Raw genomic sequence first — 114,386 nt, 5'->3', positions numbered from 1 at the left:
CAGATCATGACTGCGGTTGTCGGCGCCGTCGTGGGACCGGCTCTGGCCGGACTGACGCTTGGTCTGGTCGGTGAACGCCTGTTCTCCCGTCAGATATCGCGAAACGAATTCTGGAATCATGGCGGCAATTTCGCATCGCTCTTCGCCACTTACGTTGCCGTTTCCTTCTTCGGCCTGCATGGCGTCATCGGACTGATGCTTCTGACGGCTGCCGGCGCACTTGTTGCCGCCGCCGCCATCGACCCCGACAGGATCGACCACAAGGTGGCGCGAGGTCTTGGCGAAGACAAGGGCGAACCGGGGCCCTCAGGCATCAATGTGCTGCTTCACGAACGCGGTCTGATATTCCTCGCGATCATTCTTCTTATCTTCCACTTCGGCAACGCGCCGATGGGGCGGCTTATCGCGCAGAATTTTGCCATCGAACTGCAGACACCATTTCGCACGACAGCGATCATTACTGGCGTCGCGCAATTTGCCATGATCTTCGTTGCGGCCTTGGCGCCGTGGCTGATCCGTCGCTTCGGTCTTGCGACGGTGTTCCTGATCGCGCTTGCCGCCCTTCCGATCCGCGGTCTGCTGGCATCCGCCTTCACCGATTTCTGGGTAATCTTTCCGGTACAGCTGCTTGACGGTATCGGTGCAGGCCTTCTGGGCATCGTGACGCCTGTGGCCGCCGAACGCATTCTCAAGGGAACCGGCCGGTTCAATGTCGGCCTTGCAAGCGTCATGATGGTGCAGGGCATTGGTGCGTCCCTTAGTAACGTCGTTGCCGGCTGGCTGGTCACCAAAGGCGGTTACGCCCTTTCGCACTTGGTCGGCGGCGGCATATCGGCCATCGCCATCGCTCTCTTCTTCATCTACCGAAACGAGATCGCCCCGAAGCAGGCCGACGAAGTACTGCCTCAGTAAACCGTACAAATAAAAAGGAGGCCTCACGGCCTCCTTCATCCAACTTGCGCAAATGTCGGTTATCCGACGAAAGCGCGCTCGATGACGAACTCGGCAGGCTTGTTGTTCGCACCTTCGTTAAGCCCGGCCTTTTCAAGAAGCTCCTTCGTGTCCTTCAGCATGGCCGAAGAACCGCAGATCATGCCGCGATCGATAGCGGGATCAAGTGCGGGAACACCCAGATCCGCAAACAGCTTGCCGTTCTCAATCAGCGAGGTGATGCGGCCCTTGAAGGGATAATCCTCGCGCGTGACAGTCGCATAGTGCTTGAGCTTGTCGCCGACGATCTCGTTCAGGAATTCATGGTTCCTGATTTCCTCGACCAGATCGAAACCGTATTTCAGTTCGGCCACATCGCGGCAGGTATGGGTGAGGATGACCTCTTCAAACTTTTCATAGGTCTCGGGATCGCGTATCAGGCTTGCGAAAGGTGCAATGCCGGTGCCGGTCGAGAACATATAGAGCCGTCTGCCTGGTGTCAGCGCATCCAGAACCAGAGTGCCTGTCGGCTTCTTGCGCATAAGCACGGTATCGCCGGGCTTGATCGCCTGAAGATGCGAAGTCAACGGGCCATCAGGAACCTTGATCGAGAAAAATTCGAGTTCCTCGTCCCAGGCAGGGCTGGCGATGGAATAAGCGCGGTAGATCGGCTTTTCGCCGACCATCAGGCCGATCATGGCGAATTCGCCGGATCGGAAGCGGAAGCCGGCCGGACGCGTCATGCGGAAACGGAACAGGTGATCCGTATAGTGCTCCACTGACAAAACTGTCTCGGCGTAAACACCATCAGGTATCTTGATCGCGAAATCTTCCGTCTTGGCTGGCGCGTTCATTTCAGGTTCCGTCCATTCATTCGATAAGCGACATTCTTCGAACGGGCAATTATACCATTTTTGCCGCGGTTTGAAGGCATGAGAATATCAATACTGCCATGCGCGCAGAAAATATGCATCTAAAACTCATATTTCCGCACAGCGCGTCATTGGGCCGCACGGCGGCGCCAGCTATAGGCCTCTCCACCGTTGGCCGGAAGGGCCGTCGGCTGGTAATAGACCGGGATTTCCGGCAGGCGATTTTCGGACAGGCGGCGGATCGCCGTCTCGTTCGTCACCGCAAAGCTGGTAAAGCCGGTGCGCAGCATCAGCGGCACCTGGTCGATCAGAACATCGCCAACCGCCCTCACCTCGCCGGCAAAATCAAGACGGCTGCGCAGCAACGAGGCATGGCTGAAACCCCGCCCGTCATTGAAGGCCGGGAAGCTGACGGCGACAAGGTCGATACGGTCGAGATAGGGCTCGAGCCGGGTGACATCGTCGGCAGGCGCAATCAGAACGCCGAGGCCGACATCATTGCTTTCGGCCGCACGGACAAGGAAATCAGCGAGCGGCATCACCGATTTCTGCTCGGCAGTTGCCTTCACTTCTTCCGTTTCGATCACCCAGGGATCGTTTTCCACGAAGCCGTCGCGGTTCCATATTTTCGTCATGGCAATCTCCTCAGGCGGCTTCAGCGGCGGAACCGTAGAGCGCATCCTTGAACGGCTGCGGTCCGACGCGGCGATAGGCTTCGAGGAAGGTTTCTTCCTTCGAAAGACGCAAGCCCAGATAGGTGTCGACGATGGTTTCCACCGCGTCGGTCACTTTTTCCGGCTCGAAACCACGGCCAATGATCTCACCAATCGAGGTGTTTTCATCACCCGATCCGCCAAGCGTGATCTGGTAGAGTTCCGCACCCTTCTTCTCAACACCCAGAAGGCCGATATGGCCGACATGGTGGTGGCCGCAGGCATTGATGCAGCCGGAAATCTTGATCTTAAGCTCGCCGATTTCCGCCTGACGTTCCGGCGCGCCAAAACGGGTAGAGATTTCCTGCGCCACCGGAATGGAGCGCGCATTGGCAAGCGCGCAATAGTCCAGCCCAGGACAGGCAATGATATCGGTGATCAGCCCGGCATTGGCAGTCGCCAGTCCAGCTCCTACAAGTGCGCGATAGACCGGCTCGAGATCGGCCAGTGCCACATGCGGCAGGATGATGTTCTGCTCGTGGCTGATGCGGATTTCGTCAAACGCGTATTCGGCGGCGATATCGGCGACGAGTTCCATCTGCTCGTCGGTCGCATCGCCGGGAATGCCGCCAATCGGCTTCAGGGAAATCGTCACCATGCCGTAGTCCGGATGCTTATGCGGCTGGACGTTCTGCTCGACAAAACGGGCAAAACCTTCATCCGCCCGCTTCCAGCGCGCCAGGCTCTCCCAGCCTTCAGGGCGGTCCTTCAGTGCTGGCGGTGCAAAATAGGCGGTGATGGCTGCAATATCGGCATCCGGCAGCTTCAATTCCGTGTTTTTCAGCTCCGCGAATTCAACCTCGACCTGGCGGGCCAGTTCTTCTGCGCCGGTTTCATGCACGAGGATCTTGATACGCGCCTTGTACTTGTTGTCGCGGCGGCCGTGCAGGTTGTAAACGCGCATGACGGCCGTGGTATAGGACAGCAGGTCTTCTTCCGGCAGGAAGTCGCGGATCTTCTTGGCGATCATCGGCGTACGGCCCTGCCCGCCGCCGACATAGACGGCAAAACCGATCTCGCCCTTGTCGTTCTTTTTCAGATGCAGGCCGATATCGTGAACCTGAATCGCGGCGCGGTCGCGCTCGGCGCCCGTTACAGCGATCTTGAACTTGCGCGGCAGGAACGAGAACTCTGGATGCACGGAAGACCATTGACGCAGGATTTCCGCATAAGGACGCGGATCGGCGACCTCGTCTGCGGCGGCGCCCGCGAAATGGTCGGCGGTCACGTTGCGAATGCAGTTACCCGAGGTCTGCAGCGCATGCATTTCCACGCTTGCCAGTTCGGAGAGGATATCGGGCGTGTCGGACAGGCGCGGCCAGTTGTACTGAATGTTCTGGCGGGTGGTGAAGTGGCCGTAACCCCGGTCATATTTGCGGGCTATATGGGCCAGCATCCGCATCTGCTGCGAATTCAGCGTGCCGTAGGGAATGGCGACGCGCAGCATATAGGCGTGGAGCTGGAGATAGACACCGTTCATAAGGCGCAGCGGCTTGAACGCGTCCTCGGCAAGCTCGCCGGACAACCGGCGCTCGACCTGATCGCGAAACTGTGCCACGCGGCCTTCAACAAATGCGTGATCGAACTCGTCGTAACGGTACATATTCTTCCTCAGACTGCGATGAATGCTGCATCGGCCGGCTTGAAGCCGTTGGCATAGTGCATGGTCGGGCCAGCGGCGCGAATGCGCTCACGAAGCCGCGTCGGCCAAAGCTTGCCATTCTCCTCCACCACGTCGATGACATTCACGTCAACGACCTTGTTGGCGGAAAAATCCCGCTTGCCGATTTCCTCGAACGAAGCGACGGCCTCTGCGTGGCGGGCGACGATTGCGTCCTGCAGGTTCTCCGTCCATTCGCCATTGGCATCGAGCCATACAGCGATCCCATCGCCCAGGCGGTTGGCGGTCAAAACCTTGTCAGCCATTTGCATACTCCCTTTTAAGGTTCGCTGGCCGCGCAACAAGCGCGAGCGCCTCGGACCTGTCAAAATTGGCGCCCGCCACCGCATCGCCGATGATGACCATGACCGGACCGGTCAGTTCGTCGCGATGTTCGAGGTCGGGCAGATCGTTCAAAGTGCCATGCAGCAGGCGGCGATCCGCGCGGCTGGCATTTTCGATAACGGCTACGGTCGTTTCCACGCCGAGACCTGCCTCTATCAGCCTCGTCGCGACCGACGCGGCAACGCTGCGGCCCATATAGACAGCAATGGTAGCGCCGGAGACGGCAAGCCGCGCCCAGTCCGGCAGGACATCGCCGGTCAGATCGTGGCCGGTGGTGAAAATCAGCGACGAAGCGACACCGCGCAGCGTCAAGGGCAATTCGAAATCCGCAGCAGCGGCGAAGGCGGAGGTAATGCCCGGAACGATCTCGTAACCGATACCGGCATCGCGCAGAGCCGCCATTTCCTCTCCCGCCCGGCCATAGACCAGCGGATCACCGGATTTGAGGCGCACGACGCGCTTGCCGTCTTTACCAAGACGCACCAGCAGGCGGTTGATCTCATCCTGCGACTTGCTGTGGCAGCCCTTGCGTTTGCCGACGGACAGCCGCTCGGCGTCGCGGCGCCCCATGTCAACGATTGCCTGCGGCACTAGCGCATCGTAGACGATCACATCCGCTTCCATCAGCACGCGCTGCGCGCGCAGCGTCAGCAAATCTTCAGCACCGGGACCAGCGCCGACAAGCCAGACGCGGCCTTCGCTGCGCTCGGGCGATTGCAGCAAACGGTCAGCGGCATGGCGGGCGGATGATGTATCGCCGAGAGCGACGGCATCTGCGACAGCACCGGAAAAGAACCGGCGCCAGAAATTTCGCCGCAACGCGCCCTTGGGAACATTCTGCTCGGCGGCGTCACGATATTGCACGGCGAGGCGCGCAAGCTTGCCCAGCGACGGAGACAGCATCTGATCGATGCGTGCACGGATCATCTGGGCAAGAACCGGGCCTGCGCCTTCGGTGCCAATGGCGATGGCGACGGGTGCGCGGGCGACGAGTGCCGGCGTGAAGAAATCGCAGAACTCCGGCTGATCCACCGCATTGGCAGGGATTTTCTTGGAGCGCGCAGCCAAAACGATCTCACGGTCCAGTGCCTCGTCTCCAGTGGCGGCAAAAACCAGCGTCGCGCCTTCAATCAGCGGGCTTGCGAAACTCAAGGCCCGATGATCGATGCCGTTTTCGCTGATATAGCGCGCAAAATCCGCTTCCGGCTGGTCGGCATAAGCAATGATATGTGCATTGGTATTGGCAAGCAGCCTTACCTTCGCAAAGGCCTCGTCACCATTGCCGAAAACAGCGACCTGCCGTCCCTCAACCCGGAAGAACGCGGGGAAGGTCGAAAGGCGATCGCCAGAAGCGGAAAAATCATGTTCGTTGTGCATCGGGCATTTATCCCGCATTGCGGCGCAAGATTGAAGAAACAGAAATTCAAGCCTTTCCGACACCTGGATTTTTATTTCTCGAACACCCCTGTTTTTGAGGAAAACTAACCGGCGCACCTTTATCAACCCTGTCGAACGCCTCGAAATCCCATGAGAATCCCTTGACAAACCAGGCCCTCGCGCCGAACAAGAAGGGACTATTTTCGTCGATATCTCCATGCAAAACCGCTTCCCCCTGAGGCGGTACGAAGGATCAGACCCTTGACCAGCTCGACCATCGCCACCCGTCTTCTCGATGTTATCGAACACGATATCCTGCCCCTGACGACGCGCGGCGTCAGCCTCGGCAACAAGGTTTTCGGTGCGGCGATCCTGCGTAAATCCGACCTGTCGCTGGTGATCGCGGAGACGAATAACGAGCTGGAAAACCCGCTCTGGCATGGAGAAGTGCACGCGCTGAAGCGGTTTTACGAGCTGGGTGAGAAACCGAACACCAAGGAATTGATTTTCCTTTCCACCCATGAACCCTGCACCATGTGCATGTCAGCCATCACCTGGGCCGGCTTCGATAATTTCTACTCCTTTTTCAGCCACGAGGATTCGCGCGACGCTTTCGCCATTCCGCACGACCTGAAAATCCTCAAGGAAGTTTTCGGGCTGGAGCCGGGCGGGTATCGCCGCAGCAACGCCTTCTGGAACTCTTTCTTCATTGCCGATCTGGTGGAGAGCGAAGACGATCCGCTGAAGACCGAGCTGAAGGCGCAGACGGCCCGCATCAAGGCTGCCTATGACGAGCTTTCCACCAGCTATCAGTCATCGAAGAGTGGCAACGATATTCCGCTGAATTAGAGCATTTCTAGACGGTTTTCCGCCTGGATATGTATGAAAATAAAGTACGAAGGTTTGAAAGACTATGGAAGCCTCGAAGGATATTTCCCGCCTGATCGAGATCATGGAAGCCCTGCGCCAGCCGGAAACCGGCTGCCCCTGGGATGTCGTCCAGACCTTCGAGACGATCAAGCCTTACACCATCGAAGAGGCTTATGAGGTTGCCGACGCCATCGAGCGCAAGGATATGGATGATCTTTGCGAAGAACTGGGCGACCTGTTGCTGCAGGTGGTTTTCCATGCCCGCATCGCCGAGGAACGGGGCGAATTCGCCTTTGGCGACGTGGTTGAGGCCGTGACGTCCAAAATGATCCGCCGCCATCCGCACGTCTTTGCCGTTTCCGCCGCCAATACGCCTGACAGCGTCAAGCTGCAATGGGACCAGATCAAGGCCGAGGAAAAGCGGGAGCGTGCGGAACGCCGCGCCCGCCGCGGCATCACCGAGGATTTCAAGGCTGGCTTTTTAGGCGGTGTGCAGCGTAGCCAGCCGGCTCTGACCGAGGCTCTCAAGTTGCAGGAACAGGCTGCGCGCATCGGTTTCGATTGGTCTGATCCAGCCCCCATTCTCGACAAGATCGAGGAGGAAATCGCCGAACTGCGTGAAGCGCTGGCGGAGGGGAAGCCGGAGAAGGTCTCTGATGAACTTGGCGATCTCATCTTCGCGCTGGTCAATATCGGCCGCCATGTCAAAGCCGATCCGGAAGACGCGCTGCGCGGCACCAACACGAAATTCCGCAGGCGTTTCAATCACATCGAGACGTCGCTCACCGAAAATGGCGAAACGCTTCAGGAAGCAAGCCTTGAGAGAATGGAAGACCTGTGGCAGGCGGCAAAACGCATCGAACGCTCGCTGGATATGGTTTCGTCCTGATCACCCGGATATGCCGAAAAATTCAGAGCGCCCGGTGCTTTCGACAGTGGTGACGAAAACCTAAAACCTCTCCTGCGTCATGCTAGGGCCTGTCCCGAGCATCTGCGACATCCTGATTATATCTGTGTGTCTAGATCCTTGGGACAAGCCCAAGGATGACGTTGAGTATAAGGGAATTTACCGCAATCGTTCTCGGAGCGCTTACTGCTCCCAGTCTTCCCGCTCGCGGATGGTTGCCTTTCCAAGCTTCCGTTCCAGCTCGGTGGCCTGCGCTTCCGACAGGCGCACATCAAGGGAAACAGAACCGTCTTCATTGTCTTCGCGGCTATCCACGATGGAGTTGCTGTAGACCCATGAGATCAGCGGCAATTGCTCGACGGAGAGGACTACAGTCGTTTCCGTCAGGACACCTGACAGACGGCCGGAAATCTCGTCCATCAGGGCATCGACACCCTCGCCCGTGACCGCGGAAACGGCACGAATATCGGAGCGGCCCTCGGCACGCTCAATAATGGCGTCATGCGCTTCGGGTTCGAGACGATCGACCTTGTTCCAGACCTCGATGATGCGCTTTTCGGCTTCCTTCTCGTCAATACCGAGATCGCCAAGAATGCGCAGCACATCGGCCGACTGGGCCGCATTATCCGGATCGGACATGTCGCGCACGTGCAAAATAAGATCGGCTTCCAGCACCTCTTCCAGCGTTGCGCGGAAAGCGGCGACGAGATGTGTCGGCAGATCGGAGATGAAACCGACGGTATCGGACAGGATAACCGTGCGGCCATGCGGCAGCTTCATGCGGCGCAAGGTTGGATCGAGCGTTGCGAACAGCATGTCTTCCGCCAGAACGCCAGCGCCGGTAATACGATTGAACAGGGTGGACTTGCCGGCATTGGTATAACCGACCAGCGCCACGATCGGATGCGGCACCTTTCGGCGCTTGGCGCGGTGAAGCTGGCGGGTGCGCACGACCTGCTCCAGCTCGCGCTCGAGCTTGACGATGCGATCCTGCAGCAGCCGACGGTCGGCCTCGATCTGCGTTTCACCCGGACCGCCCATGAAGCCCGCGCCACCGCGCTGGCGTTCAAGGTGGGTCCAGCTTCTGACGAGGCGGCCCTTCTGATAGTTCAGATGCGCAAGATCGACCTGCAACGTGCCTTCCTTGGTGGAGGCGCGGCGGCCGAAGATTTCAAGGATCAGGCCCGTCCTGTCGATGACCTTCGCATTCCATTGCTTTTCAAGATTGCGCTGCTGCACCGGGGTCAAAGGATGATCGACGATCACCAGACCGGAATTGGTTTCATCCAGAAGATGGCCGATTTCCTCGATCTTGCCGGTTCCAAACAAAGTTGCCGGACGCGGCTGGTTGACCGGCACGACAAGACCTTGCGTCACCTCAAGATCAATGGCGAGCGCCAGCCCCTTTGCTTCCTCAAGCTTGGCCTCAACAGACCGTACAGGAGAAACCGGACCCGCCACCGCATCACGGCTTTCGCGCTGCTGCTTGAGGACAGGCACGATGACCACCGCACGCATGTCGTCGCGGTGCTTTTCCTGTTCGGGGATGATCGATTCGTTCGAGGTGTCGCGCGTCGTAATGGGTTCAGCCTTATCAAGAAATGACATTGCAGCCGACCGCATCCGTGCGGACGACTATCTGGATTAACCTGATTGAACCGGAAATGTTCCCGGTTCAGGTCAGCTTATATCGAAGATACCGTTGAGGGAGCCTGATCAGGCTGCGCCTTCTTCGCTCTCGAACATCTGCATCGGCTGGCCGGGCATGATGGTGGAGATCGCATGCTTGTAAACAAGCTGCGAGTGACCGTCACGGCGCAGAAGCACGCAGAAATTATCGAAGGAAGTGACAACGCCCGTCAGCTTGACGCCGTTGATCAGGAAAATCGTGAGCGAAATCTTTTGCTTACGAACGGTATTGAGGAAAAGATCCTGAAGGTTTTGAGAACGTTCCGCCATGGCGCCGCTTCTTTCTTTTTTGCCGGCAGGGATACCGGAAAATAATCAATCAATAATAAGCCGGCCGAGTCTAGTCCCCCGCTTGGCCGACCTGCAACTCTGGTATCAAATCGTGTCCTGTTCCGCAACGGCGAAAACAGCCGAATGAGTACGAGTATTGACCTGCTTTTTCGATTCGAAACAGTCAGAAATATTGTATCGAAACCCGGAAAAGCTGTTCCACGTCGCGCACCGCATCGGCAGATGCAAACAGCACGACGCGGTCCTTCGCCTTGATCTTCGTGCTGCCGTCCGGGCGGATCACCACACCGTCGCGATAGATCGCGCCGATGCGCACGCCATCAGGCATATCGATGTCACGAAAGGACTGGCCGACCAGCGGCGAAGTCTCCAGCGCCTCTGCCTCGATTACCTCCGCCGAGCCGCGCTGAACGGCATAAACCGACCGGATACGGCCCTTGCGCACATGCTGGAGAACGCGCGAAATGGTAACGGCCCGGGGATTGATATAGGCGTCGAGACCGAGTGAATCCGCAACCTCGTGAAAGGACGAGCTGTTCAACAATGCAAGGTTGGATTTGCAGCCAAGCTGCTTGGCCATCACCGCCGCCAGTATATTGGTCTGATCGCTGTTGGTGAGCGTCACGATCAGATCCGCATCCTGAATATCGGCCTGCAGCAAAATCTTCTGGTCCAGCGCCGAACCATGCATGACAATGGTGTTGCTGAGCTGTTCCGATGCGGCAATAGCCCTGTCGCGATCCGCCTCGATGATTTTTACCCGCGTCTTAGGCTGCAACTCCTCGATCTTCTGCGCGACGAAGTGGCCGATATTGCCGGCGCCCGCAATCACGATGCGCTGGGCCTCCTGCTCCTCATGGCCGAAGAGGCCAAGGGTGCGGCGTGCGTGCTGTCGCTGACAGATGACATAAGCAAGGTCGCCGACGCGCAGCTGCTCGGAGGAGTGCGCGACCTTGAGGATGCCGTTCCGGTAGACACCCACCACGGTTGCGATAAGGTCCGGAAAGAGGTTGGAAAGCTGCTGCAGCGGCGTGTTGATGACCGGGCAGTCCTCCATGCACTCGATTGCCAGCATGAAGACCGTGTCGTCGGCGAAACGCACGACATCGGTGGCACCCGGAAAGGCGATGCGCCTGAGTACCATCTTGCCGACTTCGACTTCAGGCGAAATCGTCACGTCGATCGACATGTTTTCGCGGCTGAACAGATCGGCATATTCCGGCTTCAGATAGCTTTGGTCGCGGATGCGAGCGATCTTGGTCGGAACGCTGAACAGCGCATGCGCAACTTCGCAGGCGACGATATTGATCTCGTCATGCAGGGTCACGGCGATGATCATGTCGGCCTGGTCCGCACCCGCCTTTGCCAGCATGTCGGGATGGGCGCCATGGCCGACATAGCCGCGCACATCCAGCGTCTCTGTAATGGCGGTAATGAGGGTCGCGGAGGTATCGATGACCGATACCTCATTATCCTCGCGCGACAGTTGTTCGGCAATGCCGTAACCCACCTGCCCTGCGCCGCAAATGATGACTTTCATGCTGTCTCTCTGACGGAATAATCGATTACGACGACTTGGGCCTTCGTCTCTTATACGCCGAGAGATTTCAGTTTGCGATGCAGTGCCGATCTTTCCATGCCGACAAATTCCGCCGTTCGCGAAATATTGCCGCCGAAGCGGTTGATCTGGGCAACCAGATAGTCGCGCTCGAACATTTCACGTGCTTCGCGCAACGGCAGGGTCATGATGTGCTGATCGCCTTGCGCCGAAATCTTCGGCAGCATGTCGCCAATATCCGCCGGCAACATGTCTGCCGAGATTGGTGCCTCACCGCCTTCGGGGCGCGCCAGAATCATCAGCCGCTCGATATTGTTGCGGAGCTGGCGAATGTTACCCGGCCAATCATGCGTCTGGAGAACGGCCATGGCGTCATCGCCGATCTTGCGCGGGCGGATGCCGGCCTGTTCGGAAATCTGCCGCATGAACATGTCGACGAGGAAAGGAATATCCTCACGCCGCTCGGACAGCGCCGGCACCTTCACCGGCACCACGGCGAGGCGATGGTAGAGATCTTCGCGGAACTGGCCTTCGGCGATCAGGCTTTCGAGGTGATGGGCGGTCGAGGAGATGATGCGCACATCCACCTTTACCCGCTTGCCGCCACCGACACGCTCGAACTGCTGATCGACCAGCACGCGCAGGATCTTGTTCTGCGTTTCGCGCGGCATCTCGCCAACTTCATCGAGATAGAGAACACCGCGATGGGCCTCTTCCAGAGCGCCCACCTTGCGCGGCTGCCCGGGCAGACCTTCGGTACCGAACAAGGCAATTTCCATGCGGTCCGGCGTGATGGTCGCAGCGTTCAGCGCAACGAAAGGTCCTGTAGCACGCGAGGATTTCTTGTGCACCATGCGCGCCACCAGCTCCTTTCCGGAACCGGAGGGGCCGAGGATCATGATGCGGCTGTTGGTGGGCGCCACGCGGTCAATGGTCTGGCGAAGTTGGGAAACCGCAAGCGACGCGCCGACGAGTTCAACCGCGTCGCCAGTGCGCTTCTTGAGTTCCTGCACCTCCCGCTTCAGCTTGGAGTTCTCCAGCGCGCGTTCGGCAATCAGGATCAGGCGGTCTGCCTTGAACGGTTTCTCAATAAAATCGAACGCGCCGCGCTTGATGGCGTTGACGGCGGTTTCGATGTTGCCGTGACCGGAAATCATCACAACAGGGATATCGGGATGGCGGCTCTTGATCTCGTCCAGCAGGGCCAGACCGTCGAGCTTCGACCCTTGCATCCAGATGTCGAGAAAGATGAGACGCGGAACGCGTTCGGAAATGGCGGCCAGCGCGCTGTCGCTGTCGAACGCCATGCGCGTCTCGTGGCCTTCATCGGAAAGAATACCCGCTACGATTTCGCGAATGTCCGCCTCGTCATCCACGACCAGAATATCAGACGCCATATGCTGCTTCCTTGTTATTTTTGCCGCTGACCGCCTCGATATAGGGCAGCAGCACTCTGATCATGGCACCGTGGCCATGGTCGAATTCCGGCGGTGCATCGTGGAGTTCCAGATACCCGCCATGCTCTTCGATGATTTTCTTGACGATGGCGAGGCCGAGGCCCGTGCCCTTGTCCCGCATCGTCATATAGGGTTCGAGAATGCGGTGACGGTTCTCGACGGGCAAGCCTCTGCCATTGTCGATGATGTCAGCCACGAACCGTGAATTGGCCTCGTCAAAGGATGCGCGCACCAGGATTTTGCCTGGCCGCTTTTCGCCTTCCACCGCCTCGATCGCTTCCGTTGCATTCTTGATGAGATTGCCGAACGCCTGTCCCAGCATGCGGGCATCGAACATGCCCTCCAGCGGGACATCGCCAAATTCCGTCGAGAATTTCGTGTCTGCGGCGCTTATTTCGCGCAGGAATGCCGCGTCCTTCAAGATTGAACGCAGGTCCGACTTTTCCTTCGTGGGCTTCGGCATACGCGCAAAGGCCGAGAATTCATCCACCATCCGGCCGATGTCACCAACCTGCCGGACGATGGTGTCCGTACACTGGTCAAAGATGGCGCGATCGTTCTCGTCGATCTGCTTGCCGAAGCGGCGTTTGATGCGCTCGGCGGAAAGCTGGATAGGTGTCAGAGGATTCTTGATCTCATGCGCAATACGCCGCGCGACGTCGGACCAGGCGGTCGAGCGCTGGGCAATGACGAGATCGGTGATATCGTCGAGCGTGATGACGTAGCTGTCGCGGCTGTCGCGTGCATCCTCACGGGTCACCTGCACATTGAGCGTCCGTTCGGTGCCGCGCCGCATGATGTTGATCTGCTTGCGGAAATTGCCGCGCGACCAGGTATTGGCCTCGGTCACGACCTCTTCGATTTCAGGCGCGATATCAGATAGTTGCGCACCGATAAGCTGGTCGGAGGAAAGCGCCACGAATTCTTCAGCCGAAGGATTGACGATGGTGATCCTGCGGTTTTCATCAATGCCGATAACGGCGGCGGTAACGCCCGACAACACGGCCTCGATGAAGCGGCGGCGATCATCGATGTCGTCTTTCGCTTCAATGATCTGTTCCTGTTGGCTGCGCAGTTCCGAGACCATCTTGTTGAAGGTGCGCGACAGGCGGCCAACGTCGCCATCGATGGCGCGAACGGGAACCAGCACATGCATGTTACCGGTGGCGACACTGTCTGCGGCGCTGATGAGGAGACGGATAGGACGCACGATACGGTCGGCCACCGCAATCGCGGTCCAGATCGCCGCCAGAAGCACGATCAGCGCGAAACCGAGATAAAGGATTGCAAACGCAATCTGCAACGGCGCACGGCCGGCCTCCATCGCCTTGTATTCGGCGCGGTTCTCTTCCATCAGCCGCATCGCGCCCATTACCTTGGGATCGACGGCACGCACGGTATAGAGAAACGTACCGCTGATGCCCTCGAGCTTGATGATGGCGCCGACGAGATTGGTGATGCCAGGCGGAATAAGGGTTGGCTGACCAGCGGCGGCCTTTTCAAGCGCATCGTGCGGAATGGCCGGAAGCGGCTTTTCCGTCTTGATATCGGCTTGCGCGACGGCGTCGCCGTCTTCCTGCACCAGGAATGCGCCGAGAAGACCACGGCCCTTGGCCTGACGGGTCATGAGATCGACGAAGCCGGTGCGGTCGAGATAAAAGAGCGCGCGATTGCGGTCGAGGTCGGTGGCCATCGACAGGGTCTGTCCCTGAAGATAACCGGCATTCTCCATCATATAGGCCTGGGCGATATTGCTGGAGGAATCGACGATCGACTGGGTACGTAGCGCAAACCAGCGGTCGAGACCGACATTCAGCGTCAGACTGGCGAAGATGGCGACGAGAACGGCCGGTGTAATCGCAACGATGGAAAACAGCACGACGATGCGCACATGCAATCGTGCCGCCGCCCTGCCCTTTTTCCGCGCTTTCAGCAGGCGGTTGATTTCCCGACCGATGAGAAAGATCAGTCCGATCACAAAGACCGAATTGATGACGACCGAGGCGATGACGACATTCGATGTCGGCGCAATCGGTGTTACGCCCAGAAGCACGAAAAGTGTCAGTATGGCGCAAACAAGGGCGACACCGGCAAGCACCAGCCCCGGCAGAGCGAAAGACATCCTGCGATCGGCTACCACCATTCCCGCTGCGTCTTCGGCAACGGCTTTTTCGGCGGCGGGTTTCCGCATGCATTTCTCCCAATCGCTGGCCAGCCAGCACCACATTCATGAAAATGGGCAAATCCGCCTCGTGCCGGCGAATCTCTCTCCATCCTAGTGTTTTCCAAGCAACACAATGTGGCGAAAATGCAACGACAACCGCGGCCTTGTCAACATTCTCAGCTGGGGCGGGAGCTGCGATACACGGAAACGCCAAGCTCGCGAATCTTCTTGCGCAGCGTATTGCGGTTGAGGCCAAGAAGATCGGCGGCCTTGATCTGGTTACCGCGCGTCGCCGTCAGGGCGGCAAGAATAAGCGGATATTCCAGTTCGCGCAGAACACGGTCGTAGAGACCCGGCGGCGGCAGGCCTTCGCCGAAACTTGCGAAATAATCCCGCATGTTTTCCTCGACCGCCTGCGAAATGGTCAATGAGCCGGTCCGGACCGCCATCTTGTCGAGCGGGCTGTCTGGAACATCCGACTGCAATTCCTGCTCGATGATCTCGCGGGTGATGACTTCCTGCGGATAAAGCGCCATCAGGCGACGGATCAGGTTTTCGAGTTCGCGCACGTTGCCGGGCCAGGCATAGGCCTTCATGACTTCCAGCGCCTCGGTCTCGAAACGCTTTCCTTCAAGCCCCTCCTTCTCACCCGTCTGGATGAAATGGCGCACAAGATCGGGAATATCCTCAGCGCGGTCGCGTAGCGGCGGTAGCCGCAGCGGCACGACGTTCAGGCGGTAATAGAGGTCTTCGCGGAAAAGGCCCTGGTTGATCGACTGCTTCAGGTCCTTGTTGGTGGCGGCGACGATGCGAACATCGGTCCTGATCGGCGTGCGTCCGCCCACCGTCGTATATTCGCCCTGCTGCAATACGCGCAGCAGCCGCGTCTGGGCGTCCATTGGCATATCGCCGATTTCGTCGAGAAACAGCGTGCCGCCCTCGGCCTGTTCGAAACGGCCGGTCGAGCGGTTCTGCGCGCCGGTGAAGGCGCCCTTCTCATGGCCGAACAGTTCGGATTCGATCAGATCACGCGGGATTGCCGCCATGTTGATGGCGACGAAGGGGCCGTTGCGGCGCTTGCCGTAATCATGCAGCGCGCGCGCCACCAGTTCCTTGCCGGTGCCGGATTCGCCGGTAATCATCAGCGTCAGATCGGTCTGCATCAGGCGGGCGAGAACCCGGTAGATTTCCTGCATGGCGGCCGAGCGGCCGACGAGCGGCATGCCGTCCTGCATATCGTCGTCGAGTTTGGCGGGCTTGCGCTTCGGCTCCGACAGGGCGCGGCCGATGATGGCAATCAGCTCCGTCAGGTCGAAGGGCTTGGGCAGGTAATCGTAAGCGCCCTTTTCCGAGGCCTTGATCGCGGTCATGAAAGTGTTTTGGGCACTCATCACCAGAACCGGCAGGTCCGGGCGGGCCTTCTTGATGCGCGGAAGCAGATCGAAGGCGTTTTCATCGGGCATCACGACATCGGTAACGACCAGATCGCCCTCGCCGGCAGAAACCCAGCGCCAGAGCGTTGCGGCATTGGACGTGATGCGCACATCGTAACCGGCACGGCTGAGCGCCTGATTAAGCACGGTGCGGATTGCGGCATCATCATCGGCGACGAGGATAGTAGCTGTCATCTGTCATTTCCTGTCGAGTTCGGCAAGATGCGGTCGTCCAGCGCCACTTCAGGCGAGACGGGCATCAATACGCGGAAAGTCGTGCGATGGTTCTGGCTGTCGCATTCGACGATGCCGCCATGGGCGCCGATCAGTTTGGCGACAAGCGCCAGACCCAGGCCCGAACCATTCGTCTTGGTGGTAATGAAGGGGTCGAAGAGATGCGGCAGGAGATCGGCCGGCACTCCTGGCCCATTGTCATGGACGCAAAACTCAAGCGGCAGCGAGATGCGTTCGCGGCTGCCGGCCACGGACATGCGCATGCCGGGACGATATGCCGTCGTCAGCACGATCTCGCCCTCCGACTGATTCCCGACGGCTTCCGCCGCATTTTTCACCAGATTGAGAAAGACCTGCACCAGCTGGTCGCGATTGGCATAGACCGCCGGCAGCGATGGATCATAATTCTCGGAAATCTTGATGTTGCGGGCAAAGCCAGCCTTGGCTATGGCCTTCACATGGTCGAGCACCGAATGGATGTTGACCGGCACGCGGTCCACCGGACGCTCGTCGGAAAACACTTCCATGCGGTCAACCAGCGAGACGATACGATCGGTCTCGTCGCAGATCAGCCGCGTCAGCGCACGGTCCTCATCGGCAACCGATGTCTCGAGAAGCTGCGCGGCACCACGAATGCCCGAAAGCGGGTTTTTGATCTCATGCGCCAGCATCGAGGCAAGGCCGGTGACCGAGCGTGCAGCAGCCCGATGGGTCAATTGCCGGTCGATCTTGTCAGCCATCGACCGTTCCTGGAAGACGACGACAACAGACCCCGGCTCGCTGACAACAGGCGCGACATAGAGATCGACGAGCTTGTCCTGTCCAAGCCGGGGGGAGCTCAGATCGACCCGATATTCATTTACCGGCGCGCGGCGTTCCCGCACCTGATCGATCAGCGCAAGCAGCGGACTGCCGAAGGGAATGAAGGTGGAGACGCGGTAGCGGGCGAGATGGGAGGCGCTGGCCCCGAAAAAAGCTTCTGCTTCCCAATTGGCAAAAGCGATGAAACCTTCGGCATCCACCAGAATAACGGGATTCTGCACCGCGTTCAGAACCGCCATGGCGAGCGGGTTCGCATCTGCCGGGCTGTGTTTATCAGCGCTCATGCGGCCTTCCTTGCGGCTTCTTCGCCCGCATTGTCGCAAAGGGCGGAGCGCAGCAGATCAGCCACTTCCCCCGTATCACGCGATGTCATGATTTTAGCCTTGTCGGTGGTGGCGATCTCCGTCGCGAAACGGTCGAGATACCAGCCCAGATGTTTGCGGGCATGCCGAAGACCGGCTTCCCTTCCATAAAATTCGAGCATCATGTCGTAATGTTCGACGGCGATATCGGCAATATCGGCGCGTTGCGGCGCTGCATGTCCGGCCAGTACAGCCGGCAGCCAGGGTTGACCCTGTGCACCGCGACCGACCATAACGGCATCCGCGCCGGAACGGCTGAGGATTTCACGCGCATCTTCGGCGGTCTCGACATCGCCATTGGCGATCAGCGGCACGGAAATCACCTCGCGCACGGCGCGAATGGCATCCCAGTTCGCCCGTCCTTCGTAAAACTGCATGCGGGTGCGGCCGTGAATGGTGATGAGCTGGACGCCAGCGGCTTGAGCGCGGCGAGCAATTTCGGGTGCATTGATGGTGTTTTCATCCCAGCCGAGCCGCATCTTCAGCGTCACGGGCACATCGACCGCGCCGACGGTCGCCTCGATCAACGACAGCGCATGATCAGGATCCCGCATCAAGGCCGAACCGGAGTAACCGCCCGTCACCTTCTTGGCCGGACAACCCATATTGATGTCGATGATGCCAGCGCCATTATCAGCCGCAATTTTTGCCGCTTCCGCCATAAAATGCGCTTCGCGTCCGGCGAGCTGCACCATATGCGGAACCATCCCGGCATTTTTCAGCCGCGCCCAGGATTCCCCACGATTGGCGACAAGTTCCCGACTTGCGACCATTTCAGTCACCACAAGGCCCGCGCCGTAACGCCAGGCGAGCTGACGGAAAGGCAAATCTGTCACGCCCGACATAGGCGCCAGCACTGCGCGATTACGGATCGCGACTGAGCCGATGCTGAACGGGACTGACAACTCCGGAAGGGGCAAGTGATGATCTTTCGTGCAGAAGAGTTATATGCATTATTTTTAGACAGTGTTTGCGCAGTTGCCAAGCACTTTTACAGGGTTGCACCTTTTATTTGCGCGTGGCCTGCCTGCCTGTTTTGCTGGCGGCGGCAATTTGTGCAGGTTTGAACAAACGGGATGACCGATCCTGCGGCATGTGGGTGCGGGTGGGCGGCTTATCGGGCTGGCCATTCGGGTTTTGAAACGCTAAAGCAGGACTGTCAACCATTAAGGGTTGCGCACAAAGCATAAGACCAATGCAGGAAAGTACTATGAAACTCGGCATCGTCGTTGTCGCCGCAGGACGCGGAGAAAGAGCCGGCTCCCCCGAGGAAGGGCCGAAACAATATCGCCCGATCGGTGGCAAGGCCGTGATCGAGCATACGTTGTCGACCTTTCTTGCCTGGGCAGACACATCTCCTATCGTGGTCGTTATCCATGCTGACGATGCGGCGCTCCTGTCACCAATCCTTGGACGGCTGAATGCCGGGGAGCGGATCGTCACCGTCACGGGCGGCGCAACCCGGCAGCAATCGGTGCTCGCTGGTCTGGAAGCGCTGGCCGCGCAAGACCTCACACATGTGATGATCCACGATGCCGTGCGGCCTTTCATCGCCCTGGACATGCTGGAACGCATCGTGGCGCTGCACAAGGCGGGCGCTGTCGGCGTTCTGCCTGCCCTGCCCGTCACTGATACGCTGAAGCGTGGCGCAGGCGATTCTGTCGCGGAAACGGTTTCAAGGCAGGGTCTTTATGCGGCGCAGACACCGCAAAGCTTCGGCTATGGCGAAATCCTCGCCGCGCATCGCGCTGCTGCCACATCTGGAAAAGCCGACTTTACCGATGACGCCTCGATCGCCGAATGGGCAAGTCTGCCTGTGACGCTGACCGAAGGCTCGGTCGACAATGTGAAACTCACTCTCAAGCGGGATATCGCCATGGCCGATGAAAAACTCTCCTACGGACTGCCTGACGTGCGCACCGGCAATGGTTACGACGTGCACCAGCTGGAAGCAGGAGACGGTGTGACACTGTGCGGCGTCTTCATCGAACACGACCAGAAACTCAAAGGCCATTCGGATGCCGATGTGGCGCTGCATGCGCTGACGGATGCCCTGCTCGCCACCTGCGGCGCTGGCGACATAGGCGATCACTTCCCGCCTTCCGATCCGCAATGGAAGGGTGCCGCTTCGCGCATCTTCCTCGAACACGCGGCCAAGGTAGTCCGCGGCAATGGCGGCACGATCATGAATGCCGATGTCTCGCTGATTGCCGAAGCGCCGCGCATCGGACCGCATCGGCAGGCCATGCGTGAGGCGCTTTCCGACATTCTCGGCATCGCGCTGGAGCGCTGCTCGGTCAAGGCGACCACCAACGAGACGATCGGCTTCGTCGGCCGCCGGGAAGGTATTGCTGCGATTGCCACTGCCACTGTGGTCTACAAGGGCAGACCGCTATGAGCCTGTTTCCTGCGGATATAGAAGAACTGGCGCGGCGGATCATTTCTGACTTTACCGCCGGCGGCTTCATGGTCTCGACGGCGGAAAGCTGTACGGGCGGCCTGATTGCTGGTTCGCTGACGGAAATCGCCGGCTCTTCTGCCGTCGTCGATCGCGGCTTCGTCACCTACACGAACCAGGCCAAGATGGACATGCTTGGGGTTGGAACTGAGACGCTGGCGAATTTCGGCGCCGTATCCCGACAGACCGCGCTGCAAATGGCGCATGGCGCGCTATTTCGCTCCCGGGCGGATTTTGCCGTAGCCGTGACCGGCATTGCCGGTCCGGGCGGAGGTTCGGTTGAAAAACCGGTGGGGCTGGTGCATCTGGCCGCCAGGGCGCGCAGCGGTAAAATCCTGCACCATGAAATGCACTACGGAGAGATCGGGCGAACGGAAATCCGTCTTGCGACCGTCAGGACGGCGCTCGAGATGCTGATTACCCTCAATCAGGCCGGGTCCGCGTAGATTTTATCGGCGCGGGTCTCGAAGGCTTCGGCGAACATGCGGAAGGCCCTGTCGAACATCGATCCCATGACCGCACCGAGCAGCCGGTTCTTGAATTCATACTCGATGAAAAAATGAATGGCCGAGCCGCCCTCTGCGGAGGCTTCAAAACGCCAGCGATTGTCGAGATATTTGAACGGGCCGTCGATATATTTCACATCGATGGCGCGCTCTGCCGGGTTCAGCAGCACCTGCGTGGTGAAGGTCTCGCGAATGGCCTTGTAGCCCACCGTCATATCAGCCACCAGCAGAGTCTTGCCGTCCCGCTCCTTGCGCGAGCGGATGACCAGCGCTTCGCAAAGCGGCAGAAACTGCGGATACTTCTCCACATCGGCGACGAGGTCGTACATGCGGTCGGGTGAATGTTTTACAAGGCGATGCGTTTCGAACTGTGGCATGAGCGGGAGTTAATCCTCGATAACAAGAAGATCAAGAAGGCGGCGAAGCTGTTTTCGGCTTTTAAGCTGGAATACCGGCACGTTGGGACCATAAAGCGCGAAATTCTGCTCGAAGATCGGGGCGTGCCGGCGTTCGAAATTCCAGATATAGCGCAGGAAATCTAGATCCAGTCTTTCGGGGCAGCCTTCAGCCATTTCAGGACGCGCCTTGCCATACCCCCTGGCAATCCGGGTGATGGCGCCCCAAAGGCAAAGCCAGCGCGGCATGCGCACCCAAAGGACGATGTCGGATCTCGGCAGACGCATGTCGAAAGACGATGGATTGCTGCCGTCCATCAGCCACCGGTCTTTGGTGACGATGGCGGCAATCCTTTGTCGCTGTTCTTGGCGCGGGCGTACCTGCCAGCCAGGCAACCAGAAAATATCGCGATCCATGGAAATGTATTCAAATCCAAAGCGTCTTACGAGCTTCCGAGAAAGCGTCGATTTTCCGCCTCCGGAGCAACCGACGACCGAAATACGCTGCGCAGATGCGATAATCGCAGCCGCGTCCTCCACGTTTTCAAGATAGTTCGGCATCGAATAAACCTCGTCTTCGCCACCATGCCATTTTTAAATAGCGCGGCTATTATTCTGCGGCGGCATGGCCGCGGCGTCCGATGTTACGGAAATTTAACTATTGCAACCCCCTCGCAGGGATTGCTATTTATTTGCGACTAATATTACACCCATGGGATGCAACGGCGCTGGAACCTCCCATTTTCACCGCGCTTATTCATCCCTGGGTTCACACCCACATAACCCGCTTTGAGCCACTGAGTGAGCCGATGGACGATTTTTCCAACATCATCAACCTTCTCGAATCCGCCAAGCAACTTGCATCGATGAACGAAATGCCGATGCTTGCCTATCTCATCGACGTTGCGAAATGCGAGGCGAGAGAGAACAAGCCGGTTTTGCGCAAGCGCAAACGCGGCGAATCGACCGCCAAGGAAGAATGTTAGACGCCGGCTCGATAAAGCCGGCTGGCCCAATCTTCAAGACGATGTCATAATCAGGACTGAAACCGGCCGCTTTTCGAGGCGGCCGTTTCTTTTCACGATGGAAATGACAATCTCATGATCGCCGCATCCGCCGATATCAGGACCTATACGCAGGAAAGACCGAAGGAACGGCACGGCTTCGTGCAGATCGTTCTTCCGGTCTCGGGATGTCTGCGGATCGATGTAGCAGGGCTACAGGACGAATTGTCCACCGGGCGCGCGGTCTTCATTCATCCCAACACATCGCACACACAGGAAGCGACGACGATCAACCGGTCGCTGGTGGTCGATATCGACGAAACTGCTGTTCCCGAACAGGTGCTGGAGAGATTTGTCCACAAGCCGTTTCTCGATATCGCACGGGATACACGGCAGCTGATCGTTTACATGCGCAGCGTCATCGGATCGGATGGGCCGCGTGAGGATATTGCCAACCTCTGGGCACCGCTCCTGATCGACAGCCTTGCGACTGAAAAGACCGATATCCGCCACCGCCTGCATGCGCTGGGCGAGATCGTCAGAGCGGAGCCATTTTTCCCCTGGACCATCGAGACGCTCGCATCCTGCGCCGCGATCAGCGATAGCCGCCTGCATGCGCTGTTTCTGGAAGAGTTTAGCCTCCCTCCTCACCGCTGGCTTGCAGAGCTGCGCATGGACAAGGTCTGCGCATTGCTGCGCCACTCCACATTGCCGATTGCGGAAATTGCTTTGCGGGCCGGCTTCTCCGACCAGACGGCACTGACGCGCGCCATGCGCAACGCGATGGGCAAAACGCCTGCCGCTTATCGCCGGGCCTTCGGAATTCACTGAAAGCACAGCACCTCTTCTCTCAGGAGTTTTTGTCAAGACAGCCGTACGTGGCTGTGGCACATCGCGGGCAATCGTGAATGCGGATGTGACATGACATGAACAAGACAAGCCTCGGTGTTATCTACGGCATGATGGCGGGCGCTCTCTGGGGTGCGATCTTTCTCGCTCCGAAACTCGTACCGGATTTTTCCGCCCTGCAACTGTCGACGGCCCGTTACCTGACCTACGGGCTGATTTCGCTCATCATCATCGGACCGCGCCTGAAACGGGTATCTGCCCATTTCGGTGCGCGCGAATGGATCGCGCTCGGCTGGCTGAGCATGATCGGCAACATCGCCTATTATGTCTTCATATCAACGGCGGTGAAACTGAGCGGCGTTGCCTTCACGTCCATCATCATCGGCTTCCTGCCGGTTGCCGTCACCATCATCGGCACGCGCGATCATGGCGCGGTATCGCTCAAGCGTCTGTGGCCGTCGCTCGCCTTTGGCGCAATCGGCATTATCGGCATATCCTGGCAGTCGCTGACGGAAAGCGATGCGGGGCTGGATGTATCCCGCCTGATCGGGCTGGCCTGTGCGCTTGGCGCGCTCGCCTCATGGACGGCCTTTGCGGTTGGCAATGCCCGCTGGCTGTCACGCCTTCACGATGTCAGCGCCGACGACTGGAACATGATGACGGGTGTGGTGACTGGCGGGCTGGCACTGGCGCTCGCCATACCGGCCTTTGCTTTCGGCGGGGAAAGCCATAGCTCCAAGGACTGGCTGCATTTTGCGGCCATCGCCGCCGGTCTCGGTTTCACCGCATCCATTCTCGGAAATGCTCTCTGGAACCGCATGAGCCGCCTGCTGCCGCTCACCATGGTTGGGCAGATGATCCTGTTCGAGACGCTCTTTGCCTTGCTCTATGGTTTCCTCTGGGAAGGCCGTGGGCCAACAATCGTCGAAGTCCTGGCGATTTGCTCAGTCGTGCTGAGCGTCATCCTGTGCATGCGCGCGCATCGGCCGGAGAAGGTTGTGGCCTGACTTCAGGTGAAAGCAACAACGTCATCCTCGGGACAAATCCAAGGATGACGCGTGAGAGAAATTGCCCGCCCAGCCCACTTACTCCGCAGCGGCCAGAAGCTTCTTCTCGCGGGCTGCGCGCAGGCGTGCAAAATCGTCGCCCGCGTGGTGGGAAGAACGCGTCAGCGGGCTGGAGGAGACCATCAGGAAGCCCTTGGTATAGGCGACCGTCTCATAGGATTTGAATTCCTCCGGCGTGACGTAAGCCTCGACCTTGTGGTGCTTGCGTGTCGGCTGCAGATACTGGCCAATCGTAAGGAAGTCCACGTCAGCACTGCGCAGATCGTCCATCAGCTGCAGCACTTCGTTGCGCTCTTCGCCAAGGCCGACCATGATGCCTGATTTGGTGAACATGGTGGGGTCCAGTTCCTTGACGCGCTGCAACAGGCGCACGGAATGGAAATAACGCGCACCGGGGCGAACCGTGAGGTAATTGCCGGGAACGGTTTCCATATTGTGGTTGAAGACATCGGGCTTCGCCGCGACGACACGCTCCAGCGCGCCGGGCTTCTTCAGGAAGTCCGGGGTCAGAATTTCGATGGTGGTGTTGGGAGACGCAGCGCGGATCGCCCAGATCACCTTTTCGAAGTGCTCCGCGCCGCCATCGGCGAGATCATCGCGGTCGACCGAGGTAATGACGACGTGGCTGAGGCCCATCTGCTTGACGGCCTTGGCGACGTTTTCCGGCTCGTCCATGTCAAGCGCATTGGGCTTGCCGGTCGCGACGTTGCAGAAGGCGCAGGCGCGGGTGCAGATCTCACCCATGATCATGAAGGTCGCGTGTTTCTTGTCCCAGCATTCGCCGATATTTGGACAGCCGGCTTCCTCGCACACCGTCACCAGCTTGTGGCTGCGCACCAGTTCGCGCGTCTCGTGGTAGCCCTTGGATGTCGGCGCCTTGACGCGGATCCATTCCGGCTTGCGCATGACTTCGGTATCGGGCCGATGGGCCTTCTCCGGGTGGCGGATACGCTTTTCTTCGGACGAAGTCCTGTCGAGAATAGTGACCATAAGAAACCTGTTTCTATCGCTTGCCGCGATCATCACATTTATTGACGCGATGCTTTAGAACAATTCCAGAAAAAGCGTAAGCCCCTTCCGGGCACGAAGCCTAGTCAGCGCCGTACCAGCTTAGCCATGAACAACAACAGGCTGGCGCCGATGAAGGACGTTACGAAATAACCGAGCCTGCTGTCCTGCACGAAAACGTCGAAGGTTCTCAGCACCGCAACGGCAACCACCGAACCGACGATGCCGAGAACGATATTCATGAAGATGCCGAAACGCATATCCATGAGTTTGCCGGCGAGCCAGCCGGCAAGACCGCCGATGATGATTGCCGCAATCCAGCCGATATTTTCCATTCCCGCGCTCCCTTATAGAACCAGCGTTGAGACATATGGGACACCCGGCACGGTTAGACAATGCCGGGCATCACGGGGCACTCATGCGTTCAGCACACGTCCGTAGGCGTCGAGCACGCTTTCCTTCATCGACTCGGAAATGGTCGGATGCGGGAAGATCGTGTGCATCAGTTCTTCTTCGGTGGTTTCGAGGTTCATGGCGACCACAAAGCCCTGAATGAGTTCGGTGACTTCCGCACCAACCATGTGCGCGCCGATCAACTCGCCTGTCTTCTTGTCGAAGATGGTCTTGACCATGCCCTGATCTTCACCGAGTGCCACGGCCTTGCCGTTGGCCGCAAAGGAGAAGCGGCCGACGCGAATATCGCGGCCCAGTTCCTTCGCCTTGGCTTCGGTGAGACCAACAGAGGCGACCTGTGGGTTGCAATAGGTGCAGCCGGGGATCTTGAGCTTGTCCATCGGGTGAACATTCGGCAGACCGGCGATCTTTTCAACGCAGATCACGGCCTCATGCTCGGCCTTGTGGGCGAGCAGCGGCGGGCCGGCGACATCGCCGATGGCGTAGACGCCAGGCACGTTGGTCTTGCCGTAACCGTCGATGACGATGAAGCCGCGATCGGTCTTCACGCCGACGGCCTCAAGGCCGATGCCTTCGATGTTGGCGACGACGCCGACAGCCGAAATCATCCGGTCAGCGGTGATCTTCTCGGAAGAACCGTCCTTCTTCTCGAGCGTCGCAGTAACCGAATTAGCAGCCTTCTCGACCTTGGCAACCTTGGTTTCCAGATGGAACTTGATGCCCTGCTTCTCCAGCTGCTTCTTGGCGAAGGCAGATATCTCCGCATCTTCGACCGGCATCACCTGGCTCATGATTTCAACGACGGTAACGTCGACACCCATGGTGCGGTAGAAGCTGGCGAATTCGATGCCGATGGCGCCGGAACCCATGACGAGCAGCGACTTCGGCAGTTCTTCCGGCTTCATTGCCTCGAAATAGGTCCAGATCAGCTTGCCATCCGGTTCGATGCCTGGAAGCGCGCGCGGGCGGGCGCCTGTGGCGACGATGATGTGCTTGGCGGTATAGGTGCCCTCGCCCAGCGTGTTCTTCGGAACCGGGCCCATCGGTTCGACGGGCTTCTTCTGGGTCTTGGAAACTACGATTTCACCGGGCTTGGTGATCTTGGCCTCGCCCCAGATGATATCGACCTTGTTCTTCTTGAACAGGAAGCCGACGCCGTTGTTCATGCGGTGCGCGATGCCGCGCGAACGATCAACGATCGCCTTGACATCAGGCTTGATCGAGCCTTCGAGCGTCAGGCCGTAATCCTTGGCGTGCTGAGCCGTATGCAAGACATCGGCAGTACGCAGCAGCGCCTTGGTGGGAATGCAGCCCCAGTTGGAGCAGATGCCTGCAAGGTGCTCGCGCTCGACCACGGCAACCTTCATGCCGAGCTGGGCTGCGCGAATCGCGGCAATATAACCGCCCGGTCCCGAACCGATGATGATGACGTCATAAGATTGAGCCATAGGTATCCTGCCTTGTCCTATCGGGTCACGGCATGCCGTTCCGAAACGAGAATTGTTGTCAAAGTCCGAGCATCATGCGAACGACGGGCTCCAGCCCGCGCCCGATGGCCCGCGTGTTTTCAGCATCGAGATGAACGCCGTCTACGGGCGTCGTGCGGGCAACTGACCCCGCATCGAAAAATCCGCAATCGAGATCGTCGGCCAAATCCCGGTAGACCGGGGCGAGCATCGCCGATTCATCGATCGCATCGCGAAAGATAGCGCCCATCACGGGGTTGGCCGTTTCGCACAGTTGCGGCGGCGCGACGATCAGAACATCCGGCGCTTCCCAGTCCGGCACCTGCCAGACATGGTTGCGCACCAGTTTGACCAGCCGCTCCACACCCTTCATCGCGACGATGGCCGAGCCATGAATCGACGGTTTCAAGTCGTTGGTGCCGAGCATGATGATGACCAGATCAAGCGGCGCGTGGCTGTGCAGAAGCGTCGGCAAGAGCCTTGCGCCGTTGCGATCGCAATCAGCGGTATGGTCATCATAGGCGGTGGTTCGTCCACCCAGCCCTTCGTGGATCACCTTCACATCAGGCCCGAGCGCCTTTTGCAAGACGCTCGGCCAAAGATCGTCATGGCTGTGCCGGCCACCCGTTTCCGCATCTGATCCCCATGTCAGGGAATCGCCAAAGCAGAGGACCGACTTCACCATCTCACTCTCCGATCAAACCAGCATGCCCATCGGGTTTTCGATGTAGCGCTTGAAGGCACCGATCAGCTCGGCTCCGAGCGCGCCATCGACGCAACGGTGGTCGGTAGAGAGCGTAACCGTCATGACATTGGCGATCTTGATCTCGCCGTTCTTCACGACAGCACGCTGTTCGCCCGCGCCGACTGCCAGAATGGTGGCGTGCGGCGGGTTGATGACGGCGGAGAAGCTCTTGACGCCCATCATGCCCATGTTGGACACGGCCGTCGTGCCGCCCTGATACTCCTCGGGCTTCAGCTTGCGCTCCTTGGCGCGCTTGCCGTAGTCCTTCATCTCGTTGGAGATGGTGGAGAGCGACTTCTCTTCCGCCTTGCGGATGATCGGCGTGATCAGGCCACCCGGAATGGAAACGGCAACGCCGACATCCGAATGCTTGTGCTTGACCATGTTGCTTTCCGTCCAGGAGACGTTGGCATCAGGCACATCGCGCAGCGCGAGAGCCAGCGCCTTGATGACCATGTCGTTGACCGAAAGCTTGTAGGCGGGCTTGCCGTCCTTTTCGGGAGCGGCGGCGTTGAGCTGGGCGCGCAGCGCCAGAAGCGTATCCAGTTCGCAATCCACGGAAACGTAGAAATGCGGAACGGTCTGCTTGGATTCGACCAGACGCTTGGCGATGACCTTGCGCATGCCGTCATGCGGCACCAGTTCGTAAGAACCGGGTTCGAACAGCTTGAGAACAGCTTCTTCGGACGGGCCCTTGGCAAGTGCGGCAGCTGGTGCGCCTGCGGATGCTGCGGCGGCAGGAGCAGCCTTCGCACCACCAGAAGCGGCAGCCTTTTCCACGTCAGTCTTGACGATACGGCCATGCGGGCCGGAACCGGACACGGCCGTGAGGTCGAGACCGGCTTCCTTGGCGAGACGACGGGCAAGCGGCGAAGCGAAGATGCGCTCGCCGGATTTTGCAACCGGGGCCGGGGTGGAAGGTGCGGAGGACTGGTCGGCAACTGGCTTTTCAGCCTTGGCTGGGACAGCTTCTTCCTTTGGCGCTTCGGCCTTCGCAGCTTCTTGCTTCGGAGCCTCGGCTTTGGCCTGGGACGCGGCAGGAGCAGCATTGCCGCCCTTTGCTGCCTCAGCCACATCCTCGCCATCGGCGGCGAGGATAGCGATCAGGGCGTTGACCTTGACCGCTTCCGTGCCTGCGGGAACCACGAGCTTGGCGACCGTGCCCTCATCGACGGCTTCCACTTCCATGGTTGCCTTGTCGGTCTCGATCTCGGCGATCACGTCACCGGGTGCGACCTTGTCGCCTTCCTTGACCAGCCACTTGGCCAGATTGCCCTCTTCCATGGTGGGAGAAAGGGCAGGCATGGTGATGTTTATCGGCATCGAAACGCCTCCCCTTACTTGTAGCAGACGGTTTTGACAGCCTGAACGACTTCATCGACGTTCGGCAAAGCCAGCTTTTCGAGGTTTGCCGCGTAAGGCATCGGAACGTCTTTGCCGGCAATCGTCAGGATCGGCGCATCGAGATAGTCGAAAGCGGCACGCATGACCTGATTGGCGATGAAGTCACCAACCGATGACTGCGGGAAGCCTTCCTCGACGGTGACCAGACGACCGGTCTTCTTGACCGATTCGATGACGGTGGGCAGATCCATCGGACGGATGGTGCGAAGGTCGATCAGTTCGACGTCGATGCCGAGCTTTTCGAGTTCCGCAACCGCCTTGATTGCGTAGGTCATGCCGATGCCGAAGGAAACGATCGTCGCATCCTTGCCCTTGCGGTGAATGCGCGCCTTGCCGATCGGCAGCACGAAATCGTCGAGCTTCGGCACTTCGAAGCTCTGGCCGTAGAGAATTTCATTCTCAAGGAAGATGACCGGATTCGGATCGCGGATGGCTGCCTTCAGGAGACCCTTGGCGTCCGCTGCCGTGTAGGGCATGACGACCTTGAGGCCCGGAATATGGCTGTACCATGCGGCGTAACATTGCGAATGCTGAGCGCCAACGCGGGCAGCAGCACCCGAGGGGCCACGGAACACCATCGGCGCACCCATCTGGCCGCCCGACATGTAAAGCGTCTTCGCAGCCGAGTTGACGATCTGGTCGATCGCCTGCATGGCGAAGTTGAAGGTCATGAATTCGACGATGGGCCGCAGGCCCGTCATTGCCGCACCGACGCCGATACCGGCAAAACCGTGCTCGGTGATCGGGGTGTCGATGACGCGGCGCTCGCCGAATTCCTGCAACAGGCCTTGGGTAATCTTGTAAGCGCCCTGATATTCGGCGACTTCCTCACCCATGACGAAGACTTTTTCGTCGGCGCGCATTTCTTCGGCCATGGCGTCGCGCAGCGCTTCACGCACCGTCGTCATCACCATTTCCGTGCCTTCAGGAATATCCGGATCGGCAGCGACTTCGATCTTAGGTGCTGCCGGAACCTTTGCGGCTTCCTTGGCAGCGCTCGGCTCCTCGGATGCTTCGCGGGTCTTGCCGCCTGCGGCATCCGAATCGGAATTTGCAGCTTCAGCCTTCGGCTCTTCCTTCTTGGCAGAAGAAGAAATGTCGGCAGCGCTTTCGCCTTCCTGGATGAGAACGGCGATCGGCGTGTTGACCTTGACGCCTTCGGTGCCGGCGTCGATCAGCAGCTTGCCGATAACACCTTCATCCACAGCTTCCACTTCCATGGTCGCCTTGTCGGTCTCGATCTCGGCAATCACGTCGCCGGAAGTGACCTTGTCGCCTTCCTTTTTAAGCCATTTGGAAAGCGTGCCTTCCTCCATGGTCGGGGAAAGGGCGGGCATAAGAATTTCTACTGGCATGGGTTTCCCTTTCCCGATCAGAGCAGAATGTCGGTGTAGAGCTCGGATACATCCGGCTCTGGGTCGTTCTGGGCGAAGTCTGCGCTATCGGCGACGATATCACGGACATCCTTGTCGATGGCCTTCAACTCGTCTTCGCTTGCCCAGCCCTGCTCCAGAAGCCGTGCCTTGACCTGCTCAATCGGGTCATGTTCGGAGCGCATCTTCTGCACTTCGTCTTTCGAACGGTATTTCGCCGGGTCGGACATGGAGTGACCACGGTAACGATAGGTCAGCATTTCCAGAATGATCGGACCCTTGCCGGAGCGGCAATGTTCCAGCGCCTGATCGGCGGCGGCCTTTACGGCGCGCACATCCATGCCATCCACCTGGATGCCGGGAATGCCGAAGGACTGGCCGCGCAGCGAATAGTTCGACTGTGCGGTGGCGCGGGCGGTCGAGGTGCCCATGGCGTAACGGTTGTTTTCAACGATATAGATGATCGGCAGTTTCCAGAGAGCGGCCATATTGAAGCTCTCGTAGACCTGACCCTGGTTGGCGGCGCCGTCACCGAAATAGGTCACGGAGACATTGTCGTTGCCGCGATATTTATTGGCGAAGGCAAGACCGGTTCCGAGCGAAACCTGCGCACCGACGATGCCGTGGCCGCCGTAGAAATGCTTCTCCTTGGAGAACATGTGCATCGAGCCGCCCTTGCCTTTCGACAGGCCGCCCTTGCGACCGGTCAATTCGGCCATGACGCCACGCGCGCTCATGCCCAGAGCCAACATATGGCCGTGGTCACGGTAAGCGGTGATGACCTGATCGCCTTCCTTCTGAGACATCTGCATGCCGACAACAACGGCTTCCTGACCGATGTAGAGGTGACAGAAACCACCGATGAAGCCCATGCCGTAAAGCTGGCCGGCCTTTTCCTCGAAGCGACGGATGAGAAGCATCTCACGATAGGCGTGAAGCTCTTCTTCCTTCGAAAAGTCCGGGCTGTTCTTACCGGTGAATTCGCCTGCAGCCTTTGCCGTTGTCTTTCGGCCGGATACGGACGCGGTTTTTCGCGGCGCCATTCATCCCTCCCTGAGTTGTCGTTTGAATGGATAGATTGGCGCGTACCATATGCAAGAAAATGCCATGCAGCAATGCTTTAAACGCATGGCACATATTCATGCTAAAGTGCTGTGAATAAATCACAAATCATTAATTAACTTGATTTCGGTTAATTAGAAGTAGGTATTCATGATGACAATTTCGTCCGTACGGGACATATTCAACTGATAACGGGAAATCTCGTCAATCATGTCACGTTCGAGAGAACCGTCGCTCAATAATTCGACCTGCCGCTCCAGCGCAACGCGCGCCTGCGTCAGCTTGGCAAGCTCTGCCGTTCTGGCAATACGCTGCCGCTCCAGCCGCTCCGTCGCCTGAAGGCCGAAGTCGCCGTGGATGGAATGATACCCGAAATAGGAAAGAAAAGCGATCGTAATGGCCGGAACGATTAAACGGCCGAATCGTCTCTTTTTATGATGTCTGGTCCACATGCCGGAGAGAAGCCTTAAAACGCATAATGTGAGTCTCGAGACTAATGCGGATTGTTTAACTATCCGTTGACCTTAAAATTCCGCGCGGCTGATAGGCGCAAAAAAGCCCGCCAGAGGCGGGCTAATAATGACGACGATATCAGAGAGAGTTCGTTATGCCGAGCGTGATCCGGCATCAAGCCACAGCGCGTCTTCGCCGTGAAAAGAGTCCTTTCAACCCAGGGACCTGGGCTGACTGAACCCCGGATCAACTCGGGAGTGAGCAGTGCGGATAAACCGCCCATCCCTGAGACTGGCCCGCCAGGCGGCGGGCCATATCGCGAAACCCGAACGCGGATTATCCGCGCAGGATCGAACGGCCGGCGTAAGCAGCCTGCGGGCCCAGCATTTCTTCAATGCGGATAAGCTGGTTGTACTTTGCGAGCCGGTCGGAACGGGCAAGCGAGCCGGTCTTGATCTGACCGCAGTTGGTTGCGACCGCGAGATCGGCAATGGTGGAATCTTCCGTTTCGCCCGAACGGTGCGACATGACGGCGGTGTAACCTGCCTTGTGCGCGGTTTCGACTGCGTCCAGCGTCTCGGAAAGCGAACCGATCTGGTTGACCTTGACGAGGATGGAGTTGGCGACACCCATCTTGATACCGTCGCGAAGGCGGGCGGAGTTGGTGACGAAAAGATCGTCGCCCACCAGCTGGCACTTGTTGCCAATGAGATCGGTCAGCGCCTTCCAGCCATCCCAGTCGTCTTCAGCCATGCCATCTTCAACGGAGATGATCGGATATTTCGCCACGAGCTCGGCCAGGTATTCGGCCTGCTCGATCGGCGAACGGGTCTTGCCTTCGCCTTCATAAACGTAATTGCCGTTCTTGAAGAACTCGGTCGCCGCACAGTCGAGACCGATGAACATGTCGTCGCCTGGACGGTAGCCAGCCTTTTCGATCGACTTCATGATGAAATCGAGTGCTGCCGGCGCGCTTTCGAGACCCGGTGCAAAACCGCCCTCATCGCCGACATTGGTGTTGTGGCCCTGTGCGGACAGTTCTTTTTTCAGCGTATGGAAGACTTCGGAGCCCATGCGCACGGCTTCGCGAATATTTTCTGCGCCGACCGGCAGGATCATGAATTCCTGGAAGTCGATGGGGTTATCAGCATGCGCGCCGCCGTTGATGATGTTCATCATCGGAACCGGCAGCAGATGCGCGTTCGGGCCGCCGACATAACGGTAAAGCGGCAGGCCGGACGCTTCAGCGGCAGCCTTCGCAACGGCGAGCGACACGCCGAGGATGGCGTTGGCGCCGATGCGCGACTTGTTCGGCGTGCCGTCGAGCGCGATCATCATCTGGTCGATCTGGATCTGGTTTTCAGCGTCGAAACCGCCAATCGCGTCGAAGATTTCCGTATTGACGGCTTCGACCGCCTTTTCCACGCCCTTGCCGAGATAACGCTTGCCGCCATCGCGCAGCTCAACCGCCTCATGCGCGCCGGTGGAGGCGCCGGAGGGAACGGCGGCACGGCCCATGGAGCCGTCTTCGAGATAAACGTCGACTTCAACGGTCGGATTGCCGCGGCTGTCGAGAATTTCGCGCGCGATGATATCGGTAATGGCAGTCATGGTCTCTCCCTTGGGAATGGAACAGATATTTTCCGTCGCCTGTCTTAGACGATGGCGAAGAAATTACAATGACGGTGGGCAGCGGAAACGGCCCGCCCGCCATTAAAATCGATTGGCACAAAAGTGCCCGCCGTCACGGTCAGCCGATCAGGCTTTCGTAATCGCGTCGAAAGCCAGAAGCTTTTCGAGCAGTTTCGGCATGTCCTTCAGGTGGACCATGTTCGGGCCGTCTGACGGCGCATTGTCCGGATCCTCATGGGTCTCGATGAAGAGACCAGCCACGCCAACCGCAACGGCCGCACGCGCCAACGTCTCGACGAATTCGCGCTGGCCACCTGTGGAGCCGCCCTGCCCGCCCGGTTGCTGCACCGAATGGGTGGCATCGAACACGACAGGTGCGCCGAGCGCTGCCATGATCGGCAACGAGCGCATGTCGGAAACCAGCGTGTTGTAACCGAAGGACGCGCCGCGCTCGCACAACATCACATTCGGATTGCCGCTCTCATTGAGCTTGGCAAGCACGTTCTTCATGTCCCAGGGCGCCAGAAACTGGCCTTTCTTGACGTTGATGACGCGGCCGGTCTTGGCGGCAGCAACGAGAAGATCGGTCTGGCGGCTTAGGAACGCCGGGATCTGCAGCACGTCCACTACCTCGGAAACGATGGCGCATTGCTCTTCCGTGTGGATGTCGGTCAGAACAGGAAAACCGAATTCCTTTTTGAGATCGGCAAAAACCTGCATCGCGTTATCCAGGCCGATGCCGCGTTTGCCGGAAAGCGAAGTGCGGTTCGCCTTGTCGAAAGAGGACTTGTAGACAAGCCCTATTCCCAGCTTGTCGCAAAGCTCCTTCAGGACGCCAGCGATCATGAAGGCATGTTCGCGGCTTTCCATCTGGCAGGGACCGGCAATCAGCGAAAACCGCTCGGTATTCGAGAAGGAAACCTTGCTGGCGCCGTCGCCGGCAGTGACTTTAAGATTGTTCGTAACGCTCATCATTTTTCCTCGAAGGCGAAGGCAACACCCTGACCGGGTGCTGCGGGCACCACCAGACGGCCGTCCGCTTTTGCGCAGGACACGCCATTAGCAGCAAGCACCGCCTCTGTCACGGCAAGATCGTGTGACGAAAAGACGATGCCCGCGCCGCGCAATCCGCCTTCGTTGCCATCCTGAGCACTCAGGGCCTGCCCGCTGAAAGCCGGTTTTCCGGTCAATCTGATGCTGGCATTGCCAGTCGCGAAAACCATATCACCGCCCGGAGACCATTTACCTTCACAGCCAAACACCGTCTCGATCAGGCCCGCCACCTTCGCATCGCCGCCGGTAAACAGGACGATTTCACTGAGGCCGGTGACACCATTGGCGTGGCGCTCCAGCATGGTGCGATCGCCCGGAAGGGCTTGAAGCCGTTGACAACTGAACAAAAAGAAATCCGCGGCCGCCCCGCTTGCCGCAAAAGCCAGCCGGAACGCCGCCTCGCCTTGCGAGCCATCCGGCATCCGAACAGGCCGCGAAAACTCGAAAACATCGCCCGCCGAAAGGGCGGCTGCCCGAAACCGCTCATGGTCAACCAAGGCGTCTTCAGTCCTGGCGACAAGAGCCGAAAAACCCTCCTGCCCGTCCCGTTGCCGGAAGGCCACATCCCTGCCGGTGAACACATCACCCCTCTCTATTGACGCGTTATATTTAGCCGGATCAGCAATTGCGAGCGGTTCCAGATAGGTGCCATCGGCGAAAAATACGCAGGCATTTTGGGTGCCGAAAGGATGCAGAGCCTCCGGCGCAACCGTAAAGCCAAGACTGACGAGGCGCTTCACGGCGACGCCTATGACTTCCACGGGCAAAACGAGATGGTCAACGCTATAGGGTTTCGTCATGACATGTATCCTGCTGGCCTTCCGCCCGGAGCATGCCGGGACGGTTTTGACCGCACAAAAGCACAATTGCGTGCTATGAGGCAAATCATCACAGCAACAGATAGCACCTTCACGAAATTTTAGGGGATTGCAGAACACATATGGAACATATAGTGTTCGTTCTGTATTTGTTTCGCGACTTCCACTACGATTCTAAAGGGTGTTTTCCTCATGCTCACGCGCAAACAGCAGGAATTGCTTCTCTTCATTCATGAACGAATGAAAGAGTCCGGCGTGCCGCCCTCCTTCGATGAAATGAAGGACGCACTCGATCTTGCTTCGAAATCCGGCATCCACCGCCTGATAACCGCTCTCGAAGAGCGCGGGTTCATTCGTCGGCTACCGAATAGAGCTCGGGCGCTGGAAGTCATCAAGCTGCCCGAGGCTTATACGCCGGGCGCAAGGCCGCAGCGCGGCTTTTCGCCGAGCGTTATCGAAGGCAGCCTTGGCAAGCCCAAGACGCCGGAACCGGCCCCTGCCCCCAAGACGCCGGCCAATGATCTGGGCGGGGCTGTCACCGTGCCGGTCATGGGCCGCATCGCTGCGGGCGTGCCGATTTCCGCCATCCAGAACAACACCCATGATGTGGCAGTGCCAGTAGACATGCTTGGCACGGGCGAACATTACGCGCTTGAGGTCAAGGGTGATTCGATGATCGAGGCCGGCATTTTCGACGGCGACACAGTCATCATCCGCAACGGCAACACTGCCAATCCCGGGGACATCGTTGTGGCTCTGGTGGATGACGAGGAAGCCACGCTGAAGCGCTTCCGCCGCAAGGGTGCCTCCATTGCGCTCGAGGCGGCAAACCCAGCCTATGAGACCCGTATCTTCGGGCCCGACCGGGTGAAAATTCAGGGCAAGCTGGTTGGGCTGATCCGCCGCTACCATTGATCTTATCGAACCGAACGTATTCACTTTACAATAGGCGTCATCGTGAAGATGGCGCCTATATCGGGTTTGGCTGTTTCCAAACGTGGCGTGCTTTTGCGGGTGCACGAGGATATGCGCCATTCAGCCTATGCGCGTTGCCCTTTCTAAACTGAGTTCCTGCTCCATAAAGATGCTTCGGTTTCGCTACGGGCGTGGTGGCGAATGGGCTGCTCGCTGTAATTGTCGAAGCGATCCCATCCGCTGTTTTTTAGCGACGTTGTTCGGTCGTGTTGCACAGTCAGTTTTAGTCGTCACCAAAGGGTGACTTATCGCAAGGCGCGCTCTCAGCGACCCCACATCACCATTCATCAACGTCGCTTATGGGAGCCATGGATAATTTTCGATATTCCGTGAACGCTTGGCAGGTGTAGAAATACGCGTCATATCCGGGAGATACGCCATGTACGATCTTTATATAGCCAACAAGAACTATTCTTCATGGTCGCTGCGGCCGTGGGTATTGATGCGCACGCTCGGTATCGCCTTTGATGAAAAGCTCATTCCGTTCGGCGAAGGCGTCTCCTTCTCCTCCTTTTCGCCGACGGGCAAGGTGCCCTGCCTAGTCGACGAGGGTATGACGGTTTGGGAAACGCTTTCGATCGTCGAATACCTTGCTGAAAGACACCAGGGCGTCTGGGCTAGCGACAAGCATGCGAGGGCCTGGTCGCGTTCGGCCGCAAGTGAGATGCATGCCGGCTTTTCCTCGCTGCGCAATCTCTATCCCATGTCGGTGGGCATTCGGGTCAAACCCAGGGGCGGCGATGCCGGGCTTAAAGCCGATATAAAGCGGATCGATGCGTTGTGGAGCGAGGGTCTCACAAAATTCGGCGGGCCATATCTCGCCGGTCAAAAGTTCACGGCGGTCGATGCTTTCTTCTGCCCGGTTGCATTCCGTTTCCAGACCTATGGCAGCGCGGATCTTTCGCCAGCAGCGAAAGCCTATTGCGACCGGCTGCTCGCCCTGCCTGCCATGCAAGAATGGTACGAGGCCGGTTTGAAGGAGAGCTGGCGCGACGCTGGTCATGAAGAGGAAGTTGGCGAGATCGGCGAATTGACTGAAGATTTGCGCGCCAAGGCCCGATGATCCATGCTGGCGGCTGTCATTGCGACGCCGCCAGCAGCCGGATGATGGGCTGCGGCAGATCACGGTCGAAACGTCCGCTTTTCCAGTCGTAATAACGGTGCTGGCTCCAGGGCCTGTCCGTTCCGGCGATTGCGGCGCGCAGCCCGCTCGCCACACCCTCCTCCCTCTTGTTAGCAAAATCTATTTCCACAGAACCGAGACGCCGCAAGATGTCACGGCTGAGCAGGAGTGCACCCGAGCGGCACTGCGAAAAAGAGGTTCTGCGGGAAACAACGACGATATCGGCAATATCGCAGGCTTTTCCGGCGAAGCGGCCATCGTCCAGAACGACGATCCATTCTCCGCTTGCGGCGCTCGCTACGCACCATATGTCTTTCCTGCAGGTGAAGACGCCAACTTTGGCGTCTTTGAGCGCCGCCGTCATCTCGCGTACCACCACAGCCATGTCTTCGGGCGACAGTTTCGATCTCGAGTCAGAACCAGCAGTATTTGCCATGCTCTCACCATTTATAAAATCTGGCGGCACGGTTTTTTCCGGCAGCAGCAGCGCCCTTTGCCACTGGCCGTAAACGAAGCCCTGCGGACGGGCTTTTGTGGTTGAGACCTTGCCGTCCTCCACGAGTGCCACCAATTCGCCGTCCTCGTGAATCAATAGATCCGGTAGATCACGATAGGCCGTAACTGCCGACACGCCGAAGGCGAAGAGCAGAAACGGGATGCCAAGAAGCGCAAGCCGGCTGCGCAGCAATGTCAGCAGCAGGAAACCCACCGAAGCCAAACCGACAAACCAGCCATGCGGACGCCCAGTCGCTGCGCTGCCGCCCCAGGAGGCCACCTCGTTTGCAACCTCGATGACGAGTGCCATGCCATAACCCATGATCTTCAGGAACGGCGCGTCGAGCCCGAAGGGCATCAGCAGCATTGCGATAAGAGCGAATGGCATGACGATCAGCGACATGAGCGGCATCGCAGCCAGATTGGCGAACAGTCCATAGGTGGTGACACGGTGAAAATGTTCGGCTGAATAGATCGCCGTCGAAAGGCCCCCGATCAGCGACGTCGTGATAACGCCGCCAATGACCGCGCCCATCATTTCCGCCACCTTCAGCCATGCGGGCTTGCGCCCGATGAACAGCCGTTCGCGATCCGTACGCCAACGGCTCCAGAAGGCATAGGCGGACACAAGCGCTATAGTGGCGGCAAATGACATCTGAAAACTCGGACCCATGATTTCCGAGGGCGAGAAAGCCAGAATGATCAGGGCGGAAATGGCAACGTTTCTGAGGCTGAGTGATGGCTGATCGAAAAGGACCGCGATCAGCATCACAGACATCATCAGCCAGGCACGCTCGGCGGAAACGGCAAAACCGGAAATCAGATAATAGGCAAGCGTCATCAGCAGTGCCGCGAAAGCCGCGATCTTCTTGACCGGCCAGCGCTGCGCAAAGGCGGGAAACAAGCTGAAAGCCAGTCTCAGGCCAACAAAGAATATACCGGAGGCCAGTGCCATGTTGAGCCCGGATATGGCAACGATATGGGCAAGGCCGGAGAGCCGCAACGCCTCCATCGTCTCCGCCGATATAGCCTGTCTCTCATCGGTGATGATGGAGGCGGCGAAGGCTCCGGCATCACCGCCGATGGTGGTGCGGATGCGTTCGGCAATTGCGCTGCGAAGGCCGTAAAGCCGCATATCGGCCCATTCCAACCAACCCTTGTCAGGCCTTGCGTCACCAACGGGTGATACAAGCGCATCCGGTGATTTATAAAAGAAACCGGTCGCGCCTATGCCTCTGAAATAGGACGTGAAGGCGAAGTCGTTCAGTCCCGGCAAGGCCGGGCCGGACGGCGGCGAGAGGCGGACCTTGCCGCGAAGGGTTGCGCCGAGTGCGATCGGCTCGCCTCCGCCACGCGAAAGCACCGATATCCTCTGCGGCGGACGCGACAATGTCGGGTCCGCTGTTGCGGTCAGATCGACGACATATCGCCAGTAGCCGCGTGCATCGACCTCCCGGCGCGCCACGGTGCCGGTGATGGTGGTGGTGACGGGGGTATCCAGCACCACGGTCCCTGCCCGTCGGGTTTCTAAATCGGCCAGAAGCATGCCGAGCAATAGAAAAGCGAAGGGGCCGCAAACTGCCGCCGTAATGCCAGCCTTGTATCTCACAAAGAGCGCCAGAACGGCGACAAAAAGAAATGTGGCAATCAAAATGACCGGGGAAGGCGTGGCATCTAGAGAAAACCAGAGTACCGCGCCGCAGCCGATGGAAACGGGAATGAAAAGAAAATCGTGGCCGAATGCGCGCTCCTCGGCCAGGCACATGGCGATTTTTTCGGCCACGGTAGTGTTGCGGTTAATCTCGGGAATAATGGCGGGAGTGTCATGTGTTGCCGCATCACTGCTTCGGCGGAGAGGAAACAGAATTTCCCGTGTGCCGGGCAAGTCTCCCTGCATCGTTTTAGCATATTCGAAATGCTGTTTTTCCCCTTGACCGAGCAATCCCCACCGCCCCTTGCCGCACCAAAAACAGGTTTGCAGACCAGCGCTGGGGATTGCAATCCTTTACTTTAACGATGCGTTGACCGAGATTGAATTGCTGCTGCCGGGAAAGCCTGAAGCAACGCGATTGCGTTTGCCGCAATGCACAATTTGACCTTTGGATAGCTTGGCATCCGCGCAAGGATCATATAGCTAATCGGTAGACGCTTAACCGCGGGGCGTATCTCAACGCCCCCACCCGCATGTTTTCGGAGGATCAGTATGACGGAAAAAAGCGCTACAGTGACACTTGGCGAAAAACAGGTCGAACTCCCGGTCAGGGAAGGCACGATTGGACCAAGCGTCGTCGATATCGCCACGCTGTACAAGCACACGGGCTCCTTCACCTACGACCCCGGCTTCACCTCGACAGCCTCCTGCGAATCCAAGATCACCTATATCGATGGTGACGAAGGCGTTCTTCTGCACCGCGGCTTCCCGATCGAGCAGCTTGCCGAACAGGGCGACTTCTTGGAAACCTGCTATCTGCTGCTTTACGGCGAATTGCCGACGGCTGCGCAGAAGAAGGACTTCGACACCCGCGTAACGCGCCACACCATGGTGCACGAGCAGATGAGCCGCTTCTTCACCGGCTACCGTCGCGACGCACATCCGATGGCTGTCATGTGCGGCACGGTCGGCGCTCTCTCGGCCTTCTATCACGACTCGACCGACATTACGGATCCGCACCAGCGCATGGTCGCTTCGCTGCGGATGATCGCGAAAATGCCGACGATCGCCGCCATGGCCTACAAGTACCATATCGGCCAGCCCTTCGTTTACCCGAAGAACGACCTCGATTACGCTTCCAACTTCCTGCACATGTGCTTTGCCGTGCCTTGCGAAGAGTACAAGGTCGATCCGGTTCTGGCCCGCGCCATGGACCGCATCTTCATCCTGCATGCGGATCACGAACAGAACGCTTCCACCTCCACGGTGCGTCTTGCCGGTTCGTCGGGTGCAAACCCGTTCGCCTGTATTGCAGCGGGCATCGCCTGCCTCTGGGGTCCGGCACATGGCGGCGCCAACGAAGCGGCGCTCAACATGCTCAACGAAATCGGCACGGTTGACCGCATTCCGGAATATATTGCCCGCGCCAAGGACAAGAACGATCCGTTCCGCCTGATGGGCTTTGGCCACCGCGTGTACAAAAACTACGACCCGCGCGCCAAGATCATGCAGAAGACGATGTACGAAGTGCTGGAAGCCACCGGCAACTCCGACGATCCGATCATGCAGGTCGCGCTCGAACTCGAAAAGATCGCTCTTTCCGATCCTTACTTCGTCGAGAAGAAGCTATACCCGAACGTCGACTTCTATTCGGGTATCACGCTGAAGGCGCTTGGCTTCCCCACGACCATGTTTACCGTGCTGTTCGCACTGGCCCGCACCGTCGGCTGGATCGCGCAGTGGAACGAAATGATCGAGGATCCGCAGCAGCGCATCGGCCGTCCGCGTCAGCTCTACACGGGCGCCGGCAAGCGTGACTACGTTCCGGTTTCCAAGCGTTAAGCCGGGAAACCAACCAACATAAAAAAGCCGGCGGGTTTTATCCGCCGGCTTTTTTGTTGGATATGATCATCGATAAGAATAGCGAAACCTGCCCTGCCAACCCCAGGAAGCAGACAGGATCGCTGCCGGTTCAGCCTTGCTGCTTGCGGCTGTTCAGCACATCGAGAAGGATAAGGGCGCCGGTTTCGCCAGGAGGCACTTCGGTGTGCAAACGCTCCTGCACAAGAGCATAGCCTTCCAGCATCGCCCGCCGTTCGGTGGTGTCGGATGAGAGCCGTTCGGCCCAGCGCAACATCGACCCTGCCCGTACCACCTCGTTGAAATATTCCGGCACCACGACATAGTCGGCAATCAGGTTCGGAAGCGCACCTGTCCAGGTTTTCACCCGCTTGCTCAGCATCGTGAAAATCCAGTCGGTCTTGTAGACCGATATGGTTGGTACGCCGACGAGCGCGAGCTCGAGAATAACGGTGCCGGACGCGGCAATCGCCGCATCGGCGCGCGCAAATGCATTCCACTTGAAGGCGGGATCGATGCCGATTTCAGGCCTGATATCCTGAGGCCATGTTGCCGCCAGTTCGCGGATGCGGTTTTCCTGGCGCGGCACTGTCGGCAGCAGAAACTTTGTCGGGCCGTTGCGCTCGACATATGCTTTTGCCGCTTCCTGAAACGGCTCCATCAACCGGGTCGTTTCGGTGGAACGTGACCCCGGCAGGAGCAGAATGGTTTTCGGTTCGCCGTTGGCAGGCAGGGGCCGCTCAGCCCGCCTCTGCCGCACGGAGAGCACGTCTTGATCGACGCTGAGGCGATGGCCGACAAAGGTTGTCGGCGGGCCGCCGAGACGCTGCATCGCCTCCGGTTCAAATGGAAGCAGGGCCAGAACGTGATCGACATAGGACAACATCGCGGTGGCGCGATATTCCTTCCACGCCCAGACGCTGGGGCAGACATAATTGACAACCGGCAGATGCGGCAATTGTTTGCGTACTTTTTTCGCAACACGATGGGTGAAATCCGGGCTGTCGATGATCAGCAGAATATCCGGCTTGGCGACAATGATTGCCTGCGCAGTCTGGTTGATCCGCGAAATCAGCTTCGGCAGCTTCTTCAGAACCTGCGTGAAGCCCATGATGGAGAGTTCGGAATAATCGAACAGCGAAACCAGCCCCTGCGCCTCCAGAGCCTCACCGCCGACGCCCATCAGCTCGATAGAACCCGAATAATGGCCTTTCAGGGACCGGATGAGATCGGCGCCCAGAAGATCGCCGGATACCTCGCCGGCTATAACCGCCACCTTCAACGTTGCCGTCATCCCACCATGTCTCCGCCCATCATGTCTTCACCGAGTGACGTATCGATACCGCAGACGAATATGCCGGCCTGATCTGCCGCCTTCAACATCTCATCGCGATCAAGTACCAGCGCGCGCCCGGCTTCAACGGCGATCCCCGCCAGCCCGGCCTTATGCGCGTTCTCCACCGTTTCCACGCCGATGGTCGGCAAGTCAGCGCGGATATCCTGCTGCGGCTTGCAGAGCTTCACCAGAACACCCTTGCGACGGGTCGAGATGCGGCCCTCAGCGCGTAATGCCGCGACACGCGCCAGCATCGCGTCTGTGCCCTCGACGCCCTCCAGTGCAACGATACGGCCGCCAACGGCGACTGCACCCTGCCCGACATCAAGCGTGCCGAGTGCCAGTGCGGCCTGCGCGGCCTTGCGTATGTCGCGCAGATCGTCTTCAGCAGGTTTATGCGCACCGAAAGGGCCGGTCGTAGCAAGCAGACCGGGTGCGATCTCGTGGGCGCCAATGACTTTTGCCCCAAGCGTGCCGATGACCTTGATGACCATCTGTAAAACGGCGTCATCGCCGCTCGACAGCAGGGTGCGGACGATGGATGGCAGTTTCAGCAATATGCCTATCGTGGGGCGGATTTCCCGCCATTCAGGGCGTCGCGCCACTGCGCCGGAAAGCACGACGCGGTCCACCTGGTTTTCGCGCAGCAGGCGACCAAGCCCGGCGACATCGCCGACGCTAATCACCGCATTGTCGAAACCGCTCCAGTCAAACTGGGAATCATCACGCAGCTGTACAATGAAGGGGTTCTCCCCCATCTCGCGCGCAGCCGCCGCGACATGCAGCGGCAGCTGGCCGCTGCCGGCCACGATGGCGAGACGCCCGCCGCCTGTCACGGCTCACTTGCCCCGGTTTGGCGAGGAAAGCGCGCGGTCGCTATCCGCACCGATGAAATCGAGGATTTCGATGACCTGGGGGCAATCGAGATATTCTGCGCGGTCAATCGCAGCCGCATTGCTGCGGATAGCGCCTTCGCCTTCGAAGATCTGCTTGAAGACGCGCCTGACCTTGTGAATATCCGCGCGGTCTATACCGGAACGCGTCATGCCAACGACATTCAGCCCGCCGAGAATGCCGGGATTACCGTTCAGCATGCCATAGGGAATGACGTCATAATTGACCGCCGACAACCCGCCGATAAAGGCCTGACGACCGATTCGGGTGAACTGGTGCACGGCACAGCCGCCGCCCAGGATAGCGCGGTCCTCGATGGTGACATGTCCCGCCAGCATCACATTGTTCGACAGGATGATATGGCTGCCGAGGCGACAATCATGCGCCACATGCGAATTGGCGAGGAACAGGTTGTCATCGCCGACAATCGTCTTGCCGCTGCCATCGGAGCTGCCCGCATTCATCGTAACGCCTTCGCGCATGATGCAGCGCGCACCGATCTCGAGCGTCGTTTCCGAGCCATCGTGGCGAATTGCCTGCGGTGTACCGCCAATAACGGCCATTGGATGGATGACCGAACCACGGCCAATGACGGTGAGACCGGAGACGACGGCATGATTGTGCAGCGTGACCTCGTCTTGCAGAGTGACTTTCGCGCCGACATAGCTCAGGGCACCGATGACGACATTTTCACCGATAACCGCGCCGTCTTCGACAACGGCGGTCGGGTGAATTTTTGCCGAAGCCGCGATAGTGCTCATTGCTGGTCCTCGGGGATCATCATCGCACCGACGTCAGCTTCCGCCACCAGCGCGCCTTCGACCTTGGCCTCGCAATGAAATTTGAAGACATTGCCCCGCTGGCGCTGCTTGACCACATGAATTTCCAGACGATCGCCGGGAACGACGGGTCTACGGAAGCGCGCATTGTCGATTGTCATGAAATAGACGAGATAACCGCCTTCACCCTGGCTGCGGGCGCAGATCGCACCTGCCGTCTGGGCCATGGCCTCGACGATCAAAACGCCCGGCATGATCGGGCGATCCGGGAAATGACCGGTGAAATGCGGTTCGTTGACCGTCACGTTCTTGATGCCAATCGCCGAATTATTACCATCGATCTCGATGATCTTGTCGATGAGCAAGAACGGGTAACGATGCGGCAAAAGCTTCATGACTTCCAGAATGTCAGCCGCGCCGAGCGTCGTCTTGGTTTCTTCAGTCATCGTTTTTTTCTCCTGTTTTTTTATCACGCCCTTCAGCGCGCGCCAGAATATCGGCCATGTCGCGCAGGAAATACTTCATCGGACGCGCTGGCGTCCCACCATAACGGGCGCCGGCCGGAACGTCGGCGACAACACCGCTCATCGCCGCAATCTGCACGCCGTCACCAATAGTGATATGGCCGTTGATACCCGCCGCGCCGCCGATCATCACACCATCGCCGATGCGGGTGCTGCCCGCAATGCCGACCTTGCTGACGATGCCACAATGGCGGCCGATGCGGACGTTGTGGCCGATCTGAACCTGATTGTCGATCTTGGTACCTTCGCCGATGACCGTATCGTCCATCGTGCCACGGTCGATCGTCGTATTAGCGCCGATCTCAACATTATCCTGAATGATAACCCGGCCGATCTGCACGATTTTCAGCATGCCGCGCGGACCGGGCGCATAACCGAACCCGTCCTGACCGATGCGCGCTCCGTTGTGAATAATCACATTGTTGCCGATGAGAGCGGCAAGAATGCTCGCGCCGCCGGCAATCGTGCAATCACGCCCCACCTGAACATCCGCGCCGATGATGACACCAGGCCCGATCCGGGTACCGGCGCCGATATGGGCACCAGCGCCAATCACGGCAAGCGGCTCGACAATCACGCCAGCTTCCAGCTTTGCAGACGGATCGACATGCGCGGTATGGGAAACTTCAGCTTCCATCACCACAATCGTACCGGGACGCATCGCGGCGGGATGCAACAAGGCACCTACCTGCGCAAAAAGCGTGTGCGGGTTTTTCGATATCAGCGCCGGGATGTGAGACGGCAGCATATCCGCAAGTGCAGCGTCACAAATGACGGCACCAGCCTCACAGGTCGGCAACTCATCGCGGTTTTTGCGAGAAAGAATATAGCAGAGCTGGTCGGGTTTTGCCCGGTAGACCGGCGCAACGGACCTGATGATCCGTTCTCCCGCCGCCTCATCAGACAGTTCCGCCCCAAAACGGTCTGCGATGTCTTTCAATCGCAGTCCCTCGTGGGGCGGAAAAAACGCGTTGTATTCCATTAGCCGGACACTCCAGAACGTTCAAAGTTGCAGTTCTGGACTGCCGATATCAGAAAGTGTTGGACATGCCAAACCGGAAACGCTGTTCCTCGTCGTAGTCTTCCTTGGCGATCGGAACTGCATAGTCGACGCGGATCGGGCCGAAGGGCGATGCCCACATCACGCCGATACCGGCGGATGCGCGGATGGAGTTGTCATCCTTCACGCCTGCGCTATTGGCAACCTTGTTGCCGTACAGCGTACCGGCATCGACGAAACCGGCGAGACGGAGGCCGAAATCTTCCGGAACACCTGGCATCGGAGCCGTGACTTCAGCAGAAGCCGCGAAGTAGGTCGTGCCGCCGATGGAGTCGGAACCGATACGCGGGCCAATACCATCGTTCTTGAAGCCGCGAACCTGACGACCACCGAACTTGAACTGATCGAACACCAGCAGATTGTCGCCCGTCGGAACGACGTGACCCGCCTGACCGGTGAGCGAGCCGATAACATCGTACTCGTCCGAAAGCGTGTAGTAGAAGCGCGCCTTGGCGTAGATCTTGTAATATTCGGAATCGCCGCCGAGGCCTGCAAATTCGTTCGTTAAGGCAGCCTGCCAGCCTTCGCGCGGCATGTTGCGGTCGTCGAGCGTATTGTAGTTCAGCGTGTTGGAGATGATGGACTGTGTCCAGTCACCGCCACGGATCAGAGCCTTATAGGGCTCGGCAAGATTGCTGCCGGTTTCCCAATCGCCCTCACCGTCGTAGTTGAGCTGCTTGTAGGTGTACTTGAACGTCGTCGAGAGGTTCTCGGTGATCGGCGCCGTCACGCGCAGTGCGAAGCCCTGCTCGTCGTAATCGTAATAGTCTTCGCTGCGGCTCTGGCTCTTGAACAGGTCGAAACCTGCGGCCAGACGGTAACCAAGGAAATACGGCTCGGTGAAGGACAGCGTGTAGCTGCGTGCATCGTCTTCACCCGCACCGGCGGCGAGACGAATGTACTGGCCACGACCGAGGAAGTTCTTCTCTTCGATCGATGCTTCAAGCAGCACACCATCGTTCTGCGAGTAACCCGCACCGATACCGAACGAACCTGTCGACTGATCTTCCACGTCGACAACGATGACGACGCGGTCAGGCGCGCTGCCGCCGGCAGTCGAGACATTGACCTTCGAAAAATAACCGAGCGCTTCAAGGCGGCGCTTGGCAGCCGTGATGACCGTCTGGTTGAAAGCATCGCCTTCGGAAATATCGAACTCGCGGCGAATGACGTAGTCACGCGTACGCGTGTTGCCACGGATTTCGATACGCTCGACATAGGCGCGCTCGCCCTGATCGACGATATAGGTCACACCGATGGTGTTACCGGACATATCGCGGTCGCCGCGCGGCGTTACACGGGCGAAAGGATACCCCTCACCGGCAACGCGCTTGGAAATCGCTTCCATGCTCTGCTGGACTTCCTTGGCGCTGTAGCTAGCGCCCTGGCGGGTTTCCACGAGACCCTGAAGCTCGGAGCCGTCAATACCCGGAACAGTCGATTCGACTGCGACGTTGCCGAAGTCGTACTTCTTGCCTTCGTCGACCGTGATGGAGATGGTGTATTCGTTCTTGGACTCATCAAGCACCGCGTCGGACGACACGACCCGGAAGTCGGCATAACCACGGTTGTAGTAGAACTGGCGCAGCGCCTCTTCGTCGGCGCGCAGCTTGTCCTCGTTATAGACGTCCTTGCGTGTCAGGAACGACAGCATGTTGGACTTCTTGGTATTGATGACAGCGGCCAGACGACCGTCGCTATAGGAATTGTTGCCGACAAAATCGATGCGGCCGATCTTCGTGCGCTCGCCTTCGTTAATGACGAAAGCGATGTTCACACGGCCCTGACCAACGGAAACGGTCTGGGTGGTGATTTCGACGTCGCTGCGGCCGATCGCGGAATAGGCTTCCTTGATGCGCGCGATATCGGCAGTAACGATTGCCTGATTGAACGGGCCGAGCGGCTGGGTCTGCACGACGCCAGCGAGCTTGTCGTCCTTGATCTTGCGGTTGCCGTTGAAAACCACCTGATTGACGAGCTGGTTTTCGTTGACCGTTACAACCAGCGTGCTGCCGGAAACGCGCATGGAGACATTCGAGAAGTAACCGGTGGCGTAAAGACGCTTCACCGATTCATCGATATCCGAATTGGAAAAGTTCTTACCCGGCGCAATGGTAATGTTGGAGCGTACGGAGTCCGCACCGGATCTCTCAGCGCCACGAACATCAATCTTGCTGATGACGGCTGCATTCGCAACACCAGCAGAGGCAAGCACGCCGAGGCCCGCAACCGAAGAAACACCAGCAGACAGCGCAACCGCCGACACCGCGTTCAAAAATCTTGAACCAGCCTTCATTTCAATTCTTACCTTTTTACGTTGTCCCTCAGCGGGCGGAACCCGACTCCGGCCATGTGCGTCGTTTTACCTGCTTTTCCCCTACAAGCAAGTCAGAACGTTAAATTCTGTTTACTTCGTGATCCAGAGTGGCGCATTCGCCACTTCGGGATAAAAACAGGGTAAACAATCGACTAACAAAACCGTTAAAACACTATCCTCAGCCAATCAAGCTGCTGATATCATTCCATGTTGCAAAAACCATAAGACCCAAAATCATTGCCATGCCGATACGGAACGCAACCTCCTGCGCACCGGCACCAAGCGGTCTGCCGCGGATGGCCTCGATTGCATAAAACACCAGATGTCCGCCGTCCAGAACCGGCACAGGCATCAGGTTCAAAAGACCGATCGATACGGAAAGAACCGCTGCAAGCTGGATGACGGCCGAAATACCGAGCGTCGCCATCTGGCCCGAAGCCTGTGCTACGCGGACTGGACCGCCCAGTTGATCGGCGTTCATGCGCCCGGTCACGAGGTTACCGATGTAGTTGAAAGTACCGGTGATGACGTGGCCCGTTTCACGCACGCCCTCAAGCAGCGCCTCAGACGGCGAATACTCGATGTGGCGGAAATTGCCGCTGTTCTGGTCGGTGACAATGCCGATGATGCCCATTTCCAGCTTGTTGCCGAACTGGTCCGTGGTTTCGGTGCGGGTCGGAACCATCGGCAGCTTCAGCTCCTCGCCTGCCCTTTCGACGGTCACGGTGATCGGCGTGCCCGGACGGATGCCGACATAACGGCGTACGTCCTCGAACGTCTTGACCTTTTCACCGTCGATCGCAACGAGGCGGTCACCGGGGTGCACGCCGGCGGCCGCAGCCGCGCTGTTTTCACGCACTTCCGCCACGACCGGATCGGCGATCATACGGCCATAGACACCGAACAGGACCGCGAAGATGAGAATGGCGAGAATGAAATTGGCAATAGGTCCGGCGGCAACCGTCGCCGCCCTTTTCCACAGCTTAGCGCCGGAAAGCGTCTGCGCCCTCTCCTCAAGCGACATATGCGACAGGCCGGAACTATCCGGCTTGCTGGACGCATCCTCGTCGCCGAAGAATTTTACATAGCCGCCGAGCGGTATGGCGGAAATCTTCCAGCGCGTGCCGTGCCTGTCGGTAAAGCCGATCAGCTCCGGGCCAAAACCGATGGAAAAGGCGGTGGAGCGAATGCCGCTCCAGCGGCCGACAAGGTAGTGGCCCATTTCATGGACGAAAACGAGCAGGGAAAGTACGAGGACGAAGGGCACGATATAGCCGGTCAGAAAACCGGTCGCCGCCATTACTGTGTTCATGACAATCTGCCCTTTATTTCATGACCTTGCGTGCCGCTTAAAAGCCCGGCAACAGGCCGCCGCCCGATCCGGGCACGTCGCCGGTTGCCGCCGCATGCACGAAAGCAATGAGGAATACCGTAAAGCAGGCGAAAACAAGACCGTCAACCCGGTCCATGAAGCCGCCATGGCCGGGAATGAGATGGCTCGAATCCTTGACCTGAAAACGCCGTTTCACGAAGGATTCGAAGAGATCGCCTATCTGGCTGAACACCGAAAGAATGAGAGCGAGTCCAAGCAGCAGCAGGCTGATCCTGCCGTGATAGGCAAGAGACACCGCGCCGCCGCCGATCAATGCGGCCACCGCTCCGCCGATTGCGCCTGACCAAGTCTTGCCCGGTGAGATCGACGGCGCAAGCTTTGGCCCGCCGATGGCGCGCCCGACGAAATAAGCGAGAATATCCGTTGACCAGACGACAGCGAAAATGAACAGGATGGCGACAAAACCGGTCAGCTCATCGCCGCGAATGGCGGCCAGCGATATGCCGCTCAGACCCGCATAAACGATGCCGCCCACCAGCCACCAGTTTCTGCCACGCAAGACGGGAAAAAGTGCCGCCGTTAGCGTGAAGCCAGAGAGTAGAGGCAGGTCGAGCGAAGGTTCGCCGAAAATCGTGTTGCCGGCGATGACGGCGACCGCAAACCAGCCCCAGGCATTGCCGGTGGAATTGGTTTCCGACATGCGGGTGATTGTCGCCCATTCATAATAGATGAGGATCGCCAGCAGACCGGCCACGATGCGGAACAGAATGCCGCCATACCAGGTCGCAGCCAAAATGACCGCCGCCATGACGATTGCGGATATGATCCGCAGTCTGAGTTCACGGCTCATCAGGCGCCTGCCACGGCAACCTGCTCGGCCAGAGCGCCAAAACGGCGATCACGCGTTGCATATTGCTCGATTGCGGAAAAAAACCGCTGCCGGTCGAAGTCGGGCCAATATTCGGGAACGAACAGAAACTCGGAATAGGCAGCCTGCCAGAGCAGGAAGTTCGACAGCCGTTCCTCGCCGCTGGTGCGGATGATCAGATCAGGATCCGGTATGCCTGATGTATCAAGTCTTGCCGAAATAATCTCCGGCGTGATCGATTCTGCATCCAGCCGGCCTTCGGCGACATCGCGGGCAATAGCCATTGTCGCGCGGGCGATCTCGTCACGGCTGCCGTAATTGAAGGCAATCACCAGCGTCAGCCTGGTGTTGTCAGCCGTCATGTGTTCCGCTTCTTCGAGAAGACTGCGGATATCGTTTTTCAGTCCCTGCCTATCGCCGATGATGCGTACACGCACGTTTTCGCGGTGCAGTTCCGCAAGGTCGCGCCTAATGAAAGCCTTCAAGAGCCCCATCAGGTCGCTGACCTCGGATTCGGGCCTGCGCCAGTTTTCCGACGAGAACGCGAAAAGTGTGAGGTAGCGGACACCGCAGTCGCCGGCCGCACGCACCGTTTCGCGCACAGCCTCGACCCCGCGGCGATGCCCCATCACGCGCGGAAGACCGCGCTGTTTTGCCCATCGCCCATTTCCATCCATGATGATGGCGACGTGCTCGGGTATTGAGGAACGTGTCGTCGTCGGCATATCGATCCAGTAACAGGCAGCGCGGAATTAAAACGAATAAAATACAGGTCTATCGCAAGCGATACTAGACCTGCATGATTTCCTTTTCCTTCTCGCCAAGCAAGCGCTCAATTTCCGAAATCGTGTCGTCGGTGATTTTCTGCACTTTTTCCGACTGTCCACGGCTTTCGTCCTGACCGATATCACCGTCTTTTTCGGCTTTTTTCAGACCATCCATGCCATCGCGACGCACGTGACGAATCGCCACCTTGGACTTCTCGGCGTAGTCATGAGCTACCTTGACGAGCGATTTGCGGCGCTCCTCGTTGAGTTCGGGCAGCGGGATACGCAGGTTCTGACCATCAACGATCGGGTTGAGGCCGAGATTGGATTCACGGATGGCACGGTCGACGGCGTTCACCATCGACTTGTCCCAGATGTTGACGCCGAGCATACGCGGCTCCGGAACCGTGATGTTTGCGACCTGGTTTAGCGGAACGCGCGAGCCATAGGCCTCGATAGTCACCGGATCGAGAATGTTGGCCGAAGCGCGGCCGGTGCGCAGCGATGCGATATCGCTTTTGAATGCATTGATGGCACCATCCATGCGGCGCTTGATATCGTTGAGGTCAATACCACTCATCTTGATACTCCATCTCTATCGGCCGTGGCGGCCGGAATACGCCACAGGGGCGACATCGTTTTTTGATTATTTGTCGTGCACGATGGTCTTGCGGCCGCCGCCGGTCAATATCTGCGCGAAACCGCCCTTCTCGTGGATCGAGAAAACAATAATCGGGATGTGATTCTCGCGGGCAAGCGCGACAGCTGCAATATCCATGACCGCCAGTCCCTTGCCGAGCACTTCGCTGTGGGTCAGCTCGTCGAAACGGGTGGCTGTCGGGTCCTTTTTCGGATCGGCGGAATAGATGCCGTCCACCTGGGTGCCCTTGAAGATTGCTTCCGCGCCCATTTCCGCGGCGCGCAGCGCTGCAGCGGAATCGGTGGTGAAGAAGGGGTTGCCCGTGCCGCCGGCAAAAATCACCACGCGGCCCTGCGCCAGATGGTGGAGCGCTGCACGCTGCGAGAAGCTCTCACAGATTTCCGGCATCGCAATTGCGGACAGAACGACGGTGTCAATGCTGAGCTTGCGCAGGGAGGTTGCGAGCGCCAGCGCGTTGATGACGGTGGCCAGCATGCCCATATGGTCGCCGGTAACGCGATCACCGCCCTTGGACGCCACGGCAACGCCGCGAAAAATATTGCCACCGCCGACGACAACGCCGACTTCAACGCCCATCGCCCTCGCCTCGGCAATATCGGAGGCGATACGGTCTGCAACCGCCACATCGATACCGAAACCCTGATCGCCCATAAGGGCTTCGCCGGAAGCCTTGAGAAGAACACGTTTGTAGATCGGCTTGGAAGACATCATGACTCCTCGGAAATGTAACCGAAACGCGGATACACGAAGGGCACCGCGTTGTCACGCGATGCCCTCCCGTTTTCCCAAGATTGGGTAAATATAATCAGCCCTTGGCGACTGCAGCGACTTCTGCTGCGAAATCGCTTTCTTCCTTTTCGACGCCTTCGCCGAGCAGCAGGCGAACCATGCCCGTCACTTCGATAGCAGCACCGGCTTCCTTTTCAGCTTCCTTGACGGCAGCGCCGACAGTGATGTCGGGGTTGATGACGAAAGCCTGCGACAGAAGAGCGACTTCTTCGAAGAACTTGCGCATACGGCCATCAACCATCTTTTCGATGATGGCTTCCGGCTTGCCGGATTCACGGGCCTGCTCGATGAAGACGTTGCGTTCGCGCTCGGCCACGGCTGCGTCAACTTCCTCGGCGCGGATGGCGAGCGGGTTGGTTGCAGCAATGTGCATGGCGACCTGGCGGCCGATGGAGCTCAGAACGGCCTTGTCGCCAACCGACTTCAGGGCAACGAGAACGCCAAGCTTGCCGATGCCTTCGCCGGCAGCATTGTGGATGTAGGTCGCGACAACGCCGTGCTCGACTTCGAGTGCTGCCGAACGGCGCAGCGTCATGTTCTCGCCGATGGTGGCGATCGCGTCCTTGATGCTGTCGGAAACGGACTTGCCGGTTGCCGGATAGGTGGCGGCGCTGACGGCTTCAACGGTGCCGTCGGTGGAGAGCGCTACCTGGGCAATGCCGCGAATGAGATCCTGGAACGCGTCGTTGCGGGCAACGAAGTCGGTTTCGGAGTTGAGTTCGACAACAACAGCCTTGTGACCCATGGTGGCGACGCCGATCAGACCTTCGGCAGCCGTACGGCCAGACTTCTTGTCGGCCTTTGCGATGCCCTTGGCGCGCAGCCAGTCGATCGCCGCTTCCATGTCGCCATTGGTTTCAGCAAGAGCCTTCTTGCAGTCCATCATGCCTGCGCCGGATTTCTCGCGCAGTTCCTTCACCATTGCGGCTGTGATTTCGGTCATTGTTTGCCTCTTATCGGTTCGATCGGTCAGCCGGCTGAATTCGCCGTGCCGAAGTTCTGGGTGATGAGTGTACCCGGCCGCACACCCTTTGAAACCGGGACGATTTCAGGAAAGGGGCATGCGCATTCCCAAGTGCTGCGGCGTCTCCATACGTCGAAACGATGGGTGCCGCTCAAGTGTGACAGCGTTATGAATGCTGGCACCGGATTTCATCCGCATCAAAACGCCAGAGACTTCACCGAAGCCCCGACGGAGCGGTTTGAAACGAACAAGGCCGTCAACCCATTTACGGTCTTTGACGGCCTTGTCATATCCTGGTCGAGGAGACGGCGACACGAAATCGCCGCCAGACAGGGCCTATATCAGGCGCCAGCCTCGTCTTCGAGCGCGGGCTCGATCGGAGCTTCTTCCGAAGCGCCGATGTCGCGGCCGGACGAACCCTGCTGACGCAGGATGCCGTCGATGGCGGCGCGGGCGATCAGGTCGCAATAGAGCGAGATGGCGCGCGATGCGTCGTCGTTACCCGGGATCGGGTAGTCGATGTGATCCGGGTCGCAGTTGGAGTCGATGATCGCAACGACCGGAATGCCAAGACGCTTGGCTTCTTCGATCGCGATCTTTTCCTTGTTGGTGTCGATGATGAACATCAGGTCCGGAACGCCGCCCATATCGCGGATACCGCCGAGAGCCTTTTCAAGCTTTTCGCGTTCGCGCTCGAGGGTCAGACGCTCTTTCTTGGAATAGCCGGTGCCTTCCGAGTTCAGAATCTCGTCAACCTTGCGCAGACGCTGGATCGAGTTGGAGATCGTCTTCCAGTTGGTCATCATGCCGCCGAGCCAGCGGGAGTTGACGTAATACTGGGCCGAACGCTTTGCGCTGTCGGCGATGATTTCAGACGCCTGACGCTTGGTGCCGACGAACAGAACGCGGCCGCCACGAGCAACGGTGTCGGACACGACCTGAAGGGCGCGCGACAGCATCGGAACGGTCTGAGCCAGGTCGATGATGTGGATGTTGTTACGGTCGCCGAAGATGTACGGCTTCATCTTCGGGTTCCAGCGATGCGTCTGGTGACCAAAGTGAACACCAGCTTCCAGAAGCTGACGCATAGAAAAATCGGGCAATGCCATGCCTAGTTACTCCTTTTCCGGTTTAACCCCCGCGAAGCGAACAGCGCCGATTTTCATCGACACCACCGGGCGGAACGGACCGGATTTCTCCCGGAACATCCCAAGCTTCGCGTGTGGAATGGTGAGGCGCATACAGTCGCCTCAGATAAAAAGCAAGCATTTCTGCGAAAAAACCACGCAAACGGTCCGTCTTTTAGCGAACCGGCTTGTTTTCGCAGGTTTCCGGCTTGAGGATATCAAGCTTCGCGAGCTTGCCGGTCAGAACGAAATCGCCGTAATCCATCGTCAGATCGCGGGTGATTCCGTTATCGTAAAGCTTGAACGACATGCGGTAGATCGGCAGGGCGTCGGTGCCGGTCTTGTCGTTGTAATAAGCGATCGTCACCGGCCAGAACGCGGCTTTGCCGAATTCGCCCGCCTTGCCAGCCTCGGCATCGCCGTCCTTCGGCATCTGCGCCTTGCCGACCAGCGTGGAAGTGATCAGGCTTTCATCACCGTCATCCGAGCCGTCGAAAATACGGGATTCGAAGATGCGCTTTCCCTGCTTGGCGTTTTCAATGACCTGAAACATGTGCTCGGTCGGAAATTCGCTGGCGACGAGATCGATCTGACGGGGGTCCGGGCGGGTCAGATCAACCTTCACACCCTCTTTGTTGTCGATCGCAGCGCCCTGCACTTCCTTGTCCAGCTTGTCGTCGGTGTAGGACTTGGTCTCGAAGGTGAACTTCCTGGCCGCCAGGTCCTCGAAGGTCGTCGTCTGCTGGTCGGTCATGCGGACCGCGTCGCCGGTGTTGATCTGTGTCACGAAACGGAAATCCGTCTTGTAACCCTGACAGGCAGAGCCGGTGAATTCATAGACCATGCGGCCCGTCATGCCCTCGATACCGGAACGATCCGTCGCGTCCTTGAGTTCGAGATCGTAGACGGCGCGATGGGCGATGAGGTCCGGAACCGTGACGGGCAAGGCATTGGCACCGTTCGACAGGCCGGTCATGAGCCCTGTGGCGGCAACGAAACCAAGCGTCCTGACAAACATTCAATATCTCCTGTTGGACTCGCTGCTCATATTGTACAAGCAACCGCCCGGCTTTTGGATCAACATCTTCTGAATGCCGGATTCTTGAAGGATTTACAACAAAACCGGAGACGAAAATGTCTGATGTCATCGAAGGCCGCCTCAAGGAACTGGGCTTTACTCTTCCCGTAGCGGCAGCACCTGCCGCAAACTACGTTCCGTTCACCATCAGCGGCAATCTTCTTTATGTATCGGGTCAACTGCCGATGGAATCAGGCAAGATTGCGGTGACGGGCCTCGTTGGCCGCGATGTTGACGTTGCAACCGCCCAGCGCGCCGCCGAATTGTGCGCAGTCAACATTCTCGCACAGGTCAAGGCTGCCTTGAACGGCGACCTCTCGAAAATCCGTCGTATCCTCAAGCTGAACGGCTTCGTTGCCTCGGTTCCGGAGTTCGTTGAACAGCATCTCGTCATTAACGGCGCCTCCAATCTCCTCGCCAACGTTCTGGGTGATGCCGGCAAGCACGCCCGCGCCGCCGTCGGCATGGCCTGCCTGCCCTTCAATGCCGCCGTCGAGATCGACGCGATCGTGGAAATCGACGTATGACCCTTAAACTTTCCTGGCTTACCGCCCAGCCCGTCGCCCATCGCGGTTATCATGACCTGAACAAGGCGGTCTGGGAAAACACGCTATCCGCATTTTCGCGCGCCATCGACGCTGGTTTTGCCATCGAATGCGACGTGCAGCTGGCCGCCGATAGCGTGCCTGTGATTTTTCACGACGACGACATGGCCCGGCTGACGGGAATCAAGGGCGACGTGCGCGAACATACCGCCAGTGAATTGTCTCTGCTTTCGGTCGGTCAGACCAAGGACCGCATACCGACGCTGAAACAACTTCTGACGTTATGCGCCGGCAAGGTGCCGCTGGTGATCGAACTGAAAGGACGTCAGGGCGAAGGCGTCGATGACGGGTTTGCCGAAGCGGTGCTGGAAGATCTCGAGGGCTACAAGGGCCAGGTGGCTCTGATGAGCTTCGACCATCACCTCCTCAGAGACCTGAAGGCTGCAGGCTCGCCCTGGCCGCTCGGCCTTACCGCCGAAGGCGCCAAGCCGGAAGACTTCTTCAAACACGACGAGGCGATGCAGATCGGTGTTGATTTCATCTCCTATCATTGGGGTCATTTGCCCAACAGTTTCATCGAGGCGCAAAGAAAACTTGGGCTTCCCGTGATTACCTGGACTGTCAGGGATGAAAATGCGCGCGAGACTACCTATAAATATGCGGACCAGATGACATTCGAAGGTTTCGACCCGAGAGAGAACCCCTCCGCCACGGCATGACAGAAGACTATTCCATACGCGTTGCGCAATCCCTGAGCGATATTGATCCGGACAGCTGGAAACGGCTTTCCGGAACATCACGCAATGTGTCAGGAAAACCGTACAATCCTTTCATTTCCCACGCATTTCTATCCTCGATGGAAGATTCCGGATCGGCCACTGCCAAGACCGGATGGCTTGGGCACCATCTGCTTCTCGAAAACGCGTCGGGCGAACTCGTCGGAGCCGTTCCGGCCTATCTGAAGAACCACAGCAAGGGCGAATATGTCTTCGACCATGGCTGGGCGGATGCCTTTGAGCGAGCCGGCGGCCATTATTATCCGAAGCTGCAATGTTCGGTGCCGTTTACGCCGGCGAGCGGGCCGCGGCTGCTGGTATCCGAAACCGAAGACGAGACGCGCTTCAAACCGCTTCTTGCGTCCGGCCTTGTCCAGGTGACGGAAAAGATCGGCGTTTCTTCCGCGCATGTCACGTTTCTGGAAGACGCCGACCTATCCGCGCTTCTGCCCCGGGACTTCCTGCACAGGACCGATCAGCAGTTCCACTTCATCAATGACGGCTATCGCGACCACAACGATTTTCTTGATGCCCTTTCATCGCGCAAGCGCAAGGGGCTGAAAAAGGAACGTCGGGCAGCGCTGGAAAACGGCATCGAGATCGACTGGTTGACCGGAAGCGACCTGACAGAGGAGATCTGGGACCAGTTCTTCGCCTTCTACATGGATACCGGCAGCCGCAAATGGGGACGGCCCTATCTGACGCGGGAATTCTATTCGCTGATCGGCGAGCGCATGCCTGATGACGTTCTGCTGGTCATGGCCAGACGCGAGGGACGCTATATCGCCGGTGCAATCAATTTCATTGGCTCGGATGCGCTTTACGGCCGACACTGGGGCTGTATCGAGGATCATCCCTTCCTGCATTTCGAGGTCTGTTACCATCAGGCGATCGATTTCGCGCTGTCGAAGGGTTTGAAGCGGGTGGAGGCGGGTGCGCAGGGTGAGCACAAGCTGGCGCGCGGTTACGTGCCGGTCACCACCCATTCAGCGCATTTCATCGTTCATCCGGGTCTGCGCCGCGCGATTGCCGATTATCTTCAGCGCGAGCGTGAAGAGGTCGAACATATTGGCGACTATCTGGAAGACCACACGCCCTTCCGCAAGGGTGAGCGACAGGAACACGAGCCGGATGCATAAAGCTGTCGCGATCTTTCAGATTCGCTGCCCACGCTTTATGCCTTTGTTTCGTCGCATGTCGTTATCGCAAAACCGCTACACGCTTTTAGGCGACATGCTTTAGTCCGTTACGAGGAGAGACCACCGATGACCGCCAGCGCCTATGATGACAACAATATCTTCGCGAAAATCCTGCGCGGCGAAATTCCGAGCCACAAGCTCTATGAAGACGAGCATACGCTGGCTTTCATGGATGTGATGCCGCAGGCACCCGGCCATCTTCTGGTCGTTCCCAAAACCGGCTCGCGCAATCTGCTCGATGCCGACCCGCAAGTGCTGGCAAAGACCATTGCCGTGGTGCAGAAACTGGCAGTCGCAGCAAAGGAAGCCTTCGACGCTGATGGCGTCTTTATCGCCCAGTTCAACGAACCGGCAGCCGGCCAGACCGTGTTCCACCTGCATTTCCACGTCATTCCGCGCAAGGAAGGCGAACCGCTGAAGCCGCATTCCGGCGCTATGGCCGATGGCGAAGTGCTGAAGGCCCATGCGGAAAAGATAAAGGCAGCGCTTGCCTCGTGATGTTTGCCAAGACGCCCACGCGTTTGGCAGAATGGCGGCATCCGCACACCGTCACCCCGGAGCTTATCCGGAGTGCGGCGCGATCCAGTCCTTGATCGCGCAATACTCCTCTCGGCGCAGACGCGCCTTGGCTGGTTGCCGGATCTAGTCCGGCATAACGACCGTGGTGTTTATCATCACTCCACAGGACGATAGGCATTCCTCTCCGGCCAGGGCCAGCCTTCAAGCACCGCCATATCCGGCCGGAATATCTCCACCTTCAGGGGATAGCACGGGACCGCGTCGCTCGAATGGCTGTCACCACAATCGCCGCCGGGGCAAGCGGAGAGCGCGCCGATGAGATCAATTTCCGCGAAGAGTTCCAGATAGTCGCCCGGCCGCACCGGGCTTGCCTTCATGAAATACTGATGCGTATCGCGGGTGAAACCCGTGCACATAAAGACGTTCAGAACATCGTGTACATGCGGTTCCGCCTCGCCGAATGACAAGCCTTTGGCCGCGGCGAGCGCATTGGTGAGGTTCGAATGGCAGCAATGGTGATAGTCGCCGCCGCTCAACAGCTTGTTGGTATAGGGATCGCACCGGGTGCCGATCACATCATGCACGCCACCGCCATCTTCATCCCAGCCATACCATGACAAAGTATCATGGGTGATGGTCGCCATCGGCCGCAGGGACGGCAGATTGCTCCACAGCCGGTTGCCTACGGAAACATGGGTCGCATGCAGGGCGCGGGTTTTGCCGCTGAAAAAGCGCTCCGTCAGATCATGGGCATTCCAGAGGTTCAAATCCCCCACCTGCGGGCCTTCGGTGCTGACGATGCGAAAAAAGTGTCCCTTCGGAACATTGAAAGTGCCGCCCTCGCGCGGTGGCACGATGACTTCGTCTATCTTCACCATGGCTTTTTTAGCCTGTTCAAGACGCGCCAGGTCCGGTGTCTGAAGTGTGCCGTTCGGATAAACGACGACGGGACGGACGGCGCGCCGCGCGGCGGCATCAATGGGTTCGGCGGCGGACACGGGGGTCATGAAATCCTCGGATGGATGAAAATGTGACGCGAAATTGCGGCATGAATGGCGTGATGACAAGACGGGTTTTTCTTGCGCTCAGACCAAGTCTGACTTAGCCTCGCAGCATCATGAAACTGCCACCGCTCGCCACCCTCCGCGCGTTTGAAGCTGCGGCCAGAAGGACAAGTTTTTCCCTGGCCGCGCAGGAACTCGGCATGACGGCGACGGCCGTAAGCCAGCATGTGCGCAATCTGGAAACATGGCTCGGCGCGCCGCTTTTCGAGCGCCATGCGAGAGGCGTAAGACTGACACCGGCGGGTCAGGAATTCGGCATGACGGTTTCGTCCGGCTTGGGGCAGATCGCTTCCGGTGCGGAACGGATCAGCCGGGGCCGAAACCGCATCACCGTTCATCTGGCGAGCCTGCCTTCAGTAGTTGCGCATTTTCTTACACCCCGCCTGCCCCGTTTCCGCGCGCTCTATCCAGACATACAGGTGTCAATCAGCTATTCCGGCAGGAATGAGACCACGCAGCCCGATCTCAGCATCACCCACGGCCCACGCCCTGCGCAAAAAGCCGTGGCGCTTTTCAGTGCCGAGACGCGCCCGACATGCGCACCCGCTTACGCCACGAAGTCCGGTCCCTTCGACGATGTCTCAAGCCTGCGGCGGGCTGAATTGCTGCATGACGCCACCGAGACGGCATGGCGGGACTGGCTGGCGACTGCTGGCCTATCCCTGTTCCAGGGCACTGGCCCAATCTTTGCCGACTTCAATCTGCTCGTGACCGCTCTCAAGGCGGGACACGGCATCGGCCTTTGCCCGACAGCGCTTCTTCGTGACGAAATCGCCGACGGTCAGTTGACCGTGCTTTTCGATCGGGCGGCCGATGCGGACAAATATTACTGGTTGATTGAAGCAGAAGAGATGACCGCATCGGCCCGACTCCTGTCGGACTGGCTTGTCGATGAGGCGCGCGAGAGCGGAAACCGGGGCGATTACTCCGCCGCGATGACTTGAGTCGAAGCGCGAGCCTTCTCTCCGTTTCTTTCCCTTACCGAAAGCCACTTGAGCAGCCAGGCTGAGGCTGCACAGACGATTGCAAACGCGACGAGACCACCGAAAACATCAGACAGATGATGACCGCCTTGAACGAGAACGGCGGGCAACATCAAGATATTGATCGGCAAGATCACCGCCATCACCAACCAGTGACGTGGAACGAACCATACGGACATCGCCGCCATGAAGGTGTGGAACGATGGGAAACCGATTAGCCCCAGCACGTTTTTGGGCGAAAGGTGAACAACCCCTTCCGTTATCAGGCGGTTCAACTCCTGCCCGTACGCATTATCAACAGCCAAGGGGATGGTCTGAGAAACCCATTGCGGCAATTGCACATAGGCGGATGGCCCAAATGACGGGAAAAATATCCAGAAGATTATACTTGCAAAAGCGCCCAGCACTCCCGTCACAAGGAAGTGGTGCAACATCCGCTCCTTGCCTGTAAAACCAAGCGTAATAACGATCACCAGAAGCTGCGGCAACGACGTCGCATAAACGAAAAACAGGATCGTTCCGATCCACGGATGTGTCGCCGCCCAAGTGACGATGCCCATCCAACTATAACCGAAGGCTGCATCCACACGGAAAAGCACATGATCGATTGCTGGGAACGCGACAGGCAGGAACATGTAGTTAAAGACGGACGCGACAAGCGTAAAAAGAATGAACAGTCCGCCTGCGATTAGCGCGGCAGCTATGCGAAGATCACGCCCGCTTTTGCGATAGAACTGACCGAGAATAAAAACGCCGGCGCCCATCGATCCGCATAATAAATATCCGGCGTAGTCAACCGCGATGCCTTTGACAGCGATCAGTACCGTATCGATAACGAATAAGATGGTGATAAAGCCAAGTACAAAACGCTCTGCCGCAAATAGTCGCATGGAATAGCCGCCCCGGTTCCAATCGACGGGACAGTAGGGTATTTAGCTTAATATTCATATAATGAAAGTATTATAAACAACCCACCGGCCGGGAGCCAGATCGGCGCGGCCACGCCGGCGATAAAGCGATTGCCGGTCGCCAGGAATGCGATGAAACCGAATGTCGCCGCTCCGATGTGCAGCCACAGTAGCGATGCCTCCACGAGATGACCACATCGCCCCGGCTTCTGTCGGACCGGCTTGTTGCGGAGGCGCGCGAGTACGAAAACCGGGGCGATTATTCCGCCGCGAAGACTTGGGCAGGAACTGCTGCCGCCTTGCCGGCCCGTTCCTTTGCCGACAGCCAGTTGAGCAGACGGCTCGAGGCTGCGCAAACGATAACAAAAGCGAAGAGGCCGCCAAAAATATCCGAGAGATGATGTCCGCCCTGAACGAGAACGGCAGGCAGCATCAAAAGATTTAGCGGCAAAATCACCGCCATCACCAGCCAGTGACGCGGAACGAACCAGACGGACATCGCCGCCATGAAGATGTGAAACGACGGGAAACCGATCAATCCCAACACGTTTTTAGGGGTGAGATAGCTTACGCCTTCCTGCCCCAATCGTATCAGTTCCTGTCCATAGGCAGGATCGACCGCCATTGGAATTGTCTCGGTGACCCATTGCGGCAGATCCAGATAGGCTTTAGCGCCGTAGGTTGGAAAAAATATCCAAAAGACGATGCTGGCGAGAGCGCCAAGCACCCCCGTTACCAGAAAATGGTGCAGCATCCGATCCTTGCCGGTAAAACCCAGCATGATGACGATCAACAGCAGTTGCGGCAGCGACGTCGCATAGACAAAAAACAAGGTTTTGCCGATCCACGGTTGGGTAGCAGCCCAGATGACAACATCCCGCCAGTTATAGCCGAGCGCGGCATCCACGCTCAACAACAGGGGATCGATCGCCGGAAACTGAACCGGCAGGAACATGTAGTTAAACACAGAGCCCGCCAGCGAAAAAAGGATGAACAGCCCAGCGGAAACAAGTGCAGCCGCTATGCGAAGATCACGCTCGCTTATCCGGTAGAACTGGCCAAGAAGAAAAACCCCGGTACCCGCCACCAGGCACAGAGAATATCCGGTATAGTCAACCTCAATGCCCTTCGTCATAATCAATGCAACATCGACAATAAATAATATAAAAATTACATTCAGTACAAAACGTTCTGCTATAAATAACTTCATAGAATTTACCCCAGACCCCTTCAGCGGAAATCTAGGTCCTTGGCATTAATATTCGGATAAGACGAGTACTAAAAGCCAAGCACAAACAACCCGGCTGCCAAAAGTGCGATAGGCACGGCTACGCCGACAATGACGCGTTGGCCGGCGGCCAGGAACGCTGTGAAACCGAGTGCTGCCGCGCCGATGCGTAGCCATAGCGGTGAAGCTTCAAGCGTTCCGGTTGGAAAGACGATCAGCTTGGCGGTGACGGCCATCACGAGCGCGGTGGCGACTGCCCTCACCCAGTATAGCGCCTCGGAATCCTCCTTCAGCCGGTTGCCGGCGAGCACGCCGAGCCAGCGCCAGAGATCGGTCGCCAGCCAGCCGGCAATGGCGATGAAGAGGTAGGGCGCCCACCACTGTTCGGTCATCATGGTTCGCTCTCCGGTGAGACGGGAATGATCTTTCGACGAAAGACGAAACGGTCGATCAGATAAGCCACCGTGCCGCCACCGATCCCGGCATAGAGTATGTCGAATTCCGGCGCGATTACCGCAAAGACCGGCCCCGCGATCACACCGATGATGAAGGCGACCTTGACGACGGAATGGCGGGCGGTCGCCCAGATTGACGCTATGAAATAGACAGGCGTCAGAAAAAACAGCACGCCTGCGACAAGCGGTGGAAACGCCGCGACGACGCCGTAACAAAGGCCGACAATGATAGCGTTGACGACGGTAAGGGTAATGCCGAAACCGGCAAACCACGCAGCCCGTGCTTCGCGCGGTATCTTGGAAAGGTTTTGCGTGGCGAAGACCCAGGCGGTGATCGCCACGAAGTGGGAGAGGAACAACAAAATCCATGTCGGCGTTTTTGCGCCACGTATCTCCGGAACGATGGAGGCAACCATGGGCATCATTCGCACCGATGACAGCGTCACCGCCAGAAAACACGCGGCAAGATTGGCGCCGCCGACCATCGAGCCGATCAGGATCATCTTGGCCGGCAAAGCCCAGATAACCAGCGTCATAAACACCGCTTCCCCACGTTGAACGCCCGATTCCAGCGCGAAGGCGCTAAAACCGACGAAGGATGTCATGAGAATAAGCGAGGGCAGCGAGAATATGCCCCGCATTCCCCTGAAAAACCAGCCGCGCAGGGGGATTGTATCGCTGTCTGCTGATTGCATTGCTTGGTCCACTAACGCATGTCGTCCGAAAGTGCGCAGCGGTTTCGGAATGACGAGAAAAATAAAGCGCGTTTCACGAATCCGGTAAAATCCGACGCGCTTCAGGCATGAAAATGCCGGGCTTTCGCCCGGCACCGTTTGTCGGTCGGAAGACCGTTATCATTTCTTCTTCAGCACCTTCGGCACCGTATTCGCCTTGCGGCGCGGCTTGCTCTCCTCGTCGGGCTTGCTCGCCTCGGCAACCAGAACATCCGCTTCCTCATTGGCAATCGCTGCCTTCGAGGCGGGCTTCGCCTTGGCCTTAGACGCCTTGCCCGGAGACTTGGCAGCATTGAGCTCTGCTTCCGGCTTCGGCTTTACCGGCGCTGTTTCCGGCAGAACCTCGAGCTTGAGGCCGTCGGAACCATCGTCCTTCTTGCCGACGGTGACGCTGACGACACCGCCCTTCTTGAGCTTGCCAAAGAGGATTTCGTTGGCGAGCGGCTTCTTGATGTGTTCCTGGATCACGCGCGACAGCGGGCGAGCGCCCATCTTCTCGTCGTAACCCTTTTCCGCCAGCCAGGAGATCGCGTCTTCGTGCAGATCGAAGGTGACATTCCGCTCGGAGAGCTGGGTCTCGAGCTGCATGACGAACTTCTGTACCACCTTGTGGATAACGGCAGTCGGCAGCGGCGAGAACGGAATGATCGCATCCAGACGGTTGCGGAATTCCGGTGTGAACAGGCGGTTGATCGCCTCTTCATCCTCACCCGTGCGTCGCGAAGAACCGAAACCGATGGCCGATTTTGCCATTTCGGAAGCACCCGCATTGGTCGTCATGATGAGGATGACGTTGCGGAAGTCGATCTTCTTGCCGTTATGGTCGGTCAGCGAGCCATGGTCCATCACCTGCAACAGGATGTTGTAGATGTCCGGATGGGCCTTCTCGATCTCGTCCAGCAACACCACGGAATGCGGATGCTGATCGACGCCATCGGTCAAGAGACCGCCCTGATCGAAGCCGACATAACCGGGAGGTGCACCGAGCAGACGCGAAACGGTATGGCGCTCCATATATTCCGACATGTCGAACCGCAACATCTCGACACCGAGCGAGGCGGCGAGCTGCTTGGCCACTTCGGTCTTGCCCACGCCGGTCGGGCCGGAGAAGACATATGAGCCGATCGGCTTGTTCGGTTCGCGCAGACCGGCGCGTGCCAGCTTGATGGCGGTGGCCAGCGCCTCGATGGCGATGTCCTGACCATAAACGACCGAGCGCAGTTCCTTTTCGAGGTTGGCGAGAACCATCTCGTCATCCTTGGAAACGGTCTTCGGCGGAATGCGGGCCATCGTCGCGATGGTTGCTTCGATTTCCCGTTCCGTGATCAGCTTGCGGCGCTTGGACGCCGGCAGCAACATCTGCGCCGCACCGGTTTCGTCGATTACGTCGATCGCCTTGTCCGGCAGCTTGCGGTCGGAAATGTAGCGGGCCGACAATTCGACCGCAGCCTTGATCGCTTCGTTGGAATATCTGAGGTGATGATAATCCTCGAAGTAAGGCTTCAGGCCCTTCATGATCGCGATAGCATCATCGATCGACGGCTCGTTGACGTCGATCTTCTGGAAGCGACGCACCAGCGCCCTGTCCTTTTCGAAGAACTGGCGATATTCCTTGTAGGTGGTCGAACCGATGCAGCGGATCGCGCCTGACGAGAGCGCCGGCTTCAACAGGTTCGATGCATCCATTGCGCCGCCAGACGTCGCACCCGCACCGATGACGGTGTGGATTTCGTCGATAAACAGGACTGCGCCGGGATATTCCTCGAGTTCCTTGACGACCTGCTTCAGGCGCTCCTCAAAATCACCACGATAGCGGGTTCCGGCCAGAAGCGTGCCCATGTCAAGCGAGAAGATCGTGTCATTGGCCAGCGCTTCAGGCACCTTGCCTTCAACGATACGCTTGGCCAAACCTTCGGCGATCGCCGTCTTGCCCACGCCCGGATCGCCCACATACAGCGGGTTGTTCTTGGAGCGGCGGCAGAGGATCTGGATGGTGCGGTTGACTTCCTCATGACGGCCGATCAACGGGTCGATCTTGCCGTTTTTCGCCTTTTCATTGAGGTTGACGCAATAGGCCTTCAGCGCATCCTGCTGTTTCTTGGCGGATGAGCCTTCTTCCTCGGGATTGCTGCGTGCAGCCTTGGGGTCGGCCTCCGGCTCGTCTGCGCCACGCGGAGCGCGGGTCTGCGACGTGCCCGGACGCTTGCCGATGCCGTGGGAGATATAATTGACCGCATCGTAACGGGTCATTTCCTGCTCCTGCAGGAAATAGGCAGCGTGGCTTTCGCGCTCGGCGAAAATGGCCACAAGCACGTTCGCTCCGGTCACTTCCTCGCGGCCGGACGACTGAACATGAATGACAGCCCGCTGGATAACCCGCTGGAAGCCGGATGTGGGCTTGGAATCCTCGTCATACCCGGTCACGAGGTTGGTCAGTTCGTTGTCGACGTAATCGCTGACAGTCTTGCGCAGCGCATCGAGATCGACATTACAGGCGCCCATCACGGCAGCGGCATCCGCGTCGTCGATCAGCGCCAGAAGGAGATGTTCCAGCGTCGCATATTCGTGGTGACGCTCATTTGCAAAGGTCAGTGCCTGGTGCAGCGCCTTCTCGAGACTTGGGGAAAAAGTTGGCACGTTGCGATCCTCATTTCTTTTCCATGACGCATTGCAGCGGATGCTGGTGCTGTCGGGCGAAATCCATGACCTGGCTTACTTTCGTCTCTGCGACCTCATATGTAAACACCCCACATTCTCCTACGCCGTGCTGGTGCACGTGCAGCATGATGCGGGTCGCCGCTTCGCGATCCTTCTGGAAAAAACGCTCCAGAATATGAATGACGAACTCCATTGGAGTGTAATCGTCATTCAGTAAAAGAACACGGTACAAATTCGGTCTTTTCGTCTTTGGCTTGACGCGGGTTATAACGGACGTTCCGCGGTTCGTACCGCCGTCTTCCCCGTCGCCCTCGCCCTGCATGTAGATCGGCTCAGCGATCATCTTTCATCATTCTCCAAACCGTTCTCAAACCGGCAGTCATCACCAGGAGGGAGAACTTCGCCTCTACATATCTAGGTCGTTAAGATCGGATTTTAAGCCCCCTGTGAAACGGTGCAATCACTATTGCGTTTGCGAAGAGGCAAACCTTGGGAAAAACAGGGGGCTTGCGATAGCATTGCGGGAAAGCGCGGTGCTATCCGCCTTTCCTGACGTGGTTTCAGCCTTGACGCCAAGCGCCTGCAAGGGAATCGCGAGCAACAGCGGACCTAATCTCACGCCCGCGCCATCCACCGTCATTCCTTGTTGTCGAGCATTTCGCGAACGGCGATCGCCAGCTGTTTCAGCGAGAAGGGTTTTGGCAGGAAGCCGAACTTGGCATCCGCCGGAAGGTTTTTCGCAAACGCGTCCTCGGCATAACCAGAAACGAAGATGAATTTCAGGTCGGGATAGGATTTGCGCAATTCCCTCAGGAGTGAAGGTCCGTCCATCTCCGGCATGACGACGTCCGACACGACGATATCGACCTTGCCTTCCAGCTCGTCCATCACTTCCAGCGCCTCGACACCCGAACCCGCCTCATGAACGGTGTAACCACGGGTTTCCAGCATGCGCTTGCCGCCGCGCCGCACTGCCTCCTCGTCCTCCACCAGAAGGACGACGGCGGAGTTGCCGGTCAGATCCAGCGGCTCTTCCTTCACCGGTTCGGGCAGAGCCACAGGGGCGAGTGCCGCTTCACCGGGCTGCTGGCCCGGAACGTGCACCACTTCCACCACGTGGCGCGGCAAATAGATGCGGAACGCAGTGCCTTTGCCCACTTCCGATTCGGGATAGATGTAACCGCCGGACTGCTTGACGATGCCATAGACCATCGACAGGCCGAGACCGGTGCCCTTGCCGACATCCTTGGTGGTGAAGAACGGCTCGAAGATCTTGTCCATGATCTCCGGCGGAATGCCGGTTCCGTTATCGGCGACCTCCACCATGACCATGTCTTCTGCCGGGACTTCCGGCCGACCGAGCGCTGCGGCTTCATCCGCATCCACATTGCGCGTGCGGATGGTGATCTTGCCGCCATCGGGCATGGCATCGCGCGCGTTGACGCAAAGATTGATCAGCACCTGCTCAAATTGCGACAGGTCGGTCTTCACCGGCCAGAGATCGCGGCCGTAATCCACTTCCAACTTGACATTGGTGCCGGAAATCAACCGGTCCACCAGCATGCGCAGGTCGCCGATAACGTCGGTCAGGTTGAGGATCGCCGGGCGCATCGTCTGTTTGCGCGAGAAAGCGAGAAGCTGTCGCACCAGCACCGCCGCGCGGTTGGCGTTGCGCTTGATCTCCATCAGGTCGGCGAAGCTCGGGTCTGCGGGCCGGGCCTGCAACAGCAGATGGTCTGATGACAACAGGATCGCAGTCAGCACATTGTTGAAATCGTGGGCGATGCCGCCTGCCAGCGTGCCGACGGCGTTCATCTTCTGCGTCTGCGCCATCTGGGTTTCGAGCGCCTTCTGCTCCGTCACCTCGATCGCATATACGATTGCCACCTCTTCGGGCGCCTCGTCGTCCTGATCTATGACGGCATTGACGTAAAAACGGAAATGGCGGCCCTCGTCGCTCGGATGGCGGGAATCGAACGGGGCGATATCGCCCTGCCGGTCCTTCGCCTCGGCCAGCGCCTGCTCAAGCCTGGGTTTCTCATTGTCGTGGATGATGGCTTCGAGGGCAACGCCGCGATCGATATCGTCACGCCCGACGACGCCGGAGAACAGCTTGAGGAATGGCGCGTTGATACGAAGAATGCGGCCTTCGCCGTCGAGCGAGGCAATCGCCATCGGCGTATTGTTGAAGAAACGCGTGAAGCGCATGGCGGACGAGGATTCCGTATCCTCCTGCCCTTTCGGACGCATCAGAACAATTGTCCGGCTTTCGCCGGGCGCGCCGTCCTTCGAGGTAACCTGATGCACGAGGCGGGCCGGCATGCTCTGGCCGTTGACCCGGCGCATGTCGAGATCGAGAATCTCGGTGCGCTTGGCTGAACCCTGCGGATGGACGGATTCGATCAGCGCCATACCCTCGCCGGCGACGATGTCCGACACAGTCATCGAACCGGGCGAAAATTGCGCGAGATCGATGCCGAGCCATTCGGACAGGGTGGCGTTCAGATAAACGATCTCACCCTTGCGACCTGCGGAAAAGAAACCGGCCGGCGCGTGGTCGAGATAGTCGATGGCGTTCTGCAATTCGCGGAAGAAGCGTTCCTGATCTTCCCGCTCAGGCGTGATGTCGGCGATCTGGAAGACGTGCAGCGCCTCGCCGCCCGCATCCTTCAGCACCCGACCTTTCAGCCGGTACCAGTGCGGCCCGCCGGAAGTGGCCTCCCCGAGCGGCTTGAGCAGACGGAACTCCTCGTAACCGTCACGCCCCTCCCGCAAAACATTGATGAGGCGATAGAGCGCTTCGGTCGATTCCCGGCTGCGCGAGAGCAACGTCTCCAGGCTCTGGATATCGCTCGCCTTCGTGGTGCCGCTCATCCGGCAATAGGTGGCGTTGGCGTAGACCATATGCCCCTTGGCATCGGTGATCAGCGTGCCGTCCGGGTGCGCCGACAGGAAACGGCGGGCCAGCCCGTCCGATTGCGACTGCGGCATGACCTCGATAAAACCGATGATCGACGACACCAGAAAAAAGATACCCATCATCGCCAGCACGCCGAGAATGCCGAGCACGATTTCGTTTTCCAGCGAATCCTTGAAATAGACGAAAGCAGCGGCGGCAGCGATGAGCACCAGCGCCAGCAGCAGAATCCGCAGAACCGTGCCGGAACGGGCACGCCTGTCCACCAGCGGAAGGTCGTTGTCGCTTGTCTCGCGCACCCGTGTCATCTTGGCCTCGCAGTCCTGCAGGTCGTCATTCGGTCAGCCCTATTTCCTCAACGGAATCGGGCAGTAGAATTTCTTGTAGCAACTCGCTTGACCGTCAAAAAGCTCCGCTGCACCACAAAGGCTTAAAATCGCACAGAGAAACGGCCCTAAAGAGGCGCAAATGCCTCAGAAGCCTATTTTGCGGCTGCAGGTCAGCGCTTTAACCTGGCATTGAATGCGCGGCGCGGAGCAGACGATATTGCCATCCGCAACCGTGCAAACCGAGCATCCATCCGTGAAATCGATACAGGATGGATTGTCTCTTACGAACTCAATCATGTTCGCAGGATTTTCGGACGCCTTGTCATCCGCCGTCGCGGCCTGAGCGGGAAAAACAAATCCCGGCAATCCAAATAAAACAACAAAAATGAAAACTCTTACCGGAAACCCGTCAACCAGCAATTTCGCAAGCATTTACAATCGCTCCTTCGAAGAGAGAATTGCAACCTTCATTGCTCCCCGGCATTGAAGGGAAAGATATGGCGCTTTGGAGGCGCCCGGCCGGCTGACGAGACGATCCTATGAAGCGATCCTGGGGACGAAATGAATAAACCTTGTATCACGCTTAAAAAAATCGTCTTTTCCTGCTTGACGTTCACATTATAAGAACCACGGCAATATTAATTGCACGAAAAAATCTGAAGGGATGATCTCCATGATGGAAGATTTTATCGGCACCTATGGAAACAATCTCATCGTCGCCGTCGTCGGTGTCGGTCTCGCCCTGCTTGTTCTGGCAATTGTTCTCTGGATACTGCGCAGGCGCGGCGGGGCGGCCCCGTTCATCCGTGGCGGTCGCAACCGGCAGCCGCGCTTGCAGGTTCTCGATGCGACGGCGGTGGACGCCCGGCGCCGTCTGGTGCTGGTGCGCCGCGACAATGTCGAGCATCTTGTCATGATTGGCGGTCCAACCGATATCGTCATCGAGAGTGGTATCGGCGCGATCCCAATCGTCAGGGAAGTGCGCGAACCGCAGGAAGCGGAACTCAAGGCGCTGCCGCGTCAGGACAGCGAACCTAAAAGGGCTGAACCGCCGATCCCTCGCGAAAGCCGCCCAGCTTTGCCACAGCAGCCAATCGCAGCAGCATCTCCAGCCTCCTTGCCGGAAGAGCCCGTAAAGCAGCCGCAGCGGCCGGAACCGCCTGCCCCGGCTGCTCGTGCAGCACCCACCCCTGCACCGGCCGCATCGCTGCCACCACGTCCGTCTACGCCGCCGCAACCCGTATCCACGCCCACGACGGCACGCGAGCCCGTTGCACCGATAAGACCAGCCGCCCCGGAAAGGGATATTACCCGTCCCGCGCCACCCCCGGCATCGGTCATTGCGGCACCGGCCGCCGCTGTTCTGCCTCTCGCCGCCGCATCGCTCGACATGCCCGCCGAGCGACCGGAACAGCGTCGCCCTGATCCCTTCGCGCCGGCCCCTCTACCCTCGGCGCCGCCCGCACCGCCTGTCCAGGCAACGGTTCCTGAAGAACGGCCGACGGTCGTTGCCCCGCCGGTTTTTGCCGCGCGCGAACCGGTCATCGACCAAACGAATGCCGCAGATTTTCTGGATGCCGCGCGCGAGCGCGTTCTACCCGGCCTGAAACCGGGGCAAGATGCGCCTGCGCCCTTTGCGCCAAAGCCTGAAAATCCGCCTGTCGTCTCCGCTAACGCCGAGCCGAAGTTTTCCGATGACCTTGCCAGCGATTTCGAAAGCTTTCTTGAGGCGGAGATCGCCAAGAGCAAGGATGCGGATAGCGAACAGGCAGTCGCCGCTGCTGCGGAAAAGCCAAAAACCGAACCCGTCTCGCCGCCTGTTACCGGTGCAACGCCGGATGGCGACATGCAGAAGGAAATGGCGCGTATTTTCGGCGAACTTTCCGTTACCCGCGACCGCTGACAGGTTCACATCTGTCGGCAGACAGACGTTCAAAACAAAAAAAGGGCGCGGAAACAAATCCGTGCCCTTTGTCATTTTGGTTTTGTTCATTGGCCGGCTCGCCGAAGCGCCCGGAGCAACGCTGCGCCTTATTCGTCGCGGTAGACTTTTTCACGACGCTCGTGACGTTCCTGCGCCTCAATGGACAGGGTCGCTATCGGTCGTGCGTCGAGGCGCTTGAGGCCAATAGGCTCACCCGTTTCTTCACAGTAACCGTAAGTGCCGTCATCAATCCGCTGAAGGGCAGAGTCGATCTTGGAGATCAACTTGCGCTGGCGGTCACGGGCGCGAAGTTCGATCGCCCGGTCAGTTTCCGAAGATGCCCGATCGGCTAGGTCGGGATGGTTGGCGCTTTCTTCGGCGAGATGTCCGAGGGTCTCGCGCGCTTCTCTCAGGATGTCGTTTCTCCAGGCCACCAGCTTCGCGCGGAAGTAGGCACGCTGGTTTGCATTCATGAACTCGTCGTCTTCCGAGAGCACATATTTGCTAAGATCGATCTTCTCACTCAACGCGATTCTCCTCGAAGAACATCTCAATGCGGCGGTGTATACTCCAATGATATAGGCTGATTCAAGTCTACAGATCAGTTTTCAGGCATTTTTAAAACTGACACAAAAATCATCTAAATGACTAATTTTTATCCTTTATTCGTATTCAAGCGATCTCTTCTTAAATCACTTAAACGCGACTTACCAACAGGAAAGAGGACTTGCGGTCATGCAACCCTATCCTGTAGCATTCCTCCATTGCCTCCCATTCGAACGTCGGTCCCCGCCCTTGACAGCATCTTCTCCGAGCCGAGTGTATCTTTTGCGCCACGCCAAGGCCGCCTGGGCGGCACCGGGAGAACGCGATTTCGACCGGGGATTGAACAAGGCCGGTTTTGCCGAGGCGGAGATCATCGCCGACCTTGCCGCCGACCGGCGCTACCGCCCGGACGTGCTCTTGTCCTCCACGGCCACGCGCTGCCGGCAGACCACGCAGGCATGGCAGCGGGCCTTCAACGAGGGCATCGACATCGTCTATATCGACGAAATGTACAATGCGCGCAGCGAAACCTATCTTTCTCTCATCGCCGCGCAAACGGACGCACAGTCCGTGATGCTGGTCGGGCACAACCCCACAATGGAGGCGACGCTGGAGGCGATGATAGGCGAGGACCTGCTGCATGCCGCCCTGCCCTCCGGTTTTCCGACTTCCGGTCTTGCAGTTCTCGATCACGACGACAGTGCCGGGAATGATAAAAATCGCTGGCGGCTGGTCGATTTTCTCTCGCCCGGCAAATAGCCGCAGCAGCGTGTGACCAATGCGTTGCCGAAGCAGGACCCGTTGAAAATCCATTGGCGCGCTTCTTTTTTGGGCAACCGCCCCTTCCTATATTGCAGCTGTGACCGTGAAAAATAGCTGGGAAACTGCCATTGCCGCCTTCTCTTACGTCCCTGACAGACAGTGCGCTCATTGCATTCGACAACCTGGCCGACCGTGCGAGCACCCTTACAAATCCGACATTGCGGCTTGGCGTCACCGGTCTTTCGCGGGCGGGCAAGACGGTTTTCATCTCCTCGCTCGTCCACAATCTTCTGAATGGCGGTCGTCTGCCGCTGTTTGAGGCCATGCGTTCCGGGCGCGTCTCGAATGTGCGTCTGGAGCCGCAACCGGACGATGCCATTCCCCGGTTTCAGTATGAGGACCATATTCAAGCTCTGGTACGCGACAGGCTCTGGCCGGATTCGACACGGGCAATCTCTGAACTGCGGATCACGCTCGACTACCAGAGCGCCAGCGGTTGGGGCCGTTGGTTTTCCGCAGGTAAGCTCTCCATCGATATCGTCGATTATCCCGGCGAATGGCTGCTCGACCTGCCGCTGCTTTCGCAGGACTACAAGAGCTTCAGCGACAGCACCGTCGCGCTGGCGCAAAATGGCATCCGCGCCGAACTCGCGCAGGAATGGTTGGCAATAGCCTCCTCGCTCGACATCAATGCGCCCGCCGACGAGATGACGGCGCGACGCCTCGCGGAAAGCTTCGCCGCCTATCTGAAGGCCTGCAAATCCGACGAGCGGTCGCTCTCCACCTTGCCGCCGGGCCGTCTGCTGATGCCGGGGGATCTGGAAGGATCACCGGCGCTGACCTTTGCGCCCCTGCCGGGCCTGACAGACGACAAGGCACCAAAGGGGTCCCTGCGCGCCATGATGGAGCGGCGCTACGACGCCTACAAGGCAATCGTGGTGAAACCCTTCTTCCGTGAACATTTCGCCCGCCTCGACCGGCAGATCGTGCTGATCGACACTCTTCAGGCGGTCAATCGCGGCCCGGAGGCGGTGCAGGATCTGGAGAGGGCGCTGGGCGATGTTCTCGCCTGTTTCCGCCCTGGCACCAACAGTCTTTTGTCATCGCTGCTAGGCCGGCGTATCGACAAGGTGTTGATTGCCGCTACCAAGGCCGACCACCTGCATCATGAAAGCCACGACCGGCTGGAACGGCTAACCCGCCGTCTGGTGGACCGCGCCATCACCACCATCGGCATGAATGGTGCCGGCATCGAGGTCATGGCACTAGCTTCCGTGCGCGCTACGCGGGAAGCAAGCGTGAGACAGGACGGTCACGAGCTTCCGGTAATCGTCGGCACGCCGATGGCGGGTGAAACAATCAACGGCGAGATATTTGACGGCAACCGTAAAACGGCGATCTTTCCCGGCGACCTGCCCGAAGACCCGGAGCCGCTTTTCCGCAGCATCGACAGGGATGGCGACAAGGCGACGTTGCCGGACGTTAATGTCGTGCGTTTCCGCCCCCCCAATATCGATGAACCGGGCAGCGGCGGCATCCGGCTTTCCGTTCCCCACATAAGGCTCGACCGCGCCATGCAGTTCCTGTTTGGAGACAAGCTCGCATGAAGGCTCCCACACCAAACGATCCGCAGACACGCCGCCCGGCGGCTTTCACGCTCGAAACCGAAGAAACGGCAAGCCCAACCGTCGCGCAAAAACGCGCACCGCGCAGCTTCGACACCGAGATTTCCCTGACGCCCGATGAGGATGATCCATTTTTAGCACCTGAAGAGACGGATGCCGCCGCATTGCCGGTGGCCGTGCCGAAGAAAAGCCGCTTCTCCTTCGGCAAGCTCGCGCTTGGTGCACTCGGCGTGCTGTTCTCGCTGGCCTTCGGGCTCTGGGCGGATCAGCTTATCCGCAATCTCTTTTCCCGCTCCGACTGGCTGGGTTACACGGCGAGCATTGCGCTCCTTGTTGCGCTTTTTGCCGTCCTCGTTCTGGTCGGACGAGAAGTGTTCGGCATCATGCGGCTCAACGCCGTTCAATCGCTGAAAGCCGATGCGGAGACGGCCAGCCTCGACAAGAGCCCGAAACCCGCCCGCGCCATCGTTACCCGCCTCAATGCAGTTCTCTCCCACCGCGCCGAAACGGCCAAGGGGCGCGCCGCACTCAAGGACACCGAAAACGACGTGATCGACGGGCCGCATCTGATCGAGCTTGCCGAACGCGAATTGCTGGTGCCGCTCGACCGGCAGGCCCGCGCGCTGATACTCAACTCCTCCAAACGCGTCTCCGTCGTTACCGCCGTCAGCCCACGCGCCGTGGTCGATCTCGCTTATGTGCTGTTCGAGGTGACAAGGCTGGTGCGCGCCATGGCGGAACTTTACGGCGGCCGACCGGGCACGCTCGGCATGCTCAGGCTTTTGCGTGACGTCGTCGCCCATCTCGCGGTCACAGGTTCGATCGCCGTCGGTGATGGGCTTGCCCAGCAGGTTCTCGGTCACGGGCTTGCCTCAAAACTCTCTGCACGCCTGGGTGAAGGTGTCATCAACGGTCTGATGACGGCGCGAATCGGCATTGCGGCGATGGATCTGTGCCGCCCGCTACCCTTCAAGGCGGTAAAGCGACCCGGCATAGGTGATTTCATGTCTGACCTCACGCCCGATCTTGGTGGCGGAAAAACCGGTCAAAAAGCCTGATCAGCCGGACTTGTACGGCTCAAAAGGTTACGGACGAAGCTGTAAATAAAGCCGAAATAAACCAAGCATTAACCATTCCGCCGGTAGATTGCCGCTTATCGAACAGGCTTCTTCGCCGGGGAAAGTATCATGTATTCGCGCTTCTTTTCGCTTGTGGGCGGACTTGCCGCCATATTGTCCGTCAGCGGCAGCTTCGGCCTGTCTGACGTCCATGCCGCATCGCGCGATCGCGACGACGTGTTTTTCCGTTCCGTTGCCGGAAGCTGGAAAGGTCCGGGCGAAATCGTCGCCGGCAAGTACAAGGGCACCAAGTTCACCTGCGACCTGACGGGCGAGCCGCTCGACGACAAGCAGACGGGCATCAAGCTCGCCGGCACCTGCCGCGTCGGCGTCTTCAGCCAGCCCATGTCCGCGGTCATCAGCCAAAAGGGCGGCTCTTACGAGGGCAAGTTCCTCGACGGCGCCGAAGGCAAGGGACTGGACATCATTTCTGGACAGGTCAGCGGCGATAAGGTCGTTGTGGGCATCAATCGCGCCAAGCTCAACGGTGCCATGGTCGCCCGCGTCTCGAACGACAATTCGATGAACATCACCATTTCCGTCAAGGTCGCCGACCAGATGATCCCGGTTATCGGCGTCACACTCGCGCGCGACATCGACCAGATCGCCGTCGGTTCGATCAAGCCGTAAAACCCGTGACCTTTTCAGCCATCGCCAAGCGGGAGTGTCCACCACTCCCGTTTTTCTTTTGCGCTGATGATGCCGGTTTTATCCGCCTGCCGCAGCCATTCCCGCACGGGCTTGCCCCGGACTTCGAGATCGGGTGCGATATCGGCTAGCGGCATCAGCACGAAGGCACGCTCCGTCATGCGCGGATGCGGCACTTCAATGCTTTCCGTAACGACAACATCATTACCATAGGTCAGCACGTCGATATCGATGGTGCGTGGCCCCCAGCGCTCCGTTCTGACCCGTTTCATGCCCTTTTCGATATCGAGGCACAATTGCAGCAGCGCGGGTGCTGAAAGCGAGGTTTCGACCAGCGCACAGCAATTGAAAAAATCCGCCTGGTCCGTCTTACCCCAGGGCGGCGTGCGGTAAAGCCCGGAGACAGACAGCACCCGGCAATCGCCGTGCGCATCCAATTCGCGCAAGGCTCTGGCCATTGCAGCCGCAGGGTCACCGATATTCCCGCCAAGGCCTAGTGCGGCAACTGTCATCTTGTCAGGCACGGTGTTCAACACTCACCTGCGCATAGTCGAGAATGCCAGGAACCGGCGCAGAGGGCTTGCGAACCGTGATACGCAGCCAGACAATCTGCGGATAACGCGCGCGCAGGGCCTTGGCGATATCGTTCGCGAGAGCCTCGATCAGGTAACGGCGCTGGCCGACGACGATCTTTTCGATAACGGCGAAGGCGACGCCATAATCGACGGTATTTTCGATATCGTCGGTTTCGAGCGCATTACCCGCTTCAACCTCCATCTCGGCATCGACGAAAAAGCGCTGGCCCAGCACTTCCTCCTGCTCGAGAAGGCCATGACGGGCGAAAAAGGAACAGTTTTTAAGAATAATGGTGTAGCGGCTCATCGCATCGCCTCCATGGCGGGGTTATACCGGAATAGCCGGCCTCTTTTAAGGCATGCGGCACTCCGGCATCTATTGATCTATGCATCGGGCCTTGCCGACGCTTTGGCAAGAACCGCGTCGGCAATGGCCAGCGCATCGCGTGTTACGGCGACATTGTGCACCCGAAAAATCGCGGCACCCGCCAGCCTGAGGATCACTGTCGTCGCTGCTGTTCCGATATCGCGTTCTTGGGCCGCATCCCTGCCCGTCAGCGACCCGATGAACCGCTTGCGCGACGTCCCGGCCAGAACAGGCAGGTCAAACGCGGCAAGTTCGCCAAAGCGCGCCATCAGCTCGACATTTTCACGCTCGTCCTTGGCAAAACCGAAACCGGGATCGAGCACGATGGCGTCGCGGGCAATTCCCGCAGCTTCCGCCATCTCAAGCGAACGATTGAGGAATTCGAACTGATCCTCGATAACATCGGCGCGCTTCTGCCTGTCGCGCCCGGTATGCATGATGCAGACGCCCGCGCGCGCGGCGGCAACCACACCCGCCATGTTCCCGTCCTTCTGCAGGCCGAAAACATCGTTGACGATATGGGCGCCCGCCTCGATCGCCAGCCTTGCCGTGGATGCGCGGTAGGTGTCGACGGAAATCAGAACATCAGTCTGGCGACGGAGCCGTTCGATAACCGGCAGCACGCGATCCTGTTCCTCACCCTCGGTCACCTCGGCCGCGCCCGGGCGGGTGGATTCGCCGCCGATATCGATGAGATCCGCCCCCTCCTCGACACAGGTCAGGGCATGGGAAAAAGCCGCTTCAACGGCAAGATAACGGCCGCCATCCGAAAAGGAATCGGGCGTCGCATTGACGATGGCCATAATACGGCCACGTCCATCAAGTTTCAGGGAGCGACCATGGGCCGCTTGCCACACATTGCTGCCGGCTGTTATCACGTAACACGCGCCTTTCGGGAATAACGGAGTGTTATGCCAATTCTTATAAGTTCCACTCCGCCTATGCAGCAAACGTTTTTCAAGTTCAACCGGAAGGCCGGGTTATGACCATTTCTTCACGTGCTCTTTGCGCCGTTTTCGCTGGCGCATTAGCCTTTTCCATGCCCGGATCGGCCTTTTCCGAAACCATCGTCAGCAAGACCTATTCCTATTTTTCGATCAGCGGTAAAACCGCCGCTGACCTCGACAAGCAGCTTTCCAAGCATGGCCCGCTGACGCGCAACACCGGCGCACGCCATCCCGGTGCCACCGAGATCAAATTCGGCGGCGAACTCACCTATGTCGAGAAAAACGGCATGTGCAGCGTTGGAAGCACCAAGGTGTTGCTGAACACCCGTATTCTCCTGCCGCAATGGAAAAACCGCCGTCGCACCACGGCGGAACTGGCCTTCATCTGGGATACGTTGCTTGCAGATATCAAGCGCCACGAGGAACGGCACGCGGAAATCGCCCGCAGCCATGCCCGCTCGCTCGAAAGGCAACTGACGGGGCTTCGTCCGCAAAAAGACTGTGAAACGCTGCAGGCAATGGTCGGCAAGATAACCCAGACCGTGATGGACGAGCACGACAAGGATCAGTTGCGGTTCGATATCGTGGAATCGAAAAACTTCGACGCGCGCATGACCCGGCTTTTGAAGAACCGGATCGAACAGGGCCAGAACCGGCGCTGAGCCGCCTTTCCGCCCATACTCCCCTGGACGCGAAACGCAACGCTAACATGACGTTACGTCATGTTCGATATCACCCGTGACTTCTCGTCATGGTGCGGTCGACAAGACTCATTGTAGCTTGTTCACATGGTTTTTAACGGTGGTGATCCGCAGGGGTCTGGCGTTCGAAACCACCTCCGGTTCTCCCGGTGCGCACTTGAGGCTCGCAGGTGTTTCCTCCCTCGCTTGCATGCTGCGTACCCGCCTCGCCCCGCTCCCCGCTAACAGGTGAGCGGGGCTTTTTCTGTGGCGTATAATTCGGCTTGCCGTCAGCCCTGACGTTCGGGAACGTGAACGACAAGGCCGTCAAGCTCGTCCTTCATCTTGATCTGACAGGAAAGACGCGAGGTCGGGCGCACTTCGAAGGCGAAGTCCAGCATGTCCTCTTCCATCGGCTCGGGTCCGCCGACGCGTTCCGCCCATGCGTCATCCACATAGACATGACAGGTCGCACAGGCACAGGCGCCGCCGCATTCCGCATCGATGCCGGGTATGGAGTTGCGCACGGCATTCTCCATGACGGTGGAACCGTTGCTTACGTCGAGTTCATGGGGCGTGCCGTCAAAGGCAACAATGGTCAGTTTTGTCATGCCGGAGATCCAAAATGGTGTCTAAGAACTGTTCTAAACAAACACATAGAAAGGCCGGTTCGCCTTGGCAACCCGCTTCTCGCAGGCGCCAAGCGCAACCGGCCCTGTAAAACAGACTGGATTCGCCTTAACGGCAGAGCTTGAGGATGAAATTTTCCGCTTCGACAATCGCTGCCGCAAGTCTGGCTACAGCAGCGCTATCGTTGCCCTTGTCCTCCACTGCCGCCGCCGCCGTGGAAACGGTGGAGGCACCAACCGCCTGCGCGGCCCCCTTCAGACGATGGGCAGTTGCCTTGACGGTCTTGTCGTCAGCGCCGGCCATTTCATGCAGGGCAGCACGGGCGTTACGGCTGAAGAGTTGCAGCACCTCGATTTCAAGTTCCTTGTCGCCCATCGTCTGGCGGGCGAGATGTTCGAAATCGATTGGTCTTGTCGCGGCGGCCGGCGCACCACCAAAATTATCCGGAGCTTCGAAAGCAATACTGACGGCTGCCATATCTGAAATTCCTTTGTCTCGCCGTTTCCTGTTTCGTGTCACATCTGTGTCGTATTTACGCATTGAAGCCGGTGCTATCAGCTTAAATTACGGCGTGACGCGGGCGAAAATCTTCTGCTATGGTTAATTTATGTTAAACTTATGCGAAACAAGGCGTTCAGCGTGAAACTCAGGTTTAAAAACTGTTAAAAAGCCGACACTTCGCTGCTGCGGCAAACCCGCATTAATTGTTTCGAACACCTAAATGTGTCACTACGGTACTGCCGTTCCGACGAGGCTTATGCTCAAGCTTTGTTATTCCGGCACAGTGATGTAATTTCGCCCGAAAGCTGGACCACCAGCAATTCGGGATTGGTAATGGCGGAATTGTTCTCTTTAACGGGATAATGTTCCGCTGGCATGATGGCGGCAGTCCATTTGCGGGTCGCAGATGGTCAAACGGCATGAAGCCGGGCGTATGTGTAACGAGGCGTAACCGCATGGCGAATAACAAGATCAGCGACTCTGTCGACGAGACTGCATTTCAGGCGTTGGAAGACGCCCTGCAGCTTGGTGCTTTCGAAGACAAGCCGGAATCGCGGAAGACGACAGCGCCAAAGCAGCCGGAGGCCAGATTGAAGGAAGCAAGCAGACAGACCCCTGCTCCCGAGGCCGCGCGCGCGCCTGCCGACCAGGCGCCCAGATCCCCCAATCTGGAAGCTGCCAACGACGGCTCCAAGCGCAGCCCGGCCATGATCCTGAAATCGCTCGAAGGCGGCTCCATCGGCGGCGCGCTCAGAAACGCGACGATCATGTCGGTGATCTGGGCGCTCGGCGGCCTCGGCATCGCGCATCTTATCTACGGCAGTGCACTCTGGAACATCGGCTCGGTTGCCGATCTCGCCGCAATACCTGGGCTGATGGCGATCGTCGTCGGCATCGTCGTTCCGATCATGCTGTTCTTCGCCTTCGCGATCATGATGGCGCGTGCCCGCGATCTGCGCAACGCTGCCCGATCGATGGCAGAAGTCGCCCTTCGTCTTGCCGAACCCGAAACTGTCGCCTCCGACCGGATCATGTCCGTCGGCCAGGCGGTTCGCCGAGAAGTCTCGGCCATGAACGACGGCATCGAGCGCACCATTGCCCGCGCGACGGAACTCGAAACGCTCGTCCATTCTGAAGTCAACGCGCTTGAGCGCAGCTATGCAGACAATGAACTGCGCGTGCGCAGCCTCGTGCAGGAACTGAGCGCCGAGCGTGACGCCATCGTCAACCATGCGGAGCGCATCCGCTCCTCCATTGTCGGCGCGCAGGAACAGATCAAGGAAGAGCTTTCCATCGTCGGCGAAGAGCTTTCGATGCGGCTTTCCACCACCGGTGAGGCCTTCGCCTCGATGATCGACACACGCTCGGCCGCGCTGCTCGAAAAATCGCGCGCCTCGACCGAGGCGATGGGCAGCCTGATTGCCGCCAAGACCGAAAACCTGCTGCAGGCACTGAATTCCTCGGGCGCAACGCTGTCGAGCGAATTCGACATGCGTCTGCACAACCTCACCTCGACGCTGGACGAGCGCGGCGAAGTGCTGCTGGAGCGCTTCGCGATCCACGCCTCGACGCTTGACAGCGGCGCGGAAAGCCTCAACAGCGCACTCGAGGAACGCACCCGCCAGCTCAACGAGACCCTTTCCACCCGCACACTCGAACTCAACCGCAATATCGATCGCGGCCAGCAGATCATCGGCGGCTCGCTGGATAACGTGCTCGACAAGCTGTCCACGACGCTTGAAGAAAAAGGCCTGTCCTTCCGCCAGAGCCTGCAAAGCACGGCTGATGACGCGATCATGGATCTCGATCTTCGCTCCGGCCTCTATGAAGAACGCCTGCAGGCGACGGTCGGCCAGGTCAACTCCGCCTTCGACGAACATGTGGCGGATTTCGCCAGTGCCTTCGACCAGCGCGCCGGCAGCCTCGACAGCAAGCTGATGGAGAGCCTCGCCCGGATCAACGAAACCGTTGCCGGCGGCTCCGAAGCCCTCGACACCATGCTGACCAGCGGACTTGAGCGCATCGGCAACACCATGACCGACCAGTCGCTTGCTCTTGCAACCGCACTGGGCACCGGCCAGGAAATGCTCGAAAGCGCGCTTGAGACCCGTACCCGCGCGTTCAGCGACGCAATCGGCCAGCGCACCGCTGAAATCACCGATGCCTTCGCCAATTCGCACCAGAAGATCGACGGCGTGCTGGCGGAGCGCAGCAATGCCCTGTTTGGCGCGCTTTCGGCAAGCCAGGACCGTTTCGACGAGGCGCTTGCCAGCCGTTCGCTGGCCATTACCGGCTCGGTCTCCGGCACGGCGGAACGTCTAGCCGCGATGCTTGAGGAGCGTGCAGCAGCAATCAACAGCGTCGTTGCCGATGTCGAGCGCCGTCTTTCGGAAACGCTCGAAACCCGCGCCGCCGCCATCACCGGCGCCGTTTCCGGCATCGAGGACCGCATTTCCGATACGCTGGAAAGCCGCACGGCTGCCCTGCACGACGTCGTATCCGGTGCGGAAAACCGTATTGCCGAGACGCTGGATGGCCGCACGGCCGCTCTTTCCAGCGCCATTTCCGGCGTCGAGGAACGCATCGCCGACACGATGGACAGCCGCACGCTTTCGCTCGACATGACCTTCGCCAACGTCGAGGAAAGGCTGTCGGAAACGCTCGACAACCGTACCTCCGCTCTGTCCGGCATTGTGGCAAGTGCCGAAGAGAGGATTGCGGGCGCACTCGACAGCCGCACGTCTACCTTCGGCGACGTGGTTGCCGGTGCCGAGAGCCGTATCGCGGAAACGCTTGATGGTCGCACGGCAGCACTAAACGCCGTCGTTTCGGGGGCTGAAGAACGCATCGCGGATGCACTCGACAGCCGCACCATGGCACTCGACATGGCGTTTTCCGGCGCCGAGGAAAAAATTACCGAAGCACTCGATACCCGCACCGCCGTGCTTGGCGAATTGGTGGCCGGTGCTGAGACCCGTATCGCAGAAACGCTTGATGGCCGCACGGCAGCGCTTAACGCCGTCGTCTCCGGCGTTGAAGAACGCATTGCAGATGCACTCGACAGCCGCACCATGGCATTTGACATGGCGTTTTCCGGCGCCGAGGAAAAAATTACCGAAGCGCTCGATACCCGCACCGCCGTTCTTGGCGAATTGGTGGCCGGTGCCGAGACCCGCATTGCCAGCGCACTCGACAGCCGCACGGCTTCGCTCAAAAATGTTGTATCCGGCGCGGAAGAGCGGATCACGGACGTGCTCGACAGCCGCACCATGGCGCTCGACCTGAGCTTCTCCGGTGTCGAGGAAAAGATCGCCGACATCCTCGACGGACGCACCGCTGCGCTTCACTCGGCGGTTTCCGGGGTCGAAGATCGTATTGCCGATGCCCTGGACAGCCGCACTGCCGCCCTTTCCGGCATTGTCTCCAGTGCGGAAGAACGCATCGCGGACGCTCTCGACAGCCGCACCATGGCGCTCGACATGACGATTTCCGGCGTTCAGGAGCGTATCTCCGAGGCGATGGATGCCAGAACCGCATCACTGTCGCTCGCGGCCGCAGGCGTCGGCCAGCGACTGGAATCGACGGCTTTCACGCTTGAAAACGCACTTGCCAGCGGCCACGAGCGGCTGGAGACCATGCTCGGTTCGCAGGCCGAACGCATTGCCGGCTCGCTTGAGCGCAATAGCGGCCTGATCGAGCAGAGCGTCTCCGGCGCGGCGAACCGCATCGAAAGCGTCGTGGAAGACGGCAGCAGCCGTTTTGCGCAGACGGTGGAAGAAGGCGTCTCCCGCCTCGAAAACAACCTGTCGCAATCGCATGAAGACATCCGTACCGCGCTCGAGCAGCGCCAGGCGGATATCGCCGCGACGTTGAGCTCAGCCACGACCCAGATGGGCGACATGCTCTCCGAGCAGGCGATGATGATCGGCACCACCGTTGCATCCAGCGCCAGCATGCTCGAACTCTCGCTCGAAACCCAGCAGGAGACGTTGCAGAAGGCCATAGACGGCAGTGCAGCCACGCTGGAACAGCGTCTTCGCAACAGCGCCGGCGATATTGCCGTCAAGATCGGTGAGGCCGCCCGCGAAATCGGCGGTGCGACCGATGCTCTCTCCTCGCGGATCGAAACCTCGATCGGAAGCGTCACGGGCAGGCTCGACGAGACCGGCACCCGCATCGAGACTTCGCTCGGAGCGCTGCAGGAGCGTGTGTCGAGCGATCTCGGCAACGTCAACACGTCGATCGAGGATGCCGGACGTCGCTTTGCCGACGCGCTGGAAGACAAGACAGCCGCCTTCGCCCGCACCAGCGACGATGCTGCTCAACGTATCACCGGCATTCTGGACGAGCAGACGATACGGGTTGCCGACACGTTCGAAAGCCGCACCAGCCGTCTGGCGGAAACCTTCGATGCCGGTTCGGCCCGCATCGATGAACGCCTCGGCACCATGGACCGCGCGCTGACGATCGGCCTCGAAAACGTCAACCGCACCATCGAAGGCAAGGCGAGCGAACTCGCGGTCGGCCTGCGTGGGGCGGTCATTTCCGCCACCCAGAGCATCGACGAAGAAGCCGTTCGTTCCACTGCCCTGCTTGCGAAAACCGGCTCGGAATTCGCCGAACAGGTGCAGGCGCAGAACGACGCCTTCACCAAGGCGATCGAAGAACGCTCCGGCGAGATCGTCAATCGCATCTCGGATGCACAGACACGCCTGTCCGGCCAGGCGGCAGCCGTCGCCCAGACCTTCTCCGAGGCGGGCAACATCATCGTCAACAAGGTTGCCGAGGCCGAAGCGGTCGTGCGCTCGCAGGTGGGCGTCATTTCCGAGACCCTGACCGGTGTCGAATCCGCTCTCGATGCGCGCGGCGAATCCATCCGCTCGGCGCTGGACAACCGCACTCGCGAACTCAACTCGATGCTGGCCAGCCGTTCTGCTGAACTGTCGCGCCTGATCGAAGAGAAGGCAAAGCCTGTCGTCGACGAATACGCCACCATCGGTCGCGAAGCCGCCGAAAAGATCGTCTCCGCCGCCCAGCAGAGCGCCGAACTTCTGTCGCAGAGCAACAGCGGCATGGTCGGCATGGTGGAACAGGCGATCAGCGATTATGCCAACGCCGGAAGCGAGGCAGCAAGCAAGCTTGTCGCGGCAACCCGCCAGAGCACGGACATGCTGTCGCAGACGCATACGGCCATGGCCGACGCCGTCGAAGAAGGTATCGACAAATACACCCGCACGGGCAGCGATGTGGCAAACAAGCTTGTCGCCGCCACGCGCCAGAGCACGGATATGCTGTCGCAGACCCATAACAGCATGGCCGAAATCGTCGAAAAGTCGGCAAACAACTTCAACTCTGCGGTTGAGCGCGCCGCGCAGGAATTCGGCACGGCCGACGAAGCGTTGAACGCATCGGCCACCCGCTTCTCCGAATCCGCCTCGCAGGCCGCCGACATGGTGTCCAGCTCCAGCCGTCTGCTGGAAGGAAAGATCGATCGTCTGTCGAATATTTCCGGCCAGACACTGGCGCAGGTTGCCGGCATCGTCGGACGTTTCGAGGAACATTCGAAGGTTCTCAGCCAGGCGTCCGAACTGCTCAATGCCGCGCAGTCGAGCCTTGTCGGTACGCTGGAAGAGCGTCAGGATGCACTTCGCAGCCTGTCTGTCGGACTAGTCAAGCGTTCCGAGGAAATCGAAACCGCCATGCGCGGCGTCGTCAGCGTGGTGGAAACCACGCTCAACGAGGCCGAGGAGCGTTCGCAGAACGTCGCCGGCAACCTGCGTGACAATCTGCAGGCATCCTTCTCCGATATCGGCCGTTCGCTCGACGAGACGGAACAGCGCGCCCGCTCGGCAGCACAGACCATGCGGGGTGCCCTCCTCGCCGCTGGTCAGGATGCCAGCCGTTCGATCGAGAGCACGCTTTCCGACGCGCAGAAATATTCCGACGAGCTGGTCAACCGCCTGCGTGGCGGTGTCGAATCCTCGCTTTCGGAAGTCGACAACTTGCTCGGCAGTGCCTCGGAAAAATCCAATGCCGCCGCCGCCAACCTCAAGGAAACGCTGCGTCAGGCAGTTGAGGAAGCTGTCAGCCGTTTTGCCGGCGCGACGGACGAAATCCGCCGCTCCAGCCACGATATCCGCCGCGAGCTGGATGCGACCCGTGCCGAACTGAAGCGTGGCGCGTTCGACCTGCCGGAAGAGGCCAAGGAAAGCGCCGCAGCGATGCGCCGCGCCGTTTCCGAGCAGATCAAGGCCCTGCAGGATATTTCCCAGCTTGTCGGTCGCTCGACCCAACAGATGGAAGTTTCCGAACCCGTCGCCCGCGCCATTGCCGCGACCCAGCCTGCCGCTGAACGCCGTGTCGAAGCGCGTCCGCAGCCGGCAGCAGCCACGCCGGCACAGCCACCACGCCCGGCTCAGCCGCAGCCGGCAGCCGCACCCGCCTTGCGTGGCACCCTGCCGCTTGAGAACCGCCAGGTCGAAAACCGTCAGGCGCCTGCCCCGTCCCAGGCAACTGCGGCTCCTGCCGCACGCCGCGAAGAAGGCGGTGGCTGGATCAGCGATCTTCTGCGCGGCGCCTCGCAGGAATCGGCCGCCGCTTCCGCACCCCGCGCAAGCGGCGATCAGCAGCCGACCCGTGCTGCCGATACCCGCAATCCGCGTCACATGGTGGAATCGCTGAACTCGCTGTCCGTCGACATCGCCCGCGCGATCGACCACGATGCCTCGGTGGAACTGTGGCGCCGGTACCAGCGCGGCGAACGTGACGTCTTCACCCGTCGCCTCTATACGCTGAAGGGCCAGACGACGTTTGACGAGATCAAGCGCAAATACGAGCGGGAGGCCGAATTCCGCACCGCCGTGGACCGCTACATCACCGATTTCGAAAAGCTGCTCGCTGATGTCGCCCGCACGGACCGTGACCGGACAGTCACCCAGTCCTACCTCACCTCCGATACCGGCAAGGTCTACACGATGCTTGCCCATGCGGCGGGTCGGTTCAACTGATCTCTGGTTAAGACCAGAAACAATAAAACCCCGGTCATGGCCGGGGTTTTTCTTTTTGGTCGGCAGGTAGCTTTTTGACTGTAGTTCAGTCGCTCACGTTGAAATCAGATCTCGAACGTACCCGATGCTACACGGACCGCGTGGCCACCGATGCGGGCGCGGGCGATTTCGTTGTCCTTGATGTCCATGCGCAGATGGATGTGGGAAGGACGTTCCATCTCCACGCCCTGCTCTATCAAGAGCGGATAGTGACCGTCTGTCAGGCCGTCGAAATGATGGATTGCACCGGAAAGGGCGGCGGCGGCGGAACCGGTGGCGGGGTCTTCCGAAATCCCCATTTCCGGGGAAAACATGCGGGCATGGAACTTTGCCGCGTGATTGACGCCGCCGCGACAGTAGATATAGGCCGCCGTAAGGCGCCCCTCCACCAGCGGTGCGGTGCGCAGCCAGAGATTGGCGTCGAAATCCATTTCGCTGATAGCGGCAATATTGTGCAGCGGCACGAGCAGGAACGGCACACCGGCCGTCCAGATCGACGGTACGTGGTTCTCAAAGCCGAGATGGCCTTCGCTCACGCCCAGCGCATCGGCAAGTGCGGCATGATCGAGCGGCAGGGTGACGCGGGACGATTTGCGCGGCAGGTCGAATTCGGCGAAGCTGACCGCACCGGCGCGCATTTTCACCGCACAGCGGACCGGACCCACCTTTTCCTCCAGCACACAGACCATATCGATATCGTCGTCACCTTCATTGCGATTGCGCTCGGCAATAGCGATCGCTGCGCCAACAGTCGGGTGGCCAGCGAAAGGCAACTCGCCCGAAGGCGTGAAGATACGCAGCGAAGCCGCGTGGGCCGGGTTGCCCGAGCGGTTGACGAAAACGGTCTCGGAGAGGTTCATTTCTCTGGCTATCGCCTGCATCGTCACTTGGTCGAGGCCATCCGCGTCATACATGACTGCCAGCGGATTTCCCGCCATTTTGGTCTCGGTAAAGACATCGTAGATATTGTAATTCAGCACCACGCCCGTCTCCTGCCACTCGCCGTTCCGCTTGTTTCGCGCAAGTTGCCTCACGTCGCGCCGCATCGCAACCCTTGTCGAAGGCCGGAAACCAAGAAGCTGTGGACCGCACGCGGGCAAACCCGCTTGCTGTGAACGCCTGTCCGCCGGAAAGGCCTTGTCGCCTGCTGCCGTCTTCATGTACCAAGGATGCGTCTTGTGGCTTGCGATCGACCGTTTTATCGACGTTTGGAGATTGTGAGCTGCTTCAACAGGTTACAGCATCGTCCGCATATCGATTCCGGTATGCGTTGTTGCCGAGGGAAGCGAATGTCGCATTCTAACTGTTCACTATCCTTCGTCGCCTCCGCAACCGAGGAGGCGCAGAGGGCGCTGGAGGAGCTGAAAGGCGCTTACGGCAACACGCCCTTCGACGAGGCGGAAGTGATCGTGGCGCTCGGCGGCGATGGCTTCATGCTGCAAATTCTCAACGAAACGATGAATTCCGGCAAGCGGGTCTATGGCATGAACCGGGGATCGGTCGGCTTTCTGATGAACGACTACCGGGTAGACGGCCTGGTCGAGCGTATTGCGGTGGCGACCGGCAATGATTTTCATCCGCTGCGCATGACGACGACGGATTCCGACGGCGATGAATTTACGGCACTTGCCATGAACGAGGTCAGCCTGTTCCGGCAATCGCATCAGGCCGCCAAGCTACGTGTCGAGGTGGACGGCAAGACGCGGCTTGAAGAGTTGATTTGCGACGGCATGATGGTTGCGACACCGGCAGGATCGACAGCTTATAACTTCTCAGCCCATGGACCGATCCTGCCGTTGGAATCACCGCTTCTGGCGCTCACACCCGTCAGCGCCTTCCGGCCAAGGCGTTGGCGCGGCGCACTTTTGCCCAACAAGGTGACGGTCGATATTCACGTTCTGGAGCGCGACAAGCGTCCGGTGAACGCGGTCGCCGACCATACGGAGGTGAAATCCGTACGGCATGTGCGGATTGCGCAATCGCAGGACAGGACGGCCAGAATTCTCTCGGACCCGGACCGTTCATGGTCAGACCGCGTTCTCGCCGAACAATTCAACAATTGACGCCAACCACTGATGATGGCCATGCCCCTGAAAAAACCTCTTCTTGCCGCCCTGATTTTCGCCGCCACAGCGCTTCCCGTGCGGGCGCAAACGGAGGCCATCGACAACTTGCCGGTATCGGCGATCTTCGTTGTCAGCAGCGGCATGTGGGAAGAGCATAATCTTGAGCCGGTGAAAGGTCCTGACGGCCAGTTGCGGCCGCCGCCAGCGACACCCTCGCGCGGTTATTACAAGGTGGTTGCAATCCGCCAGGGCGATGGCACCGCTAAAGTCTATCTGCAGCGCATCGCCACTAGCGCAAACGGACCGAACCTTCTCGAAAACATCGAGCTGGAAGAGTTCAGCCAGATGAAGTCCTACGTCACGGATATTCGCCCCGAAAGCTCAAACGGTGCATCGGCCTCGCCCGGCCTGTTTGTGACCGTCTATCTGAAAACCGATCCGCAGATCAGGGAAGCGGAAAGCTGGACGATCCTGATCGACGAACTCGGCGAGATGAAGATCGAAAAGGCCTCGAACTGAGGGCGAGAGAACGTCGGTTTGAACGGAATCGTTGGAGGTTCTCTACCTCGTGGATTATACGCAGTTTTACTGGATATTCTCTACGCGTTAAGCTCATGCGGCCCGGCCAGAACCGCACCGAAATGATGTTTCCATAGTCTTGCGCCGAGTTCGCCGCTGCGATCGAGGCTGGAGCCCACCGTCAGCCATGGCAGAAGCGTGGGATGAAGCCCCGCATCGAACAGGGCAAAACCCGCAGCCAGCACGCAGGTATCGGCCTGAATGCCGCAGACCAGCACCCTGTCGAGCTTTAGAGACAGGAGGTGGTCGATAGCCGCCCTTGGCGGAGCGTAGCCATGCTTTATGAAAATCCAGTCCGCCGCAACCAGCGAGCAGTCGTCCCTGCCCGGCTTCCAGCCGAGTTGCCGCTCGAAAGGCGTGACGCTTTCATCATGGCGCTCGACGCTGGCAACGCTTGGCATGGTGGCGGCCAGGGCGGATATTTCCGCCACAAGCGCAGCCGGCGGATTGAAGCTCGGCTGAACGTCGACGATGTAAAGCGCCTGTTTCATGCATCTCCTCCAACGAAAAACCCCTCGCAATGGGTTTGCGAGGGGTGATTTTTTCAAGCGACGCTGTGGCGCGTCAGTCGATATCAGCCACTTCCACGTCTGCGCCACCGCTGATGCGGTGCGCGAGGGCCGCTTCCATGAACTGGTTCAGATCGCCATCCAGCACGTTGCCGGGTGCGGTGCTTTCCACGCCGGTGCGCAGGTCCTTGATCAACTGGTAGGGCTGCAGAACGTAGGAACGGATCTGATGGCCCCAGCCGATATCCGTCTTGGATGCGGCCTGAGCGTTTGCCGCATCTTCCCGCTTTTGCAGTTCCACCTCGTAAAGGCGGGCGCGCAGCATGTCCCACGCCTTGGCGCGGTTCTTGTGCTGGGAACGCTCCTGCTGGCAGGCCACGGCAATACCGGTCGGTATGTGGGTAATACGCACGGCCGAATCGGTGGTGTTGACGTGCTGGCCGCCTGCACCGGACGAACGATAGGTATCGATGCGGCAATCGCTCTCGTTGATGTCGATCTGGATCGAATCATCGACCACTGGGTAAACCCAAACGGAGGAGAACGATGTGTGGCGACGCGCATTGCTGTCATAGGGCGAGATGCGGACGAGGCGGTGTACGCCCGATTCCGTCTTCAGCCAGCCGAAGGCATTGTGGCCCTTGACGAGGATCGTCGCGGACTTGATGCCGGCCTCTTCGCCGTCATGAACTTCCAGCACTTCAACCTTGAAGCCTTCGCGGTCGGCCCAGCGGGTATACATGCGCAGCAGCATGTTGGCCCAGTCCTGGCTTTCCGTACCGCCAGCGCCGGAATGAACTTCGAGATATGTATCGTTGCTATCAGCTTCACCGGAAAGCATGGCTTCCACCTGACGGCGGTTCGCCTCGCTCCTCAGCGCCTTCAGCGCATCTTCGGCGTCCTTGACGATCTCGTCGTCGCCTTCCATCTCGCCGAGTTCGATCAGCTCGACATTGTCCTTGAGCTGCTGCTCAAGCGCCTTCACGCCATTGATGCTGTCATCCAGCTGCTGGCGCTCGCGCATCAATTTCTGCGCTTCGGTGGCATCGTTCCAGAGGGTCGGGTCCTCTGCCTTGTTATTCAACCAGTCCAGTCGTCTTATCGCCTGGTCCCAGTCAAAGATGCCTCCTCAGCAGGCTTATGGCCTGCTTGATTTCGTCGACTACGTTCACAATTTCATTGCGCATTTCGCTGGTTCTTCGCCTTCATTTAAACTGGTAGCTCAAATAAATGCGGGGGGCGCGGATGTAAAGACCCGCGCCCCCCGCCAAACATAAGACTGGTATCAATAAAGACCGCCGCCACCGCCGGTGATGGCCTGCTGGGCCTGTGGCGAGGTCTTCAGAATATCCTCCTGCGACATGCCTTCCGCGCCGATCACCGAGAAGGTATCGGCCGGGCCGGTGCCCGGCTTGAAGGCTTCCATGATCGTATCAGGTTCGCCTTCCGAAGCGGCCATGCCGGTCTTGCGGTTGACGGCGATGAACTTCATGCCTTCAGGCACGATGAACTTGCTCGGTTCCAGGTGCTTGGCCGCATCGGCGATGAACTCGCCGAAGATCGGTGCCGACAGCGAACCACCGGTGCCGCCGCGCCCAAGCGGTGCGGGCGAATCGAAGCCGATATAAAGACCGGCAACCATGTCCGGCGTGTAACCGACGAACCAGGCGTCCTTTTCATCGTTGGTGGTGCCCGTCTTGCCAGCAACCGGCAGATCGACCTTGATCTTGCCCGCCGCCGTGCCGCGCTGCACGACACCTTCAAGCATGGAGGTCGTCTGGTAAGCGGTCATCGGGTCGAGAACCTGCTCGCGGTTATCAACGATGACCGGCTCATCCTGATTTTGCCAGCTGGTGGCGTTGCAGCCCTCGCAGGCACGCTCCTCATGCCGGAAGATCGTCTTGCCGTAACGGTCCTGGATGCGGTCGATCAGCGTCGGCTTGATCTGCTTGCCGCCATTGGCGATCACAGAATAGGCCGAGACCATGCGCATGATGGTTGTTTCGCCCGAACCGAGCGACATTGCGAGAAGCGGCGGCATCTTGTCGTAGATGCCGAAGCGTTCGGCATATTCAGCGACCAGATTCATGCCCATGTCCTGCGCCAGACGCACTGTCATGAGGTTACGGGATTTTTCGATACCGAGACGCAGGGTCGAAGGACCGGCGGAACCCCCGCCGTAATTCTGCGGCTTCCAGACCTGGCCGCCCGAAACAACCTCGATTGGCGCGTCTAGAATGACCGAGGCCGGGGTATAGCCGTTGTCGAGTGCAGCCGCATAGATGAACGGCTTGAAGGAGGAGCCGGGCTGGCGCATCGCCTGCGTGGCACGGTTGAATTCCGACTGCGCGTAGGAGAAGCCGCCGACCATGGCCAGAACGCGGCCAGTGTGCGGATCCATCACCATCATGCCGCCCTGCACCTTCGGGGGCTGGCGCAGACGATATTCGTTGCCGGAACCGGACAGCGGCTGTGCGTAAACGACGTCACCAACAGCCAGAACGCCAACCGGCGACTTAGCCGTCGGCTTTTTGCCTGTGGCATCGCGATAGGCCCAACGCATGTTTTCAGCGGAGATATGGCCGCGTGTGCGCTTGTCGCCATCCTCGGCATCGGGGTCGACCTGCACGCCAATATCGATACCATCGGCAGCAACGGCGAGGACAACTGCGATCTTCCATTCGGGAACGTCGCGAAGGCCCTTTACCTTGGCGAGCGCCGCAGTCCAGTCACCGGTTGTCTCGATCTTTTCGACGGGTCCACGGAAACCGCGACGCTCGTCATATTGCACCAGACCGTCCTGAAGCGCCTTGCGCGCCTCCATCTGGATCTGCGGATCGAAAGAGGTGCGAACCGAAAGGCCGCCTTCAAGAAGCGCCTGCTCGCCGTATTTCTCGACGATCTGGCGGCGGACTTCCTCGGCGAAATAGTCAGACGCGAAGATATGCGCGCCGCCACGGCGCAGATTGACGCCAAGCGGCTGCTTCTTTGCATCCTCGGCATCGCCGACCGTGATGTAGCCGTTCTCGGCCATACGGTCGATCACCCAGTTGCGGCGTTCCAGCGCCGCCTTCTCGCGGCGGATCGGATGGTAGTTGGCCGGGCCCTTCGGCAGCGACGCGAGATAGGCGGTTTCCGCGATCGTCAGTTCGGTGACCGATTTGTTGAAATAGGTGAGTGCCGCACCGGCGATACCGTAAGAATTCAGGCCGAAAAAGATCTCGTTGAGATAAAGCTCGAGGATCTTGTCCTTGGAATAGGTCTGCTCGATGCGGAAGGACAGAAGCGCTTCCTTGAGCTTGCGGTCGAAGGTCTGGTCGTTGGTGAGCAGGAAGTTCTTTGCCACCTGCTGGGTGATTGTGGACGCGCCGACCGGACGACGGCCGGAGCCGATATTCTGGAGGTTGACGAGAACGGCACGGCCGAGACCCCAGATGTCCACACCCGGATGGTTGTAGAAATTCTTGTCTTCCGCCGAAAGGAAGGCTGCCTTCACCCGGTCCGGGATAGCCTGGATCGGCAGGAACAGGCGTTTTTCATGGGCGTATTCCGCCATGAGCGCGCCGTTGCCGGCGTGCACGCGGGTTGTCACCGGCGGCTCATAAGTGCTCAGAACTGCGTAATCCGGCAGGTCCTTCGTCACGCCGTGCAAATAAATTGCACCGGCGGCGGCGGCGCACAGAAAGAGCACGCTGGCCAAGCCGAAAAAATATCCAATCAGTCTGATCATACCAAGCTACCGATAATTCGAATCGTAACCATCAACGCCCGATGATACGGGCGCATCCTTGCATATCGCGTGCCGTTTTGCACACCATACCTTCGATGACAAGCCGGAACGACAGCATTCGCTGATATGTTACCGGGCCGACTGCCGCAATTGCGGTTCCAGCCGCAATGGCGGATCACCACAGAATCCGCTTCCGCAATAACGCGGCGAATGTGAGTAAAATAGGGCTTCGCCAACGTAATCGTCCGCAAGGCCCAAGAATTGAACAGCTTTTCGGCAGCAAGGGGCACGGCGACAACGGGGGCGCCGCCCGCCCGCCCGGCCCTTCAGCCGCCGTTCGCCATGGCCTTGGTGCGGTATCGTCCGACCGCAGTTGCAAGCGTATCGGCGACCTTCTTGCGCCATTCCGCATCAAGAAGGAGTTTTTCATCTTCCGGATTGGAGAGAAAGCCGAGTTCCAGCAACACCGATGGCACGTCATGGGCGCGCAGCACCATGAAACCGGCATAACGATGCGGATTGTTGATGAGGCCGACCTGTCCCTCGAAGGACGATACGATATTTTCTGCCAGCGTCACCGAAAAGGCCTGCGTTTCGCGCCGGGTGAAATCGAGAAGGATATCGGCCACCTCAGGCGGCTCGCTGGAGGCTGCCACACCGGCAATCTGGTCGGACTTGTTTTCGCGCTCGGCCAGCTCCTGCGCCCTGCGGTCTGAGGCGCGGTCTGACAATGTATAGACGGTCGCGCCCCGGATGCCCTTCTGCTTCAGTGTATCGGCGTGCAATGAAATGAACAGGTTGGCATTGTTCTGCCGGGCGATCGTGACCCGTTCGGACAGAGCGAGAAACGTGTCGGAATCACGCGTCAGGAACGCCTTGATGCCGGGCTCCCGGTTCATCCGCTCCACAAGTTCCTTGGCAAAGGTCAGCGTGATGACCTTTTCCTCCGTGCCGGTTACGCCACCGGAAGCGCCGGCATCGATGCCGCCATGACCGGCATCAACAGCGATGACGAAATCCGTTTGCCGCGATGTGTTGTCGTCAGGCGTGATCGCCGCTGTCGAGACCGGCGCCGGCGCGCGCCATTGCTGCTCTTTCACCAGTTCGGCGAATTTGGCCTTGGTGGTGATCTCCGCATCCAGGACGAAACGGAACGATGTGCCGTCCTCGCCCTTCTTGGTTTCAGCAACCGCCACCTGAACCGGCTTTTTTGCCGTCAGCACGATGCGGGCGCTGTCTTGCCCCATGCTACCGAAGCGAATGTCCGAGAAAAGGCCGGTTGGCGCCAGAGCCGATGCGGGGAACGCAAAATTCACCGCCGGAAAGTCCACGACGATGCGGGCGGGCGAATCGAGATAGTGAATGTCGAATTCCGGCTCCTCGGCAAAATCGAGAACGATGCGCGTGCGCGCCTCGTCGCCTATGATGCGTGCCTGATTGGCGATGAGCGGCTCCACGGCCAAGGCCTGTGGAACGCAGGAGACGAATGCGGCGACCGAAAAGACAACCGGCAAAACAAGGGCACCCGCAAGCCGCGCGATTCGCGCGCCAAGCGGCCCTGCCCCATCGAATATCGCTGCGCTGCGCGTGAAATTCATGGTCTTCAAGAAATTCCGTATTTCAGTCATTTTTCATAAATGGTGCGGCAAAGTGCCGGGAACGTCGTAATTTCGGCCACGCCGGACACGTGTTTGTGCGTTTGCGCCCCACAATCGCAGGCGTTGGTGAACCAATTGTTAACCCGGAAATTCCACCAACAATATGGCATATTTAGCCAGCCTATTGCTATTATGACAGAGAAAACATACAACAAGGATGAGGGTTAAAAGTGTTGACGGGATAGATGCCCGCCGGCTGCCAATCGAAAAAGACGCTGGCGCTGCAAAACGGGCAATCATCTGCCGTCGTTACATTTATCCTGAAACTGGATCAATTCCGGCCGTGGCCGGAGACCTACCCGGTGGCAATGCCACCGCTGCTCTGAGGAGAGCAAATTCATCGGACCCCAAGGGGTCTATATATTATTGTCGTTCCGCCTGGCCAATGATGTCGCAGCAGTTTTCATATGAACCGGATACCAGGAGCAGGCCAAGCGCCTCGCCGTCGGTCCGGATGCTGCCTGTTTACAGAGGCCCGGCTGGAGACTTCATTTCCGGCACATCCTTGCACTCATATGAAAGGCTCGTCCGTGTGGCGGGCCTGTTCTCGTATAAAACAAGGCTGCGCCGAGGAGCACAGCTTACATGGCAGACAAAATGCTTATCGACGCCTCCCACGAAGAGGAGACACGCGTAGTCGTTGTCCGTGGGAACCGGATCGAGGAATTCGACTTCGAATCGGAGCACAAGAAACAGATTCGCGGCAATATCTACCTTGCCAAGGTCACGAGGGTTGAGCCCTCCCTTCAGGCGGCATTCGTCGATTACGGTGGAAATCGCCACGGGTTTCTCGCTTTTGCGGAAATCCACCCTGACTATTACCAGATCCCGCTCGCCGACCGTCAGGCACTCCTCAAGGCGGAAGCCGAGGATCATCGCCGCAGCGACGACTTCGAATCGGCTGACGCCCCTGAGCCCGGCGCACCGGCTGTCGATCTGTCGCAGGCGGAGCAGCCGGATGTCGGCATCGTTGCCGTCAGCGAGACGACTGACGCCGTGGTCGTGGACGAAACCGTTGCCGCTGCCGCTGCCGAAGAGGTATCCGAAGACGTGACTGCTGTGGCCGTCGAGGCCGTTGCGGAAGAAGCACCGAAGAAGCGTACCCGCCGCCCCCGCGCCAAGAAGAAGGTCGCGGAAGAAGAAGCCGTTTCCGACACTACTGCTGAGGCCTCTTCCGAAGAAGACGGCAGCACGGGCGGCGAAATGGCTGCCATGGTCGATACAGATACGATTTCCGAGGAAGTCGAGGGTCTTCGCCGTGGCAATGACGATGATGACGACGACGACGATGACGATCATCACGAAAAGGAAGTGATCGAATCCGTCGGCGCCGAAGACGCCATGGAAGAGGTTCCCGATCGCGTTGCCCGCAAGCCGCGCAAGCAGTACCGCATTCAGGAAGTCATCAAGCGCCGCCAGATCCTTCTCGTGCAGGTTGCCAAGGAAGAACGCGGCAACAAGGGTGCCGCACTCACCACCTATCTGTCGCTTGCTGGCCGTTATTCCGTGCTGATGCCGAATACCGCACGCGGCGGTGGCATTTCCCGCAAGATCACCCAGCCGACCGACCGCAAGCGCCTGAAGGAAATCGCGCGCGATCTGGAAGTTCCGCAGGGCATGGGCGTCATTCTGCGTACTGCAGGCGCCAACCGCACCCGCGTCGAGATCAAGCGCGACTTCGAATATCTGATGCGCCTGTGGGAAAACGTCCGCACGCTGACATTGAACTCCACGGCCCCCTGCCTCGTTTACGAGGAAGGCTCGCTCATCAAGCGTTCGATCCGCGATCTCTACAACAAGGATATCAGCGAGATCATCGTTTCGGGCGAAGAAGGCTACCGTGAAGCAAAAGACTTCATGAAGATGCTTATGCCGAGCCACGCCAAGGTGGTTCAGCCTTACCGCGACATCCACCCGATCTTCTCGCGCTCGGGCATCGAAGCCCAGCTCGACCGCATGCTGCAGCCGCAGGTTACGCTGAAATCGGGCGGTTACCTCATCATCAACCAGACGGAAGCTCTGGTTGCCATCGACGTGAACTCCGGTCGTTCGACCCGCGAGCATTCCATCGAAGAAACGGCGCTGACGACCAATCTGGAAGCGGCGGAAGAAGTGGCTCGCCAGCTGCGTCTTCGCGACCTTGCCGGTCTTGTTGTCATCGACTTCATCGACATGGAAGAAAAGCGCAACAACCGCTCCGTCGAGAAGAAGCTCAAGGACTGCCTGAAAAACGACCGGGCGCGCATCCAGGTCGGCCGTATCTCGCATTTCGGCCTTCTGGAAATGTCGCGCCAGCGCATCCGCGCTTCGGTGCTGGAATCGACCACGCAGGTCTGCCAGCATTGCGGCGGCACGGGTCACGTTCGCTCGGAATCCTCCATCGCACTGCACGTGCTGCGCGGCGTTGAGGAATATCTGCTGCGCAACACGACTCACAACATCACCGTGCGCTGCACGCCGGAAACGGCTCTCTATCTGCTCAACCACAAGCGCGGCACGATTGTCGATTATGAAGGCCGCTTCGGTGTGGCGATCATCATTGCGGCCGATGCCGGCGTCGGCGCGCAGCATTTCGCCATCGATCGTGGTGAAGCGGTTGAAAATCCGGTGAAGATCGAAAGCCTTATCCAGATGCTCCCGAGCTTCGTGGAAGAGGAAGACGATTTCGTTGCTGAGGTGGAAGAGGACGAAGAAGAGGAAGAAATCGTCAAGGCGCAGGCCAGCGAGCCGCGCCAGCAACAGCAGCAGGGCGACAATGGTGAAGACGGCAAGCGCAAGCGCAAGCGTCGTCGTCGCCGTCGTGGCAAGGGCGGACAGAACGACCAGAACGGTGCAGTTGATGCGCAGGCTGGCGATGACACCGGCGCTGATGATGCGGACGACGAAGATGGCGTCGAAACCGATGAAGCCGCAGACGACACCGATGAAAACGGTGTGAACGAAGCTGCAAGCTCTGATGAAGAAGGCAAGCGCAAGCGTCGCCGTCGTGGCAAGCGTGGCGGCCGTCGCAACCGTGCTGAAGACGAGGCTCTCGATGCCGCAGGCAATGAGTCCGGCGAAGAAGGCGAAACGGAAGGCGAAGGCGAAGAGGTTTCCGCCGCAGCATCCGTAACCGAAGTGCCTACCGCTGCCGAAGTGGTGGAAGGTGTGGTTGCCGACGTTGTGGAAGCGGAAGCCCCGAAGAAACCGCGCCGCACCCGAAAGGCGAAGGCCAAGACCGAAGACGTACCGCCGGCTGAAGCGGCACCGCAGGCTGAAGTCGCGGCCAAAACCGTTGAAACGGTCGAGCCGGTAATCGTCGAACCCGCAGTCGTTGTGGAAACCGTCGTCGATGTCGCCCTCGACGAAGTGGGTGAAGCCTCGGCCGATCTGGGTTCGGAAGCCGTAGCACCCGCGGCGGAAGAAAAGGTTCGCGCGAACCGGGGCAGCAATGTCTCGAATTCGGAGCCGGTCGTGACCTCGTCGGGCACGCCCGCCAACCCTGACGGCGACGAGCCGAAGCCGCGCAAGGGCGGCTGGTGGCAGCGCAAAGGCTTCTTTTGATAGAAGACACTGAAACGAAAAACGCCCGCAACCATGTTGCGGGCGTTTTGCTTTGTTGGCGGATGTTAGGTTTATCTCATGCCGTAATCGATCCGGCATCCAGCCACGGCGCGTCTGCGCCGTGAAAGAAATCTCTCCCGATCAAGGACTTGACCGCGTTGGCAAAGGACCAAGTCCGGGGTGACGGAAGCCCGATATGCCAATCGTCAAACAGACCGTGTCAGACCACCATCGACGCGGATGTTCTGGCCGGTGATGTAACCCGCACCTTCCGAGGCGAGGAAGGCAACGGTTGCGGCTATCTCCTCGCTCGTTCCGTAACGCTGCATCGGCACAGCCTGGCGGCGCTCTTCCGTGGCTGGCAGGCTATCGATCCAACCGGGCAGAACATTGTTCATGCGCACATTGTCGGCCGCATAGGTATCGGAAAAAATCTTGGTGTAGGAAGCAAGGCCGGCGCGGAACACTGCAGAAGTCGGGAACATGCTGCTCGGCTCGAAAGCCCAGGCAGTCGAGATGTTGACGATCGACCCGGCTTTCTGTTTCACCATGAAAGGAGCCACAATCCGTGTCGGGCGGATGACGTTCATCAGGTAGACATCGAGACCCGTGTGCCATTGCTCATCGGTGATATCGAGGATGGAGGCGCGCGGGCCATGGCCTGCACTGTTCACGAGAACGTCGATACGGCCGAATTTTTCGAGCGTCAGCTCCACCAGTCGATTGAGATCGTCGTTGGACTGGTTGGAGCCGGTGACGCCGATGCCGCCCAGTTCCTTCGCCAGCGCCTCTCCCTTGCCGGAGGACGACAGGATCGCGAGCTTGTAACCATCAGCGCTTAGACGTTTCGCCACGGCCGCGCCCATGCCGCTGCCGCCTGCCGTCACAATCGCCACTTTTTCTGCCGACATCGTTCTTCTCTCCATGTCCAATCGGGCGGACCGCCGCGTGGCAGCCCTTCTCCATCCATAACCCGCTCCATCTATAGCGGGTTTTGGCAGCGAGTTCGAACCAGAAAGCCTTGGACCGGCTTGAAGAAAAACTGATCTGAAGGCCCGTCAACGCCGCACTTGATTATCCGCCGCATGGACCTGTCTGCTGTCGATCGGGGCCTCCTCCCTCTCCTTCAAACCATAGTCCCGCATCACGGTGGCGATACGCAGGCGGTAATTGCAAAAGACGCCGGACCGTCCCAGCGACTGCGCTGCGCGATGCGACGTGGTGTTGCGCCATGCCTTCACCGCCTCCTCATCCCTGAAGAATGACAGCGAAAGCATCTTGTCGGGATTGCCGATGCTCTGAAAGCGTTCGACGGACAGGAATCCGTCGATGGTTTCGAGCTCGGCGCGCAGGCTGGCGGCAATATCGAGATAATGCTGTTTTTCGCCCTCAGCCGGCCAGACCTCGAAGATGACGGCGATCATCGTCCGCCTCCGCCGTGCGGCGCAGATGCCAGCCTCAGGAACAGCCTGTCCTCACGGCGGATGAATTGCTCGCGCCGGGCGAATTCATAGTTTTCCCGCCCTGCCGGGTCGGCGGCAAGTCGCGCCCGGTAGGCTTCGTACGCGGCAAGGTTTCTGATGTTATAGACGCCGTAGGCAATAGTGCTCGATCCCTCTTTCGGTGCGTAATAGCCGATCAGATCGGCGCCGCAGCGCGGTATCGCCTCACCCCAGTTGCGGGCATATTGATCGAAAGAATCGACCTTGAAGGGGTTGATCTCGTAACGGATGAAACAGGTCAGCATCGTCGGTCTCCTCGTGTTCTGACTTCCCTGTCTACGCCATTGCCTCACATCAATGCTTCGGCTATCATCGAACTATGAAAGACGGACCCTTGATCGCAAATGTCGCCGCTCTGATCGGCGACCCCGCACGCGCCAACATATTGACGGCGCTGATGGACGGACGCGCGCTGACGGCAAGCGAGCTTGCCGAAGCCGCCGGCGTGACCCTGCAGACCGCTAGCGGGCATCTGTCAAAACTCTCCGACGCCCAATTGCTGAAAGCGGAAAAACAGGGGCGGCATCGCTATTTCCGGCTTTCCGACGCGGATGTGGCGCAGGTTCTTGAAGCGCTGATGGGACTTGCGCAGCGCACCGGGGCCGTGCGCGTGCGTACCGGACCAAAGGACACCGCGCTTCGCGAGGCGCGCATCTGTTACGATCATCTGGCCGGAGAAAGCGGCGTGGCACTGCTTTCGACTATCACCGCAAAAGGTCTCGTAACGTCAGGCGACGATCCCGCACTTACGGATAGCGGGCGGGGTTTCTTCTCGAGCTTCGGCATTGATCTTTCGCCGCTGGAAAAGGCAAGGCGCCCGGTTTGCCTGCATTGCCTGGACTGGAGCGAACGTCGTCACCACCTCGGCGGCGGGCTCGGCGCATCGCTTCTGAAAGCCATGCAGCAGCGCGACTGGCTGCGGCAAGGAAACGGGCGCGTGCTGACCTTCACCACAAAGGGTGAAAAGGCCTTTGCCAGCACCTTCGGTTGCTCGCCCGCCTGATCCCCGCCAAAGGCGAGAAGAACCCGAGGGCTTATTTCAGCCAACCAGCAATGCGCCCAACGGCCTCGGCAATATCCGACACCGAACCCGCATAGGAAATGCGCAGCGCCCTGTGGCCCTCCTCTGGATCGAAATCCATGCCGGGCGTCGCCGCCACGTCGATTTCCGCCAGCATGCGTTTGGCGAAATCCATGCTGTCATTGGAAAAGCGGCTGGTATCGACATAGGCGTAAAATGCTCCATCCATGGGAGACGCCAGCGGCAGGCCGATTTCCGGAAGGCGAGTCATCAGGAAATCGCGGTTGGTGCGGTAGCTTTCCCGGTAGACGTCCAGTTCCTCCGCCGCCGAAAAGGCTGCGGTTGCCGCCAGCTGGGATAGTTCCGGCGGTGAAATATACAGGCTCTGAGCAAGACATTCGACCGGACGGACGAGGTTTTCCGGCAGGACCATCCAGCCGATGCGCCAGCCGGTCATGCAATAATATTTCGAGAAGGAATTGATGACGACGGCATTGTCGGTGAGTTCGAGCGCGCTCGTTTCCTCGCCGACGAAAGTCAGGCCGTGGTAGATCTCGTCGGAAATGAAGGCGATATCCCGGCTTTCACAATAGTTTGCCAGCCGTTTCAGCGCTTCGCGGCCGGTGACCGTGCCGGTTGGGTTGGCCGGGCTTGCCAGGAGCACGCCCTTCAACTTGCAGCCCGCCCTCGTCTCCGCCCGCTCGAGGCTGGCAGGCGTCAGTGTATAGCCGGTTTCCGCCGTTACCGGCACTTCCACGACATTGAGGCCAAGCGCTTTCAAGATATTTCGATAGGCGGGATAACCGGGCCTTGCGATCGCGACATGATCACCGGCATCGAAAAGGCTGAGGAAGGCGAGGTTGAAAGCGGCAGAAGACCCGGTGGTAACGGCAATGCGCGCCGGATCGACGATAACCTGGTGGCGCAGCCGGTAGTGACCGGCAATCGCTTCGCGCAATTCACGCAGGCCCAGCGCATCGGTATAGCCGATCCGCCCATGCTTCAGCGCCTCCTGCGCGGCCGCCAGAGAGGCTTTCGGTGCGGGATGGGAAGGCTGGCCGACCGCCATGGAAATGACGGGGCGTCCCGCCTGCCGTCGCCGGTTCGCCTCCGCCAGAATATCCATGGCGTGAAAGGGTTCGACTGCGCTCCGCTTCGACATCGTTATCAAGGGCATGCTCTTTCCTGAACCGTATTTCAGAGACTTGCCCCAGAATCACACGCTTCACAATCGTGCGACCATAATGCGGACAACTATTTTTGGCGTATGGCATTTGGCTTAAAGTAAGGTAATTGCATCATAACATTCATGAGGCATTGGCCGCACAGTATGAGGACCGATATGGCGCATCTTCTCCGTTCAACCCTTCTCGCCAGCGTAACGGCCCTTTCCATGGCTTTCGCTTCTCTGCCCGCCCATGCCCTCGATGACAAGCAGAAGAAGGAAATGGGCGAGTTCATCAAGCAATATCTGATCGAGAACCCCGAGATCATGCTTGAAGTTCAGGACGCGCTTGAACGCAAGCAATATGCGACCCGCAACGCCAAGGCGGCGGAAGCCGTGGCCGACAACCAGAAGACCATCTTCGAATCGAAATACGATCTGGCGCTCGGCAATCCGGACGGCGACGTCACGCTGGTCGAGTTCTTCGATTACAATTGCGGTTATTGCAAACGCGCCATGGGCGACATGGACAATATTCTGAAGACGGACAAGAAAGTACGCGTCGTGCTCAAGGAATTCCCGATCCTCGGGCCGGAATCGGTCGCCGCGCATCGGGTCTCCAACGCCGTCAAGCTGCTTGCGCCTGCCAAATATCCCGAATTCCAGCGCGCCTTGCTTGGCGGCCGCGGACGGGCGAATGAAGACAGCGCCATGGAAGTCGCGACGTCGCTCGGTCTCAAGGAAGCCGACATCCGCAAATCGATGGCAGAAAACCCCAACGACGCGCAGGTGCAGGAAACCTACAAGCTCGCCAACAGCCTCGGCATAACAGGAACACCATCCTATATCGTCGGCAACGAGGCTGTTTTCGGCGCTGTTGGTGCGGACCCGTTGAAAGAAAAAATCGCCAATATGCGCAGTTGCGGAAAAGCCACCTGCTCCTGATTCCGCAAAAAGCCGCTGCATTCCCTGTGGATGCCGGGCCTGCCGGCTGTTTACGGCTTTCGGGGGCTTTTCCTTGAAGGCTGCGCAGTCTATAGGTGTCGCTGATTTTCTTATGGAAACACGAATGGGCAACATCATCATCGTCATCAACGGCCCCAATCTCAACATGCTGGGAAAAAGGGAACCGGGTATCTATGGTGGCAAGACGCTGAAAGACATCGAGAATGATTGTCTTGCTGCTGGTGCAGATCTCGGGTTCGCTGTGGAATTCCGCCAGTCCAACCACGAAGGCGTGCTCGTGGACTGGTTGCATGAGGCGGGAGAGAGAGCGGCAGGTGTCGTCATCAATCCCGGCGCCTACAGCCACACCTCGATCGCGCTGCATGACGCCATTCGTGCGATTTCCACGCCCGTCGTGGAAGTGCATATTTCCAACATCCACGCGCGGGAAGAGTTCCGTCACAAATCGATGGTATCGCCCGCCGCGAAGGGCATGGTCTGCGGTTTCGGACCATATGGCTACATCATGGCGCTTCACGCGCTGAAGAACATCACGGCATAAAAAGAAACAAAGAATAGGGTTTGTCATGTCTGAAAAGAAACAGGGTATCGACAAGGAACTGATCCGCGAGCTCGCGAATATCCTCAACGATACCGACCTTTCGGAAATCGAAGTGGAGCAGGAAGACCTGCGTATCCGCGTTTCCCGCGCCGCTCCGCCCACCACGGTATATGCCGCAGCGCCCACCGGTTACGCAGCACCGGCGCCAGCCCCTGCAGCGGCGGCAGTTGCCGCTCCGGCAGCACCTGCGGTCGCCGCAGCACCTGCCCGCAACCCGGCCAATACCGTTACCTCGCCAATGGTCGGCACGGTTTACCTGTCGCCTGCTCCGGGCGCACGTCCGTTCGTCGAAGTGGGCGCGACCGTCAAGGAAGGCCAGACCATCCTCATCGTCGAAGCCATGAAGACCATGAACCAGATCCCGGCTCCGAAGTCCGGCAAGGTCGTGGAAATCGTCGTCAACGACTCACAGCCCGTGGAGTATGGTGAAGCTCTCGTGGTCATCGAATAAAGGCGGTTCAGCATGGTTTCGAAGATCCTCATAGCCAACCGCGGCGAGATTGCGCTGCGCGTCCTGCGCGCTGCCAAGGAGCTTGGCATTCCGACAGTCGCCGTGCATTCCACCGCAGACGCGGACGCCATGCATGTGCGCCTTGCCGACGAAAGTGTGTGCATCGGCCCGCCGCCTTCGCGTGACAGCTACCTCAACATCCACCAGATCGTTGCGGCCTGCGAAATCACCGGTGCGGACGCCGTTCACCCCGGTTACGGCTTCCTGTCGGAAAACGCCAAGTTCGCCGATATCCTCGACGCGCACGGCATTACCTTCATCGGACCGACCGCAGAGCATATCCGCCTTATGGGCGACAAGATCACCGCCAAGCAGACCGCACAGGAACTCGGTATTCCCGTGGTTCCCGGCTCCGACGGCGAAGTGAAGCCCGAGAATGCGCTCGAAATCGCCCGGACGATCGGCTTCCCGGTCCTGATCAAGGCGACGGCAGGTGGCGGCGGTCGCGGCATGAAGGTAGCGAAGACGGAAGCGGATCTCGACGAGGCGGTCTCGACGGCCCGCTCCGAAGCGGCAGCTGCCTTCGGCAACGACGCCGTTTACATGGAAAAATACCTCGGCAAGCCGCGCCATATCGAAGTGCAGGTTTTCGGCGACGGGGAAGGCAACGCCATTCATCTTGGCGAACGCGATTGCTCGCTGCAGCGCCGTCACCAGAAGGTGCTGGAAGAGGCGAACTCCCCGGCCCTCACCGTTGAACAGCGCATGAAGATCGGCGAAATTTGTGCAAGCGCCATGCGCAAGCTGAAATATCGCGGTGCCGGCACCATCGAGTTCCTTTACGAAAACGGCGAGTTCTATTTCATTGAAATGAACACGCGTCTTCAGGTGGAACACCCGGTGACGGAAGCGATCACCGGCATGGACCTCGTGCAGGAACAGATCAGGGTTGCTTCGGGACAGGGCCTGTCGGTCACGCAGGCGGATATCGAATTCCATGGCCATGCCATCGAATGCCGTATCAATGCCGAGGACCCGCGCACATTCGTTCCCTCCCCCGGCACGTTGACCTATTTCCATACGCCGGGCGGCCTTGGCGTGCGCGTCGATTCGGGTGCCTATCAGGGCTACAAGATCCCGCCTTATTACGACAGCATGATCGGCAAGCTTATCGTTCACGGTCGCGACCGTGACGAATGCATCCGCCGTCTGCGCCGGGCACTGGACGAGTTCGTCGTCGACGGCATCAAGACCACGCTCCCGCTTTTCCAGGATCTTCTTCAGAACGAAGATATCCTCAGCGGCAATTACGACATTCACTGGCTGGAAAAATACCTGGCCGGTGATGCGTCTCACTAAGAGATATGGTTGGGCGGCGCAGCAAAAATAACGGCATAACCGTCGATATATTGCTGCGCGCCTATTCCGCCGGCCTGTTTCCGATGGCCGATTCGGCTGATGATCCCGAGCTTTTCTGGGTCGAGCCGGAAATACGCGGAATCATTCCGCTCAACGATTTCCACATTTCCAAAAGCCTCGCCAAGGCGATGCGCAAGAAGCCGTTCGAGATACGCTTCAATACCGCTTTCGAAGCGGTGATGGCAGGATGTGCGGCTGAAGCGCCGGACAGGCCGAGCACTTGGATCAACGCCACAATTCGCAAACTCTACACCGAACTGCACCAGATCGGCCATGCCCATAGTGTCGAGGCGTGGGATGGCAAGGAACTTGTCGGCGGACTTTACGGTGTATCGCTTGGGGCCGCATTCTTCGGCGAGAGCATGTTTTCCCGCCGCACCAACGCCTCGAAAATTTGCCTCGTGCATCTGGTGGAGCGGCTGAGAGCAAGCGGTTTCGTGTTGCTCGACACTCAATTCACCACCGAGCATCTGAAGACATTCGGCGCGATCGACGTGCCGAAGCAGCAATATGCGAAAATGCTCGATCAGGCCGTCAACCAGCCAGACCTGCAATTCTAAAAATCATAACGTAACGTTATTTGCTTGCCGTTGAGGGAGCGGGAACTTCAGAGTCCTGCTTGCAGCCCGTCAGCCATACGTCGTAGATCGGGTGCTCGACGGCATTGAGGCCGGGGCTGTCGGCGAACATCCAGCCAGTGAAAATCCGCTTTATCTTGCGGTCGAGAGTGATTTCATCCACCTCGATGAAAGCATCGATCTTCTGGGCTTCCGTCTGGTCGCGCGAATAACAGACCTTAGGCGTCACCTGGAGCGCGCCGAACTGAACCGTTTCGTCGATATAGACATCGAAAGACGTAATGCGGCCGGTGATCTTGTCGATGCCGGAAAACACTGCCACGCGGTTTTCAAGACGGGCGGCGGAGACGGGCGATACGAGGATGACAGCAGAGACCGCTGCAAACAGCGAGACTGTCAGCGCACGCAAAGAACGATCCCGCGTGAATATCCTCATACGATATGTCTCCAAAAAATTGCCTGTGTCGGGACGACGACCGGATCAACGCGTAAGGGCGGAATGTGGCAAAAACCGGTGAGGTCGTGTGCCAAGCGCGGCGTTTTGCACAACACCGCGCATCGCAATGCTCATTTTGCCCTGCTCAGTTGCCGGGGGTCCAGGCATCGTAGTCGCCGGTTACGCGCGGACGCTCGCCTGCGACCGCCAGCGATCCCTGTGGGCGATAGGCCTTGGATGTGCCGGTGAGGTTGGCCTGATGCGCCTTCTGCCATTCCCGCGGAACATATGTTTCCTGGCTCGGCGGCACGTCGGTGCGGTAGTGCATCCAGCCATGCCAGCCGGGCGGAATGGCCGAAGCTTCGGCATAACCGTTATAGATCACCCAACGGCGCGGCATGCCCCAGGAGGTGGTGCCGCCTTCGTAATAGGTGTTGCCCAACTCGTCCTGTCCGACCTTCTTGCCGAAACGCCAGGTGTGAAACCGCGTTCCGATCGTCTGGCCGTTCCACCAGGTGAAGATTTGCGTCAGGAGAGTCTTCATTATGCGTTCCTCGGGCTTGAATGCGCCGCAGCGATTTTCCGTGCACGGCACAAGACAAGCTTATGCCGCCCCTCACGGCGATTGTCCAGTATTTCCCGATATATCCGCGCTATTTCAGCTTCATCCTGAAACCGAAATGCCGCTTCTCGAAACCCAGCCGCTCGTAAAAGCGATGGGCATCGAGCCTCGCCACGTTGGAGGTGAGCTGCACGGCTTTCATGCCACTGGCGCGCGCTTCATCAAGGCAATAGTTGATCATGACCGCACCTATGCCACGGCCGCGCATGTCGGGCCGCGTCTGCACCGCTTCAATCACCATGGATTTGGCGCCGCGCCCGATAAGCTTGGTCAGGATGGCCGTCTGGAAAGTGCCGACGATCTCGCCGTCCAGTTCCGCCACGTAAAGCGTCTCGGTGGGGGACGCCTCGATATCGCGGAAGGCCGCGAGATAGTCCGGCAGCGCCGATTCGTCGGCGGTATCGCCGTGGCCTCCGATTTCGTCAGCGGCATAGATGGCCGCGAGTGCGGGAACATCCTCTTGCCGTGCCGTGCGGATTATCAGCGTATCTAATGTCGCATTCATCGTTTCAGGCTCTTTTCCATGACGATACCGGGAAAACCATCGATACCCGCCATGCGCTCGATTCGGTCAACCTCGGTAAATCCGACGCCTTCATAAAAGGCTATTGCGACAGTATTTTTGGGCTCCACTTCCAGACGCATGATTTCCGCATCCGGAAAGCAGGTTTCAAGCTCGGCGAAGAGATCGCGGCCGACGCCCTGACGCTGGAATTCAGGCCCGACATAAAGCTGGTGCAACAGGGCCGTCTTGCTCATCTTCGCAGACATGGAAGCATAAGCCATACCGCCGATCTGCCGGCCATTGTCGGCCACCAGAAATTCGCCGCCCTTTTTCTCGATGCGGTCCTTCATGGCCTGTGGCGAATGCCATGCGGCAATCAGCTCCTTCACCTTGTCTGCGCCGTAGATCGCGTCATAGGTCGCATGCCAGGTGGTAGCCAGAAGCGCCCGGACCGGCTCGATATCGCGCTGGCTTGCCGTGCGTATGAAAAACATGATGTTTGCTCCGTCTCGAAACAGAAATGCCGGGCGTGATCCCGGCATAAATCAATGTCAGACCCAGTGCTCGACGTCATCCTCGGGCTTATGCCGAGAATGACGGATGAGAACTTGCTACTTCAACGCCTTTGTACAGGCACGGGAAGCAGCGTCCGCTTACTCGTCCTCGATGCCGAGCTTGGCCTTCACCAGCGCCTGCACGGCCTGCGGGTTGGCCTTGCCGCCCGTCGCCTTCATGACCTGGCCGACGAACCAGCCGGCAAGCGCTGGCTTCGCTTTCACCTTCTCGACCTGATCGGGGTTGGCGGCGATGATCTCGTCCACAGCCTTTTCGATGGCGCCGGTATCCGTCACCTGCTTCATGCCGCGCGTCTCGACGATTTCGGCCGGGTTGCCACCCTCGTTCCAGACGATTTCGAACACATCCTTGGCGATCTTGCCGGAAATGGTCTCGGACTTGATGAGATCGATAATGCCGCCCAGCTGTTCGGGAGAAACCGGCGTCGTCTCTATGTCCTTGCCTGATTTGTTCAGCGCACCGAGAAGATCATTGATGACCCAGTTGGCGGCGGCCTTCGGATCGCGGCCGGCAGCAACCGCCTCGTAATAATCGGCGATCGCCTTTTCCGAAACGAGGATCGAGGCGTCGTAGACCGACAGGCCAAGATCGGCGACGAAACGGGCCTTCTTGTCATCAGGCAGTTCCGGCAGATCGACCTTCAGCGCCTCGACGAAAGCATCGTCGAACTCGAGCGGCAGCAGGTCCGGATCAGGGAAATAGCGATAGTCATGCGCGTCTTCCTTGGAGCGCATGGAACGCGTCTCACCCTTGCCGGGATCGAACAGGCGAGTTTCCTGATCGATGACACCGCCGTCTTCGAGAATGGCGATCTGGCGGCGCGCCTCATATTCGATGGCCTGGCCGACGAAGCGGATGGAGTTGACGTTCTTGATCTCGCAGCGCGTGCCGAAACCTTCGCCGGGACGGCGCACGGAGACGTTGACGTCGGCGCGCATCGAGCCTTCGTCCATGTTGCCGTCGCAGGTGCCGAGATACCGCACGATGGACCGCAGCTTGGTGAGATAGGCCTTTGCCTCATCCGACGAGCGCATGTCGGGCTTGGAGACGATTTCCATCAGCGCCACGCCCGAACGGTTCAGGTCCACGAAGGACATGGTCGGGTGCTGGTCGTGCATGGACTTGCCAGCGTCCTGCTCCAGATGCAGGCGCTCGATGCCGATCTCGATATCCTCGAAATTGCCCTGACGATCCGGACCGAGCGAAATCGTGATGATGCCCTCACCGACGATCGGGTCCTTGAACTGCGAAATCTGGTAGCCCTGCGGCAAATCCGGATAGAAGTAGTTCTTGCGGTCGAAGATCGAACGGTTGTTGATCTTGGCCTTCAGGCCGAGACCGGTGCGCACCGCCTGCTTGACGCATTCCTCGTTGATGACGGGAAGCATGCCGGGCATGGCGGCGTCCACCAGCGACACGTTGGAGTTCGGCGCATTGCCGAAAGTGGTCGAAGCGCCGGAAAACAGCTTGGAATTGGAGAGAACCTGCGCATGCACCTCCAGGCCGATCACGATTTCCCAATCGCCGGTGGCGCCGGGAATGAAGCGTTTCGGGTCGGGGGTGCGCACGTCTACAAGGGTCATATGAAGCTCACGATATACGGGTTCTTTGGCCTTGGTGGGTAGAACAAATGGAGCGCGGGCGCAAGACATCTTGCACCCTGTCGCGCCAGGCACCGGATTTTCGCCGGAACCGGACACGCGTTTTTTACGGTTCTCAGTTTCTATTCACGTCATGACCATGATCGCTCTCTGCTTCATGACCTATATGGCCTTCAATCTTTTCGTCTTTCTTGTCTATTGGTGGGACAAGGAGGCGGCGAGAAAGGGTGGCTGGCGCATTCGGGAAAGTACTCTGTTATTGCTTGCTTTTATTGGCGGCAGCATGGGCGCAGTCTCGGCTCAACGCCTGCTGCGGCACAAAACCCGCAAGGAACCCTTCCGCAGCATCCTGATATCCATCGTAATTTTACAGGTGGGCCTTGTCGCGTCCCTCGCCATCATGCCGGACTGGCCGATACGGCTTGTAACCGGCCTGCAGACGCTCTCTCAGAACCCCGGCCCATAAAGGCCGCTCTCGACCTCGACCAGCTGCTTTTGCAGGCCGACGGATTGCACGTCGCGATCAAGCTTCGGCGCATAGGAGACGGAGAGCCAGTGGACGCTGTAACCGTGATGACGGAAAAAGGCGACCGCCGGTTCGTTCTGCGCATGGGTTTCAAGCCGGATGGTTTCGAAATCACGTTGCAATATCTGCCGTTCGATATCCGCAAGCAGGAGGCTGCCCATACCTCTGCGCTGAAAATCCGGATCGATCCAGAAATCGGAAATCGCCTCGTTGAAATGTTCCCGTGCCGCCCATCCGGCAACCGCGCCCCCGAACTCGGCCACGCGGATGGCAAGCCAGGACGAGCGGGTGAAATTGGAAAAGGCACTGGCTGCGTTATCGTAAAGCGTCGCGGTAATGCCGAGCGCGGTTGTGGCCTGCCGCCATGCCCTGAGGCCGATGGCTGCCAAAACCTCCGCTTCCTGCTCCTGCGCATTGCGAATGACGATCAAGCCGCGCCCTCCATGGCCCAACGAAGTAAAGCACCGGCGGTGCGATTCGGCCAGTGCGGTTTCCACACCGCCCTGCCCGCCGGGTCGGGTGATGCCCCGTGGGACTTGACCGCACACGTCTCCCCCGCTAACCAAAAAGAGCAAACAAGGAGCTTTTATGTTCGCTCAATCGGAGTCCCGGTAACGGCCCTGCCCGCAAGTTTCTTGCGCGCCGGGCCATGATGAAACCGACCTGGATGCCTTAACGGCACCCGGACTTGTTTTCATGCGTCTAGAAGACGCCGACCGGATTTCCGACAATGGACATTTCCCGCGCCGAACAGCGCATTCTTCACCTGCTCGCCCAGGGCGGCAGCATCGAACTCGTTCGAGACGACCATCACAAAATCGAAAAACTCGCGCTCTATACGCGCGACGGCTGGATTTTCAGCGGCCTCGATCTCCTCACCTTCCGCAAACTGAAACGGAAGAGAGCCATCGCCTCGTCAGGCGGCAAGCCTTACCGCATCACGACGCGTGGCTTGGAACTCGTACGGGGTGAGCTGGACAATCGATAAAAACAAACGGGCGGCACTTGATGCCGCCCGTGACAATTATAGAGCTTTTGTTCAGCCGCTTACCACCACTTGGCAGGCGTGAACTTGCCGGCAGCCTGCTCAATGGCATGCGCCGTCTTGAAGAGCGTCTCTTCTTCGAAAGGCTTGCCGATGAGCTGCAAGCCGAGCGGCAGGCCCTTGCCGTCCAGGCCGGCAGGCACCGAGAGGCCGGGAAGACCGGCCATGTTGACCGTGATGGTGAAGACGTCCTGGAGGTACATCTTCACGGGATCGGAAGCGAGTTCCTCATCACCGACAGCGAAGGCGGAAGACGGGGTAATCGGCGCCAGAATGGCGTCGACGCCCTCATGGAAGACGTTTTCGAAATCGCGCTTGATCAGCGTGCGGACCTTTTGCGCCTTCAGGTAATAGGCGTCGTAATAACCGGCTGAAAGCACGTAGGTGCCGACCATGATACGGCGCTGCACTTCCTTGCCGAAACCGGCTGCACGGCTCTTCTCGTACATGTCGGCAATGTCCTTGCCGTCGACGCGCAGGCCGTAACGTACGCCGTCATAACGAGCGAGGTTGGACGAAGCTTCCGCGGGCGCGACGATGTAATAGGCAGGAAGCGCGTATTTGGTGTGCGGCAGCGAGATATCGACCACTTCGGCACCGGCTTCGCGCAGCCATTCGACGCCCTTTGCCCAGAGCTTTTCGATTTCTTCCGGCATGCCATCGACGCGATATTCCCTGGGGATACCGATCTTTAGGCCCTTGAGCGACTGGCCGATGGCCTTTTCGTAATCCGGCACCGGCAGGTCGACGGAGGTCGTATCCTTTGCGTCAACGCTCGCCATCGTCTTCAACAGGATAGCGGCGTCGCGCACGTCACGTGCGATCGGGCCGGCCTGATCGAGCGAGGAAGCATAAGCAACGATGCCGTAACGCGAGCAACGGCCATAAGTAGGCTTGATGCCGACGGTGCCGGTAAAGGCCGCCGGCTGGCGGATGGAGCCGCCGGTGTCGGTTGCCGTGGCGCCGGCGCACAGATGCGCGGCAACGGCTGCGGCCGAACCGCCGGAGGAACCACCGGGCACCAGCTTCTGCTCGGAGCCATTGGCGCGCCAGGGGTTGATGGCCGGACCGTACCAGGAGCTTTCGTTGGACGAGCCCATGGCGAACTCGTCCATGTTGAGCTTGCCGAGCATGACGGCGCCCTGGTCCCAGAGGTTCTGGGTGACGGTCGATTCGTATTTCGGCTTGAAGCCATCGAGAACATGCGAACATGCCTGCGTGTGCACGTCACGGGTGGCGAAAAGGTCCTTCACGCCGAGCGGAACGCCTTCCAGCTCGCCCGCCGCGCCTGCGGCGATGCGGCCATCGGAGGCTTTCGCCATGTCGCGCGCCTTTTCAGGCGTCAAGGCAACATAGGCGTTCAGTGCGCCGTTGGCTGCGTCGATGGCGGCAATATAGGCGTCGGTCAGCTCGAGGGCGGAAAACTCTTTCGCCTTCAGCTTTTCGCGGGCTTCGGCAATGGTCAGGCTCGTCAGGTCGGTCATGGTCGGCAACGGCTTTCGAAATCTTGGAAAAATCGGGCGGCAAACGGCGGTCGGATTACTCGACCACTTTCGGAACCATGAAGAAGTCCCGGTCGGTCGCAGGCGCATTGGCGACGATGTCTTCCGC

The 114,386-nt window shown here is 59.0% G+C and carries 108 protein-coding genes (2 of these 108 only partly in view); 34 read left to right on the top strand and 74 right to left on the bottom strand.

The window, feature by feature from the left end; genetic code table 11:
• Positions 1-912, top strand: the 3' portion of a protein-coding gene (locus F617_RS0113200; RefSeq protein WP_019565556.1) for an MFS transporter. 366 nt of this gene lie to the left of the window's left edge; 912 of the gene's 1,278 nt are visible here — the last part of the coding sequence; the start codon falls outside the window, past its left edge; the stop codon is at positions 910-912.
• Positions 913-971: 59 nt separating this feature from the next.
• Here F617_RS0113200 and F617_RS0113195 read toward each other — a convergent pair whose 3' ends face one another.
• The 5 genes from F617_RS0113195 to cysG all read right to left on the bottom strand — a co-directional run bounded on the left by F617_RS0113195 (position 972) and on the right by cysG (position 5,897).
• On the bottom strand, positions 972-1,784 hold the full coding sequence (locus tag F617_RS0113195; protein WP_003512938.1) for a ferredoxin--NADP reductase: 813 nt from the start codon (positions 1,782-1,784) through the stop codon (positions 972-974).
• Between the two features lie 146 nt (positions 1,785-1,930).
• The gene (locus F617_RS0113185; protein WP_019565555.1) at positions 1,931-2,437 is read right to left on the bottom strand and encodes a DUF934 domain-containing protein; all 507 of its coding nucleotides are present in this window, start codon (positions 2,435-2,437) and stop codon (positions 1,931-1,933) included.
• Positions 2,438-2,447: 10 nt separating this feature from the next.
• Positions 2,448-4,118: a nitrite/sulfite reductase gene (locus F617_RS0113180; protein ID WP_003512935.1), complete on the bottom strand. Its 1,671-nt coding sequence runs from the start codon at positions 4,116-4,118 to the stop codon at positions 2,448-2,450.
• An 8-nt stretch (positions 4,119-4,126) separates the two neighbouring features.
• Positions 4,127-4,441, bottom strand: a complete 315-nt coding sequence (locus F617_RS0113175; RefSeq protein ID WP_003512933.1) for a DUF2849 domain-containing protein — start codon at positions 4,439-4,441, stop codon at positions 4,127-4,129.
• Complete coding sequence (cysG, locus tag F617_RS0113170) at positions 4,434-5,897, bottom strand: siroheme synthase CysG (RefSeq protein ID WP_019565554.1); 1,464 nt, start codon at positions 5,895-5,897, stop codon at positions 4,434-4,436. Before cysG ends, F617_RS0113175 begins: the two co-directional genes overlap by 8 nt.
• 261 nt (positions 5,898-6,158) lie before the next feature.
• Here cysG and F617_RS0113160 point away from each other — a divergent pair, with 261 nt between their 5' ends.
• Positions 6,159-6,746, top strand: coding sequence for a deaminase (locus F617_RS0113160; protein WP_019565552.1), 588 nt, complete (start codon positions 6,159-6,161; stop codon positions 6,744-6,746).
• A gap of 64 nt (positions 6,747-6,810) precedes the next feature.
• Positions 6,811-7,656 (top strand): nucleoside triphosphate pyrophosphohydrolase, encoded by an 846-nt coding sequence (gene mazG / locus F617_RS0113155; protein WP_019565551.1) that lies wholly within the window; start codon positions 6,811-6,813, stop codon positions 7,654-7,656.
• A 201-nt stretch (positions 7,657-7,857) separates the two neighbouring features.
• On the opposite strand, the gene hflX is transcribed toward mazG, so the two are convergent.
• The 8 genes from hflX to dusB all read right to left on the bottom strand — a co-directional run bounded on the left by hflX (position 7,858) and on the right by dusB (position 18,589).
• Positions 7,858-9,282: a GTPase HflX gene (gene hflX, locus F617_RS0113150; RefSeq protein WP_019565550.1), complete on the bottom strand. Its 1,425-nt coding sequence runs from the start codon at positions 9,280-9,282 to the stop codon at positions 7,858-7,860.
• Between the two features lie 108 nt (positions 9,283-9,390).
• Complete coding sequence (gene hfq, locus F617_RS0113145; protein WP_003496145.1) at positions 9,391-9,633, bottom strand: RNA chaperone Hfq; 243 nt, start codon at positions 9,631-9,633, stop codon at positions 9,391-9,393.
• A gap of 184 nt (positions 9,634-9,817) precedes the next feature.
• Positions 9,818-11,194: a Trk system potassium transporter TrkA gene (gene trkA / locus F617_RS0113140; RefSeq protein ID WP_003512920.1), complete on the bottom strand. Its 1,377-nt coding sequence runs from the start codon at positions 11,192-11,194 to the stop codon at positions 9,818-9,820.
• 50 nt (positions 11,195-11,244) lie between these two features.
• Positions 11,245-12,609 (bottom strand): sigma-54 dependent transcriptional regulator, encoded by a 1,365-nt coding sequence (locus F617_RS0113135; RefSeq protein WP_003512918.1) that lies wholly within the window; start codon positions 12,607-12,609, stop codon positions 11,245-11,247.
• Positions 12,599-14,860: a PAS domain-containing sensor histidine kinase gene (locus F617_RS0113130; protein WP_019565549.1), complete on the bottom strand. Its 2,262-nt coding sequence runs from the start codon at positions 14,858-14,860 to the stop codon at positions 12,599-12,601. The genes F617_RS0113135 and F617_RS0113130 overlap by 11 nt, the downstream gene beginning before the upstream one ends.
• Positions 14,861-15,009: 149 nt before the next feature.
• Positions 15,010-16,461 carry a nitrogen regulation protein NR(I) gene (ntrC, locus tag F617_RS0113125; protein WP_003512914.1) on the bottom strand — a complete coding sequence of 484 codons (1,452 nt, stop codon included), beginning with the start codon at positions 16,459-16,461 and terminating at the stop codon, positions 15,010-15,012.
• On the bottom strand, positions 16,458-17,606 hold the full coding sequence (locus F617_RS0113120; protein WP_003512904.1) for a nitrogen regulation protein NR(II): 1,149 nt from the start codon (positions 17,604-17,606) through the stop codon (positions 16,458-16,460). The genes ntrC and F617_RS0113120 overlap by 4 nt, the downstream gene beginning before the upstream one ends.
• A complete protein-coding gene (dusB, locus tag F617_RS0113115) occupies positions 17,603-18,589 on the bottom strand; it encodes a tRNA dihydrouridine synthase DusB (protein WP_255610144.1) in 987 nt (328 codons plus the stop codon). Before dusB ends, F617_RS0113120 begins: the two co-directional genes overlap by 4 nt.
• A 305-nt stretch (positions 18,590-18,894) precedes the next feature.
• Between dusB and F617_RS0113110 the strand changes: the two genes are divergently transcribed.
• Together F617_RS0113110 and F617_RS0113105 are read left to right on the top strand one after the other, a co-directional pair.
• Positions 18,895-20,082: a bifunctional 2-C-methyl-D-erythritol 4-phosphate cytidylyltransferase/2-C-methyl-D-erythritol 2,4-cyclodiphosphate synthase gene (locus tag F617_RS0113110; protein ID WP_019565547.1), complete on the top strand. Its 1,188-nt coding sequence runs from the start codon at positions 18,895-18,897 to the stop codon at positions 20,080-20,082.
• Entirely contained in the window at positions 20,079-20,588 is a 510-nt protein-coding gene (locus F617_RS0113105) for a CinA family protein (protein ID WP_019565546.1), read from the top strand. The genes F617_RS0113110 and F617_RS0113105 overlap by 4 nt, the downstream gene beginning before the upstream one ends.
• Here the strand turns inward: F617_RS0113105 and F617_RS0113100 are convergent.
• Positions 20,570-21,025 carry a type II toxin-antitoxin system RatA family toxin gene (locus tag F617_RS0113100; RefSeq protein ID WP_003512897.1) on the bottom strand — a complete coding sequence of 152 codons (456 nt, stop codon included), beginning with the start codon at positions 21,023-21,025 and terminating at the stop codon, positions 20,570-20,572. The genes F617_RS0113105 and F617_RS0113100 overlap by 19 nt on opposite strands.
• A gap of 9 nt (positions 21,026-21,034) precedes the next feature.
• A complete protein-coding gene (locus F617_RS0113095) occupies positions 21,035-21,604 on the bottom strand; it encodes an ATPase AAA (RefSeq protein WP_013636036.1) in 570 nt (189 codons plus the stop codon).
• Positions 21,605-21,852: 248 nt separating this feature from the next.
• On the opposite strand from F617_RS0113095, the gene F617_RS28710 reads away from it, so the two are divergent.
• The 3 genes from F617_RS28710 to F617_RS0113080 all read left to right on the top strand — a co-directional run bounded on the left by F617_RS28710 (position 21,853) and on the right by F617_RS0113080 (position 23,903).
• Entirely contained in the window at positions 21,853-22,029 is a 177-nt protein-coding gene (locus F617_RS28710) for a hypothetical protein (protein ID WP_003512893.1), read from the top strand.
• Between the two features lie 114 nt (positions 22,030-22,143).
• Complete coding sequence (locus F617_RS0113085; protein WP_019565545.1) at positions 22,144-22,878, top strand: AraC family transcriptional regulator; 735 nt, start codon at positions 22,144-22,146, stop codon at positions 22,876-22,878.
• A 95-nt stretch (positions 22,879-22,973) separates the two neighbouring features.
• A complete protein-coding gene (locus F617_RS0113080) occupies positions 22,974-23,903 on the top strand; it encodes a DMT family transporter (protein ID WP_019565544.1) in 930 nt (309 codons plus the stop codon).
• Between the two features lie 78 nt (positions 23,904-23,981).
• Here F617_RS0113080 and lipA read toward each other — a convergent pair whose 3' ends face one another.
• The 11 genes from lipA to F617_RS0113025 form a co-directional block, all read right to left on the bottom strand.
• Positions 23,982-24,953, bottom strand: a complete 972-nt coding sequence (gene lipA, locus F617_RS0113075) for a lipoyl synthase (protein ID WP_003512887.1) — start codon at positions 24,951-24,953, stop codon at positions 23,982-23,984.
• Between the two features lie 104 nt (positions 24,954-25,057).
• Positions 25,058-25,306 (bottom strand): GlsB/YeaQ/YmgE family stress response membrane protein, encoded by a 249-nt coding sequence (locus F617_RS0113070; RefSeq protein WP_003512885.1) that lies wholly within the window; start codon positions 25,304-25,306, stop codon positions 25,058-25,060.
• Positions 25,307-25,387: 81 nt separating this feature from the next.
• On the bottom strand, positions 25,388-26,833 hold the full coding sequence (gene lpdA / locus F617_RS0113065) for a dihydrolipoyl dehydrogenase (protein WP_013636031.1): 1,446 nt from the start codon (positions 26,831-26,833) through the stop codon (positions 25,388-25,390).
• Positions 26,834-26,891: 58 nt separating this feature from the next.
• Positions 26,892-27,536, bottom strand: coding sequence for an SGNH/GDSL hydrolase family protein (locus tag F617_RS0113060; RefSeq protein ID WP_003512881.1), 645 nt, complete (start codon positions 27,534-27,536; stop codon positions 26,892-26,894).
• Positions 27,537-27,548: 12 nt separating this feature from the next.
• Positions 27,549-28,919, bottom strand: a complete 1,371-nt coding sequence (locus F617_RS0113055; protein ID WP_019565543.1) for a pyruvate dehydrogenase complex dihydrolipoamide acetyltransferase — start codon at positions 28,917-28,919, stop codon at positions 27,549-27,551.
• Positions 28,920-28,933: 14 nt separating this feature from the next.
• Positions 28,934-30,355, bottom strand: a complete 1,422-nt coding sequence (locus tag F617_RS0113050) for a pyruvate dehydrogenase complex E1 component subunit beta (protein WP_003512876.1) — start codon at positions 30,353-30,355, stop codon at positions 28,934-28,936.
• Between the two features lie 17 nt (positions 30,356-30,372).
• Entirely contained in the window at positions 30,373-31,416 is a 1,044-nt protein-coding gene (gene pdhA / locus F617_RS0113045; RefSeq protein WP_003512874.1) for a pyruvate dehydrogenase (acetyl-transferring) E1 component subunit alpha, read from the bottom strand.
• A gap of 153 nt (positions 31,417-31,569) precedes the next feature.
• Positions 31,570-31,887 carry a septum formation initiator family protein gene (locus F617_RS0113040; RefSeq protein ID WP_003512872.1) on the bottom strand — a complete coding sequence of 106 codons (318 nt, stop codon included), beginning with the start codon at positions 31,885-31,887 and terminating at the stop codon, positions 31,570-31,572.
• Between the two features lie 337 nt (positions 31,888-32,224).
• Positions 32,225-33,499 (bottom strand): phosphopyruvate hydratase, encoded by a 1,275-nt coding sequence (eno, locus tag F617_RS0113035; protein ID WP_003512870.1) that lies wholly within the window; start codon positions 33,497-33,499, stop codon positions 32,225-32,227.
• A gap of 147 nt (positions 33,500-33,646) precedes the next feature.
• Positions 33,647-34,492: a 3-deoxy-8-phosphooctulonate synthase gene (gene kdsA, locus F617_RS0113030; protein ID WP_019565541.1), complete on the bottom strand. Its 846-nt coding sequence runs from the start codon at positions 34,490-34,492 to the stop codon at positions 33,647-33,649.
• Positions 34,492-35,373, bottom strand: a complete 882-nt coding sequence (locus F617_RS0113025; RefSeq protein ID WP_019565540.1) for a VOC family protein — start codon at positions 35,371-35,373, stop codon at positions 34,492-34,494. Before F617_RS0113025 ends, kdsA begins: the two co-directional genes overlap by 1 nt.
• A 210-nt stretch (positions 35,374-35,583) precedes the next feature.
• Between F617_RS0113025 and lexA the strand changes: the two genes are divergently transcribed.
• Both lexA and F617_RS0113015 read left to right on the top strand, forming a co-directional pair.
• A complete protein-coding gene (gene lexA, locus F617_RS0113020; RefSeq protein WP_003512859.1) occupies positions 35,584-36,306 on the top strand; it encodes a transcriptional repressor LexA in 723 nt (240 codons plus the stop codon).
• Positions 36,307-36,745: 439 nt separating this feature from the next.
• The gene (locus F617_RS0113015; RefSeq protein ID WP_019565539.1) at positions 36,746-37,429 is read left to right on the top strand and encodes a glutathione S-transferase family protein; all 684 of its coding nucleotides are present in this window, start codon (positions 36,746-36,748) and stop codon (positions 37,427-37,429) included.
• Between the two features lie 16 nt (positions 37,430-37,445).
• On the opposite strand, the gene F617_RS0113010 is transcribed toward F617_RS0113015, so the two are convergent.
• Positions 37,446-39,881, bottom strand: coding sequence for a ComEC/Rec2 family competence protein (locus tag F617_RS0113010; RefSeq protein ID WP_019565538.1), 2,436 nt, complete (start codon positions 39,879-39,881; stop codon positions 37,446-37,448).
• 306 nt (positions 39,882-40,187) lie between these two features.
• Between F617_RS0113010 and gltA the strand changes: the two genes are divergently transcribed.
• Entirely contained in the window at positions 40,188-41,477 is a 1,290-nt protein-coding gene (gene gltA / locus F617_RS0113005) for a citrate synthase (protein WP_003496202.1), read from the top strand.
• 130 nt (positions 41,478-41,607) lie between these two features.
• Here gltA and lpxB read toward each other — a convergent pair whose 3' ends face one another.
• From lpxB to F617_RS0112930, 15 genes are all read right to left on the bottom strand, one after another.
• Entirely contained in the window at positions 41,608-42,789 is a 1,182-nt protein-coding gene (gene lpxB / locus F617_RS0113000) for a lipid-A-disaccharide synthase (RefSeq protein WP_019565537.1), read from the bottom strand.
• Entirely contained in the window at positions 42,786-43,667 is an 882-nt protein-coding gene (locus tag F617_RS0112995) for an LpxI family protein (RefSeq protein ID WP_003512855.1), read from the bottom strand. Before F617_RS0112995 ends, lpxB begins: the two co-directional genes overlap by 4 nt.
• Before the next feature lie 3 nt (positions 43,668-43,670).
• Positions 43,671-44,486, bottom strand: a complete 816-nt coding sequence (gene lpxA / locus F617_RS0112990) for an acyl-ACP--UDP-N-acetylglucosamine O-acyltransferase (protein WP_013636021.1) — start codon at positions 44,484-44,486, stop codon at positions 43,671-43,673.
• Positions 44,483-44,950 (bottom strand): 3-hydroxyacyl-ACP dehydratase FabZ, encoded by a 468-nt coding sequence (gene fabZ / locus F617_RS0112985; protein WP_013636020.1) that lies wholly within the window; start codon positions 44,948-44,950, stop codon positions 44,483-44,485. Before fabZ ends, lpxA begins: the two co-directional genes overlap by 4 nt.
• Positions 44,943-46,010, bottom strand: coding sequence for a UDP-3-O-(3-hydroxymyristoyl)glucosamine N-acyltransferase (gene lpxD / locus F617_RS0112980; RefSeq protein WP_013636019.1), 1,068 nt, complete (start codon positions 46,008-46,010; stop codon positions 44,943-44,945). Before lpxD ends, fabZ begins: the two co-directional genes overlap by 8 nt.
• A gap of 49 nt (positions 46,011-46,059) precedes the next feature.
• Entirely contained in the window at positions 46,060-48,384 is a 2,325-nt protein-coding gene (gene bamA / locus F617_RS0112975) for an outer membrane protein assembly factor BamA (RefSeq protein WP_019565536.1), read from the bottom strand.
• 199 nt (positions 48,385-48,583) lie between these two features.
• Positions 48,584-49,705 (bottom strand): RIP metalloprotease RseP, encoded by a 1,122-nt coding sequence (rseP, locus tag F617_RS0112970; RefSeq protein ID WP_019565535.1) that lies wholly within the window; start codon positions 49,703-49,705, stop codon positions 48,584-48,586.
• A gap of 49 nt (positions 49,706-49,754) precedes the next feature.
• Positions 49,755-50,588, bottom strand: a complete 834-nt coding sequence (locus F617_RS0112965) for a phosphatidate cytidylyltransferase (protein ID WP_003512845.1) — start codon at positions 50,586-50,588, stop codon at positions 49,755-49,757.
• Entirely contained in the window at positions 50,588-51,331 is a 744-nt protein-coding gene (locus F617_RS0112960; protein ID WP_003512842.1) for an isoprenyl transferase, read from the bottom strand. Before F617_RS0112960 ends, F617_RS0112965 begins: the two co-directional genes overlap by 1 nt.
• 64 nt (positions 51,332-51,395) lie before the next feature.
• Entirely contained in the window at positions 51,396-51,953 is a 558-nt protein-coding gene (gene frr / locus F617_RS0112955) for a ribosome recycling factor (protein WP_003512840.1), read from the bottom strand.
• Positions 51,954-52,019: 66 nt separating this feature from the next.
• Positions 52,020-52,742, bottom strand: a complete 723-nt coding sequence (gene pyrH, locus F617_RS0112950; protein ID WP_003502561.1) for a UMP kinase — start codon at positions 52,740-52,742, stop codon at positions 52,020-52,022.
• A 97-nt stretch (positions 52,743-52,839) separates the two neighbouring features.
• Positions 52,840-53,766, bottom strand: a complete 927-nt coding sequence (gene tsf / locus F617_RS0112945; RefSeq protein WP_003512838.1) for a translation elongation factor Ts — start codon at positions 53,764-53,766, stop codon at positions 52,840-52,842.
• A gap of 362 nt (positions 53,767-54,128) precedes the next feature.
• A complete protein-coding gene (rpsB, locus tag F617_RS0112940) occupies positions 54,129-54,896 on the bottom strand; it encodes a 30S ribosomal protein S2 (RefSeq protein ID WP_003512836.1) in 768 nt (255 codons plus the stop codon).
• 6 nt (positions 54,897-54,902) lie between these two features.
• Entirely contained in the window at positions 54,903-55,028 is a 126-nt protein-coding gene (locus tag F617_RS29040) for a hypothetical protein (protein ID WP_003512833.1), read from the bottom strand.
• Between the two features lie 61 nt (positions 55,029-55,089).
• The gene (locus F617_RS0112930) at positions 55,090-55,932 is read right to left on the bottom strand and encodes a cell envelope integrity EipB family protein (protein WP_019565533.1); all 843 of its coding nucleotides are present in this window, start codon (positions 55,930-55,932) and stop codon (positions 55,090-55,092) included.
• A 116-nt stretch (positions 55,933-56,048) separates the two neighbouring features.
• Between F617_RS0112930 and F617_RS0112925 the strand changes: the two genes are divergently transcribed.
• The 4 genes from F617_RS0112925 (at position 56,049) to F617_RS0112910 (ending at position 59,010) form a co-directional block, all read left to right on the top strand.
• Complete coding sequence (locus F617_RS0112925; protein WP_003512829.1) at positions 56,049-56,519, top strand: RidA family protein; 471 nt, start codon at positions 56,049-56,051, stop codon at positions 56,517-56,519.
• Positions 56,516-57,256, top strand: a complete 741-nt coding sequence (locus tag F617_RS0112920) for a glycerophosphodiester phosphodiesterase (RefSeq protein ID WP_019565532.1) — start codon at positions 56,516-56,518, stop codon at positions 57,254-57,256. Before F617_RS0112925 ends, F617_RS0112920 begins: the two co-directional genes overlap by 4 nt.
• Positions 57,253-58,452: a GNAT family N-acetyltransferase gene (locus F617_RS0112915; RefSeq protein ID WP_019565531.1), complete on the top strand. Its 1,200-nt coding sequence runs from the start codon at positions 57,253-57,255 to the stop codon at positions 58,450-58,452. The genes F617_RS0112920 and F617_RS0112915 overlap by 4 nt, the downstream gene beginning before the upstream one ends.
• Positions 58,453-58,578: 126 nt before the next feature.
• A complete protein-coding gene (locus tag F617_RS0112910; protein ID WP_019565530.1) occupies positions 58,579-59,010 on the top strand; it encodes an HIT family protein in 432 nt (143 codons plus the stop codon).
• A gap of 176 nt (positions 59,011-59,186) precedes the next feature.
• On the opposite strand, the gene F617_RS0112905 is transcribed toward F617_RS0112910, so the two are convergent.
• Positions 59,187-60,038: a DUF1989 domain-containing protein gene (locus tag F617_RS0112905; protein WP_019565529.1), complete on the bottom strand. Its 852-nt coding sequence runs from the start codon at positions 60,036-60,038 to the stop codon at positions 59,187-59,189.
• 110 nt (positions 60,039-60,148) lie between these two features.
• Here F617_RS0112905 and F617_RS0112900 point away from each other — a divergent pair, with 110 nt between their 5' ends.
• The gene (locus tag F617_RS0112900) at positions 60,149-61,039 is read left to right on the top strand and encodes a LysR family transcriptional regulator (RefSeq protein WP_019565528.1); all 891 of its coding nucleotides are present in this window, start codon (positions 60,149-60,151) and stop codon (positions 61,037-61,039) included.
• Here the strand turns inward: F617_RS0112900 and F617_RS0112895 are convergent.
• From F617_RS0112895 to F617_RS0112850, 8 genes are all read right to left on the bottom strand, one after another.
• Positions 61,018-61,968 carry a phosphatase PAP2 family protein gene (locus tag F617_RS0112895; RefSeq protein ID WP_019565527.1) on the bottom strand — a complete coding sequence of 317 codons (951 nt, stop codon included), beginning with the start codon at positions 61,966-61,968 and terminating at the stop codon, positions 61,018-61,020. The two genes, F617_RS0112900 and F617_RS0112895, sit on opposite strands and share 22 nt — an antisense overlap.
• 277 nt (positions 61,969-62,245) lie before the next feature.
• Positions 62,246-63,196 (bottom strand): phosphatase PAP2 family protein, encoded by a 951-nt coding sequence (locus F617_RS0112885; RefSeq protein WP_019565525.1) that lies wholly within the window; start codon positions 63,194-63,196, stop codon positions 62,246-62,248.
• 68 nt (positions 63,197-63,264) lie between these two features.
• Positions 63,265-63,609: an AzlD domain-containing protein gene (locus tag F617_RS0112880; RefSeq protein WP_003512818.1), complete on the bottom strand. Its 345-nt coding sequence runs from the start codon at positions 63,607-63,609 to the stop codon at positions 63,265-63,267.
• Positions 63,606-64,364 carry an AzlC family ABC transporter permease gene (locus F617_RS0112875; RefSeq protein WP_026330826.1) on the bottom strand — a complete coding sequence of 253 codons (759 nt, stop codon included), beginning with the start codon at positions 64,362-64,364 and terminating at the stop codon, positions 63,606-63,608. The genes F617_RS0112880 and F617_RS0112875 overlap by 4 nt, the downstream gene beginning before the upstream one ends.
• 159 nt (positions 64,365-64,523) lie before the next feature.
• A complete protein-coding gene (clpA, locus tag F617_RS0112870) occupies positions 64,524-67,040 on the bottom strand; it encodes an ATP-dependent Clp protease ATP-binding subunit ClpA (RefSeq protein ID WP_019565523.1) in 2,517 nt (838 codons plus the stop codon).
• Between the two features lie 10 nt (positions 67,041-67,050).
• Positions 67,051-67,404, bottom strand: a complete 354-nt coding sequence (clpS, locus tag F617_RS0112865; protein WP_003512812.1) for an ATP-dependent Clp protease adapter ClpS — start codon at positions 67,402-67,404, stop codon at positions 67,051-67,053.
• Between the two features lie 293 nt (positions 67,405-67,697).
• Positions 67,698-70,286 carry a cell cycle histidine kinase CckA gene (cckA, locus tag F617_RS0112855; protein ID WP_019565521.1) on the bottom strand — a complete coding sequence of 863 codons (2,589 nt, stop codon included), beginning with the start codon at positions 70,284-70,286 and terminating at the stop codon, positions 67,698-67,700.
• Positions 70,287-70,451: 165 nt separating this feature from the next.
• Positions 70,452-70,739, bottom strand: a complete 288-nt coding sequence (locus F617_RS0112850) for a hypothetical protein (protein ID WP_019565520.1) — start codon at positions 70,737-70,739, stop codon at positions 70,452-70,454.
• A 232-nt stretch (positions 70,740-70,971) separates the two neighbouring features.
• Between F617_RS0112850 and F617_RS0112845 the strand changes: the two genes are divergently transcribed.
• Positions 70,972-72,210 carry a flagellar biosynthetic protein FliO gene (locus F617_RS0112845; RefSeq protein ID WP_019565519.1) on the top strand — a complete coding sequence of 413 codons (1,239 nt, stop codon included), beginning with the start codon at positions 70,972-70,974 and terminating at the stop codon, positions 72,208-72,210.
• A 128-nt stretch (positions 72,211-72,338) separates the two neighbouring features.
• On the opposite strand, the gene dksA is transcribed toward F617_RS0112845, so the two are convergent.
• Positions 72,339-72,758 carry an RNA polymerase-binding protein DksA gene (gene dksA / locus F617_RS0112840; protein ID WP_003512796.1) on the bottom strand — a complete coding sequence of 140 codons (420 nt, stop codon included), beginning with the start codon at positions 72,756-72,758 and terminating at the stop codon, positions 72,339-72,341.
• A gap of 301 nt (positions 72,759-73,059) precedes the next feature.
• On the opposite strand from dksA, the gene F617_RS0112835 reads away from it, so the two are divergent.
• The 4 genes from F617_RS0112835 to F617_RS0112820 all read left to right on the top strand — a co-directional run bounded on the left by F617_RS0112835 (position 73,060) and on the right by F617_RS0112820 (position 76,912).
• Positions 73,060-73,536, top strand: coding sequence for a histidine phosphatase family protein (locus tag F617_RS0112835; RefSeq protein WP_245260788.1), 477 nt, complete (start codon positions 73,060-73,062; stop codon positions 73,534-73,536).
• 131 nt (positions 73,537-73,667) lie between these two features.
• Positions 73,668-75,146 (top strand): YcjX family protein, encoded by a 1,479-nt coding sequence (locus F617_RS0112830; protein ID WP_019565517.1) that lies wholly within the window; start codon positions 73,668-73,670, stop codon positions 75,144-75,146.
• Positions 75,143-76,222, top strand: a complete 1,080-nt coding sequence (locus F617_RS0112825) for a YcjF family protein (protein ID WP_019565516.1) — start codon at positions 75,143-75,145, stop codon at positions 76,220-76,222. The genes F617_RS0112830 and F617_RS0112825 overlap by 4 nt, the downstream gene beginning before the upstream one ends.
• Before the next feature lie 129 nt (positions 76,223-76,351).
• The gene (locus tag F617_RS0112820) at positions 76,352-76,912 is read left to right on the top strand and encodes a hypothetical protein (protein ID WP_003512790.1); all 561 of its coding nucleotides are present in this window, start codon (positions 76,352-76,354) and stop codon (positions 76,910-76,912) included.
• Positions 76,913-76,926: 14 nt separating this feature from the next.
• On the opposite strand, the gene folK is transcribed toward F617_RS0112820, so the two are convergent.
• The 3 genes from folK to folP all read right to left on the bottom strand — a co-directional run bounded on the left by folK (position 76,927) and on the right by folP (position 78,675).
• Positions 76,927-77,442 (bottom strand): 2-amino-4-hydroxy-6-hydroxymethyldihydropteridine diphosphokinase, encoded by a 516-nt coding sequence (gene folK, locus F617_RS0112815; protein WP_019565515.1) that lies wholly within the window; start codon positions 77,440-77,442, stop codon positions 76,927-76,929.
• 4 nt (positions 77,443-77,446) lie between these two features.
• Positions 77,447-77,812: a dihydroneopterin aldolase gene (gene folB, locus F617_RS0112810; RefSeq protein ID WP_013636000.1), complete on the bottom strand. Its 366-nt coding sequence runs from the start codon at positions 77,810-77,812 to the stop codon at positions 77,447-77,449.
• Positions 77,813-77,889: 77 nt separating this feature from the next.
• Positions 77,890-78,675: a dihydropteroate synthase gene (folP, locus tag F617_RS0112805; RefSeq protein ID WP_019565514.1), complete on the bottom strand. Its 786-nt coding sequence runs from the start codon at positions 78,673-78,675 to the stop codon at positions 77,890-77,892.
• Positions 78,676-78,854: 179 nt separating this feature from the next.
• Here folP and F617_RS0112800 point away from each other — a divergent pair, with 179 nt between their 5' ends.
• Complete coding sequence (locus F617_RS0112800) at positions 78,855-79,481, top strand: DUF922 domain-containing Zn-dependent protease (RefSeq protein ID WP_019565513.1); 627 nt, start codon at positions 78,855-78,857, stop codon at positions 79,479-79,481.
• Positions 79,482-79,789: 308 nt separating this feature from the next.
• On the opposite strand, the gene F617_RS0112795 is transcribed toward F617_RS0112800, so the two are convergent.
• Together F617_RS0112795 and F617_RS0112790 are read right to left on the bottom strand one after the other, a co-directional pair.
• Complete coding sequence (locus F617_RS0112795) at positions 79,790-80,110, bottom strand: 2Fe-2S iron-sulfur cluster-binding protein (protein WP_003512782.1); 321 nt, start codon at positions 80,108-80,110, stop codon at positions 79,790-79,792.
• A 127-nt stretch (positions 80,111-80,237) separates the two neighbouring features.
• On the bottom strand, positions 80,238-80,606 hold the full coding sequence (locus F617_RS0112790; RefSeq protein WP_003512780.1) for an Hpt domain-containing protein: 369 nt from the start codon (positions 80,604-80,606) through the stop codon (positions 80,238-80,240).
• Between the two features lie 479 nt (positions 80,607-81,085).
• Here F617_RS0112790 and F617_RS0112785 point away from each other — a divergent pair, with 479 nt between their 5' ends.
• Positions 81,086-87,637 carry an apolipoprotein A1/A4/E domain-containing protein gene (locus F617_RS0112785; RefSeq protein ID WP_019565512.1) on the top strand — a complete coding sequence of 2,184 codons (6,552 nt, stop codon included), beginning with the start codon at positions 81,086-81,088 and terminating at the stop codon, positions 87,635-87,637.
• A gap of 104 nt (positions 87,638-87,741) precedes the next feature.
• Here the strand turns inward: F617_RS0112785 and F617_RS0112780 are convergent, their stop codons facing one another.
• The gene (locus F617_RS0112780) at positions 87,742-88,659 is read right to left on the bottom strand and encodes a PhzF family phenazine biosynthesis protein (RefSeq protein ID WP_025593313.1); all 918 of its coding nucleotides are present in this window, start codon (positions 88,657-88,659) and stop codon (positions 87,742-87,744) included.
• 306 nt (positions 88,660-88,965) lie between these two features.
• On the opposite strand from F617_RS0112780, the gene F617_RS0112775 reads away from it, so the two are divergent.
• Positions 88,966-89,739 carry an NAD kinase gene (locus tag F617_RS0112775; protein WP_003512774.1) on the top strand — a complete coding sequence of 258 codons (774 nt, stop codon included), beginning with the start codon at positions 88,966-88,968 and terminating at the stop codon, positions 89,737-89,739.
• A 21-nt stretch (positions 89,740-89,760) separates the two neighbouring features.
• On the top strand, positions 89,761-90,261 hold the full coding sequence (locus F617_RS0112770; RefSeq protein WP_026330822.1) for a hypothetical protein: 501 nt from the start codon (positions 89,761-89,763) through the stop codon (positions 90,259-90,261).
• A gap of 80 nt (positions 90,262-90,341) precedes the next feature.
• Here the strand turns inward: F617_RS0112770 and F617_RS0112765 are convergent, their stop codons facing one another.
• The 4 genes from F617_RS0112765 to F617_RS0112750 form a co-directional block, all read right to left on the bottom strand.
• The gene (locus tag F617_RS0112765; protein ID WP_013635994.1) at positions 90,342-90,812 is read right to left on the bottom strand and encodes a cysteine hydrolase family protein; all 471 of its coding nucleotides are present in this window, start codon (positions 90,810-90,812) and stop codon (positions 90,342-90,344) included.
• 73 nt (positions 90,813-90,885) lie between these two features.
• Positions 90,886-92,017, bottom strand: a protein-coding gene (gene prfB, locus F617_RS0112760) for a peptide chain release factor 2 (RefSeq protein ID WP_097102382.1) whose coding sequence is annotated in 2 segments (ribosomal slippage) — positions 90,886-91,947 and positions 91,949-92,017 — 1,131 coding nt in all. Because the reading frame shifts where the segments join, the coding sequence is not laid out codon by codon here.
• A 98-nt stretch (positions 92,018-92,115) separates the two neighbouring features.
• Positions 92,116-94,560, bottom strand: a complete 2,445-nt coding sequence (locus tag F617_RS0112755; protein ID WP_003512768.1) for a penicillin-binding protein 1A — start codon at positions 94,558-94,560, stop codon at positions 92,116-92,118.
• A gap of 326 nt (positions 94,561-94,886) precedes the next feature.
• Complete coding sequence (locus tag F617_RS0112750) at positions 94,887-96,158, bottom strand: N-acetylmuramoyl-L-alanine amidase (protein ID WP_026330820.1); 1,272 nt, start codon at positions 96,156-96,158, stop codon at positions 94,887-94,889.
• A 645-nt stretch (positions 96,159-96,803) separates the two neighbouring features.
• Between F617_RS0112750 and F617_RS0112740 the strand changes: the two genes are divergently transcribed.
• Positions 96,804-99,761: a ribonuclease E/G gene (locus F617_RS0112740; RefSeq protein WP_019565507.1), complete on the top strand. Its 2,958-nt coding sequence runs from the start codon at positions 96,804-96,806 to the stop codon at positions 99,759-99,761.
• 206 nt (positions 99,762-99,967) lie between these two features.
• On the opposite strand, the gene F617_RS0112735 is transcribed toward F617_RS0112740, so the two are convergent.
• From F617_RS0112735 to F617_RS0112725, 3 genes are all read right to left on the bottom strand, one after another.
• Positions 99,968-100,672 carry an SDR family oxidoreductase gene (locus tag F617_RS0112735; protein ID WP_019565506.1) on the bottom strand — a complete coding sequence of 235 codons (705 nt, stop codon included), beginning with the start codon at positions 100,670-100,672 and terminating at the stop codon, positions 99,968-99,970.
• Between the two features lie 147 nt (positions 100,673-100,819).
• A complete protein-coding gene (locus F617_RS0112730; RefSeq protein WP_019565505.1) occupies positions 100,820-101,185 on the bottom strand; it encodes an antibiotic biosynthesis monooxygenase in 366 nt (121 codons plus the stop codon).
• On the bottom strand, positions 101,182-101,508 hold the full coding sequence (locus F617_RS0112725; RefSeq protein ID WP_019565504.1) for an NIPSNAP family protein: 327 nt from the start codon (positions 101,506-101,508) through the stop codon (positions 101,182-101,184). The genes F617_RS0112730 and F617_RS0112725 overlap by 4 nt, the downstream gene beginning before the upstream one ends.
• A gap of 74 nt (positions 101,509-101,582) precedes the next feature.
• Between F617_RS0112725 and F617_RS0112720 the strand changes: the two genes are divergently transcribed.
• Positions 101,583-102,266, top strand: a complete 684-nt coding sequence (locus F617_RS0112720; protein ID WP_025593299.1) for a helix-turn-helix transcriptional regulator — start codon at positions 101,583-101,585, stop codon at positions 102,264-102,266.
• Positions 102,267-102,297: 31 nt separating this feature from the next.
• Here F617_RS0112720 and F617_RS0112715 read toward each other — a convergent pair whose 3' ends face one another.
• The gene (locus tag F617_RS0112715; RefSeq protein ID WP_025593298.1) at positions 102,298-103,455 is read right to left on the bottom strand and encodes a pyridoxal phosphate-dependent aminotransferase; all 1,158 of its coding nucleotides are present in this window, start codon (positions 103,453-103,455) and stop codon (positions 102,298-102,300) included.
• 171 nt (positions 103,456-103,626) lie between these two features.
• On the opposite strand from F617_RS0112715, the gene F617_RS0112710 reads away from it, so the two are divergent.
• The 5 genes from F617_RS0112710 (at position 103,627) to aat (ending at position 107,446) form a co-directional block, all read left to right on the top strand.
• Positions 103,627-104,394: a DsbA family protein gene (locus F617_RS0112710; protein ID WP_003512760.1), complete on the top strand. Its 768-nt coding sequence runs from the start codon at positions 103,627-103,629 to the stop codon at positions 104,392-104,394.
• 124 nt (positions 104,395-104,518) lie between these two features.
• Entirely contained in the window at positions 104,519-104,956 is a 438-nt protein-coding gene (aroQ, locus tag F617_RS0112705; RefSeq protein ID WP_019565501.1) for a type II 3-dehydroquinate dehydratase, read from the top strand.
• A gap of 25 nt (positions 104,957-104,981) precedes the next feature.
• The gene (accB, locus tag F617_RS0112700; protein ID WP_003512759.1) at positions 104,982-105,467 is read left to right on the top strand and encodes an acetyl-CoA carboxylase biotin carboxyl carrier protein; all 486 of its coding nucleotides are present in this window, start codon (positions 104,982-104,984) and stop codon (positions 105,465-105,467) included.
• 12 nt (positions 105,468-105,479) lie between these two features.
• Entirely contained in the window at positions 105,480-106,826 is a 1,347-nt protein-coding gene (accC, locus tag F617_RS0112695; protein ID WP_013635980.1) for an acetyl-CoA carboxylase biotin carboxylase subunit, read from the top strand.
• Positions 106,827-106,831: 5 nt separating this feature from the next.
• Entirely contained in the window at positions 106,832-107,446 is a 615-nt protein-coding gene (aat, locus tag F617_RS0112690; RefSeq protein WP_003512757.1) for a leucyl/phenylalanyl-tRNA--protein transferase, read from the top strand.
• 16 nt (positions 107,447-107,462) lie between these two features.
• Here the strand turns inward: aat and F617_RS0112685 are convergent, their stop codons facing one another.
• The 5 genes from F617_RS0112685 to gatB all read right to left on the bottom strand — a co-directional run bounded on the left by F617_RS0112685 (position 107,463) and on the right by gatB (position 111,186).
• Positions 107,463-107,900: a DUF2155 domain-containing protein gene (locus tag F617_RS0112685; protein WP_013635979.1), complete on the bottom strand. Its 438-nt coding sequence runs from the start codon at positions 107,898-107,900 to the stop codon at positions 107,463-107,465.
• Positions 107,901-108,045: 145 nt separating this feature from the next.
• Complete coding sequence (locus tag F617_RS0112680; protein ID WP_013635978.1) at positions 108,046-108,444, bottom strand: NADH:ubiquinone oxidoreductase subunit NDUFA12; 399 nt, start codon at positions 108,442-108,444, stop codon at positions 108,046-108,048.
• 109 nt (positions 108,445-108,553) lie between these two features.
• Positions 108,554-109,027, bottom strand: coding sequence for a GNAT family N-acetyltransferase (locus F617_RS0112675; RefSeq protein WP_019565500.1), 474 nt, complete (start codon positions 109,025-109,027; stop codon positions 108,554-108,556).
• Positions 109,024-109,521, bottom strand: a complete 498-nt coding sequence (locus F617_RS0112670; RefSeq protein ID WP_003512751.1) for a GNAT family N-acetyltransferase — start codon at positions 109,519-109,521, stop codon at positions 109,024-109,026. The genes F617_RS0112675 and F617_RS0112670 overlap by 4 nt, the downstream gene beginning before the upstream one ends.
• Positions 109,522-109,680: 159 nt before the next feature.
• The gene (gene gatB, locus F617_RS0112665; RefSeq protein ID WP_026330819.1) at positions 109,681-111,186 is read right to left on the bottom strand and encodes an Asp-tRNA(Asn)/Glu-tRNA(Gln) amidotransferase subunit GatB; all 1,506 of its coding nucleotides are present in this window, start codon (positions 111,184-111,186) and stop codon (positions 109,681-109,683) included.
• Positions 111,187-111,337: 151 nt separating this feature from the next.
• On the opposite strand from gatB, the gene F617_RS0112660 reads away from it, so the two are divergent.
• Entirely contained in the window at positions 111,338-111,670 is a 333-nt protein-coding gene (locus F617_RS0112660) for a DUF1294 domain-containing protein (RefSeq protein ID WP_019565498.1), read from the top strand.
• Here F617_RS0112660 and F617_RS0112655 read toward each other — a convergent pair.
• Positions 111,652-112,161 (bottom strand): GNAT family N-acetyltransferase, encoded by a 510-nt coding sequence (locus tag F617_RS0112655; RefSeq protein ID WP_019565497.1) that lies wholly within the window; start codon positions 112,159-112,161, stop codon positions 111,652-111,654. The genes F617_RS0112660 and F617_RS0112655 overlap by 19 nt on opposite strands.
• 299 nt (positions 112,162-112,460) lie before the next feature.
• Here F617_RS0112655 and F617_RS0112650 point away from each other — a divergent pair, with 299 nt between their 5' ends.
• Entirely contained in the window at positions 112,461-112,718 is a 258-nt protein-coding gene (locus F617_RS0112650) for a YjhX family toxin (protein WP_003512746.1), read from the top strand.
• Between the two features lie 59 nt (positions 112,719-112,777).
• On the opposite strand, the gene gatA is transcribed toward F617_RS0112650, so the two are convergent.
• Together gatA and gatC are read right to left on the bottom strand one after the other, a co-directional pair.
• Positions 112,778-114,259, bottom strand: coding sequence for an Asp-tRNA(Asn)/Glu-tRNA(Gln) amidotransferase subunit GatA (gene gatA / locus F617_RS0112645; RefSeq protein ID WP_019565496.1), 1,482 nt, complete (start codon positions 114,257-114,259; stop codon positions 112,778-112,780).
• A 55-nt stretch (positions 114,260-114,314) separates the two neighbouring features.
• A protein-coding gene (gene gatC / locus F617_RS0112640) for an Asp-tRNA(Asn)/Glu-tRNA(Gln) amidotransferase subunit GatC (protein ID WP_003512734.1) crosses the window boundary here: on the bottom strand, positions 114,315-114,386 show its end. Its footprint extends 216 nt past the window's final position; only the last 72 of its 288 coding nucleotides appear in the window; the start codon falls outside the window, past its right edge — the gene reads right to left on this strand; the stop codon is at positions 114,315-114,317.

Origin of the sequence: Agrobacterium sp. 10MFCol1.1 (assembly GCF_000381165.1) — a bacterium.
In the GTDB taxonomy this organism is placed as follows: domain Bacteria; phylum Pseudomonadota; class Alphaproteobacteria; order Rhizobiales; family Rhizobiaceae; genus Agrobacterium; species Agrobacterium tumefaciens.
The sequence above is the reverse complement of the archived record's forward strand: the minus strand, read 5'-3'. Positions and strand labels throughout refer to the sequence as shown.

Coding starts and splice junctions, on each gene's coding strand:
- F617_RS0113195 (WP_003512938.1), bottom strand. CDS start 1,784: ATGAACGCGCCAGCCAAGACGGAAGATTTCGCGATCAAGATACCTGAT.
- F617_RS0113185 (WP_019565555.1), bottom strand. CDS start 2,437: ATGACGAAAATATGGAACCGCGACGGCTTCGTGGAAAACGATCCCTGG.
- F617_RS0113180 (WP_003512935.1), bottom strand. CDS start 4,118: ATGTACCGTTACGACGAGTTCGATCACGCATTTGTTGAAGGCCGCGTG.
- F617_RS0113175 (WP_003512933.1), bottom strand. CDS start 4,441: ATGGCTGACAAGGTTTTGACCGCCAACCGCCTGGGCGATGGGATCGCT.
- cysG (WP_019565554.1), bottom strand. CDS start 5,897: ATGCACAACGAACATGATTTTTCCGCTTCTGGCGATCGCCTTTCGACC.
- mazG (WP_019565551.1), top strand. CDS start 6,811: ATGGAAGCCTCGAAGGATATTTCCCGCCTGATCGAGATCATGGAAGCC.
- hflX (WP_019565550.1), bottom strand. CDS start 9,282: ATGTCATTTCTTGATAAGGCTGAACCCATTACGACGCGCGACACCTCG.
- hfq (WP_003496145.1), bottom strand. CDS start 9,633: ATGGCGGAACGTTCTCAAAACCTTCAGGATCTTTTCCTCAATACCGTT.
- trkA (WP_003512920.1), bottom strand. CDS start 11,194: ATGAAAGTCATCATTTGCGGCGCAGGGCAGGTGGGTTACGGCATTGCC.
- F617_RS0113135 (WP_003512918.1), bottom strand. CDS start 12,609: ATGGCGTCTGATATTCTGGTCGTGGATGACGAGGCGGACATTCGCGAA.
- F617_RS0113130 (WP_019565549.1), bottom strand. CDS start 14,860: ATGCGGAAACCCGCCGCCGAAAAAGCCGTTGCCGAAGACGCAGCGGGA.
- ntrC (WP_003512914.1), bottom strand. CDS start 16,461: ATGACAGCTACTATCCTCGTCGCCGATGATGATGCCGCAATCCGCACC.
- F617_RS0113120 (WP_003512904.1), bottom strand. CDS start 17,606: ATGAGCGCTGATAAACACAGCCCGGCAGATGCGAACCCGCTCGCCATG.
- F617_RS0113110 (WP_019565547.1), top strand. CDS start 18,895: ATGAAACTCGGCATCGTCGTTGTCGCCGCAGGACGCGGAGAAAGAGCC.
- F617_RS0113105 (WP_019565546.1), top strand. CDS start 20,079: ATGAGCCTGTTTCCTGCGGATATAGAAGAACTGGCGCGGCGGATCATT.
- F617_RS0113100 (WP_003512897.1), bottom strand. CDS start 21,025: ATGCCACAGTTCGAAACGCATCGCCTTGTAAAACATTCACCCGACCGC.
- F617_RS0113095 (WP_013636036.1), bottom strand. CDS start 21,604: ATGCCGAACTATCTTGAAAACGTGGAGGACGCGGCTGCGATTATCGCA.
- F617_RS28710 (WP_003512893.1), top strand. CDS start 21,853: ATGGACGATTTTTCCAACATCATCAACCTTCTCGAATCCGCCAAGCAA.
- F617_RS0113085 (WP_019565545.1), top strand. CDS start 22,144: ATGATCGCCGCATCCGCCGATATCAGGACCTATACGCAGGAAAGACCG.
- F617_RS0113080 (WP_019565544.1), top strand. CDS start 22,974: ATGAACAAGACAAGCCTCGGTGTTATCTACGGCATGATGGCGGGCGCT.
- lipA (WP_003512887.1), bottom strand. CDS start 24,953: ATGGTCACTATTCTCGACAGGACTTCGTCCGAAGAAAAGCGTATCCGC.
- F617_RS0113070 (WP_003512885.1), bottom strand. CDS start 25,306: ATGGAAAATATCGGCTGGATTGCGGCAATCATCATCGGCGGTCTTGCC.
- lpdA (WP_013636031.1), bottom strand. CDS start 26,833: ATGGCTCAATCTTATGACGTCATCATCATCGGTTCGGGACCGGGCGGT.
- F617_RS0113060 (WP_003512881.1), bottom strand. CDS start 27,536: ATGGTGAAGTCGGTCCTCTGCTTTGGCGATTCCCTGACATGGGGATCA.
- F617_RS0113055 (WP_019565543.1), bottom strand. CDS start 28,919: ATGCCGATAAACATCACCATGCCTGCCCTTTCTCCCACCATGGAAGAG.
- F617_RS0113050 (WP_003512876.1), bottom strand. CDS start 30,355: ATGCCAGTAGAAATTCTTATGCCCGCCCTTTCCCCGACCATGGAGGAA.
- pdhA (WP_003512874.1), bottom strand. CDS start 31,416: ATGGCGCCGCGAAAAACCGCGTCCGTATCCGGCCGAAAGACAACGGCA.
- F617_RS0113040 (WP_003512872.1), bottom strand. CDS start 31,887: ATGTGGACCAGACATCATAAAAAGAGACGATTCGGCCGTTTAATCGTT.
- eno (WP_003512870.1), bottom strand. CDS start 33,499: ATGACTGCCATTACCGATATCATCGCGCGCGAAATTCTCGACAGCCGC.
- kdsA (WP_019565541.1), bottom strand. CDS start 34,492: ATGAGCGTTACGAACAATCTTAAAGTCACTGCCGGCGACGGCGCCAGC.
- F617_RS0113025 (WP_019565540.1), bottom strand. CDS start 35,373: ATGACGAAACCCTATAGCGTTGACCATCTCGTTTTGCCCGTGGAAGTC.
- lexA (WP_003512859.1), top strand. CDS start 35,584: ATGCTCACGCGCAAACAGCAGGAATTGCTTCTCTTCATTCATGAACGA.
- F617_RS0113015 (WP_019565539.1), top strand. CDS start 36,746: ATGTACGATCTTTATATAGCCAACAAGAACTATTCTTCATGGTCGCTG.
- F617_RS0113010 (WP_019565538.1), bottom strand. CDS start 39,881: ATGCAGGGAGACTTGCCCGGCACACGGGAAATTCTGTTTCCTCTCCGC.
- gltA (WP_003496202.1), top strand. CDS start 40,188: ATGACGGAAAAAAGCGCTACAGTGACACTTGGCGAAAAACAGGTCGAA.
- lpxB (WP_019565537.1), bottom strand. CDS start 42,789: ATGACGGCAACGTTGAAGGTGGCGGTTATAGCCGGCGAGGTATCCGGC.
- lpxA (WP_013636021.1), bottom strand. CDS start 44,486: ATGAGCACTATCGCGGCTTCGGCAAAAATTCACCCGACCGCCGTTGTC.
- fabZ (WP_013636020.1), bottom strand. CDS start 44,950: ATGACTGAAGAAACCAAGACGACGCTCGGCGCGGCTGACATTCTGGAA.
- lpxD (WP_013636019.1), bottom strand. CDS start 46,010: ATGGAATACAACGCGTTTTTTCCGCCCCACGAGGGACTGCGATTGAAA.
- bamA (WP_019565536.1), bottom strand. CDS start 48,384: ATGAAGGCTGGTTCAAGATTTTTGAACGCGGTGTCGGCGGTTGCGCTG.
- rseP (WP_019565535.1), bottom strand. CDS start 49,705: ATGGCGGCGACCGGTTTTCTGACCGGCTATATCGTGCCCTTCGTCCTC.
- F617_RS0112965 (WP_003512845.1), bottom strand. CDS start 50,588: ATGAGCCGTGAACTCAGACTGCGGATCATATCCGCAATCGTCATGGCG.
- F617_RS0112960 (WP_003512842.1), bottom strand. CDS start 51,331: ATGCCGACGACGACACGTTCCTCAATACCCGAGCACGTCGCCATCATC.
- frr (WP_003512840.1), bottom strand. CDS start 51,953: ATGAGTGGTATTGACCTCAACGATATCAAGCGCCGCATGGATGGTGCC.
- pyrH (WP_003502561.1), bottom strand. CDS start 52,742: ATGTCTTCCAAGCCGATCTACAAACGTGTTCTTCTCAAGGCTTCCGGC.
- tsf (WP_003512838.1), bottom strand. CDS start 53,766: ATGACCGAAATCACAGCCGCAATGGTGAAGGAACTGCGCGAGAAATCC.
- rpsB (WP_003512836.1), bottom strand. CDS start 54,896: ATGGCATTGCCCGATTTTTCTATGCGTCAGCTTCTGGAAGCTGGTGTT.
- F617_RS29040 (WP_003512833.1), bottom strand. CDS start 55,028: ATGCGCCTCACCATTCCACACGCGAAGCTTGGGATGTTCCGGGAGAAA.
- F617_RS0112930 (WP_019565533.1), bottom strand. CDS start 55,932: ATGTTTGTCAGGACGCTTGGTTTCGTTGCCGCCACAGGGCTCATGACC.
- F617_RS0112925 (WP_003512829.1), top strand. CDS start 56,049: ATGTCTGATGTCATCGAAGGCCGCCTCAAGGAACTGGGCTTTACTCTT.
- F617_RS0112920 (WP_019565532.1), top strand. CDS start 56,516: ATGACCCTTAAACTTTCCTGGCTTACCGCCCAGCCCGTCGCCCATCGC.
- F617_RS0112915 (WP_019565531.1), top strand. CDS start 57,253: ATGACAGAAGACTATTCCATACGCGTTGCGCAATCCCTGAGCGATATT.
- F617_RS0112910 (WP_019565530.1), top strand. CDS start 58,579: ATGACCGCCAGCGCCTATGATGACAACAATATCTTCGCGAAAATCCTG.
- F617_RS0112905 (WP_019565529.1), bottom strand. CDS start 60,038: ATGACCCCCGTGTCCGCCGCCGAACCCATTGATGCCGCCGCGCGGCGC.
- F617_RS0112900 (WP_019565528.1), top strand. CDS start 60,149: ATGAAACTGCCACCGCTCGCCACCCTCCGCGCGTTTGAAGCTGCGGCC.
- F617_RS0112895 (WP_019565527.1), bottom strand. CDS start 61,968: ATGCGACTATTTGCGGCAGAGCGTTTTGTACTTGGCTTTATCACCATC.
- F617_RS0112885 (WP_019565525.1), bottom strand. CDS start 63,196: ATGAAGTTATTTATAGCAGAACGTTTTGTACTGAATGTAATTTTTATA.
- F617_RS0112880 (WP_003512818.1), bottom strand. CDS start 63,609: ATGATGACCGAACAGTGGTGGGCGCCCTACCTCTTCATCGCCATTGCC.
- F617_RS0112875 (WP_026330826.1), bottom strand. CDS start 64,364: ATGCAATCAGCAGACAGCGATACAATCCCCCTGCGCGGCTGGTTTTTC.
- clpS (WP_003512812.1), bottom strand. CDS start 67,404: ATGATCGCTGAGCCGATCTACATGCAGGGCGAGGGCGACGGGGAAGAC.
- cckA (WP_019565521.1), bottom strand. CDS start 70,286: ATGACACGGGTGCGCGAGACAAGCGACAACGACCTTCCGCTGGTGGAC.
- F617_RS0112850 (WP_019565520.1), bottom strand. CDS start 70,739: ATGCTTGCGAAATTGCTGGTTGACGGGTTTCCGGTAAGAGTTTTCATT.
- F617_RS0112845 (WP_019565519.1), top strand. CDS start 70,972: ATGATCTCCATGATGGAAGATTTTATCGGCACCTATGGAAACAATCTC.
- F617_RS0112825 (WP_019565516.1), top strand. CDS start 75,143: ATGAAGGCTCCCACACCAAACGATCCGCAGACACGCCGCCCGGCGGCT.
- F617_RS0112820 (WP_003512790.1), top strand. CDS start 76,352: ATGTATTCGCGCTTCTTTTCGCTTGTGGGCGGACTTGCCGCCATATTG.
- folK (WP_019565515.1), bottom strand. CDS start 77,442: ATGACAGTTGCCGCACTAGGCCTTGGCGGGAATATCGGTGACCCTGCG.
- folB (WP_013636000.1), bottom strand. CDS start 77,812: ATGAGCCGCTACACCATTATTCTTAAAAACTGTTCCTTTTTCGCCCGT.
- folP (WP_019565514.1), bottom strand. CDS start 78,675: ATGGCCATCGTCAATGCGACGCCCGATTCCTTTTCGGATGGCGGCCGT.
- F617_RS0112800 (WP_019565513.1), top strand. CDS start 78,855: ATGACCATTTCTTCACGTGCTCTTTGCGCCGTTTTCGCTGGCGCATTA.
- F617_RS0112795 (WP_003512782.1), bottom strand. CDS start 80,110: ATGACAAAACTGACCATTGTTGCCTTTGACGGCACGCCCCATGAACTC.
- F617_RS0112790 (WP_003512780.1), bottom strand. CDS start 80,606: ATGGCAGCCGTCAGTATTGCTTTCGAAGCTCCGGATAATTTTGGTGGT.
- F617_RS0112785 (WP_019565512.1), top strand. CDS start 81,086: ATGGCGAATAACAAGATCAGCGACTCTGTCGACGAGACTGCATTTCAG.
- F617_RS0112775 (WP_003512774.1), top strand. CDS start 88,966: ATGTCGCATTCTAACTGTTCACTATCCTTCGTCGCCTCCGCAACCGAG.
- F617_RS0112770 (WP_026330822.1), top strand. CDS start 89,761: ATGCCCCTGAAAAAACCTCTTCTTGCCGCCCTGATTTTCGCCGCCACA.
- F617_RS0112765 (WP_013635994.1), bottom strand. CDS start 90,812: ATGAAACAGGCGCTTTACATCGTCGACGTTCAGCCGAGCTTCAATCCG.
- F617_RS0112755 (WP_003512768.1), bottom strand. CDS start 94,560: ATGATCAGACTGATTGGATATTTTTTCGGCTTGGCCAGCGTGCTCTTT.
- F617_RS0112750 (WP_026330820.1), bottom strand. CDS start 96,158: ATGAATTTCACGCGCAGCGCAGCGATATTCGATGGGGCAGGGCCGCTT.
- F617_RS0112740 (WP_019565507.1), top strand. CDS start 96,804: ATGGCAGACAAAATGCTTATCGACGCCTCCCACGAAGAGGAGACACGC.
- F617_RS0112735 (WP_019565506.1), bottom strand. CDS start 100,672: ATGTCGGCAGAAAAAGTGGCGATTGTGACGGCAGGCGGCAGCGGCATG.
- F617_RS0112730 (WP_019565505.1), bottom strand. CDS start 101,185: ATGATCGCCGTCATCTTCGAGGTCTGGCCGGCTGAGGGCGAAAAACAG.
- F617_RS0112725 (WP_019565504.1), bottom strand. CDS start 101,508: ATGCTGACCTGTTTCATCCGTTACGAGATCAACCCCTTCAAGGTCGAT.
- F617_RS0112720 (WP_025593299.1), top strand. CDS start 101,583: ATGAAAGACGGACCCTTGATCGCAAATGTCGCCGCTCTGATCGGCGAC.
- F617_RS0112710 (WP_003512760.1), top strand. CDS start 103,627: ATGGCGCATCTTCTCCGTTCAACCCTTCTCGCCAGCGTAACGGCCCTT.
- aroQ (WP_019565501.1), top strand. CDS start 104,519: ATGGGCAACATCATCATCGTCATCAACGGCCCCAATCTCAACATGCTG.
- accB (WP_003512759.1), top strand. CDS start 104,982: ATGTCTGAAAAGAAACAGGGTATCGACAAGGAACTGATCCGCGAGCTC.
- accC (WP_013635980.1), top strand. CDS start 105,480: ATGGTTTCGAAGATCCTCATAGCCAACCGCGGCGAGATTGCGCTGCGC.
- aat (WP_003512757.1), top strand. CDS start 106,832: ATGGTTGGGCGGCGCAGCAAAAATAACGGCATAACCGTCGATATATTG.
- F617_RS0112685 (WP_013635979.1), bottom strand. CDS start 107,900: ATGAGGATATTCACGCGGGATCGTTCTTTGCGTGCGCTGACAGTCTCG.
- F617_RS0112680 (WP_013635978.1), bottom strand. CDS start 108,444: ATGAAGACTCTCCTGACGCAAATCTTCACCTGGTGGAACGGCCAGACG.
- F617_RS0112675 (WP_019565500.1), bottom strand. CDS start 109,027: ATGAATGCGACATTAGATACGCTGATAATCCGCACGGCACGGCAAGAG.
- F617_RS0112670 (WP_003512751.1), bottom strand. CDS start 109,521: ATGTTTTTCATACGCACGGCAAGCCAGCGCGATATCGAGCCGGTCCGG.
- gatB (WP_026330819.1), bottom strand. CDS start 111,186: ATGACCCTTGTAGACGTGCGCACCCCCGACCCGAAACGCTTCATTCCC.
- F617_RS0112660 (WP_019565498.1), top strand. CDS start 111,338: ATGACCATGATCGCTCTCTGCTTCATGACCTATATGGCCTTCAATCTT.
- F617_RS0112650 (WP_003512746.1), top strand. CDS start 112,461: ATGGACATTTCCCGCGCCGAACAGCGCATTCTTCACCTGCTCGCCCAG.
- gatA (WP_019565496.1), bottom strand. CDS start 114,259: ATGACCGACCTGACGAGCCTGACCATTGCCGAAGCCCGCGAAAAGCTG.